The 115343-nt window shown below is 57.4% G+C and carries 87 protein-coding genes, 1 tRNA gene and 2 pseudogenes (1 of these 90 running past the window's edge); 43 read left to right on the forward strand and 47 right to left on the reverse strand.

Features of this window, described 5'->3' with window-relative positions; translation table 11 throughout:
• Nucleotides 1–158 precede the first annotated feature (158 nt).
• Nucleotides 159–1288 (forward strand): annotated as a pseudogene (locus tag BXY39_RS17545) (IS3 family transposase).
• Between the two features lie 43 nt (nt 1289–1331).
• Here the strand turns inward: BXY39_RS17545 and BXY39_RS17550 are convergent.
• A pseudogene (locus BXY39_RS17550) lies at nt 1332–2232 on the reverse strand (IS481 family transposase).
• Nucleotides 2233–2427: 195 nt separating this feature from the next.
• Between BXY39_RS17550 and BXY39_RS17555 the strand changes: the two are divergent.
• Both BXY39_RS17555 and BXY39_RS17560 read left to right on the forward strand, forming a co-directional pair.
• Nucleotides 2428–2817, forward strand: a complete 390-nt coding sequence (locus tag BXY39_RS17555; protein ID WP_121940215.1) for an MAPEG family protein — start codon at nt 2428–2430, stop codon at nt 2815–2817.
• Nucleotides 2818–2969: 152 nt separating this feature from the next.
• Nucleotides 2970–3458 (forward strand): flavodoxin family protein, encoded by a 489-nt coding sequence (locus tag BXY39_RS17560; protein WP_170163934.1) that lies wholly within the window; start codon nt 2970–2972, stop codon nt 3456–3458.
• A gap of 53 nt (nt 3459–3511) precedes the next feature.
• Here BXY39_RS17560 and BXY39_RS17565 read toward each other — a convergent pair whose 3' ends face one another.
• Nucleotides 3512–3721 (reverse strand): hypothetical protein, encoded by a 210-nt coding sequence (locus BXY39_RS17565; protein ID WP_121940217.1) that lies wholly within the window; start codon nt 3719–3721, stop codon nt 3512–3514.
• Nucleotides 3722–3851: 130 nt separating this feature from the next.
• On the opposite strand from BXY39_RS17565, the gene BXY39_RS20135 reads away from it, so the two are divergent.
• The gene (locus tag BXY39_RS20135; RefSeq protein ID WP_425458916.1) at nt 3852–4775 is read left to right on the forward strand and encodes a thermonuclease family protein; all 924 of its coding nucleotides are present in this window, start codon (nt 3852–3854) and stop codon (nt 4773–4775) included.
• Here the strand turns inward: BXY39_RS20135 and BXY39_RS17575 are convergent.
• The 5 genes from BXY39_RS17575 to BXY39_RS19590 form a co-directional block, all read right to left on the reverse strand.
• Nucleotides 4685–5566, reverse strand: coding sequence for an RNA polymerase factor sigma-32 (locus BXY39_RS17575; protein WP_121940219.1), 882 nt, complete (start codon nt 5564–5566; stop codon nt 4685–4687). The two genes, BXY39_RS20135 and BXY39_RS17575, sit on opposite strands and share 91 nt — an antisense overlap.
• Before the next feature lie 169 nt (nt 5567–5735).
• On the reverse strand, nt 5736–6239 hold the full coding sequence (locus tag BXY39_RS17580) for a CarD family transcriptional regulator (protein ID WP_121940366.1): 504 nt from the start codon (nt 6237–6239) through the stop codon (nt 5736–5738).
• Between the two features lie 575 nt (nt 6240–6814).
• Nucleotides 6815–7150 (reverse strand): ferredoxin FdxA, encoded by a 336-nt coding sequence (gene fdxA, locus BXY39_RS17585; protein WP_121940220.1) that lies wholly within the window; start codon nt 7148–7150, stop codon nt 6815–6817.
• 210 nt (nt 7151–7360) lie between these two features.
• Nucleotides 7361–7669: an RNA-binding S4 domain-containing protein gene (locus BXY39_RS19585; protein ID WP_211332326.1), complete on the reverse strand. Its 309-nt coding sequence runs from the start codon at nt 7667–7669 to the stop codon at nt 7361–7363.
• The gene (locus BXY39_RS19590) at nt 7650–10805 is read right to left on the reverse strand and encodes a helicase-related protein (protein ID WP_121940222.1); all 3156 of its coding nucleotides are present in this window, start codon (nt 10803–10805) and stop codon (nt 7650–7652) included. Before BXY39_RS19590 ends, BXY39_RS19585 begins: the two co-directional genes overlap by 20 nt.
• 154 nt (nt 10806–10959) lie before the next feature.
• Here BXY39_RS19590 and BXY39_RS17600 point away from each other — a divergent pair, with 154 nt between their 5' ends.
• Complete coding sequence (locus BXY39_RS17600; protein WP_121940367.1) at nt 10960–12693, forward strand: amidase; 1734 nt, start codon at nt 10960–10962, stop codon at nt 12691–12693.
• A 169-nt stretch (nt 12694–12862) separates the two neighbouring features.
• On the forward strand, nt 12863–13168 hold the full coding sequence (rpmB, locus tag BXY39_RS17605) for a 50S ribosomal protein L28 (protein WP_121940223.1): 306 nt from the start codon (nt 12863–12865) through the stop codon (nt 13166–13168).
• 79 nt (nt 13169–13247) lie between these two features.
• Here the strand turns inward: rpmB and BXY39_RS17610 are convergent, their stop codons facing one another.
• Genes BXY39_RS17610 through cobS form a run of 4 tightly spaced genes read right to left on the reverse strand, consistent with a single transcriptional unit; the run spans nt 13248 to nt 18145 of the window.
• The gene (locus BXY39_RS17610) at nt 13248–14135 is read right to left on the reverse strand and encodes a sulfotransferase family 2 domain-containing protein (RefSeq protein ID WP_121940224.1); all 888 of its coding nucleotides are present in this window, start codon (nt 14133–14135) and stop codon (nt 13248–13250) included.
• A gap of 2 nt (nt 14136–14137) precedes the next feature.
• Nucleotides 14138–15202: an esterase-like activity of phytase family protein gene (locus BXY39_RS17615; RefSeq protein WP_121940225.1), complete on the reverse strand. Its 1065-nt coding sequence runs from the start codon at nt 15200–15202 to the stop codon at nt 14138–14140.
• Nucleotides 15202–17094: a cobaltochelatase subunit CobT gene (gene cobT / locus BXY39_RS17620; RefSeq protein WP_121940226.1), complete on the reverse strand. Its 1893-nt coding sequence runs from the start codon at nt 17092–17094 to the stop codon at nt 15202–15204. The genes BXY39_RS17615 and cobT overlap by 1 nt, the downstream gene beginning before the upstream one ends.
• A gap of 25 nt (nt 17095–17119) precedes the next feature.
• The gene (cobS, locus tag BXY39_RS17625) at nt 17120–18145 is read right to left on the reverse strand and encodes a cobaltochelatase subunit CobS (protein ID WP_121940227.1); all 1026 of its coding nucleotides are present in this window, start codon (nt 18143–18145) and stop codon (nt 17120–17122) included.
• A gap of 202 nt (nt 18146–18347) precedes the next feature.
• Between cobS and BXY39_RS17630 the strand changes: the two genes are divergently transcribed.
• The 4 genes from BXY39_RS17630 (at nt 18348) to BXY39_RS17645 (ending at nt 23489) form a co-directional block, all read left to right on the forward strand.
• The gene (locus BXY39_RS17630; protein WP_121940228.1) at nt 18348–18623 is read left to right on the forward strand and encodes a BolA family protein; all 276 of its coding nucleotides are present in this window, start codon (nt 18348–18350) and stop codon (nt 18621–18623) included.
• A 704-nt stretch (nt 18624–19327) separates the two neighbouring features.
• A complete protein-coding gene (gene acnA / locus BXY39_RS17635; protein ID WP_121940229.1) occupies nt 19328–22006 on the forward strand; it encodes an aconitate hydratase AcnA in 2679 nt (892 codons plus the stop codon).
• A gap of 200 nt (nt 22007–22206) precedes the next feature.
• Entirely contained in the window at nt 22207–22956 is a 750-nt protein-coding gene (locus BXY39_RS17640) for a DUF1223 domain-containing protein (protein ID WP_121940230.1), read from the forward strand.
• A 272-nt stretch (nt 22957–23228) separates the two neighbouring features.
• Nucleotides 23229–23489 (forward strand): YjhX family toxin, encoded by a 261-nt coding sequence (locus BXY39_RS17645; protein WP_121940231.1) that lies wholly within the window; start codon nt 23229–23231, stop codon nt 23487–23489.
• Between the two features lie 39 nt (nt 23490–23528).
• Here the strand turns inward: BXY39_RS17645 and queG are convergent, their stop codons facing one another.
• From queG to BXY39_RS17665, 4 genes are all read right to left on the reverse strand, one after another.
• Nucleotides 23529–24623, reverse strand: coding sequence for a tRNA epoxyqueuosine(34) reductase QueG (gene queG, locus BXY39_RS17650; RefSeq protein WP_245999437.1), 1095 nt, complete (start codon nt 24621–24623; stop codon nt 23529–23531).
• Nucleotides 24624–24627: 4 nt separating this feature from the next.
• Nucleotides 24628–25296 carry a glutathione S-transferase family protein gene (locus BXY39_RS17655; RefSeq protein ID WP_121940233.1) on the reverse strand — a complete coding sequence of 223 codons (669 nt, stop codon included), beginning with the start codon at nt 25294–25296 and terminating at the stop codon, nt 24628–24630.
• Between the two features lie 71 nt (nt 25297–25367).
• Nucleotides 25368–29903 (reverse strand): glutamate synthase large subunit, encoded by a 4536-nt coding sequence (gene gltB, locus BXY39_RS17660; RefSeq protein WP_245999447.1) that lies wholly within the window; start codon nt 29901–29903, stop codon nt 25368–25370.
• Nucleotides 29903–31330: an NAD(P)-dependent oxidoreductase gene (locus BXY39_RS17665; protein WP_121940234.1), complete on the reverse strand. Its 1428-nt coding sequence runs from the start codon at nt 31328–31330 to the stop codon at nt 29903–29905. The genes gltB and BXY39_RS17665 overlap by 1 nt, the downstream gene beginning before the upstream one ends.
• A 559-nt stretch (nt 31331–31889) precedes the next feature.
• On the opposite strand from BXY39_RS17665, the gene BXY39_RS17670 reads away from it, so the two are divergent.
• On the forward strand, nt 31890–32720 hold the full coding sequence (locus BXY39_RS17670; protein ID WP_121940235.1) for an undecaprenyl-diphosphate phosphatase: 831 nt from the start codon (nt 31890–31892) through the stop codon (nt 32718–32720).
• Nucleotides 32721–32750: 30 nt separating this feature from the next.
• Here the strand turns inward: BXY39_RS17670 and BXY39_RS17675 are convergent, their stop codons facing one another.
• Nucleotides 32751–33692, reverse strand: a complete 942-nt coding sequence (locus BXY39_RS17675) for a complex I NDUFA9 subunit family protein (protein ID WP_121940236.1) — start codon at nt 33690–33692, stop codon at nt 32751–32753.
• Nucleotides 33693–33976: 284 nt separating this feature from the next.
• Here BXY39_RS17675 and BXY39_RS17680 point away from each other — a divergent pair.
• Nucleotides 33977–34063: transfer RNA gene (locus tag BXY39_RS17680), tRNA-Leu, on the forward strand.
• 122 nt (nt 34064–34185) lie between these two features.
• Here BXY39_RS17680 and BXY39_RS17685 read toward each other — a convergent pair.
• A complete protein-coding gene (locus tag BXY39_RS17685; protein WP_170163937.1) occupies nt 34186–34659 on the reverse strand; it encodes a GIY-YIG nuclease family protein in 474 nt (157 codons plus the stop codon).
• 309 nt (nt 34660–34968) lie between these two features.
• Here BXY39_RS17685 and BXY39_RS17690 point away from each other — a divergent pair, with 309 nt between their 5' ends.
• Nucleotides 34969–37434: a nitrate- and nitrite sensing domain-containing protein gene (locus tag BXY39_RS17690; protein ID WP_121940238.1), complete on the forward strand. Its 2466-nt coding sequence runs from the start codon at nt 34969–34971 to the stop codon at nt 37432–37434.
• Between the two features lie 38 nt (nt 37435–37472).
• Here the strand turns inward: BXY39_RS17690 and BXY39_RS17695 are convergent, their stop codons facing one another.
• The gene (locus tag BXY39_RS17695; protein WP_211332327.1) at nt 37473–37964 is read right to left on the reverse strand and encodes an Lrp/AsnC family transcriptional regulator; all 492 of its coding nucleotides are present in this window, start codon (nt 37962–37964) and stop codon (nt 37473–37475) included.
• 140 nt (nt 37965–38104) lie between these two features.
• On the opposite strand from BXY39_RS17695, the gene BXY39_RS17700 reads away from it, so the two are divergent.
• Nucleotides 38105–38362, forward strand: a complete 258-nt coding sequence (locus BXY39_RS17700; protein WP_121940240.1) for a DUF6356 family protein — start codon at nt 38105–38107, stop codon at nt 38360–38362.
• 35 nt (nt 38363–38397) lie between these two features.
• A complete protein-coding gene (locus BXY39_RS17705) occupies nt 38398–39474 on the forward strand; it encodes a YeiH family protein (RefSeq protein ID WP_121940241.1) in 1077 nt (358 codons plus the stop codon).
• A 45-nt stretch (nt 39475–39519) separates the two neighbouring features.
• On the opposite strand, the gene BXY39_RS19420 is transcribed toward BXY39_RS17705, so the two are convergent.
• From BXY39_RS19420 to BXY39_RS17715, 3 genes are all read right to left on the reverse strand, one after another.
• Nucleotides 39520–39675, reverse strand: a complete 156-nt coding sequence (locus BXY39_RS19420; protein ID WP_170163938.1) for a hypothetical protein — start codon at nt 39673–39675, stop codon at nt 39520–39522.
• Nucleotides 39676–39800: 125 nt separating this feature from the next.
• Nucleotides 39801–41459, reverse strand: coding sequence for a glycosyltransferase family A protein (locus tag BXY39_RS17710; RefSeq protein WP_170163939.1), 1659 nt, complete (start codon nt 41457–41459; stop codon nt 39801–39803).
• Entirely contained in the window at nt 41443–43023 is a 1581-nt protein-coding gene (locus BXY39_RS17715) for a DUF6212 domain-containing protein (RefSeq protein ID WP_147453629.1), read from the reverse strand. Before BXY39_RS17715 ends, BXY39_RS17710 begins: the two co-directional genes overlap by 17 nt.
• Nucleotides 43024–43341: 318 nt before the next feature.
• On the opposite strand from BXY39_RS17715, the gene BXY39_RS17720 reads away from it, so the two are divergent.
• Nucleotides 43342–49893, forward strand: a complete 6552-nt coding sequence (locus BXY39_RS17720) for an Ig-like domain-containing protein (protein ID WP_121940244.1) — start codon at nt 43342–43344, stop codon at nt 49891–49893.
• A 103-nt stretch (nt 49894–49996) separates the two neighbouring features.
• Here BXY39_RS17720 and BXY39_RS17725 read toward each other — a convergent pair whose 3' ends face one another.
• Together BXY39_RS17725 and BXY39_RS17730 are read right to left on the reverse strand one after the other, a co-directional pair.
• Nucleotides 49997–51208, reverse strand: a complete 1212-nt coding sequence (locus BXY39_RS17725) for a glycosyltransferase 61 family protein (RefSeq protein WP_121940245.1) — start codon at nt 51206–51208, stop codon at nt 49997–49999.
• Nucleotides 51209–51422: 214 nt separating this feature from the next.
• Entirely contained in the window at nt 51423–53699 is a 2277-nt protein-coding gene (locus tag BXY39_RS17730) for a hypothetical protein (protein ID WP_121940246.1), read from the reverse strand.
• 285 nt (nt 53700–53984) lie between these two features.
• Here BXY39_RS17730 and BXY39_RS17735 point away from each other — a divergent pair, with 285 nt between their 5' ends.
• Genes BXY39_RS17735 through BXY39_RS17745 form a run of 3 tightly spaced genes read left to right on the forward strand, consistent with a single transcriptional unit; the run spans nt 53985 to nt 58438 of the window.
• Nucleotides 53985–54851, forward strand: a complete 867-nt coding sequence (locus BXY39_RS17735; protein WP_121940247.1) for an MBL fold metallo-hydrolase — start codon at nt 53985–53987, stop codon at nt 54849–54851.
• Nucleotides 54852–54901: 50 nt separating this feature from the next.
• A complete protein-coding gene (locus tag BXY39_RS17740; protein ID WP_121940248.1) occupies nt 54902–56662 on the forward strand; it encodes a bifunctional protein tyrosine phosphatase family protein/NAD(P)/FAD-dependent oxidoreductase in 1761 nt (586 codons plus the stop codon).
• Nucleotides 56663–56698: 36 nt separating this feature from the next.
• The gene (locus tag BXY39_RS17745) at nt 56699–58438 is read left to right on the forward strand and encodes a SulP family inorganic anion transporter (protein WP_121940249.1); all 1740 of its coding nucleotides are present in this window, start codon (nt 56699–56701) and stop codon (nt 58436–58438) included.
• A 38-nt stretch (nt 58439–58476) separates the two neighbouring features.
• Here BXY39_RS17745 and BXY39_RS17750 read toward each other — a convergent pair whose 3' ends face one another.
• Together BXY39_RS17750 and BXY39_RS17755 are read right to left on the reverse strand one after the other, a co-directional pair.
• Nucleotides 58477–59940 (reverse strand): catalase, encoded by a 1464-nt coding sequence (locus BXY39_RS17750; protein ID WP_121940250.1) that lies wholly within the window; start codon nt 59938–59940, stop codon nt 58477–58479.
• A 184-nt stretch (nt 59941–60124) separates the two neighbouring features.
• Entirely contained in the window at nt 60125–60571 is a 447-nt protein-coding gene (locus BXY39_RS17755; protein ID WP_121940251.1) for an RrF2 family transcriptional regulator, read from the reverse strand.
• A 174-nt stretch (nt 60572–60745) separates the two neighbouring features.
• Between BXY39_RS17755 and BXY39_RS17760 the strand changes: the two genes are divergently transcribed.
• Genes BXY39_RS17760 through BXY39_RS20080 form a run of 3 tightly spaced genes read left to right on the forward strand, consistent with a single transcriptional unit; the run spans nt 60746 to nt 63258 of the window.
• A complete protein-coding gene (locus tag BXY39_RS17760; RefSeq protein ID WP_121940252.1) occupies nt 60746–62143 on the forward strand; it encodes a cytochrome ubiquinol oxidase subunit I in 1398 nt (465 codons plus the stop codon).
• A gap of 9 nt (nt 62144–62152) precedes the next feature.
• Nucleotides 62153–63154, forward strand: coding sequence for a cytochrome d ubiquinol oxidase subunit II (gene cydB / locus BXY39_RS17765; RefSeq protein WP_121940253.1), 1002 nt, complete (start codon nt 62153–62155; stop codon nt 63152–63154).
• Nucleotides 63154–63258 carry a DUF2474 domain-containing protein gene (locus BXY39_RS20080; protein ID WP_170163941.1) on the forward strand — a complete coding sequence of 35 codons (105 nt, stop codon included), beginning with the start codon at nt 63154–63156 and terminating at the stop codon, nt 63256–63258. Before cydB ends, BXY39_RS20080 begins: the two co-directional genes overlap by 1 nt.
• On the opposite strand, the gene BXY39_RS19975 is transcribed toward BXY39_RS20080, so the two are convergent.
• Nucleotides 63255–66161 carry a hypothetical protein gene (locus BXY39_RS19975; RefSeq protein WP_147453630.1) on the reverse strand — a complete coding sequence of 969 codons (2907 nt, stop codon included), beginning with the start codon at nt 66159–66161 and terminating at the stop codon, nt 63255–63257. The two genes, BXY39_RS20080 and BXY39_RS19975, sit on opposite strands and share 4 nt — an antisense overlap.
• An 87-nt stretch (nt 66162–66248) precedes the next feature.
• Here BXY39_RS19975 and BXY39_RS17775 point away from each other — a divergent pair, with 87 nt between their 5' ends.
• The 5 genes from BXY39_RS17775 (at nt 66249) to BXY39_RS17795 (ending at nt 71428) form a co-directional block, all read left to right on the forward strand.
• A complete protein-coding gene (locus BXY39_RS17775) occupies nt 66249–67382 on the forward strand; it encodes a glycosylasparaginase (protein ID WP_121940255.1) in 1134 nt (377 codons plus the stop codon).
• A gap of 19 nt (nt 67383–67401) precedes the next feature.
• Nucleotides 67402–68472, forward strand: coding sequence for an MBL fold metallo-hydrolase (locus BXY39_RS17780; RefSeq protein ID WP_170163942.1), 1071 nt, complete (start codon nt 67402–67404; stop codon nt 68470–68472).
• Between the two features lie 24 nt (nt 68473–68496).
• On the forward strand, nt 68497–69924 hold the full coding sequence (locus BXY39_RS17785; RefSeq protein WP_211332328.1) for a serine hydrolase domain-containing protein: 1428 nt from the start codon (nt 68497–68499) through the stop codon (nt 69922–69924).
• A gap of 144 nt (nt 69925–70068) precedes the next feature.
• On the forward strand, nt 70069–70632 hold the full coding sequence (locus BXY39_RS17790) for a peroxiredoxin family protein (RefSeq protein WP_121940257.1): 564 nt from the start codon (nt 70069–70071) through the stop codon (nt 70630–70632).
• A gap of 220 nt (nt 70633–70852) precedes the next feature.
• Nucleotides 70853–71428, forward strand: coding sequence for a hypothetical protein (locus BXY39_RS17795; protein ID WP_147453631.1), 576 nt, complete (start codon nt 70853–70855; stop codon nt 71426–71428).
• Between the two features lie 19 nt (nt 71429–71447).
• Here BXY39_RS17795 and BXY39_RS17800 read toward each other — a convergent pair whose 3' ends face one another.
• From BXY39_RS17800 to BXY39_RS17820, 5 genes are all read right to left on the reverse strand, one after another.
• Nucleotides 71448–72599, reverse strand: a complete 1152-nt coding sequence (locus tag BXY39_RS17800) for an LptF/LptG family permease (protein WP_121940259.1) — start codon at nt 72597–72599, stop codon at nt 71448–71450.
• Nucleotides 72596–73798 carry an LptF/LptG family permease gene (locus BXY39_RS17805; protein WP_121940260.1) on the reverse strand — a complete coding sequence of 401 codons (1203 nt, stop codon included), beginning with the start codon at nt 73796–73798 and terminating at the stop codon, nt 72596–72598. The genes BXY39_RS17800 and BXY39_RS17805 overlap by 4 nt, the downstream gene beginning before the upstream one ends.
• 69 nt (nt 73799–73867) lie before the next feature.
• The gene (locus BXY39_RS17810) at nt 73868–74851 is read right to left on the reverse strand and encodes a hypothetical protein (RefSeq protein WP_121940261.1); all 984 of its coding nucleotides are present in this window, start codon (nt 74849–74851) and stop codon (nt 73868–73870) included.
• 152 nt (nt 74852–75003) lie between these two features.
• Complete coding sequence (locus BXY39_RS17815; protein WP_121940262.1) at nt 75004–76221, reverse strand: glycosyltransferase family 4 protein; 1218 nt, start codon at nt 76219–76221, stop codon at nt 75004–75006.
• A 376-nt stretch (nt 76222–76597) separates the two neighbouring features.
• Nucleotides 76598–77197 (reverse strand): PAS domain-containing protein, encoded by a 600-nt coding sequence (locus BXY39_RS17820; protein WP_121940263.1) that lies wholly within the window; start codon nt 77195–77197, stop codon nt 76598–76600.
• 336 nt (nt 77198–77533) lie between these two features.
• Between BXY39_RS17820 and BXY39_RS17825 the strand changes: the two genes are divergently transcribed.
• The gene (locus BXY39_RS17825; RefSeq protein ID WP_121940264.1) at nt 77534–77752 is read left to right on the forward strand and encodes a (2Fe-2S)-binding protein; all 219 of its coding nucleotides are present in this window, start codon (nt 77534–77536) and stop codon (nt 77750–77752) included.
• Between the two features lie 164 nt (nt 77753–77916).
• Here the strand turns inward: BXY39_RS17825 and bfr are convergent, their stop codons facing one another.
• Both bfr and BXY39_RS17835 read right to left on the reverse strand, forming a co-directional pair.
• Nucleotides 77917–78405 (reverse strand): bacterioferritin, encoded by a 489-nt coding sequence (bfr, locus tag BXY39_RS17830; protein ID WP_121940265.1) that lies wholly within the window; start codon nt 78403–78405, stop codon nt 77917–77919.
• A gap of 252 nt (nt 78406–78657) precedes the next feature.
• Nucleotides 78658–79578: an MBL fold metallo-hydrolase gene (locus tag BXY39_RS17835; protein ID WP_170163945.1), complete on the reverse strand. Its 921-nt coding sequence runs from the start codon at nt 79576–79578 to the stop codon at nt 78658–78660.
• Nucleotides 79579–79961: 383 nt separating this feature from the next.
• On the opposite strand from BXY39_RS17835, the gene trhO reads away from it, so the two are divergent.
• Both trhO and BXY39_RS17845 read left to right on the forward strand, forming a co-directional pair.
• Nucleotides 79962–80909: an oxygen-dependent tRNA uridine(34) hydroxylase TrhO gene (trhO, locus tag BXY39_RS17840; RefSeq protein WP_121940267.1), complete on the forward strand. Its 948-nt coding sequence runs from the start codon at nt 79962–79964 to the stop codon at nt 80907–80909.
• Nucleotides 80910–81181: 272 nt separating this feature from the next.
• On the forward strand, nt 81182–81610 hold the full coding sequence (locus BXY39_RS17845) for a hypothetical protein (protein WP_147453633.1): 429 nt from the start codon (nt 81182–81184) through the stop codon (nt 81608–81610).
• Between the two features lie 148 nt (nt 81611–81758).
• Here BXY39_RS17845 and BXY39_RS17850 read toward each other — a convergent pair whose 3' ends face one another.
• From BXY39_RS17850 to BXY39_RS17860, 3 genes are all read right to left on the reverse strand, one after another.
• Complete coding sequence (locus tag BXY39_RS17850; RefSeq protein WP_121940269.1) at nt 81759–82187, reverse strand: BLUF domain-containing protein; 429 nt, start codon at nt 82185–82187, stop codon at nt 81759–81761.
• Nucleotides 82188–82304: 117 nt separating this feature from the next.
• Nucleotides 82305–82994, reverse strand: coding sequence for a metallophosphoesterase (locus BXY39_RS17855; RefSeq protein WP_170163946.1), 690 nt, complete (start codon nt 82992–82994; stop codon nt 82305–82307).
• A 51-nt stretch (nt 82995–83045) separates the two neighbouring features.
• Nucleotides 83046–84833 (reverse strand): M24 family metallopeptidase, encoded by a 1788-nt coding sequence (locus tag BXY39_RS17860; protein WP_170163959.1) that lies wholly within the window; start codon nt 84831–84833, stop codon nt 83046–83048.
• Between the two features lie 198 nt (nt 84834–85031).
• On the opposite strand from BXY39_RS17860, the gene BXY39_RS17865 reads away from it, so the two are divergent.
• Nucleotides 85032–87167 carry a S9 family peptidase gene (locus BXY39_RS17865; RefSeq protein WP_121940370.1) on the forward strand — a complete coding sequence of 712 codons (2136 nt, stop codon included), beginning with the start codon at nt 85032–85034 and terminating at the stop codon, nt 87165–87167.
• Between the two features lie 3 nt (nt 87168–87170).
• Here BXY39_RS17865 and BXY39_RS17870 read toward each other — a convergent pair whose 3' ends face one another.
• Nucleotides 87171–87608 carry a protein tyrosine phosphatase family protein gene (locus tag BXY39_RS17870; protein ID WP_121940272.1) on the reverse strand — a complete coding sequence of 146 codons (438 nt, stop codon included), beginning with the start codon at nt 87606–87608 and terminating at the stop codon, nt 87171–87173.
• 194 nt (nt 87609–87802) lie between these two features.
• Between BXY39_RS17870 and BXY39_RS17875 the strand changes: the two genes are divergently transcribed.
• On the forward strand, nt 87803–88453 hold the full coding sequence (locus tag BXY39_RS17875) for an OmpW/AlkL family protein (protein ID WP_121940273.1): 651 nt from the start codon (nt 87803–87805) through the stop codon (nt 88451–88453).
• Nucleotides 88454–88514: 61 nt separating this feature from the next.
• Here BXY39_RS17875 and BXY39_RS17880 read toward each other — a convergent pair whose 3' ends face one another.
• Both BXY39_RS17880 and BXY39_RS17885 read right to left on the reverse strand, forming a co-directional pair.
• A complete protein-coding gene (locus tag BXY39_RS17880; protein WP_211332329.1) occupies nt 88515–89159 on the reverse strand; it encodes a DNA-3-methyladenine glycosylase family protein in 645 nt (214 codons plus the stop codon).
• A gap of 64 nt (nt 89160–89223) precedes the next feature.
• Entirely contained in the window at nt 89224–91086 is a 1863-nt protein-coding gene (locus BXY39_RS17885) for a serine hydrolase domain-containing protein (RefSeq protein ID WP_121940274.1), read from the reverse strand.
• 28 nt (nt 91087–91114) lie between these two features.
• Here BXY39_RS17885 and BXY39_RS17890 point away from each other — a divergent pair, with 28 nt between their 5' ends.
• A complete protein-coding gene (locus tag BXY39_RS17890) occupies nt 91115–91789 on the forward strand; it encodes a nitroreductase family protein (protein ID WP_121940372.1) in 675 nt (224 codons plus the stop codon).
• A 20-nt stretch (nt 91790–91809) separates the two neighbouring features.
• Here the strand turns inward: BXY39_RS17890 and BXY39_RS17895 are convergent, their stop codons facing one another.
• Together BXY39_RS17895 and BXY39_RS17900 are read right to left on the reverse strand one after the other, a co-directional pair.
• A complete protein-coding gene (locus tag BXY39_RS17895) occupies nt 91810–92709 on the reverse strand; it encodes a MipA/OmpV family protein (RefSeq protein WP_170163947.1) in 900 nt (299 codons plus the stop codon).
• A 117-nt stretch (nt 92710–92826) separates the two neighbouring features.
• On the reverse strand, nt 92827–94197 hold the full coding sequence (locus tag BXY39_RS17900) for an MATE family efflux transporter (RefSeq protein WP_121940276.1): 1371 nt from the start codon (nt 94195–94197) through the stop codon (nt 92827–92829).
• Nucleotides 94198–94442: 245 nt separating this feature from the next.
• Between BXY39_RS17900 and BXY39_RS17905 the strand changes: the two genes are divergently transcribed.
• From BXY39_RS17905 to BXY39_RS17915, 3 genes are read left to right on the forward strand one after another with little or no spacing between them, the layout of a single operon-like run.
• The gene (locus tag BXY39_RS17905) at nt 94443–96236 is read left to right on the forward strand and encodes an OPT family oligopeptide transporter (RefSeq protein ID WP_245999454.1); all 1794 of its coding nucleotides are present in this window, start codon (nt 94443–94445) and stop codon (nt 96234–96236) included.
• Nucleotides 96237–96254: 18 nt separating this feature from the next.
• On the forward strand, nt 96255–96806 hold the full coding sequence (locus tag BXY39_RS17910; protein WP_121940278.1) for a hypothetical protein: 552 nt from the start codon (nt 96255–96257) through the stop codon (nt 96804–96806).
• Nucleotides 96807–96845: 39 nt separating this feature from the next.
• Nucleotides 96846–98126, forward strand: a complete 1281-nt coding sequence (locus BXY39_RS17915) for a Xaa-Pro dipeptidase (protein ID WP_121940279.1) — start codon at nt 96846–96848, stop codon at nt 98124–98126.
• A 159-nt stretch (nt 98127–98285) separates the two neighbouring features.
• On the opposite strand, the gene BXY39_RS17920 is transcribed toward BXY39_RS17915, so the two are convergent.
• Nucleotides 98286–98753, reverse strand: coding sequence for a fasciclin domain-containing protein (locus tag BXY39_RS17920; protein ID WP_121940373.1), 468 nt, complete (start codon nt 98751–98753; stop codon nt 98286–98288).
• Nucleotides 98754–99042: 289 nt separating this feature from the next.
• On the opposite strand from BXY39_RS17920, the gene BXY39_RS17925 reads away from it, so the two are divergent.
• The 3 genes from BXY39_RS17925 to BXY39_RS17935 all read left to right on the forward strand — a co-directional run bounded on the left by BXY39_RS17925 (nt 99043) and on the right by BXY39_RS17935 (nt 104597).
• Nucleotides 99043–100449 carry a pyridoxal-phosphate dependent enzyme gene (locus BXY39_RS17925; protein ID WP_121940280.1) on the forward strand — a complete coding sequence of 469 codons (1407 nt, stop codon included), beginning with the start codon at nt 99043–99045 and terminating at the stop codon, nt 100447–100449.
• A 49-nt stretch (nt 100450–100498) separates the two neighbouring features.
• Nucleotides 100499–101662, forward strand: coding sequence for a cystathionine gamma-synthase (locus tag BXY39_RS17930; RefSeq protein ID WP_121940281.1), 1164 nt, complete (start codon nt 100499–100501; stop codon nt 101660–101662).
• Between the two features lie 550 nt (nt 101663–102212).
• Nucleotides 102213–104597: a TonB-dependent receptor gene (locus BXY39_RS17935; RefSeq protein WP_245999456.1), complete on the forward strand. Its 2385-nt coding sequence runs from the start codon at nt 102213–102215 to the stop codon at nt 104595–104597.
• An 80-nt stretch (nt 104598–104677) separates the two neighbouring features.
• On the opposite strand, the gene BXY39_RS17940 is transcribed toward BXY39_RS17935, so the two are convergent.
• Nucleotides 104678–106717, reverse strand: a complete 2040-nt coding sequence (locus BXY39_RS17940; RefSeq protein WP_121940282.1) for a methyl-accepting chemotaxis protein — start codon at nt 106715–106717, stop codon at nt 104678–104680.
• A gap of 267 nt (nt 106718–106984) precedes the next feature.
• On the opposite strand from BXY39_RS17940, the gene BXY39_RS17945 reads away from it, so the two are divergent.
• On the forward strand, nt 106985–107983 hold the full coding sequence (locus tag BXY39_RS17945) for a DUF1028 domain-containing protein (RefSeq protein WP_121940283.1): 999 nt from the start codon (nt 106985–106987) through the stop codon (nt 107981–107983).
• A 138-nt stretch (nt 107984–108121) separates the two neighbouring features.
• Here the strand turns inward: BXY39_RS17945 and BXY39_RS17950 are convergent, their stop codons facing one another.
• From BXY39_RS17950 to BXY39_RS17960, 3 genes are all read right to left on the reverse strand, one after another.
• Nucleotides 108122–108919, reverse strand: a complete 798-nt coding sequence (locus BXY39_RS17950; RefSeq protein ID WP_170163948.1) for a thioesterase family protein — start codon at nt 108917–108919, stop codon at nt 108122–108124.
• A gap of 55 nt (nt 108920–108974) precedes the next feature.
• Nucleotides 108975–109670, reverse strand: a complete 696-nt coding sequence (locus BXY39_RS17955) for a class I SAM-dependent methyltransferase (RefSeq protein ID WP_121940285.1) — start codon at nt 109668–109670, stop codon at nt 108975–108977.
• 95 nt (nt 109671–109765) lie between these two features.
• Nucleotides 109766–110875, reverse strand: a complete 1110-nt coding sequence (locus BXY39_RS17960) for a sulfotransferase (RefSeq protein ID WP_121940286.1) — start codon at nt 110873–110875, stop codon at nt 109766–109768.
• Between the two features lie 98 nt (nt 110876–110973).
• On the opposite strand from BXY39_RS17960, the gene BXY39_RS17965 reads away from it, so the two are divergent.
• Both BXY39_RS17965 and BXY39_RS17970 read left to right on the forward strand, forming a co-directional pair.
• Nucleotides 110974–112230: a glycosyltransferase family 4 protein gene (locus BXY39_RS17965; protein ID WP_121940287.1), complete on the forward strand. Its 1257-nt coding sequence runs from the start codon at nt 110974–110976 to the stop codon at nt 112228–112230.
• The gene (locus BXY39_RS17970) at nt 112227–113402 is read left to right on the forward strand and encodes a glycosyltransferase family 4 protein (protein ID WP_170163949.1); all 1176 of its coding nucleotides are present in this window, start codon (nt 112227–112229) and stop codon (nt 113400–113402) included. Before BXY39_RS17965 ends, BXY39_RS17970 begins: the two co-directional genes overlap by 4 nt.
• A gap of 35 nt (nt 113403–113437) precedes the next feature.
• Here the strand turns inward: BXY39_RS17970 and BXY39_RS17975 are convergent, their stop codons facing one another.
• Nucleotides 113438–114469 (reverse strand): hypothetical protein, encoded by a 1032-nt coding sequence (locus BXY39_RS17975; RefSeq protein ID WP_121940289.1) that lies wholly within the window; start codon nt 114467–114469, stop codon nt 113438–113440.
• A gap of 244 nt (nt 114470–114713) precedes the next feature.
• Between BXY39_RS17975 and trhA the strand changes: the two genes are divergently transcribed.
• Nucleotides 114714–115343 carry the 5' portion of a PAQR family membrane homeostasis protein TrhA gene (gene trhA, locus BXY39_RS17980; protein WP_211332331.1) on the forward strand. 84 nt of this gene lie beyond the right edge of the window, so 630 of the gene's 714 nt are visible here — the first part of the coding sequence; it begins with the start codon at nt 114714–114716; its stop codon lies off the right edge, out of view.

Consider the following 115343-nt stretch of genomic DNA (forward strand, 5'->3'; position numbering starts at 1 on the left):
GTATTGCAACCCGATATGACAAACTGGGCTCCACCTTTCTGGCAATGGTGAAGATAGCCGCAATACGCCTGCGCTTGAGAGCTTATGAGCCTACATGGACCTGTCGCGGTTTGATGCCGCTCCTTTGATAGCATTTACTTTAGCAAAGGAGACGAACTATGGGACTGAAACGAACGGATGAATTCCGGGTTGATGCGGTGCGGATCGCGCTGACGAGCGGGCTTACAAGGAAGCAGGTAGCGTCAGATTTGGGCGTTGGTCTGTCAACGCTGAACAAGTGGGTAGCTGCGTATCGCGACACCGACGTGGTATCCGACAAGGACTTGGACCTTGCCTGTGAGAATGAGCGGCTTCGACATGAGAACCGCATTCTCAAGGAGGAGAGGGAGATCTTAAAAAAGGCAACGCAGTTCTTCGCGGGCCAAAAACCATGAGGTTTCGCTTTATAGAAGAACACCGCACTGCCTTTTGCGCAAATCGCATGTGTGACGTTCTAGATTTCAGGCCCCGTGGCCTGCGTGCCTATCGCCGTCGCCCGGCCAGCCAAAGGCAACGAACCGACATGATCGTTCTGGCGCACATCAAGAAACAATCTCGTCTCAGCTTGAGCAGCTACGGCCGTCCGCGCATGACCGAATAATTGAAAGAGCTTGACCTTAGTGTTGGCCATCGCCGCGTTGGGCGTTTGATGCGCGAGAATGGCATACGGGTTGAAAGATCGAAGAAATACAAGGTGACGACCGACAGCAACCATGCCTTCAATATCGCGCAGAACCTGCTGAACCGGAACTTCGCAGCGGATAAACCAAACCAGAAGTGGGCGGGAAATATCAGTTACGCCTGGACGCACGAAGGCTGGCTATATCTCGCTGTCATTCTCGATCTGCATTCAAGACGGGTCATCGGCTGGGCCGTCAGCAACCGCTTGAAGCGTGATCTGGCGGTCCGGGCGCTCGATATGGCCATTGCCTTGAGACAGCCTCCGAAGGGCTGCATTCATCATACGGATCGCGGCAGCCAATACTGTTCACACGACTACCAGAAAATCCTGCGTCAGCATGGCTTCGAGGTGTCGATGAGTGGAACAGGAAACTGTTACGACAACGCAGCCGTTGAAACATTCTTCAAAACGATCGAAGCAGAACTGATTTGGCGAAGGTCATGGAAAACGCGCCGTGAAGCAGAAGTGGCCATCTGCCGGTACATCAATGGCTTCTACAACCCGCGCCGGCGACACTCTCCTTTGGGCTGGAAAAGCCCGCTCGCTTTCGAACGGAAAGTAGCCTAAACGAGCACTAAGGGCGGCAAAATAACGCGACAGGTCCAACAGCCTAGTCTCGGCATTGATGGATTGGATTGAGCCTGAACCTTTCGGGTTCTTTTGTCCACATTTTGCAGATGTATTCGTAGGGTGTCAGTCCACGTAGCGTTTTCAAGCGGCGCGCATAGTTATAGGTATTGATGAATGTTTCCAGGTGCCTTTTGAACTGGTCATGGTCAGCATAATGATACCGCTTAACAGTCGCTTCCTTGATAGTTCGCTTCATGCGTTCGACTTGTCCGTTTGTCCACGGATGCTTCACCTTCGTTAGCCTGTGTTCGATCCCGTTCTCTTGGCAGCGCATGTCGAACATATGCGTCATATACCGCGCAGTCGGTCCGTCTTTATATCTCGGCGGAAACGTAAATTGGATACCGTTGTCGGTTAGAGCCGTATGAATTTTATAGGGAACCGCTTCAATCAAGTCCTCCAGGAATGCTGACGCGGAGGACCGCCCCATTTTGTGAACGGCCTGGAAGAATACGAACTTAAATGTTCGATCAATCGCAACATAAAGATATAGTTTGCCTTCCTGTGTGCTAACCTCGCCGATATCGATATGAAAATCAGCCGATCGGGTAGGCCTTGAACTTTTGCTTTGCAGGCTTGTCATGCTCAACGTCCGGCAAGCGCGATATGCCGTGGCGCTGTAAACAGCGGTGTAAAGCAGAACGGGTTAAATGTGAGATTGTCGATTGCAGGGCGTAAAGGTAATCATCCAGCGGTAAAAGCGTGTGTTTGCGAAAGACGACGATAATCGTTTCTTCTTCAACCGTCAGAACTGTGGAGCGCACCTCCTTCGGGTCCGTCTTAAGGTCTGACACGGCCGTATGCTTCTTCCACTTGGCGACCGTCTTAGGCTCAGGCATCTGGTAATCGACGATCAGAATGGTTGGATCATTGGAGCTCAACTGGGAAAAGTAGGCGTATGGATTGGTGAAGTTTTTTGGCTGATAGCCCTGAGCTTCCCAGAAACGTGCAATGAATTTGCGCTCGACTTCATCTCCTCCTGAGGGCACCATTTCCAGCATAAAACTGGAAACGTTCATCGCCAGTCCTATAGTGCTGATTGTTGGTATCGGCTGAATGCTTGGACAGGGTCTATCATGAGCGTTGAAGTCACCTATCTGGCCTATGCGGGTCTGCTGGCAGTGGCACAGCTGATTCTCATGGCTATCCCTGTCAATCTGCAGCTTGGAACCGGATACACCGGCGGGCCGCGCGATACGGAACGGTCACCGACCGGTATGGCCGGACGTTTGCACAGAGCCTTTGGCAATCATATGGAAGGTCTCATTCTGTTTACCGCCGCGGTCGCGGTGGTGGAGCTGGCGTCGGCCAATACACTCGGGACGGCCCTGGCGGCACAGATCTATTTCTGGGCGCGGGTCGCGTATGTCCCGGCTTATGCGAGTGGGCTTCCCTATCTGCGTTCGGCGATCTGGGCCGCCGGGTTTTTCGCGCTGCCCTACATGCTGCTGACGGCTTTGCTGTAAAACGGCCGCCATATTTCCGCACTGTCGAAGCCCGCGTTTCTTTCCCGTATTCGGTTTACCTTTGATCGCCGTCAACGCGGCCGCCGGCAAACGATGCTATATGCCCCAAAGGCATCATATGGATGCACTACGCGGTAGGGGAGAGTGTCGGCATGGACACACTGATTGTCTATTATTCACGCACGGGTACAACGCGGACGCTGGCAAAGGCCCTGGCCGCTGCCCTTCAAGGCGATATCGCTGAAATAGAATGCATGAAATACCGACCGGGAGATTTGCGATATTTTCTGGCAGGGTATCACAGTGTGGCCGGAAAACTGCCGGACATTGCCGTGCCGCCCTTTCCGCGCAGCCATTACGATCTCGTTCTGGTGGGTACGCCCGTATGGACAAGCCATCCGGCCCTGCCGGTGCGCAGTTTTCTGACGCAAGGGGGACTGCCGTCCCTGGAAAGAGTGGGTTTTTTCCTGACGCATGACGGTCACGGGAGCCTGTCGCGCGCAGTTGATGAAATGGCTGCCCTGGTGGATGTCCCCGTCGCGGAAACCCTTTCCTTGACGGGGGCCGAGGTCAAAAGCGAAACGCTTGCGCAGTCAGTTGCCTCTTTCGCGGAAACGCTGAATGCCCGGGAGTATGCCTGAACAGGGCGGACATCATAAGCCGGGACACGCTACCGAGAGGGGAGGGTGCGGCGTTATTTTTTGTCGCGGACGATCGGCACCAGCATGTCGCCCCATGCCCCCTTTTCATGATAGCGCCATGTGCGAATCAGCTCTACCGACAGGCCGAGGTCAACCATCGCCATGACGGAGTTATTGAGCCGGTGCAGGTCGTTCGCCATACGCTGAAGCGCCTTTTCCTGCTCGGGGGTCATGTCGGTTTTTTCGCCGTCAGTCTCGGTCATTGGCTGGTCCTTGCATTGGTCGAAGATAAGGGGAGGGCGTAACACTCTGGACAGTGCAACCATAAGGCGCCCATTCTGACCTGACAAGGCGGAAGCCCGCCGTCACATCAGCCGCATACCCATGATGCACATGCCCGCCAATTTATGTCATATCATCCTGATCTTATTATGTTTGGCCGGTGTCCCGAGTGACCTCTACGCGGATTCTGCGGGGCCACGTCCCTGGCCGGCAGAAACGGGTCTCACACCCTGCGGAAGCGGATATGCGGAAGCTGTCACGGGTGCCGGGCATTTGCGGCTGGATGATGGATCGACGGTCCGGCTGGCGGATATCAAACTGCCGGAATTATGGCCGGAAGGCGGACCCGGCACCACCTGGCCCGGCGCCGAAAATGCCCATGAGAGGCTGACGGCTCTTTCGCGTGATTCTCTGAATTTTTTCTGTTTTGACGGTGACCGCAGGCATGACCGGCACGGTCGGCGGCTGGCACATATATCGACCGCTACCGGTCTTTGGCTGCAACAGACGTTGCTGACGCAAGGCATGGCCTTGTTGTCGCCGACACCGGGCAGTTGTCCCTTGTTGGGCGATCTGTACATGGCGGAAGATACGGCCCGGCGGATTGAGCGCGGCCTTTGGCGGCTGCAGGCATACAGAGCCCGTGATGCCAACAAACCGGACAGTGTCCCGAACGGACATTTTATAATCCTGTCAGGTCAGGTCGCTGATGTCAGTCTACGGCGTGGCTGGGTCTATGTGAACTTTGGCGATAACTGGCGCAGTGATGTCACCCTGGACATACCGGCCGGGGTTGCAAGAAGCTGGCGCAAACAGGGGTTTGACCCGGTAAATCTGAAAGGCCGGCACATCGAGGCGCGTGGCTGGAGTGATTGGCGGTGGGGTCCGCGCTTGCTTGTCAGGGCAATGGGTCAGATTCGACTGGCTGCGATTGCTGACGGCTCCTATCCAGCCGAAAGCCCCGCAGCGGCAGGGTCGGGTATACGCCGAACCAGTGCGGTTTTCAGTTTGCCAAGAGCCTGTGCTTCCAGCTGACGCACCCTTTCCTTGGAAATGCCGAGACGCTCGCCAAGGGCTGCCAGGGTTTCCCCTTTTTCACGCAGGCGGCGTTCACGAATGATATAGCTTTCCCGCTCGGACAGGCTGCGCATGGCATCGTGGATCAACGCCGTCCGGCGATGGCCGTCATGGGTGGTCATGACCTGTTCGTCCGGAAGCGGAGCGTCACAGACGATAAGTTCCTGCCATTCCTGCATGCTGTCATCGCCGACAGGCGCGTTCAATGACCGGTCGACACCGGACAGGCGGCCTTCCATGGTTTCGACATCGCGTGTTTTCACGCCGAGTTCATCGGCGATGCGGCGCCTGGCTTCGAATGACAGGGGACGCTCGGTCGGCATATCGAGCCTGGCTTTCAGACGTTTCAAATTGAAGAAGAGAGCCTTGTGGGCCGCTGTCGTACCGGTGCGTACGATCGACCAGTTGCGCAAGACAAAATCCTGAATGGAGGCACGGATCCACCAGCTGGCGTATGTGGAGAAGCGGACATCGCGATCAGGTTCGAAACGATAGGCGGCTTCCATGAGACCGATCACGCCTTCCTGAATCAGATCCGCCACCGGCAGACCGTAATGGCGGAAACGGCTTGCCGCGGCAATCACCAGACGCAGGTAGGATTCGGTCAGACGTTTCAGCGCGCGCTCGTCCGCGCCTTCACGCCATGCCCTTGCCAATTCCAACTCCCGTTCGCGGGACAGCATGGGGGCCTTCATGGCATGGCGGATAACCCTGCGATCATCACCGGATACCCAGTTGGTACGTGACATATCCGTATCTCCCCTTAACGCAACTATAGGAAATACGCGCCTGAAAACTGCCCGGATCAATTTTTCTGACAAAAATTGTCAGAATTTACGGGATGGGTATAAAAAACCCCGTTGAATCAAATCCAACGGGGTTTTCACAGTCAGGTGGATATGAGTTGAAATCGTCGTTTCAGGCGGCCAGTTCTTTTTCCAGCCGAACGATGGCGTCCGCCTCTTCGATATTTTCAACAGCCGCAAGTTCGCGGGCCAAACGGCCGAGCGCCGCATCGTAAATTTGCCGTTCGGAATAGGATTGTTCCGGCTGGTCATCGCCCCGGTGCAGATCCCGCACAACTTCGGCAATGGAGACCAGATCACCGGAATTGATCTTGGCCTCGTATTCCTGGGCGCGCCTGCTCCACATGGTACGCTTGATGCGGGCTTTGCCTTTCAACGTTGTGAAGGCTTCCTTCATGGTGGCGTCGTTCGACAGGCGGCGCATGCCGCTGCCGGCAGCCTTGTTCGTCGGCACGCGCAGGGTCATGCGCTCCTTTTCAAAACGAATAACGTAAAGTTCCAGCGTCAGACCGGATATTTCCTGGGTTTCAAGCTCGCTGATCCGGCCTACACCGTGTTTGGGATAAACAATGTAATCTCCGACGGAAAAAGGATGAGTTTTTGATTTGGCAGCCATAACCGTTTTAAGTCCTTCTTGTGTATAGCCGTGCCAGTGGAGCAGCGTCATTTAAGGCCCGGCCCTGGATCGGCTGTGCCCCCTGGCAACGTGGTACAATGCGGTTTGGACACGGACTGCCTGCAACCCTGTCCGAGCATTTTGGCGGAAAACGCCTATCGGCTTCTTGTCTGCCGATATTGTTTTGGCACACAAAATGTACCAATGGCGTATGGCGGTCCGCAACAAAACGCAAAACGCCGCATGGACCATTCATCCTTCCCGTGTGCGGGAAGGGATGTCGGCCATCGCCACGTTTCATGACAGTGTTCAGCAACCCAAATGATGTTCAGCCGCCCTTGCCGACAACCGAGTATCGTCTTTCAAGCCGCAGTTGGTGCCGGTTCAGGATTACGGCCCTGATCAGCACACATGTATGCGTTTGTAACATATTTGACTCAAAAAAGACAGACGAAAGTCTCTCGCTGAGGCTGCATCGGCGAGGTGCTGAAACGATAAACAGGGTAATGGGTTAACCGCAGAGCAAAAAATACTGCCGGGCCTGTTTCCGCAGTCTGCCCCGTGTCTGAACGGATTTAACCGCCCTGCCCGGGATTGGGGGAGAGGAATTCTTTCTTGCCTTCCTTGCCCTGCCAGTCGTCGGCGTCGGCGGGCGGTTCCCCCTTAACGGTGATATTGGGCCATGTCTCGGAATATTTGGTGTTGATTTCCAGCCATTCCTCAAGCCCGTCTTCCGTGTCGGGCAGGATGGCTTCGGCCGGGCACTCCGGTTCACAAACACCGCAATCGATACACTCATTGGGATTGATGACCAGCATGTTTTCACCTTCGTAAAAACAGTCGACCGGACAGACCTCAACGCAGTCCATAAACTTGCATTTGATGCAGGCCTCGGTCACCACATAGGTCATCACTTGTCTCCTTGATCAAATCAGGGGCTGCGCCGAGTATATCAGGACGAACTGGTGACAGTGTCTGAATTTTGCCCGGACATGCATCTTTCCAATTGCGGGTTTATGCACAAAAGGATGGACCAGGGCAACGGGTTTAGATACCCGGCCTTTGCATGCCTTTCATGCGGTGCCTGTCAGGATGGCGCCGGATGTCGGCCGGTCCGGATATCAAAGCTCGCGGTAGAGGGTGCGTGCCTCTGCCGCGGGGCCGCGCCGGGTTCCGATTTTCAGAACTTCAAGAGCCCATACCTTGTGCCCGAGGGCAAAGGTCAGGATATCGCCCGGTGCGATGCGGCGGGCAGGTTTCTCGGTGCGGTGCCCGTTGATGCGCACACCATTTTGTACACATATCCGGCCCGCCAGGCTGCGTGTCTTGATGATAGGGGCATGCCACAACCACACATCCAGCCGCTGTGAGGATGTCGGTTCGCCATCGGGCGGGCTTTTTGCGATTTTATCAGCGGGCTTTTTTGTCAAGAGCTTCCTTGAGGCCGGCCAAGGCGGCGAAAGGCGAATCCGGGTCGGCCTGTTTTTCAGAGCGGCGCGGCCGCGATACGCGGCGCGTGTCCTTGCCTGGTTTGGACGATTTGGCGCTGTTGTCGCGCGCCCCGCGTGCCGCTTTCGGTCTGCCGTGTGAATTCTGGGGCCTTTTTCGTGCCTGCCCCCCACGGGATTGGCGCTCTCCGTCGCGGGTGTCCGCCGACGACCTGCCGCCGCCATGCCGGCGTCCTCTTGAAGGGGCCCATTTGAAGACATAGCGCTCCACCAGTTCAGCGGATGCCTCATCGGTATCTGCGGCAGGCGGTACGGCATCTTCAGGCCCGGTATCTCCTTGTATGGCGTCCGCGTCAGACGCGGTTTTCCGTGCCTCGGTGTCCTCTAAGCCTGCATCCGCATCGGGACGTTCGGAAGACACCGGTTGGTCTGCGGTGGGCGCGGGTGTCTGTTCCGGGGTTTCCTGAACGACGGGGGACAGGACGGATGGGTCACCGATGTCGACCGCAGGGACGTCGGTTGCATCCGGTGTATGCTGTACTATGTCCGCCGTTGGCTGGTCAGGGGCTGTGTTGGCGGCACTTTTTTCACCGTCATCTGTTGTCTGCCCGGAAACCGGTTCGCCGGGCAGACAAGGAGGCGAATCAGGGGCTGTTTCCGATGGCTTATCAACAGATGTTGCCTCCGCTGAAGCCGGCGGTAATTTCCGGATTTCCCATGCATAGCCCAATGCTTTCATGACACTGGCGAAACTCTCTCCCGACAGGCCGACAAGGCCCATAATTTCCGGTGTTACCTCGAACCAGCTGCGATCCTGGCCGAGAGGCCGTACCGTATCCGCCAGACGCTCGAGCATGTCGATCCGTACCGCTTTGGCGCCGACGACACGGAAACCGGCAAGATCGTAGAAGCCTTCGGGTACGGCTTTTTCCGTATCGACCCAGACCATGCCTGGAGTGGGTATGGTTGGCAGCGCCGTTTCGCTTCTGGCCAGGGCCCACAGCATCAGCCGCAGTTCCGTTGCATGCGGTTTCAGGATCAAAGGCATGTAAAGGCTAAGGGCGCCGATACGGATGCCGAAACGGCGCAGGCCCTTACGGGCGTCCTGATCCAGTTGACGCAGATCCGAGTCCACCGCCACACGCGGAAGGACGCCGTAGGATTCCAGCATGCGGTATGCAATTCCACGCGCCAGCCCGGACAGCGGCGGTGTGCCTTCGGCGGGTTCCACCTCGCCGTTCAGTTCCTTTGACAGGGCCATCAGCGGGGCCAGTTTGTCGGCAATCCGTTCATCAAGCCATTTCTGGACGGTCTCAAGCACCAGAACGGATACGTCCCCTTCCAGAAGCGTGTCTTCCATCAGTCGGACGCGCGGTGCGAAGAGTGCGCCTGAATGTTCGACGCGGGCAATCGGTGCACCGTCCCACATTACGCGCGGACGCCACAGCCCATCGGTAAAATCCAGCGACACCTTCTTGATGCCGACATTGGCCAAGAGCTTGGCCCGTCGCATCATTTCCGCCTGCAGGCCCGGGACGGTGGCGGCCCGGATGGTCTTTTCCTCCTGCCGGTCGACGCTTTCGGCAACCCGGAACGAAAACCCAAAAAGCGTGCCAACCTCGTGCCCCTCAACGGACACGGTGCCCTTCTCGCTGTCGATGCTCACGCTTAGACTATCCTTCTGCTTGAGCGAACGCATCAGCACTGCTGTGCGCCTGTCTACAAAACGCTGTGTCAACCTGTCATGCAGCGCATCCGACAGGCGGTCTTCGACACTGCGGGTCATATGGGCCCAGTGGGCACCGTCTTTCAGCCAGCCGCTCCGGTGCGATACGTAGGTCCACACACGGATACCGGCAATGCGTCCGGCCAAGGTATCGATATCGCCATGAATATTGTCAAGGCGCTTGACCTGACGCGCAATCCAGCCGTCTTCAATAACCCCGGCATCACCGGACAGATCCAGAAAAATCCGGCGCAAAAGGCTGATATGGTCATCCGCCGAAATCTTACGGAAATCGGGCACTTGACAGACATCCCACAGCAGCCGGACCTGTCCTGGATCCCTGACACGGCCGGCAATGTCAGCGTCCATGGACAGCGCCTTGAGCACCACCAGATCGGTGGCGTCGCGTTGACGGTGCAGTCCCTCTGTTTTTGCCGGCATTTCCAGGCTGCGGATCAAACGGCCGGCGGAGGTGAAATCCAGGCGGCTGTTGCGCCATGTCAGGCGTCTCAGCGCATCAAACTGATGGTCTTCAATCTGGGCGACTATCAGCGGGTCCATCACACCTTCCCCGCCTAGGGTGGAGAAGGTGCCGTCCCGCTTGTAACGTCCGGCGCGTCCCGCGATCTGCGCGGCTTCCGCCGGGTTGAGGTGACGGAACAGGCGGCCGTCGAATTTTTCCAGACTTCCGAAGGCCACATGATCGATATCCATATTAAGGCCCATGCCGATGGCATCGGTGGCCACCAGATAATCCACTTCGCCGGACTGATACATGGCGACCTGCGCATTGCGCGTGCGCGGGCTGAGCGCGCCCATCACAATGGCGGCACCGCCCCTCTGCCTGCGGATCAGTTCCGCCATGCCGTAAACCTCGCTGGCGGAAAATCCCACCACGGCACTGCGCCGGGGCAGGCGTGACAGTTTGACCGGTTTGGTATGGGTCAGACAGGACAGGCGGGGCCGTGTGTCGATGTCGGCCTCGGGCAGCAATTGCCGGATCAGCGGACGCATGGTTTCCGCGCCGAGCAGCAGGGTCTCGTGCAGACCGCGCGTGTTGAGCATATGGTCGGTGAACACATGGCCGCGCTGGGAGTCGGCCGCCATCTGCACCTCGTCAAGCGCGGCGAACTCCACATTCATGTGGCGGGGCATGGCTTCGGCGGTGCACAGAAAATAGCGCGCGCCTTCCGGTACAATGCGTTCCTCGCCAGTGATCAATGCGGCCTGATTTCTGCCCTTGGCGCCGACGACACGATCATAGACCTCCCGCGCCAGCAAACGCAGCGGAAACCCCATCATGCCGGAGCTGTGCGCCAACATACGTTCAACAGCGTAATGAGTCTTGCCGGTGTTTGTGGGGCCCAATATGGCGCGTATATTTCGGCCCATGTGCGGGCATGTCCTCAATTACCATTGCCGCCAAACCGTTTGCGACGTGTTCTTGATAACGCTTCTCGCGCGCCGTTCAAGCTCTATACTCTGCACCCGTATATACGAAACCGCCGTGAAATGCGGATCGGAATCTTATGGGGAGGATATGGATATGAAAACCACCAATGTCAGCCGTCGCGCGCTTTTGAAGGGGATGGCCGCAGCCGGCACCGGGGCCGCCCTTGCCGGCACTGCATCGGCACAGGATGCAGACAATACGGCCGGGGTTCAGGCCGGCGACATTCAGTGCGCCGAGCGCCTGATGGGTGTTGACTACACCGATGGCGAACGCGCGCAGATGGCCGGTGAACTGGATGATTATCTGACACGTCTCAAAGCGCGCCGCGCTGCTGTCATGCTGGCCAATGACGACGCGCCCGCGTTGACGTTCACCCCCTTTCTATCCGGTTCAGAGAACAACCCACAGAATGATGGTGTGCGTATCAGCCGGATTTCCGTTTCCGACCGGCCCGGATCGGACGTCGACATCGCCTTCGCCCCTATCGCCAAACAGGGGCACTGGCTGCGCGGCGGCCTTGTGACCAGTGCCCGGCTGACCGATATTTATCTTGAGCGTATTGCCCGGTTGAACCCGGTTCTGAACAATTTCATCACCCCCATGGCCGATACCGCAAGGGCACAGGCCGCACAGGCCGATGCGGAGCTTGCAGCAGGAAACGACCGTGGCCCCTTGCACGGCATTCCCTATGCGCTGAAGGATCTGGCCGACACCCAGGGCGTGAAAACCACATGGGGGGCCGCTCCCTATCAGGACCGCATACCGGACGAGGATGCCGTTATCGTCAGTCGTCTGCGGGAAGCGGGGGCCGTTCTCCTCGGCAAAGCCAGTCTGGGGGCGCTGGCCTATGGTGATAAATGGTTTGACGCGGTGACCCGCAACCCCTGGGCGCCGGAAGAGGGGTCAAGCGGGTCCAGCGCCGGGTCTGCCTCGGCCACGGCGGCGGGCATGTGTGGTTTTTCCATCGGTACGGAAACACTTGGCTCCATCGTGTCCCCCTCGACCCGGTGCGGGGTGACGGGCTTACGCCCCACATTCGGGCGGGTGCCGCGCACCGGGACCATGGCTTTGTGTTGGTCGCTTGATAAATTCGGGCCGATTTGCCGTTTCACGGAGGATACGGCCCTGGTGCTGGCGGCCATCAACGGGGCGGACGCGGGCGATGCTTCCAGCCACAGCCACGGCTTTTCCTATAATGCGGATTTTGACCTGTCCGCCCTGACCGTGGGTTACGACCCCGCATGGTTCAAGGATGCCACGCCAACCGATCAGTGGGCATTGGAACAGGTTCGGAAAAGCGGTGCCACGCTGCGGGAAATCGCCCTGCCCGATCTGCCCTATCAGGCACTGTTCACGGTGGTGGAGGCGGAAGCGGCCGCCGCGTTCGAGGACCTGACACTGTCCAACCGCGACGATATGCTGGCATGGCAGGAGGCCCGTGCCTGGCCCAACACTTTCCGCGCCGCGCGGTTTCATTCAGCGGTCGAATTGATACAGATCGACCGGTTCCGCCGGCGCGTGATGGCTGTCATGGACGATGTTTACAATCAGGTGGATATGCTGATCAGCCCGAACTTTGCGGGCAGTCTGCTGATCATCACCAATTTCACCGGCCACCCATCCCTGACCCTGCCGCTGGGCATGGAAGAACGGGAGACGGAGGCTTTGACAGGTGTGGCGGATGCCACATCCGGTCCGGCGCGGCGCCTGCCGCATACGATAACCCTTTGGGGCGGTCTTCTGGGTGAAGGAGAGATGCTGTCCATGGGCCGTTATCTTGAGCAGCGGGCCAATTTTTCCCGCTACCGGCCGCAAGTGGCGGTTTGAACAGGGCTGCCCGCTCCTGATCTTGACTCAGACGGCCACAGGCCTTATTGACGCGCGGTTCACTCTTCAAGGCTGGGGCGGGCAAGCCGCACGGCCTTGAACAGCACTTGGCAACCAAAAGATTCCCGGGATGGAAGATCCGCCCGGTAGAAAAAGAAGGATAAGGACCATGTCGCGAGTTTGCGAACTGACGGGAAAACGGGTGATGACGGGTAACAATGTGTCGCATGCGCACAACAAAACCCGCCGCCGCTTTTTGCCCAACCTGACGAAAGCCACACTTCTTTCCGACGCATTGGGCCGTTCGGTTAGCTTCAAACTGTCCACCCATGCGCTGCGTTCTGTCGAACACAATGACGGCCTGGACAACTTTCTGCTGAAGCAACGGGACGATAACCTGTCGCCGAAGGCGCAGAAGCTGAAGAAAGAAATCAAAAAAGCTGTTTCAGAAAAAAGCGTTCAGAAAACGGTCTGAACATTTAGCTTTCAGTCTCCGCATATTTGAACAACCTCAGAAGCCGGTCTTGATTTTCAAGGCCGGTTTTTACGTATAATCAGGAAAACCAGCTACCATAGATTTCGTAATCAGTGCGAAAAAGAGTATGCCGCAAATTATCCTCATATGCCCCTCCGGGCGGCGGTTGTACGGATGACGGTGTCATATTGCGGTGAGACGGCGGCAGCGCAATTCCACAATGACTTTCAATATCGCTGCGCAAACGGTCCAAATCACCCAGACCATATATATGGGTGAAGAGAGCCGTATTGCCCCCTGCGATATCCACAAGCGGGGCGGTATGGCGCATGACGCAGCGGAAAACCTGCTGATAGCGGACGAGGTTTTCAGCAAACACTCGATAATCAGGTTGGGTCGGCAGGCCAAGAAAAATACTCTGGCCGCCGGCATCTCTGGACAGCTCATTCTTGATAACAATGTTGCTGCGCCAGAAAGACCTCATCCGCTCAATCGGGTCTCTGACAACAAGAAACCGCATCCAGCTGGCATATGCACCACCAACCAAATCGTTGCGATTCAGACGCTGTGTCGGTGCTTTGCCGGAATGGTCTGCATCGCCGCTTTTGCGTGCGCAGTCATATATGATGTTCTTGACCGTGCTTGATGCACATTTGGGTACATGAATGTATAGAATTCTTAGGAGCGGCAGACGATAAAACAGGCTGTGGCCATCCGCTGCGAAAGAGACATCCGCGGGCAATGGGGCCCAGACATGGGTAATGGCTTTCCGTATCAGTGAGCGGGCTTTTTCCACTTCACCCATCATCAACAGAGCACTCGCACGCAGTCGGGCCAGCGCGGCGTGGTCGTTTTTCCTGCTGGCCTCAGCCAGCATGCGCTCTGCTTTTGCGGGATTTTCTTCAAGGATCAAGTTGCGGGCTTCGGAAAATATCTTTTGCACCTCGATACTTTTACCACGGTGCATCACTATGCCCCCGCCAGATCGAACACCATAAGCAAGGTGCGCTGCGTCCTGCTGAAATTGTCGTCTGACATCATGATCAGCCGAGGGCTTCCATTGTCCCGGTCAATCACTGCCAGAGCTTCCATATTGTCAACCGTGTAAGGCGGGGCCCATTCGGCGAGCAGGTCACCCTGCAATGTACGACCGGCAAGTCCTGCCGCCACGCTTGCCGCCCGCAGACGGACAAGGCGTGCCGCCACGCCATCCGCGGGGGTATAGCGCCGTTGCAGTACAAGAATATCGCCCGAAGGCAGGCGGGCTGCATCGGTCGGGGCGAAGTTGGACCCCGGTTTCAGATAAAAAACTTCTGTGCGCTCCGTGCCTTTGCCTAAGGCGTTCCAGCGCCAGGCCTTGAGCCGTCCCTGCGGATCAAGGCCCCGTTCAGAAAACATCAGCAAGGCATCATCGGCCGTCCAGGCAATGGCTTCGAGGCCGCCATTGCGGGGCAGGCCGCTCAGGTCGGGAAGACGGTCGAGCGCTATATCCCATGTCCAGCCACCAGGCACGCTGGCATATGACAGGCGATGATTTCGTTCAAACGCGACGAGGAAACCCAGCGGTGCCGCAATCAGTGATTCGGCGTCCAGATCGGACTTGGACGCGGTTCGGGTTTCCGGGCTGAAGGGGCGGATGCTTGCGTCCGTGAGCGGTGCTTCGCCGGCAATATCAAAGCGAGCTTCCAGCCACCAGCCCCGGTCGCTGATGGCCGTCAGCGTCCTGCCGGACAGGACAAGACCCGACCAGCCGCCGAAGCGTGGATGATCGGACTGTAACACCCATCCCTTGACAAAAGTCAGGGCGCCCAATGTGCGCAGTCCGGGATTGGTGGGCAGCAGATCGACCGGTGTGGCCGTGATGTCCAATGGTTCGGCCGTACTGTGGGATACACTGTTTGCCGGATCCATTGCACTGGAGACGCGGGTATCTCCATCACCGTCAAACCAGCCCATGGCGACAGCAAGACCCACGGCAACACCGGCAATTCCGACAAGCGCCATAACTGTGTGGCTGCGCCCCGGCGCAGCCATCAGCGCAACAGTCCTGCTGCCGATCCGGTCGTGGGGCGCGGCGGCGTTTCCTCGAACAGGGCCGCAAGCTGTTCCGTCATGGCGCCGCCAAGCTGTTCGGCATCCAGAAGCGTGACGGCGCGGCTGTAATAACGTGTCACGTCATGGCCGATGCCGATGGCGATCAGTTCAACGGGTGAGCGGGTCTCTATCCATTTGATGATCTGACGCAGATGATTTTCAAGATATGTGCCCGAATTCACTGACAGCGTGCTGTCATCCACCGGTGCGCCGTCGGAAATCACCATCAGGATCCGCCGTTCTTCGGGCCGGGCAATGAGGCGCTGGTGTGCCCACAGCAGGGCTTCGCCGTCGATATTTTCCTTCAGCAACCCTTCCCGCATCATCAGGCCCAGATTGCGCCGGGCCCGCCGCCAGGGTGCATCCGCTGTCTTGTAGATAATATGACGCAGATCGTTCAGACGGCCCGGAGATTTGGGTCGGCCCGCTTTCAGCCATTCTTCCCTTGACTGGCCGCCTTTCCATGCCTTGGTGGTGAAGCCGAGAATTTCCACTTTGACCCCGCAGCGCTCCAGCGTACGCGCCAATATGTCCGCAGAGATCGCTGCGATGGAAATGGGGCGCCCCCGCATGGAGCCGGAGTTGTCCAGCAGAAGGGTAACAACCGTGTCGCGGAATTCGGTATCCGATTCCATTTTATAGGACAGTGGATGCGTCGGATTGGTGACAACGCGCGACAGGCGCGCGGCATCAAGTAACCCTTCTTCCAGATCAAACTGCCAATGACGGCGCTGCTGGGCAAGCAGGCGGCGCTGCAGCCGATTGGCCAGTTTTGAGACGGCGCCTGACAGCGCGGCCATCTGCTGGTCCAGATATTTACGCAGGCGCTCCAGCTCATCGGCGTCGCATAGCTCTTCGGCCTTTATCACTTCATCGAATGCATCCGTGAAGACGCTATAAAAGGGCGTATCCGGCAGGGTTTCCAGCGGGCGGTTGGGGCGCCACGGTACAGTGCCCTCATGCGTTCCTTCGCCTGCTTCGGCCTCGGTGTCGTCGGCCATGTCCATGGCCGCCTCGGTGCCGGCATCTTCTTCGCCGGCCTCAGGGCCGTCACTGTCCTCGCCCATTTCAGCGCCGTCACCTTCGCCGCCCTCGCTTTCGCCGTCGCCATTGTCGGAGCCCTGCGGGCTGTCACCGCCGCTCTCGCTTTCGGATTCTTCCGGGTTGTCTTCCGGCGTTTCATTTCCGCTTTCGTCGCCGAGCAGAGTGGAAATCAGGCTTCGCGCCAGGACCGCAAGACCTTTCTGGTCGTCGATACGGTCTTCCATCTGGTCCAGCAGATGGCCGATCAGTCCTTCATACTGGCCGCGGCACGCCTCCAGCATGGCGGACGCACACTCAGGCGGTGCTGCCCCTGTCAGACGTTCCCGTGCCAGGAGACCGATAATTCCCGCCAGCCGGTCGGCATCGTCCTGTGATGTGTCATCAAGGGGTCGCGCCAGACCGTCCTGGCGTGCCCGTTTGTCCGTCAGGACATCAAGATTATCGCGTACACCGGACAGCGCCCGCGCGCCGAGAGCTTCGACACGGACGGTTTCCAGGGCATCGAAAATACGGCGGGCCATGGGGCTGCCCGGTGCCAGTTTGCGGTGCAGTGCGGCGTCATGGTGACGATGCCTGAGGGCATAGCTGTCGGCCATGCCGCGCAGTTCGGCCACATCGCGCGATTTGACCTTGTGCGGCAGATGCGGCAGGCGCACGGTCCCCGCCGAAAGGCCGGGGCGGTCGACGGTGAATTCAACCTCAAGGGCCTTGTCGTCGCTTAATGACCGTGCACAGGCTGACAGGGCACGCTCGAACACATCTTTTTTGCCGCGTCCTCCGTCAGCCATTATGAGTGCCTATCCGTGAGGGATTTCATGTGTCGACCTGATGGGGTGCGGCGCTTTCCGGCAGATCGTGACCAAAGGCGCGTTGATAATATTCCGCCACGATCGGCCGTTCCGCCTCATCGCATTTGTTCAGGAAGCTGACCCGGAAGGCAAAGCCGACATTGCCGAAAATGCGAGTATTCTGCGCCCAGGACAGGACCGTACGCGGGCTCATCACCGTTGAAATGTCGCCCGCCATGAAACCCGTGCGGGTCATATCGGCCACATGAACCATCTGGCTGATGGTCTCGCGGCCGTCATCGGTATCGAAACCGGGTTCTTTCGCCAGGATAATGCCGGTTTCCGTGCCGTGGGGCAGGTAATTCAGGGTCGCGACAATGTTCCAGCGGTCCATCTGGCCCTGATTGATCTGCTGTGTCCCGTGATACAGGCCCGTGGTATCGCCCAGCCCGACCGTATTGGCGGTGGCAAAAATGCGGAAGGCCGGGTGCGGACGCAGAACCCTGTTCTGATCCAGCAGGGTCAGCTTGCCTTCGACTTCCAGAATACGCTGAATGACGAACATCACATCGGGACGGCCGGCGTCATATTCGTCGAAAACTATGGCTGTGGGCGATTGCAGCGCCCAGGGCAAAATACCTTCCTGAAACTCCGTCACCTGCTTGCCGTCACGCAATACGATGGCATCGCGCCCGACCAGATCAATGCGGCTGATATGGCTGTCCAGATTGACGCGAATCAAAGGCCAGTTCAGCCGTGCGGCCACCTGTTCGATATGAGTGGATTTGCCGGTGCCGTGATAGCCCTGAATCATGACCCGCCGGTTGTGGGCAAACCCGGCCAGGATCGCCAGCGTGGTCTCGGCATCGAAAACATAGGCTTCGTCCACTTCCGGCACATGCTCGTTTCTTTCGGCAAAGGCCGGCACGGTCATGTCCACATCGATGCCGAACACGTCGCGCACGCTGACGGTTTCCCCCGGCAAGGCGTTTTCCTGCGGGATACCGGTGCCGAACGTATCTGTTGCCTTTGCGGAAAGGGGGGCGGTCATAATGGACTTCCTCTATGATCTCTTAATACTATAAGAGCCTTCCCGTGGCAGGCCGCACCATGTTCAAGGCGGCGGTACTTGCCGGGAATGGCTTCCATCACAGCTTATAGTGTGGGCCGCTACCCTGACCGGATCAATGCCAAGACGCAAGTTTTTGCACTGCACCGTCTTACCGAAAAGATGCAAAAGGATACTGAGACACATGGGACAGGTAACCGAAACACTGCACCGTAAACTGACGGATGCACTGACCCCCGTCACCCTTGATATTATCGACGAATCGGAACAGCACCGGGGGCATGCAGGCTATCGTGAAGGGGGGGAAAGCCATTTTCATGTGGATATCGTCGCTGACGCCTTCGCGGGTCTGTCGCGTGTTGCACGCCAGCGCCTGGTGATGTCAGCCCTGCGCGAGGAGCTTGCCGGTCCGGTCCATGCGCTGACGATCAGCGCCAAAACCCCTAGCGAGAGTGGCTAGATAAGGGCAGGGGGCAAAGGGAATACCGTCATGATTTCGCGGAGGACCGGTTATATGACCGGCCTGTTCAGGAGGCGCAATCGCGGGCTTGCGGTGATCCCTTCAACCCCCGGACCCCTGTTCAACACTCAAGACCTAAAAACGGTATCGTCCGGCCCATTTGTGACTGGCCCAGAAACCGCCAGCCGCCACACCGAACAGCGCAACGCAAAGCACCCAATCCAGAAGAGTTAAATCCGCCATGGCCGATATCCCTTTCATCTGAGTGTTTGTCGGGATGGTCAGGCTGCCGCCGAATTGGGGCGTAATCGTGATGTTTTACGGGTGTTTCCGGCCGACTTCGCGGCCATTTTTAGGCACTTTTTTACTCAAATTGCGTCTCTTTTCATTAAAGTCCGGATTTGACCGGGGGGCCTGGGGACCTTTTTCGGTGAGAGTGCGGGCGGTTTTTTCAACCGGCCGGCGGCGAACGATTGCTGTGTGATCTGGGCCACATATCTGTCCATGATAGACCTTGGTGGGATGTGCGCACTCAGGGCATTGCAAATTCAGGCCCCTTGGGCGATAAGGCAGCGACCCTTGAAGAGTTTTCGGGGACATACGGCCTGTGCCGCTGTCGCATTGTCCAGACCGCGCCGGTCGCCACCGGCATACCGCCGCCCCGCTTGACGTTTCTTACCCCCAGCTAAGGAGGACGCCCCATCATGTCATCCCCGCGCAAGGATACACTCAACACCCGCCGTACCATGACTGTCGGTGGTCAGGAATATGACTATTACAGCCTGAAAGCCGCAGCGGAGAAAATCGGCGATGTATCGCGCCTGCCTTATACGCTGAAAGTCCTTCTGGAAAACCTGCTGCGTTATGAAGACGGCGACACGGTCAAAAGCGAGGATATCCAGGCGCTGGCCGACTGGCAGAAGGAGCGCCGTTCCTCCCATGAGATCGCCTACCGCCCGGCGCGGGTTCTGATGCAGGATTTCACCGGTGTTCCGGCCGTGGTGGATCTGGCTGCCATGCGGGCCGCCATGGCGGACATGGGCGGGGATCCGAAAAAGATCAATCCGCTTGCCCAGTGCGATCTGGTGATCGACCATTCGGTCATGGTGGATAAATTCGCCAGTCCGACGGCCTTTGCCGATAATGTGCGGCTGGAAATGGAACGGAACCGCGAGCGTTATGAATTTTTGCGCTGGGGGCAGTCCAGCCTGGACAATTTCTCCGCCGTGCCGCCGGGCACCGGCATTTGCCACCAGGTGAATCTGGAATATCTGGCGAAAACCGTGTGGACCAGTGAAGAAGGCGGCCGCACCGTTGCCTATCCCGACACCTGCGTTGGCACGGACAGTCATACCACCATGATCAACGGCCTTGCCGTGCTGGGCTGGGGGGTCGGCGGAATCGAGGCAGAGGCCGCCATGCTGGGCCAGCCTGTCTCCATGCTGATTCCGGAAGTGATCGGTTTCAAGCTGACCGGCAAGCTGAATGAGGGCATCACCGCTACCGATCTGGTGCTGACCGTTGTGCAGATGCTGCGTGAAAAGGGCGTGGTCGGCAAATTCGTCGAATTTTACGGTTCCGGCCTTGATGAACTGACGCTGGCCGATCAGGCCACCATCGCCAATATGGCCCCCGAATACGGCGCAACTTGCGGCTTTTTCCCGATTTCACAGCAAACGCTGGATTATCTGCGCTTCACCGGCCGTGACGACAACACGCTGGCGCTGGTCGAGGCTTACGCCAAGGAGCAGGGCATGTGGCGCGGGCCCGGCAGTGAAGACCCCGTTTTCACCGATACGCTGTCGCTGGATATTTCCACGGTCAAGCCGTCCCTGGCCGGGCCGAAACGTCCGCAGGACCGGGTGGAACTGGCAACCGCCGCGCCGGCCTTCGAAAAAGTGCTCGAAGACTTCGGCAAGGCCGGTGATACGGCTGAATATCCGGTTGCGGGCGAAGACTACACACTGACACACGGAGATGTCTGTATTGCAGCCATCACAAGCTGCACCAACACATCCAATCCGGATGTGCTGGTGGCAGCCGGCCTTGTCGCCAAAAAAGCCAACGAATTGGGCATGACCCGCAAACCCTGGGTCAAAACCTCGCTGGCGCCGGGCAGTCAGGTTGTGACCGACTATCTGGACAAGGCGGGTTTGACGGAGCATCTGAATGCGCTCGGCTTTAACCTGGTGGGTTATGGCTGTACCACATGTATCGGCAATTCCGGCCCGCTGGACGCGCCGATTTCCGAAGCCGTCAACAAGAATGATCTGGTGGCCGTCAGCGTTCTGTCCGGCAACCGGAACTTCGAAGGCCGCGTCAGCCAGGATGTCAAGGCCAACTATCTGGCCTCTCCGCCGTTGGTTGTCGCCTATGCCATTGCCGGCTCAATGAAAATCGACATCACGCGTGAACCTCTCGGCCAGGACAGGGATGGCAATGACGTCTATCTGAAGGACCTCTGGCCGTCCAACAGTGACGTGCATGAGGCCATCGGCCTGTCGCTCACCCGTGACATGTTTATCGAACGTTACAAGGATGTTTTCACCGGTACGCCGGAATGGCAGGACATCCCGGTGACCGAGGGTGAAACCTATGAGTGGAATGGCCAGTCCACCTATGTTCAGCATCCGCCCTATTTCGAGGGTATGTCGCAGAGTATCGACAAACCGACCGATGTGCGCGGTGCCCGGCCGCTTGCACTGCTTGGCGACAGTATCACAACAGATCACATCAGCCCCGCAGGCGCCATCAAGCCGGACAGCCCAGCCGGGCAATACCTGCAGGATCACGGCGTCACGGTCGCGGACTTCAATTCCTATGGGTCGCGCCGTGGCAATCACGAGGTGATGATGCGCGGAACCTTTGCCAATATCCGCCTGCGCAACCTGATGGCGCCGGGCACGGAAGGTGGCTGGACGACGCATCAGCCATCGGGCGAGGTGATGAGCATCTATGACGCCGCCATGAAATATCGCGACGCCGATACACCGCTTGTGGTCGTTGGCGGTAAGGAATACGGCACCGGTTCATCCCGCGACTGGGCGGCCAAGGGCACCAATCTGCTCGGTGTAAAAGCAGTGATTGTGGAAAGCTTCGAGCGGATTCACAGGTCCAATCTGGTCGGCATGGGTGTGCTGCCGTTACAGTTCAAGGATGGGGACAGTCGCGAAAGCCTTGGCCTCGTGGGGACGGAGATCTTCGATATTACCGGTATTGATGCCGGGTTGATCCCACGCCAGGACCTGAAGGTCACCATCACCTATGCCGACGGCAGTCAAAAGGACATTACCGTTCAAAGCCGTCTGGATACGGCCAACGAGGTGACCTATTTCGAGAATGGCGGCATTCTGCATTATGTGCTGCGCCGGCTGGCGGCCTGACATCTGCCAGCGAAAGTTCTGCGAATGTAATGACGGGGTGTGTCATATGGCGCACCCTGTCGCTGTACCGGACCATGGACCATATGGGGTGAAACCCCGGCCTGTTGGCTGCTTGAGCGATAGGCAGTCACATTGCAGGCGCGGTTTTCTCACACACTGGTGATTGGCAAGATATCGCCGCCTTGCTTATTTTAGCTTTCATGAAACAGATACTTTGTATTGCGGTATTGAGTCTGTCGTCTCTGCTTATCACCGGGAACGTGGTGGCCGGGGACCGGCTGACGGTTGTGGAACTGTTCACCAGCCAGGGGTGTAGCAGTTGTCCGCCGGCAGATGCCGCGGTTAAGGCCATGCGTGACAAGCCCGGCGTGCTGACATTGTCCTGGCCGGTTGACTATTGGGATCGTCTGGGCTGGGCCGATACCTTCGCCCACCCTCGCAACAGCGCCCGCCAGGCCGCCTACAACAAACGGATGGGCCGGGGCGGTGTATTCACCCCCCAGGTTATCGTTGACGGGCGTTTCCAGTGTGTCGGGTCGAAAAAGGACAAAATTCGCAATTCCGTCGCCAAGGCACGGGACATTGAGCGATTGCATGTCACGCCCGGCATCACGCGCCGGGACGGCGTCATAACCGTCACCCTGCCGGCAACGGCCGTGGCCGATACGGTTGCAGTGCGGCTGGTGTGGTATGTGGGGGATGCCTCGGTTGAGGTCGGTGCCGGTGAAAACCAGGGCAGGCAGCTACACTATACCAATGTGGTACGGTATACGGATGTCATTGCCGACTGGAACGGTGAAGACTGGATCACTGAAATCAATCCCGCCATGGGGGTGCAGGTGGATGCGGATCATCTTGCCATTCTGTTACACGCTGGTTATGGCCACGGGCCGATTATTGGCGGTGTCAGTCTGCCGCTGCATGCGGATGACGGTACTGCCGGGCGCTGAAACCGTTCCGTTTCCATTTCACCCCAAGTCTGAGACCAGACCAGCCGTGGTTATGTTTGCGCGTTGTTGACACCGTGAGGGCCGTTTTCTAAAATTGTGGCCCGATGATGGAGTGTTGATGTCTCTTAAACTGTCCGAGTCCCGGTAAACACTGCCCCCGCCCCTTATCGAAAAGGTGTGGTCAGGCAGGGTATGTCATGACGGTTCGCGTCATCCGATCATGGATGTCCCGGCCCGTACTCTCCCCATCATGACCGGACAGGATTTCCAAAATGAATATTTCCAAGGGCGAGCAGCGTGCCCTGCACGCGCTTGCGCGGGGTGGTCACATTGTTCTTGAAAAGGACGAACGCCGGAAGATTATCTCCGCCCATTGCATGACCCGTGAGGGGTGGCGGCTGAGCGATATGTCCATTCCGCTGTTCAGAAAACTGAAACGGCGGCGGCTGATTGCGAGCCGCGGCGGCGGACCTTACCGTATCACGCGGGACGGGCTGGCCGCCGTGCGGCCGCAACTCGACAACAGGGCATAGACACCGGACCGGCGTGACGATTGTGGTGCCAAGCCGTCGTCACGCCGACTCGTTATTCTGCGCCTCCGACCATGTCTGCAGTAACTGATCACGCGCCCAGACGGCCGTTTCCCGTACCACCGGATCGTCATCCGTCAACAGTGGCTCCAGTTTTGGCAAAAAAGATGTATCACCGCTGTTACCGACGGCAATGAGAACATTGCGGACAAATCTGTTGCGGCCGATCCGTTTGATCGGGCTACCGGAAAAAACCTGCCGGAACCCGGCATCGTCCAGCATCATCAGACTGTCAAGCCTTGGGGCGTCCAGCTCCACCCGCGCGTGAAAGGCCGCTTCGTTTGCCGTCCTGGCAAATTTGTTCCACGGACAGGCGGCAAGGCAGTCATCGCAGCCATAGATGCGATTCCCCATGGCCTTGCGGAATTCCAGGGGTATCGGTCCTTTATGTTCAATCGTCAGATAGGAGATACAGCGCCGGGCATCCAGCCTGTAAGGCGCGGGAAAGGCCTTGGTCGGGCAGGAGTCGAGACAGGCCCGGCACGCGCCGCAGCGGTCGGCATGCGGCGTGTCGCCGGTCAGCGGCATATCGGTATAGATCACCCCCAGAAACAGCCAGCTGCCATAGGAACGCGATACCAGATTGGTGTGTTTGCCCTGCCAGCCCAGCCCGGCAGCGGCTGCCAGCGGTTTTTCCATCACAGGCGCAGTATCGACAAAAACCTTCAGCGCGCAGCCGAACTCCGCCGCCATCCAGCGGCCAAGGGCCTTCAGCCGCTTTTTGAGCACATCGTGATAATCCTTGCCGCGGGCATAGACGGAAATGACGGCATGATCCTTTTCCGTCAACAAAGTGCGCGGGTCTGTATCCGGCCCGTAATTCATGGCCACGACGATCACGGATCGTGCGTCCGGCCACAGAACGGTCGGATTGGCCCGCTGGTCGGCGCGGGCTTCCATCCATTCCATGCTGCCGTGATGGCCGTCGGCGAGGAAAGCGTCCAACCCTTCTGCCGCATGGGAGATGGCGTCCGGTCGTGTAATCCCCACATCGTCAAAGCCAAGAGCCAGCGCCTTATGGCGGATGTGGACGGCCTGGGGCATGTGGGTCTGCTCGGGTGCTGCCGCGTGCGACATGGCGTTAGAAATCCGGGTCGCCATAGTGTGGCGGGGGTACTAAGCCGGGTATGCGATCCGCGAGCAGGGCGCGGATCGACCGGCGGGACTTGACCCGCATGTACCAGTCTTTCGCGTCGGGCCATGCATCCCAGGCGATATCGCCGAAATAGTCGGCAACGGAGATATGTGCCGCGGCAGCCGCGTCCGCCATGGTGAAGACGGGTCCGGCCAGATAATGCCGGCGGCTTGCCAGGTGGCCGATGTAGCGCAAATGGGTTTTCAGATTCTGCGCGGCGCAACGCACGGAGTCGGAATCAGGTTCCCCCATGCCGAGAAAGCGCTTGAACAGTTTTTCACTGACGATAAGGCGCGTCACTTCCGTCCCCAACTTGGTATGGAACCAGCCGAGAAGACGCCTGACCTCGTAGCGTCCGTCGGGGTTTTCCGGCATCAGGGCCGGCTCGGCGATGGTATCTTCCAGATATTCGGCAATGGCCAGCGCACCGGAATAGGCGGACCCGTCGTCCATGACCAGTACCGGCACTTCCCCGGCCGGATTGAGGGCAAGAAAGGCCTGGCGCCGTTCCCATTCCTTTTCAAGCCGAAGGGTGACGTCCAGACGCTTCTCCATGACGAGAACCCGAACGAATCGGGCCGCCGGACTGAGCCAATGATGATAAAGCGTTGCCATAGTCCGCTTTTAGCGCAGTTACCAATCCCCCGCCAGCGGGGGATTGGTGTGAAAACGCGGTAAAATACGGCCTAGGCAATCTCACGTTCCGGCAACTCCGGTCCGCTATCGCTGAGGGGCCGTTCCAGATGGGCCAGCATCTCCTTCGGCACGACCTGCCAGAAGAGATCGCGTTTTGCAGGCCAGTTGGACAAAATGGTCTGCCCCCAGCGCGATCCCGTTTCCGACACATGTGTTTCGATCATGCTGTACAGGACAGCTTCCCAGTGCGCACTGGCCAGACGTTCGAAAATCACGGTGTCGGCATTGACGTGGGCGGCGAAGTCGCCTGCTTCATCCAGAACAAACGCCATGCCACCGGTCATGCCGGCAGCGAAATTATCCCCGACAGCGCCCAGAATAACGGCGGTGCCTCCGGTCATATATTCGCAGGCATTGGCGCCGGCGCCCTCGATAACCACGTCAGCCCCGGAATTGCGCACGGCAAAGCGTTCGCCCGCCTGGCCTGCCGCGAACAGACGGCCTCCCGTGGCGCCGTACAGCACCGTGTTGCCGATGATGGTGTTGTCCTTGGCGGTGATGGGCGAGCGTGTCGGCGGCCGCACCACGATGGTACCACCGGACAATCCCTTGCCGACATAATCATTGGCATCCCCGGACACGTCGATCTTTAGACCCTGCACCGCGAAAGCACCCAGTGACTGTCCGGCGGATCCCCGGAGGCGCACGGTCACATGATCGGCCTTCAAGCCCTTTAGACCGAAACGGCGGACAAGGGCGCTTGAAAAGCGGGTGCCGACAGCGCGCTGTGTATTCTGGACGGAATAGGTCAGCTGCATTTTTTCGCCGCGGCTGAACACCGCGCTGGCATCTTCCAGCATCTGCGCGTCAAGGCTGTCAGGGACCTCGTTACGGCCTTCGAGTGTGCAGTGGGTCCGGCGATGGGGCCCGCTGACCTGCACCAGAAGCGGGTTCAGGTCAAGGTCATCCAGATGGGCGGCCCCACGGCTGACCTGATGGAGCAGATCGGCACGCCCGATCAGCTCCTCCAGGCGGCCGACACCCAGATGGGCCAGGATTTCCCGAACCTCTTCGGCGATAAAGCTGAAAAGATTGACCACCTTGTCCGCTGTACCGGTGAACTTGGCGCGCAGCTTTTCATCCTGGGTGCAGACACCGACGGGGCAGGTGTTGGAATGGCACTGGCGCACCATGATACAGCCCATGGCCACCAGCGATGCGGTACCGACACCGAATTCCTCGGCCCCCAGCATGGCGGCGATCACCACGTCACGCCCGGTGCGGATGCCGCCGTCCGTGCGCAGTGTGACCCGGTGTCTGAGACCGTTCAGCGTCAGCACCTGATTGACTTCCGCCAGGCCGATTTCCCATGGGGTTCCGGCATATTTGATCGAGGTTTGTGGGCTGGCACCGGTTCCGCCGGAGTGTCCGGACACTAGGATCACATCGGCATGTGCCTTGGCCACGCCGGCGGCGATGGTGCCGATCCCGGCAGAGGACACAAGTTTGACGCATACTTTTGCATCGGGATTGATCTGTTTCAGGTCGTAGATCAGCTGCGCCAGATCCTCGATTGAGTAGATATCGTGATGCGGCGGCGGCGATATCAGTGTGACCCCCGGTGTGGAATGTCTGAGACGGGCAATCATGTCCGTGACCTTGAACCCCGGCAGCTGACCGCCTTCGCCGGGCTTGGCGCCCTGGGCGATCTTGATCTCGATCTCCTCACAGGCATTCAGATATTCAGCCGTCACGCCGAAACGGCCCGAGGCTACCTGTTTGATCGGGCTGTTCGCGTTGTCGCCGTTGTCATAGGGCACATAACGGCGCGGATCCTCACCGCCTTCGCCGGACACGGATTTGGCGCCAATCCGGTTCATGGCGATGGCCAGTGTTTCATGGGCCTCGGGTGACAGGGCGCCCAGCGACATGCCCGGCGTGACGAAGCGCTTGCGGATTTCGGTGATCGATTCAACCGACTCCAGCACAGTGGAGTCGGCATGGCTGCGGAAATCCAGAAGGTCCCGCAAATTCACCGGGGGCAGATTACGGATACCCTTCGAATAGGTCAGGTATTTGGCATAATTGTCTTCTGTCACGGCGGATTGCAGCAGATGAATCAGTTGACCGTCATGGGCGTGGACCTCACCGTCGCGCCGGTACCGGTACAATCCGCCGATGGGCAGGCTGACCACGTCTTCATCAAAGGCCCTGGCGTGTTGTTCCAGAACCTTCTGCTGTACACCGGCAAGGCCGATGCCGGAAATTTTCGTCGGCATACCGGGGAAGAATTCAGCCACCAGCGCGCGGGACAGGCCGAGTGCCTCGAAATTGTTGCCACCGCGATAACTGGAGATAATGGAAATACCCATTTTGGACAGAATCTTCAGCAGGCCCTGGTCCACTGCCTCGCATGCCCGGCTGGCGCAGTCGTCGAAACTGAGGTCCCCGAACAGGCCTTTACCGTGACGTTCGGCAATGGCATCCAGCGTGAGATAGGCATTGACCGTGGTGGCGCCTGCACCGATCAGCACGGCATAATAGTGCGTGTCCAGACATTCGGCGGCGCGGACGTTCAGGCTGGTAAAGGTCCGCAGGCCCCGTTTCAGGAGATGAGTGTGCACCCCGCCGGTCGCCAGGATCATCGGCACGGGCGCGCGGTCGGGGCCGATTTTTTCATCCGTCAGGAACAGATGGCCGCGCCCTTCGCGCACTGCGTCCTCGGCCTCGCGGCGGATACGATCTAGGGCTTCCTTCAGGGCATTCGGACCGCCCCTGACATCGAAGGTACAATCGATGACCTCGGCCGCAGAGCCGAAATGGTCAATCAACACCTGCCACTCGCGATTTGTAATAACAGGACTTTCCAGTACGAGGGCATGGGTCTGGGTATGGCCTTCATCAAGCACATTGGCGAAGTTGCCGAAACGGGTTTTCAGGCTCATCACCCGGTGCTCGCGCAGGCTGTCGATCGGGGGGTTCGTCACCTGGCTGAAATTCTGCCGGAAATAATGTGCCAGATTGCGGTAGTGGCTGGACAGAACGGCAAGCGGTGTGTCGTCTCCCATGGAGCCGATAGCTTCCTTGGCTGTCATCACCTGGGGGTGGAGCAGTAATTCCAGGTCTTCCAATGTGATACCGGCCACCATTTGCCGGGTTTTCAAATCATCCCCGGCATAGACGGCTTTTTCCTGACCGCGGTATCCAGGCAGGTCGTCAATGGCCTTGATATCCTTGATCCAGTTTTCAAAGGGCTGGCTGGACGCCAGGCGGTCCTTGATTTCACGGTCGTGATAAAACCGCCCTTCCTGCAGGTCGAGCGCGATGATCTGACCGGGGCCCAGACGGCCTTTCTCGCGCACGGTTTCCTCATCCACGGTGACCATGCCCGTCTCGGACCCGACGATCAGCAGGCCGTCTGTGGTCAGTGTGTAGCGCATGGGGCGCAGGCCGTTACGGTCAAGGCCGGCGATCACCCACTGACCGTCGGTCGCTGCAATGGCGGCCGGACCGTCCCATGGCTCCATAACCGAATTGGTGTAGGCATACATGGCACGGTGTGCCTCCGGCATGGCGGATTTTTTTGACCAGGCTTCCGGCAGGAGAAAGGTCTTGACCATGGGAGCCGAACGCCCGGCCCGCACCATGACCTCAAACACCGAGTCAAGGGCGGCGGAATCAGATGCTCCATTGGGCACCACCGGTTTGATGTCTTCCTGATGTTCGCCAAAAGCAATGGATGCCATGCGGATCTGATGGCTTTTCATCCAGTTCACATTGCCCCGGATGGTGTTGATCTCGCCGTTATGGGCGATCATCCGGAACGGCTGGGCCAGCCACCACTGCGGGAATGTATTGGTGGAATAGCGCTGATGATAAATGGCAAAGCGGGATTCGAAACGGTCGTCCTGAAGGTCCGGATAAAAAATGCTGAGCTGTTCGGCCAGAAACAGCCCTTTGTATATGATTGATCGGCAGGACAGCGAACAGACGTAAAAGTCATGGACCTGAGCCGCCACCACCGCCTTTTCGATGCGCCGGCGGATGATATAAAGCTCCCGTTCGAAAGCATTGTCGTCCACGCCCTTGGTATTGGCGATCATGATCTGTTCGATTTCCGGCCGGGTCGCTTCCGCCTTATCGCCGATCACGCTGACATCGACCGGCACCTGCCGCCAGCCGTAAATGGTGTAGCCGAAGGCCAGAATTTCCGTCTCGACAATAGTGCGGCAGGTTTCCTGTGCGCCCAGATCAGCACGCGGCAGGAACACCATGCCAACGGCGAGCCGCCCGCCGGTCGGCTCGTGGCCGGTTGCGCGCACATGCTCCTTGAAAAAAGCCTGCGGAATTTCCAGATGGATGCCGGCACCGTCGCCGGTCTTGCCGTCGGCGTCCACCGCGCCGCGGTGCCAGATGGCTTTCAGGGCCTCGATTCCCTTGAGAACCACATTTCGGCTTGCCCGCCCGTCCGTGGCGGCAATCAGGCCGACGCCGCATGCATCATGCTCATCCGCGGGGTCATACAAACCGACCGGGCCGGGAACGGCTTTCACATGGCAATCCATCAGAGGTGTTTCCTTTTTCATCAGGCGGCGGCCCTTGCTTCGGCTTTCAGATAGGCTTTCATGGCGGTGGCGGCGTCGCGGCCGTCACGGATGGCCCAGACCACAAGCGAAGCCCCGCGCACAATGTCGCCGGCTGCAAACACGCCCGGCAGATTGGTCATCATGGTCGAATGATCCACCATCACCGTTCCCCAGCGCGTCACCCGTAATTCAGGCGCAGCAAAAAGGGCCGGCAGATCTTCCGGTTCAAAGCCGAGTGCCATGATGGCCAGGTCGCATGGCAGGGCATAACTGCTGTCCGGCACCGGTTCCGGTGCCTGGCGGCCGGTCGGGTCCGGTGCCCCCAGGCGCATGCGATATGCCCTGACGGCTGTGACCCTGTCATCTCCCAGGAATGCTTCCGGGCCGGCCAGCCATTCAAAGCGCACGCCCTCTTCTTCAGCGTGCATCACCTCGCGGATGGAGCCGGGCATATTGGCCCGGTCCCGCCGGTACAGACAGGTGACGGATTTTGCACCCTGCCGCACGGCAGTGCGCACACAGTCCATGGCCGTATCGCCGCCGCCGATCACAACGACGTTCTTGCCAACTGCGTTCAGCCGTCCGTCGTCAAAAGCCGGTACAGTGTCACCCAGCCCCTTGCGGTTGGAGGCCGTCAGATAATCAAGCGCGGGTTCGATTCCGGTCAGTCCCACACCGGGTGCCTTGAGCGGGCGCGGACGATAGACGCCGGTCGCGACCAGCAGGGCGTCATGACGGGACCGCAAATCGCCCAGGCTGGCTTCGCGTCCGACCTCGAAATTCATATGAAACCGGACGCCGGATGCGCTCAAACGGTCGGTCCGGCGTTTGACAACGGGTTTTTCCAGCTTGAAACCGGGTATGCCGTATATCAGCAGGCCACCGGCACGGTCATGCCGGTCATAGACATGCACCTGATATCCCGACTTGCGCAATTCCTCTGCCGCGGCAAGTCCGGCCGGGCCGGCACCGATGATGCCCACGGACTGGCTGTGTTCCACGCGCGGCTGAATGGGTTCAATCCAGCCTTCGTCCCAGGCGGTATCGGTAATGTATTTCTCGACCGCGCCGATTGTCACCGAATTGAAATCCTTCTCGATCACACAATTGCCTTCGCATAATCGGTCCTGTGGACAGATACGGCCGCATATTTCGGGCATGTTGTTGGTTGCCGACGATACCTCATAGGCCTCGCGCAGACGCCCCTCGGCCGTCAGTTTCAGCCAATCGGGGATATTATTGCCAAGCGGGCAGTGGATCTGGCAAAAGGGTACGCCGCACTGCGAGCAACGGCTGGCCTGTTCGGTCGCCCCTGCCTGCGAATACCGTCCGTAAATTTCCGCGAAATCCTCGCTTCGCAAATCGGCGGTCCGCTTGTCGGGCATCTCCTGCTCGACCGAGACGAATTTCAACAGATCTTCAGCCATGTTCGTCCTCCTGTGCACGCACCCGGCTTTTGTTGCCCGTCGATCCGCTGTCTCACTTCGCTGGTCCTGCGCAGACGGGAAACCGTCTGGCCGGTCATATGCCGGTCAGCCAACTGACTTGGCTGTCGGAAAGATTGCTGTCCTGTAAAAGTAGGATGACGCACTATATGGTCGTAAACCATAAAAATCACGCAAAAAATACATTGTAGGTCAGTAAGTATGTCCTAATTTTTGTCGAAGTTTTATGGGTATCATTGAATCATTAAGTATTTTCTGTCACATAGTACAATTTTGGTACTAATTAACTGTCATTCATGCCAGGTCGGCTTGCGACAAATATGCTGAAAAGTTTCCGCAGACTCTCATGCCATCTCAGTCATGATGGATAATCTGCTGTCTGGCTGCGGAGATACTTGTCATCGTGAAGAGGGACTGACCCGAACGCCGAAAATCGCTGCCATGCAGTCAAAAGCCCGTTACTCTGACATCAGAGACTGCGGCAGGCTGGCACAGTCCTGGCCGCACTCCCGGTAAAACCTTGGGGAAGGAAATCGCGCCCATGTCTGCATTGCAGATTTTTGTCCTGGCACTTGTGCAGGGAATCACCGAATTCCTGCCCATAAGCTCATCCGCGCATCTGGTGCTGGTGCCGGTTCTTTTCGGCTGGGCCGATCAGGGGCCTTTGATGGATGTGGCGGTGCACACGGGTACGCTGCTGGCCGTTCTGGTGTATTTTCGCAAGGATACTGTCGGTCTGTTGCTGGCGGCACTGGGCAGCATCGGCATCGTGCCGGCGCGGCGTGCCGTGGCTGGCAGTGTTTACGGCAAGTTGTTCTGGGCACTGGTCATTGCCACTCTGCCCGTTGTCATTGCCGGTTTCTGGTTGTCGGCAAGCGGCCTGCACGCAGTTTTGCGGTCACCGCAGATCATTGCCGGCACGTCCATACTGTTCGGTGTGCTGCTGTGGCTTGCGGATCGGTACGGACCACGCGTCAAAGCCCTGGATGCCATGGCACTGAAGCCGGCGCTTCTGATCGGTCTGGCACAGATTCTGGCACTGATTCCCGGTACCAGCCGCGCGGGTATCACCATGACGGCGGGGCTGGCCCTGGGGTTTGGACGGCAGGAAGCGGCACGGTTTTCCATGCTGTTGGCCATCCCCACGCTGATCGCAGCCGGGACCCTGGCCGGGGCCGAGATCGCCGCAAGCGAAGACACCATGCTGTGGCGGGACGCCCTGACTGGTGCGGGACTGTCCTTTCTGGCCGCGCTGGGGGCCATCCACGGTTTAATGCGCTGGCTGTCCCATGCCGGCATGACGCCCTTTGTCTTGTACAGGATCGCCCTGGGTCTTGTGCTGATCATATTTTTCTGGACTGGTAGTTCGTAAACGGGCAGTCCATGAAATCGGTTTTGGCGATCAGATCTTGGAAAATTGACCTTTCGGCCGGTACTGCACCATATATTTCGGCAACAGCGACGAAATAGGGTCCGGTGTAATGCCGAGGTGTTTGAATGTTTTGGCACCGTCGGAGACGATATTGTCCGTCTGTAACTGACGCACTTGGTCCAATGTCAGCTGCGGATTGGGCAACAGGCCCATCATCATGCCCGACAGGCTGGCCAGTCCCGATGGCATACGGACGATGGGACGGTGAACACCCATGTGATCCATCATCAGTTTCAACATCTGCCGGAATGTATAAATCTGCGGACCGCCAAGCTCGAAGGTCTGACCGGCAACGCCCTTACCCCCGTCCACGGCCCTGACAACCGCATCAGCCACATCGGTGACGCATACAGGCTGAAACCGTGTCTCTGTGCCGGGCACCATCAAAATGGGTAGCATTTTCGCCAGCTTGGCGAATCTGTTGAAGAAACCATCCTCGGGCCCGATGACTAGGCTGGGCCGCAAAATCGTCGCCTGTGAAAAACCGTCCCTAAGGGCTGTTTCCCCTTGCGCTTTGGTCTGGGCGTAAGCAGCGGCGGATTCAGCACTGGCGCCGATTGCAGACACATGGGTCAGCGTCGTGGCGCCCGCGTCTTGCGCAGCTGCCGCGATGACACCCGGTGCCACGGCATGAAGCGCATCAAAGGTCTGCTTGCCGCTGTTGTGCAGAACGCCGACCAGGTTGATTACCGCATCGGCGCCTGCCACCGCCTGCGCGACACTGTCGGCATTGCGGATATTGCAGGCAACGGGCTTGACCTGTCCGACATCGCCCAGGGGTTTCAGAAACAGGGCTTCATTGGGGCGGCGCACCGCCACCCGCACCCGGTCGCCCCGTGCGGCCAGCCGCTGGACCACATACCGGCCGATAAAACCCGACCCGCCAAAAATCGTGACAAGTTTTCCAGCCATTGACCTTTAACTCCCATGGCAATCCGTATTCCATACACTCCGCCAGTCTTGGCGGAAGCTCGTAAACGCCAGCTTTTCAGCCGGAGGGCGCGCGCATCATAGGGACCGTTACGCGCAAGCGCAATGTCGTGAATGGACGCTATCATGAAAGGCCGCCGGCCGGCCATATCCAACTATCCGCCGCAATGCGAAGCCCGTCTACGCGCATGCTTTTCCCCCATCTGTGATCTGTGCTTGACAGGGCCGGGCGGAAGCCTCTATACGCTTCGCACCTTTTCCAGGGTGCCCAGGTGGCGGAATTGGTAGACGCGCTAGCTTCAGGTGCTAGTGACCGTATGGTCGTGGAAGTTCGAGTCTTCTCCTGGGCACCATTCCTTCTGAAGTTGAGCGGTTGCTTACGTCCCTGAAACAGGGGTGCTTGGTCTAGCAACAGCATTCTCTGTTCGGTTACGCGCATTTTGCGATGGCGGGTGTTTGGGTCATACCTTGGCCATTACATGCGCCTTAACAGATGACTGTGGCAGACAGTGCAGTCCGTATTGCCGAACCCTTTTGCGGCAATTGTGAACCGCTGTGATGCCAGAAGATGGCCCACAAGGTCGCATTCCCGCCCGTTCGTTACCGCGAAGCCTGCCATCAGCGATGCATTTACGGTCAACCGGTCGATATGCCAGTGGATTTTTTTTCGGTGTCTGAAATGACGTTTAAGCCGCGCGCGTATGCCACCACTGCCCCTCGCACTGCCTGCGTAGAAATACCAGGCAGGCTTAAAGGATATCGTATCACGACCGGGCACAGCCACACGGGCAATGGCCGCAAGCCTGAGTGCCAGGATATAAGCACCCTTCCGGTTGCCAAGGGCCTCGACATCATCGGCACCGACCCAGGTGCCGGCAACTCCCGCAGCGGTGAGTGCACTATGTGCCTGGTCTAGGTCTTCCGATATTGTTGCCGCATTCTTATCCATGGGGCCGTGTATCCCGCTGTTCCTTGATCGTCCTCGGTTCGTGCAGCCTGGCTCTGAGTCGGACCAAGGACCGTATATCCGCTGCGTATCATATTTCAGCCGAGTAATCCGGTCCTGGGTGTCCGTGTCTTCCCGATCGTGACGGGCCCCTTCACAAGGGGGCATAAAGTGCCACTTTAAAATGGTCGTTACAGGTCGATATATTGCAGTGTGCACAAGTCATGGGTGTTCAAGAGGATGAGTCCTGTCCAGGGGAGAAACTTTGGTTACAATGGTCGTAACCTTCCGTGAATCTTGAGGAAAGCCTTCGTGATCAGCGCTTTGAATGCATTGTCTATCCGCAGCCGTTTGCTCGTTATCGTTGCTGTCTCGCTGGCAAGCGTTTTGCTGTTGAGCCTGCCAACCATCCTGAGGGCACAGCAGGATAGTTCGGATGCCAGTCGCACGCTTGACGGTGTGATGCTGGCGGATGCTGCAAGCGCCCTGGTCCATGAGTTGCAAAAAGAACGCGGTACCAGTGCAGGGTTCATCGGTGCCGGGGGTGTCGGCGTCTTTGCCACGCGCCTGAGGAGCCAGCGCAGCGATACCGACCGCAAACTGTCAGCATTTCAGGAAACATTGTCGCAAGAGACAGTGCGCAGCCTGTTTCCGACCAAGATAGATGATATTGAACGCCTTCTTGCCGATTTGTCCGCAAAACGCCGCGCCGTCGAGACTGAGGAGATCACGGTCGCCGGCATGTCGTCCTATTATACAGGGGTTATCGCACAGCTGCTCAGCCTGTTCGCGGATGTAACGGCATCCAGCACCGACAGCACCGTTGCCGTTTCAGGCAGCGCGCTTCTTGGACTGCTGGAAGCAAAGGAACGGGCCGGCCTTGAACGGGCCATGGGGGCAAACGGTTTTGGCGTGGGGCAATTCGCCCCCGCGATTGGAGAGAATTTCCGTCGGCTGATCGCCCAGCAGGAGGCTTTTTTCCACTCTTTCCGGGCCCTTGCCCGCCCGTCCGCCCTGGAGCGGCTGGATGCAATCCTGACCGGCGCGGAGTCGAAAGCCGTGGATAGGTTGCGCGATATTGCGCTGACCAGTTTTGAAACCGGCGACACGCAGGGCGTGACCGGGGCACAGTGGTTCAAGGCCAGCAGCGACCGGATCGATAGGTTGTATCTTCTGGAAAAGGACCTGTCCTCGCAATTGAAAGTGAGGGCCGGCGGGCGCCTGGCCGATGCCCGCAGCCAGCTTTTGATGACATTTTTGCTCGACGCGCTTGTCGTCATCCTGTTGCTCGGCATTGCCATGATGTTCAGTGAGAGTATCCGGCGGCCTATTCACGATCTCATCGCCGCGACCAACAAGGTATCAAAGGGAGAGTTTGATACGGATATTCCCTATCAGACCTACCGAAGTGAAATCGGGTCTTTCGCGCGCAATCTCCATGCATTCCGGCTGAATCTGGAAAAGATGGAAGAATTGCGGCTGAAGCAGCAGGAGGAAGCGCATAAGGCGCAAGAGCAGGAGCGCCAGCGTCTTGAGAATGAACGGCAACACGCGTTGCAGCAACGTATCGATTCCCAGAAAGCTGCTGCGGAACAGCAAAAAGCGGTCTCGGCCGGTTTGACGGAAATGGCGGATGTCGTCGAAACCGAGTTGACCGCCATGATCGAAGAGGTTTTCCAGATCTCCAAGAAGGCCGCGGAAAGCGGGGAAAGTCTAGTCCGGTTGACGGGTAAGGTGAATAAGGAAGTGGAATCAGCCCGCAACGCGTCAGGTTCGGCGGCGCAGAATTCCCAGTCGGTCGCATCTGCGGCCGAAGAACTCAATGCATCGATCGGAGAAATCACCACGCAGGTGGAAGGGACCCAGGCTTTGGTCGAAAAAACCAGCGCCGAGGCGGATGAGGTGCGAAACTCTCTTTCCGGTCTGACAGATGCGGCCCGCCGGATTTCAGGGGTCATTACAATCATTGGCGATATTGCCGAACAGACCAATCTTCTTGCCCTGAATGCGACGATTGAGGCCGCCCGCGCCGGCGATGCCGGTAAAGGTTTTGCCGTGGTCGCATCGGAGGTCAAATCGCTTGCGAATCAGACAGGCCGGTCATCCGGCGAAATTCAGCAGTTTGTCGAGCAGATGCAGCAGGAAGTGGCCCGTTCCGTCAGCGAGATTGAGCAGATTGCCGGACGTATGGCACAAGTGAGCGAACGCAGCAGCGCTGTCTCGGCCGCCGTGGTTCAGCAATCGGCAACGACGGAGGAGATCGCGCGTGCCGTTCAGTCCGCGTCATCCAGTGTGGATGACGTTTCAAGTCAGATTTCCACGATTGCGATGGAGACAGGCAGTCTCAGCGATATTGGCGAGGAACTTGGCGGCATCACTGATCAGATTGAAAGCAGTCTTGTCGGCCTGAAAGACCGTTTGACCACAGTGATCGATGAAAACAGGCGCCGTGCCGAAAGACGCCGCACAGTTCGCGAGGAGATACATGCTCCCAAACCACCTATCGTGCTTCTCTTTGATGACGGGAGTGAGGTGAATGGCATGCTGGTAGATTATTCGGAAACCGGTCTGCAGGTGGTTCACAAAGGGGCATCTGCGCCCATGACCGATACCCTTGCAGACCTGACGCTGGCGGGGCTGGATATGAGATGCCGGGTGATCTGGGCACAGGATGACCGGGTTGGCTTGGCTTTTGTCGAGCCTGAAAAAGCCGCCGTGCTGATCAAGAGCCTTGACCGGGCACCCGGTGTCAAAACCATGCTCAGGGCTGCCTCCTAGGCGCTGCCGATACCGTACCGGAGACTTGTTATAACCGGCTAACCTTTTGGAGTGTGGCGGCCGGTTTGCGTCCTTGCATACTCCAGAGGCAGTTCCGTGGTTTCCTTGAGCCGTTCCATGGAAAAGCTGACGCTGACGTCCGATAAATCGGCGATCTTGATCAGTTTTTTATAGATGGCATCATAACCGGCCATATCCGGCGCGACGATTTTCAACAGATAGTCCACATCCCCCGTCATGCGGTGACATTCGACGATTTCAGCGATATTTTGCACCCCTGCGCTGAAAGCCGTGAGCCAGGCCTCGGTGTGATGGGCAGTGCGGATTTGCACATATCCAACCAGTGGCAGCCCCAGCGTGTTCGCGTCCAGAAGGGCAACCCGTTTGCGGATGATGCCGCGGTCTTCCAGTTTCCGGATACGTTTCCAGCAGGGGGTCTGTGAAACCCCGGCGCGCTCGGCAATATCGGCGATGGACCCTGTGGAGTCTGCTTGCAGTGCCGCCAGAATCTTCTTGTCTATGACGTCCAAATTATTCTCCATTTCAGGTATTTTATAAATAAATATTAACTTATAATAACAGAAATCGATGATGATTGGGAGGATTATGACATGGATTTGCGATATTATATCTTTCAGATTTTATGAGGTCAGTTTCCAAGGATTGATTGATGCGACATTTGTTTACAGAGCATCCGGCGACGGTCGGCGAGACGTATGGCGAGCATATGGGAAATGCTCTGTCCTTCGGGATTGAACTGATCCTGGCCGGATTTGCCTGTCTGCTGCACGGTGCTTTTCCTTTTCTGTTTGAAAAAACCGGCAGCAATGCGGTGCGGCGTCTGTATAAAAGAATGGTGACACACCGCGACAAAAGGATGTCTTCCCCCCATGCCATGGCGACCGGCAGGATTGAGGCCGCTGAATGATCCCGGCCATCGCCTGACGGGACGCTGAGATTTTCATGCGGCAGGATGCAAACGCGCCGGGCCGGCGCCACGACTTGCGCAGTGTTCTGCTGTCAGCGCGCGATGGGCTGACTCGGCTGGCGCCCGGTCTTTTTTTGACTGCGCTGATCGCCATGGCATCGGCCTTTATCGCGGGACATCACGGCGGGCCGGTCATGCTGTATGCGTTATTGTTCGGCATGGCCTTCAATTTTCTGGCCGGAAACGAAAAATGTGCGGCCGGTATCACCTTTTCATCCCGCACATTGCTTCGTATCAGCGTGGCCTTGCTGGGGGTGCGCATCACGCTTGGTGACGTTGCCGCCCTGGGTCCCATGACGGTATTGCTGATCATCGGGGGGGTGGTTTTTACCATCGGTGCCGGTTGGGCGGTTGGGCGTGCCTTCGGTCTCAGGTCCGATCATGCTGTCCTGTCAGCGGGGTCCGTTGCCATTTGCGGTGCCTCGGCCGCGCTGGCCATTGCTGCCGTTTTGCCACGCCATGAAAATGCCGAGCGCAACACCATTTTGACGGTGGTGGGTGTAACCACCCTGAGCACCGCAGCCATGGTCCTGTATCCGCTGATCACCGAGACGCTGGGATTTGATGACCGCGCTGCGGGCATTTTCCTGGGCGCGACCATTCATGATGTGGCCCAGGTGGTCGGTGCCGGTTACATGATTTCCGATACGGCTGGTGAAACCGCCGCCGTTGTCAAGCTGATGCGCGTGGCCTGTCTTGTGCCGGCGGTGATGGCAATCGCCCTTGTGTTTCGGCGGGATGGACGGGGCGAAACGGACAGCGATATGGCGTGGCCGGTGAACACACCTGTGCTGCCGGCGTTTCTTGTGGGGTTTGTCATTCTGGTCCTGGCCAACAGTACCGGCATGATACCTGCGATAATCGCCGACAGTATGGGGGCAGGGTCCCGCTGGGGTCTTTTGATCGCGGTGTCTGCTTTGGGGATAAAAACATCCCTGAAGGATATTATTTTTGTTGGATTTGCGCCTGTCGCCGTTCTTGTTGTGCAGACAGTATTATTGGCGATATTTGCGTCCTGTGGCCTGTTGTTTGTCTGTTGGCTGGCAGGTTAAAAAAACAGGGTTTGACCTTTGCAGCCATTAAAATCTGTGCGGTGGTTAAGAAACATGTAGCCGTGCATCATCTTGCAGCTTTTCAGCCGGAATGCCGCGCCCGGCCAGTGTTGTCTTCAAAGCCTTATCTTGGCTGAGATTGAGAATGCCGTCCAAACCGTGTTCAAAGGATACGATCTGATCAACAAGGCTTCGGCGCATACTATCTGCCGGCCAGTTGCCATTGGGTATGTAAAGGTAGCTCTTCGGACGGCCATGCAATGTGCCACCGCATAGGTGAAACAAAGTAGTACCCGGCATCAGGATAAGAAAGTCACAACCGGCTGCTAGGACATGTGCTTGCTGCGATACGGCTTCGGGTATATGTGATGCCAAACTGTCGAGAAAGGGGGGATTGGGCTGACCTGTCCACCCTGATGGAACAGGACATCATCGACAGAGGCCAACTCAGGATGTCGTTTAAAAAAATCGTTTGAAAATGCGTCGTCTATTTCCAGGATAACGCGCAGCCGTGTATCGTTGTTATTGAGATTACGGCATAGCCGCATCAGATCCTGGGCAGTTTTGGATATACGAAGCAGTCGCAATGGTATTGTCACCGCGACACTTGGCATGTCGGTGTGCGGTAAGTAAGGCAGGATAGTCTTCTCCCGATCAACCGGCATCAGTGCTGTTGACAGGCCCGAGCGCTTTGCTGCTCGATCCGGTGCGGGAGCCCGCCGCGCCAGATGGCCTAAAGCGGGTTGCTTTTCCTGCCTATGTTTCAGAAAGCGTTCAATCCGCTTTGCCCCTATCTCTGCTGTCAGATCACTGTTGCCCACAGGCTCCGGCAGCCAGGAAATCTTAAGCTGATCGGCTTTTTTAAATAGTTCGATAGTCACCGAACTTGGGTGCTGCCATCCATCATCCGGCAAGGAAAGGAAGGTGCTGTGCACACCGGTTTTATTGGTGGCTGTCATGATAACGGCAGTTTGTGGTCGTGTAACCTGTAGGATATGGAAAAACCAGCGAGTGAAAGCGGAAGACCGCAGTTCGAAAAACGTTTCTTCGGACATGGCGAAGACAAACCTGACAGAGTCAAGCACCGATCCTTTCACGCCGTTTGCTTCTTTTTGTAGGCGCTGTCCCGGCATCTTTGGGTCCAGACCCAGCCACCCGTCATTCGTATCGGTGAAAAGGACAGCAAAAGGTGGTGCCTCCCGGTGAATCAGTGCAGCCAGTGTGCTGTAGCGGAAAAGGTCTTTGTGTCTTTGTTCCAGCTGTCGGCGTAGTAATGGTGCCCGGCGGCTTGCCGTGGTCAGCATGCTCTCCCCACGAACTCTGTATTCGAATCCACATAAGGCGGCACGAACGCCCCATAGATTCTGTTTCAGTGCCGAAAGCCAGAAGTCCCAGTCTTCAAAACCCTCTTTCAGTTCTTCGCAGAACCGTAACCCGGACTTGAGCGGGCGGGTGCGTACCATGGAGCCCGCTTCGCATATATTGGCAGTCAAATGATCAAAAGCGCTGTAATGGCGGGCAGTCACAATGGTCTGGCGTCCTTCCATTCCGGACAGGGCACCGAACCGCGTAATGTCCGGATAGGCCCAGCCCGCCTCAGGAGCAGCGTCCAGTTGCCGTACGAATGAGGCCATGCTGCCCGGTCGCAGGCGATTGTCCGCATCCAGAAAATAGACGAATTCCAGCTTCGGGAAAGTTGCAAGTGCGATGTCGATGCCGTGATTGCGGGCTGCCGACAGACCCTGATTACGTTGAGATATCGCAATTACCCGCCCCCTGCCACGCTGTAGCAGCATATTCGCTACCGACCAGGTTTCACCATTTGGACAGCCGTCAATCACCAAGATGACCCGGAAGTCCGGACAACCGCGTTGCTCCAGTGCCGATAACACTGCTTCGGCCATTAGCCGTGGATGGCCGAAGCAAGGCACGATAATGGCAAGACGGACACTTGCAGGTGATCTGAGGTCAGCGGTCTTGGACATCCTTCTCATCCGTTTCAGGCACAAGATACCGCAGCGATCGCCACGCGGTTGCCGGCGGTGTCACTGCCCTTTCGGTAAAAGCACCGAGAAACAGGCTGTAAACACCGGCGCCAAGGCCATGGCCGGGCAGAATAAGTCTGGTCTCTGTCGTGGATTGCATGCGCCAGATACCAAAACGCATCTCTGTATCATCTTGTATGCCCGCTTCTGACGGCCAGGCTGCCACTTGAGTTTCCAGTGATTGTAGCGCAGCCGTGCGTTCATCCGGTGTAGCCGGAACCAGAGCGGCAACCAGGGCAAGCGGTACGCCAGTATTCTCGGTCTTGATATCGACGGCAAACAGGCCCGCGCCGCCAAGGTGACTGACGGGAATGGCCACACCGGTTAGCCTGCCCTGTACCGGGCGGATCGTCATGGCGTCCATTTTTGGATTGACGGCAATAACGGGTGTGCCGAATGTTTTTTCCGCCACATCTTGCACTGTCTTGACCGGGATGGTGTGGATGGGGCTGCTTGCCCCCATTATGTCCAACGGTTGTACCAGAACAGGTGGTGTGAGCGGGCCCATGGCCTGTGTATTTGGTGTGGGTAAATATTCGCCGCCAAGGCCTTTTATAATGCGCAGCGCCAGTGAGATCTTCCCGTTCCGGGTACCGAATTCGGTAGGGGTGGCCTTGGCGAGTGCAATGCGGGGCATCGCACCGCCACGCCACTTGATTGCCAGAATGACATCGCAATCCCACGCGGCGGCATGGCTGCCGGCGAAAGGCGCCGTATTTAGTGCGGTCCAGCCGCGACTTTTGGAGTCGATATGAACACCCCCTTCCATAAGTGGGGTTTCATCCGTCGCGTCGAGCAACCGGTAGTCCAGGTGGCAGGAATCACTGTCATTTGCCGCATTGGTCTTACCTGCATAATAAATCTCTAATCGCTGCAAGCCCAGACCGCGTGTGGGGAGTATTTGCCGAAAAGTCCAGCCGGTGTCACCACGATCAGGCATTACCACTTTTTTACCGGGCGGCAGCGCCGTTGCCAGATAGCCGTCAAGCCCGGTCAGGGCTGCAAGGGCCCGGCGTGCACGATAGCGAGCCAAGTCAGCAACCTCAATTTCGCGTCTGAGAGCGAAGGTTTGTGCTTCAAGTTCGCTGGCCCGTGCATGCCAGCGTTGGGCGGCCTTACCGCGTATTGACAGAATTTTCGCCATAAGTTCGGCATCATCGCCCGTGCGATACATAAAGAAACCCGGTGGGTTCCCCTGACTAATGGTGTCGTAACGTGTGCGCCACGCGGTCAGAAGGTTCTGTCTTTCTTCATCGACGATGAAAAAGGCCAAGCCCACGGGTAATATGTCAACCGGTACCGGTAAAATCTTGCCGCCGTCATCACTTTCAGCGCCCTGCCAATCTGTCAGGAATTCATCTTCCGATAAGCACAGTATTGTTTCGGCACAGGCGGATAACCAAGGGCAAGCGCGCAGTATAGACCGGCTGACGATTGCTACATCAGGTTTTGAAAACAAAATATTGAAGGCTGTGAGACTGGCCGTCATTCTAGGGTCGGTCATCGTTTTTCCTGAATTAAAGACAGCCTTTATTTTATTGTATTATTTTTTTATTTCTTTGTTTTTTGTTTAAGGGCAATAGCTAGAGGTGATATTTGAAATTATTAGACTATTAATTCAGAATAAAAATTTTAATAAACATAAAGTTGACATTATTGCGCTGATCATGAATTTTCGCGATTATTCTTTTTAAAGGCGATTTAACAGCTTATGATTGCTAATTGGGTAAGTCCCATGGACCATTTTTGGGTTGAGTCGACAAGCAAACCCGAGCCCTTTTTGCCTGCCCTGTAAGCAGATTTCAAGTTCGGAGACAGTTTCATGAGTGGTATCCCCGATTACTCAGCGTTCGGTACTTCTGATGATGATCAGATATTCGGTACCATCGGATTTGATAGTATAAACGGCGGCGCAGGTAATGACACCATTGTGGGCGCTAACGATGGCGACATTCTGATCGGTGGGCTGTGCGACGACCTGCTGATTGGCGGGACTGACGGTATTGACGCTGACAATACCGCAACCGGCAGCCCGAACGACAGCGGCGATACCCTGATTGGCGGTGACGGCGACGACACGCTTTATGCCGATGATCCGGATTTCTCCGTTATCAATGGCGACTCCGCCAATGGAGATTTGTTGCTCGGCGGTGATGGAGCCGACAGGTTGTTCGGCAGTTCGGACGCGGACGGCGTTGCCGGCCAAACCTTCACATCCGGTTCGGGGACGGCGCTCGTTTTCGATGCCAGTGGCCTGATTACTCGCGGCGGTCTGTTCGGGGGTAATGGCAATGACGAGATCAACGCCCGTGCTGGGGCCGACATCGCCTTTGGTGGCAGCGGCAACGACACGTTCGATGGTGGTTCCGGCAATGATGTCCTGGCCGGCGAAACAGGCGACGACAGAATCTTCGGTGGTTTTGGCGACGACACACTGGCTGGCGGCGATGATAGTGACACTCTGTTTGGTGGGAGCGGCAATGATCTCCTCTTCGGCGGTGCTGACGACGATAATATTGACGGCGGCGACGGTAATGACACTTTGTTCGGCGGGGCCGGCAACAATACGCTGGAAGGGGGTGCCGGCAGCAATCTGATCGTTGCCAGCGGGGCTTCCGATTTTATCCTTGCCAGTACGTCGTTGGACAGCCTCGTCGGCAGCAGCGGCGATGACACGATTGACGGCAGCGCAAGTGTATCCACCACCGTCGATTATTCGAATGCGGGCAGCGGTGTCGTCATCGATCTGGGTGCCGGTATCGCCACATCGGACGGCGATGGCGGCAGCGATATTCTGATCGGGGTGGAGCGTGTAAGCGGTACTCTTTTCGCGGATTCGATCACCGGTTCTTCAGGCGACGATTTTATCTCCGGTACAGGCACGCGGTTTGTCTCCAGTACCAGCGGCAGTGACACATTGTCCGGTCTTGCGGGTGATGACACACTTCAGGCGGATTTCGGCAATCATTTCCTTTTTGGCGGTGAGGGTAACGACGTTCTGTCCAGTGATGGCGGTTTAAACCTGCTCTCGGGCGGCAATGGGGACGACGTGTTGACCGGAGGCGTCGGCAGCGACACCCTCATGGGTGGCGCTGGCAATGACACACTCAATGGTGGTGCGGGTTTCAATGTTCTCCTTGGGGGAGAGGGCAACGACCTGTTGGTAACGGACGGCGGCTCGTTTGACAGCCTTACGGGCGGTGCGGGTGACGATACACTGGACGGCACAGCCAGCGAGCGGGCGACCGCCAATTACGCCCAGGCCGCAAGCGGCGTTACCATCGACCTGGCGGCCGGTACTGCCAGCAATGACGGCGACGGCGGCAGCGACGTGCTGATCGGGATTGATTATGTCAGCGGATCGGCCTTCGCCGATGCGATCGCCGGGTCGGCTAACGGCGACACCCTTTCCGGCAATGCGGGCGATGACACCATACGCGGCAATGCGGGGGATGACAGGCTTCTTGGCGGTACAGGCGCCGATGTTTTCACGGGCGGTGCAGGCAACGATACGCTGGAGGGGGGCGCTGGTATTGATGAGGTCGACTATTCCGGCATCGTTCAGGCTGAAGGGGATACTTTCGGTGTCCGTATTTCTCTGGTCAGTGGCATCACGAATGATGATGGCGAAGGCGGCACGGACACGTTGATCAGCATCGAAAACATCCGGGGCTCTTCTTACAACGACTCCGTATTCGGTGACGCGCAGAACAATATCGTTTTCGCCGGCAATGGTAATGACTTTATCGCAGCAGGCAATGGTGATGATCAACTTTATGGTGAAGGCGGGCACGATACCCTGTGGGGCGGCATCGGTGACGACAGTCTCGTCGGCGGTGAGGGTGATGACTCCCTCCAAGGCTTTAACGGTGACGATACGCTCTTTGGCGGCACTGGCAATGACACACTCTTTGGCGGTAATGGCGACGATGTGCTCGATCTGGGGTCAAACAGCACGGATAGCTTCGAACATGGCTATGCATTCGGTGGTGCCGGAGATGACTTACTGATCGGTACCGGCGCAGGTACGTGGTTCAGTACGTTTGACGGCGGTGCAGGCAACGATACTTTGGACGGTTCGGCTGGCGATGAAGATTGGGTTGATTACTCAAATATCGGCGAATGGCCAGGAGAAGAGCCTTTCCAATTAAATGGAAGTACAGATGGCGTCTTTGTCGACTTGGCTGCCGGTGTTGCGAATGACGACGATGAAGCCGGCAATGACATCCTGATCGATATTGAGAACGTCTGGGGATCCCTGTTTGATGATACCGTTTATGGTGATGATCAAGACAACTACTTGGACGGTGCACGTGGTAACGACTTCTTTGACGGACGCGGTGGCGACGATAAGATTTATGGCGGGCGAGACAACGACACAATCCGCGGAGGCAATGGCGATGACACGATCGCCGGCAATGCACATAATGATCATATCAGCGGTGGCGCTGGTGATGACATAATTATTGCTGGTCCCGGCGCAGATACAGTCATTGGCGGTGATGGCAATGATACTGCAATATACAGCCGGGATCCGGGAACGTATAGTTCCGTTATCGTTGATCTTGCCGCAGGCCGTGCACTAAGCGATGGTGTTGCACGTTTCGAAGAAACCGAATCGGTCGATATTCTGTCAGGTATTGAGAATGTCGAGATTTCCGACAGGCAGGCGAGCACGGATGATTTCCTGTCAGGTGATGGACAGGCCAATAGGCTTTCCGCCGCGCTGGGTGACGATATCCTGCAGGGGCGCGATGGTGATGATACGCTTCTGGGCGGGGATGGCAGCGATACGCTTGATGGCGGTGCTGGTGCCGACCTGTTGGCAGGTGGCGGAAATGATGACGTTTTCCTAGGCATTCAGGGGCAGGACACTCTTGACGGCGGTGACGGCACCGACCGTCTGGTGCTGGAGGGTACCAGTACGGACTATGCGGTGACGGTCACTGGGGACGGCGCGGCGACTATTGTGGACGCTGACGGTGCCACCTCGACCCTTTCCGGCATTGAGACGATCCAGTTCAGCGACCGCAGTGTGAGCGTCAGCGCATCCAATACGGCCCCTTCGGCGGTCGATGACACAGCCGCGACGGATGAAGACGACAGCATCACGCTCAACCTGTTTGCCAATGACAGCGATGCCGAGGGCAATGCACTGACGCTTGTTTCCGTCAATACGAGCGGTACCAGCGGTATGGTGACCATTGTCGACGCCGAAGCCGGAACGGTCAGCTATGATCCTGCGGGCGCCTTCAACGGCCTGAGTGTCGGGCAAACTGCCAACGACACTTTCACCTATACGGTCAGTGACGGCCTGACGATCGATACGGCGACGGTGACCGTGGCGATCAGCGGGACCGGTGGTATTTCCGTCGCCTTGCAGACGATTGAGGAAAACGATCTCGGTGCCACGGTCGGGACAGTGCAGATCGGAGGACAGCCTCCGGCAGCAGGTGATGTGGTCAGTGTAGATGATAACCGTTTCGAAGTGCTGGCTGATGGGACGATCAAGCTGCTTGACACCCAGTCACTGGATTTTGAAAGCGAGGATTCCGTCGATCTCACGATCACGGTGACAAGCGGCGGTTTGTCTGAGGAAGTCGACATCACCGTGAATGTCACCGATGTGGCCGCAGGCAGCGCGCAGGACGGCTATATTACCAACGGCTTTGTCTTTGCCGATGCGGACGGCAGCGGCACTTATACTGCGGGTGAGGATTTTGCCATTACGGATGCTGCGGGACGGTTTGAATTGCCCAGCACCGCGACGGGTGATGTGGTTCTGCTGGGTGTGCATCCCACGGGCACGGCAACGGCCGGTCAAACAGCAACCGACCTGACGACCAATCTGCCCTTTGCCGGTACATTGCGCGCGCCTGAAGGCTCAACCGTCGTTACGCCGGTGACAACGGTTATTGCGGAAATTGCCGACACAAATGGCGGCAATGTTACCGCTGCGGAAGCGGATGTGGCGGCAGCCTTCAACCTTTCGAACGGCGTGAGCCTGACCAGTTTCGATCCCATACAAGCTGCCTTGCAGGGGGATGCGGATGGGGAGGCGATTTTTGCCGTCGGCAGCCAGATATTGAACACCGTCACTCTTGCGGCCAGTGTTGCCGAAGGTGCCGGTGCGGCCGGCGACACGGAGGGCGCTGCCTTTGAGGCGATTGCCTCACAGGTGGCGACGGCGGTATCCGGGGCGTCGACAGTCGATCTGGCCGATACGACAACGGCGACATCCATCGTGACCGATACGGCAAACACCGCATCGGGCAACGATGCCACGGTTGTCGGCAATGTTTCGGCGGTGGCAAGTGACGCGGCAACCGTTATCACAGCCACCAATACCGAGGTGGCGGATGTTATCGCCGCAAGCGACGGCGCGACCTCTATTTTGGATGTGGCGCGCGTGTCCAATGTCGCCCAGGGCGATGCGTCCGCACAGTTGCAAACAGCGACCGCTGGCGGCGATGCCTCATCCGTGGCAACCAGTTTCTCGGGTGCCAATCTGGATACGGCGTTGGCAAACGCCACGGTGGGCGCGATCGAGCCGGGCAGAAGCCTGATCGGTACGGCGTCTGCCGATACGCTGACCGGCGGCGGTGGTGATGACACCATTACCGGCAGTGCCGGCAATGATATCATATCCGGTCTGTTCGGGGACGACCGGATCAGTGACGGGGAAGGCAACGATACCGTTACCGGCGGCGAGGGCAGCGATACATTTGTGGTGAACGGGGCCTCAAGCCTGACCATCACGGACTTTAATAGCGATCTCGACACCCTTGACCTGAGCGGTACGGCAAATGGGTTTTTGAATATTATCGACATTGTGGATGCATCGCAGACGGTCGGCAGTGATGTAATCGTAGATCTCGGCGATGGCGAAACCCTGACGCTTACCAATACTTCCCTTGCCAGACTTGTCATGGCGGATGCGGATAATCGTATCTCTTATGAAGTCAATGCCTTACCCACGGCCAGCGATGGTACGGCCGCGGGCACGGAGGATACGGCGTTGACCCTGGGTGTGGCGGATTTCGGTTTCAGCGATACAGACACCGGCGACACACTGCGGTCGGTTGAAGTTGTCTCCGCGCCGCAGGGGCTGGCCCTGCTCGGTATCCAGGTTGCTGACGGCCAGACCATCGATGCCGGGGACATCGCGGCCGGGCGGCTTGTCTTTACACCGGTGGCCGATGCGTTTGGCAATGCCGGGACAATCAGTTTCCGTGTGAATGATGGTAGCCAAAGCTCGATATCAGCCAACACGCTGACCTTAAGTCTGGCGGCGGTCGCCGACGCAGTCAATGACAGCGCGTCAACCGATGAGAATACGGCGGTGACTGTTGATGTCCTGGCGAATGACACTTTTGAGGGTACACCCAGCCTGACTTCCGCCAGCGTTACATCCGGCAGTGGATCCGTGGCCATCGTAGGCAATCAGATCGTGTTTACGCCGACACCCTCAAGCAGTCTGTTTACAGGGGATACGGCGGCGGCTGTTGTTTCATACGTGGTGACCAGCGGAGGTGTGACTGAAACCGCAACTCTGTCGGTTAATATCAGTGGTGTGGGCACACCGCCGACACCAACCCCATCCACGCCGACACCCGATCCGGTACCTGTTATCGTGACGGATGCTAGCGATGCGTCGGATGTGTTTCAAACCGGCAATGCCGCCGACCGCATTCTGGCCGGGGCCGGTGACGACCGTGTTGAAAGCGCTGGCGGTGCCGACCGTATCAATCTTGGTGACGGTAATGACTATGCCGATCTGGGTGGTGGAAACGATATCGTTTATGCCGGACGTGATGATACGGGCGATGATACCATTCTTGGGGCATCAGGTAATGACCTGATGGGGGCCGGTCGCGGCAATGATATCATTGAGGGCGGTACCGGAGCCGACACCCTTTTTGCTGGTGCCGGTGACGATAACCTTGATGGTGGTGATGGGACAGATGCCCTTTATGGCGGCAGTGGCAATGATACACTGGATGGGGGTGCGGGTTCCGACCTAATCTTCAATGGTGCCGGCGACGATATTATTCTTGGTCAGGACGGTGATGATACCCTGTGGGGTGGAGCCGGTGACGATACTCTTACCGGTGGCGGTGATGCGGATGTCTTTATTTTCGGGCGCACTGCCGGTAATGATGTGGTGACCGATTTCGAGGCTGGTACGGATATCCTGAATTTGCGGTTTGCCAGTGCCGGTTTTGCCAGTGTCAATGATGTGATTAATGCGGCATCCCTTGTAACATCGGGAACCGGTTCGCCAGGTGTGCGAATTGATCTTGGTGCCGGTGAAAGTGTGTTGTTGCAAGGGTTGACCTTGAGCGATCTTTCTTCAGTAACAATCCTTGTTTAGTGGCAGAATTGAAACCTTATTAAGAAATTATCAAGCCCCCGACGTATTGTTGGGGGCTTTTGATCATATCCATTTATTTAATTGGAGCGATAATATGATCGTATCAAATCCTTAACCATGCCTTGGCTTTTTCAGATGCCAATACTTTGATAGACTGCCAGATGACCGTGGGGCGGCCAATTTTCTGTTCAAGGGCTTCGATTTGCATGTTTTTTTCATGCAGCGCCTTTGCCAGCAGTTCGATCATCACGTCGTGTGTTTCTGTTGAACGGCCCTGGTGCATAAGATGACGTGCGGCGTAGTCCCGGAAATCTTCAAAATAGGGGACGGTATCCATGCCTGGTGCTTCAGGGGGTATGAAACCGTGCTCCTTTAAAAAGTCGATAAGACAGTCCAGCGGGACATAGCGCAGGGCTGTCGGACCCTGACGGCCATCATTGTCCGGACCCGCAATGCGGCTGGTTTCCGTAAAAACCGACAGCGACAGACTTTTGTCCGCCAATGACTTGCGGGTGGCGAGTGTATCCCTTGTCTTCGGGCCTGCCACGGCGGCCCGTGAGATCAGAGCGGTTTTCATCCGGCATTTGGGCAGCAGGTCGAAAAGATGGCAGGCACTGCCATCGGAAATGACGAGTTGGCGCGCCGTTGAGACAGTGCGTAGCTGATCCGTCAATGCATGATTTTCAGGTTTGTAATTTACATATCCCTGGCGTGACAGATAGCTCTCAAAACTGGCCTCGCCGATAAAGCGCCTGCCGGGCACATGGCCTCTCAGCACTGCCAGTTTTTCAGGCCCCACACCCCGGTTCACACCGTTCCTGTCAGCCAGATCGTTCAAAAAACTCTCATAATCCGGATGGGGTGTCTGCCCGAGCGTTTTGCCCTGTTCGGGGATGGTCAGTCTGGTGACCACGCAAGGCTTGTCTGTTGTCATCCAGGACGACACACCGAAATAGGCCATATACTCCCTGAACAGCTGCGGCGGCTGTTCAGGCCCTAAAAAAAGGACTGTGGCTGTTTCAAATCCCGGTTCGCGCAGAATCCACAGCCGGTGCAGAAATTCCGCCGCCATATGACCGAAATGCCAGTGTGCGATGCCGCCAAAAACAAATTTCCGTCCCGTGTCCGGGTGCAGTCTGTCGCTGCCTGAAAGATCACGACGGACTGCCTCATCCCTGGGCTTGCCCCAGCGGCGATGGCGGCAAAAATCCGGCAGTCCTTCAGGGGCGGCCAGACCGCCGCGCAGCCGTGGCAGCAGTTTTTCAAAGGGCGCCAGCGCCACGTTTTCAAATTCTGCGTATCTTAGTCCGGCCATGATTTTTCCCGCGAAAATGGCGGCTGTGACGATAGAGGGGGTCTCTATGATTTTGTTTGGAATGCGGTGAGATTCTTTCAAGCGTCAATATGGAAAACAGCGCACTCCACCAGCCTGACGGCTGGTGGAAAAGCGACTGAGAAACAATCATAGCCCTATAGGGCTATGATGATATGCCTATACTGAAGGTGTGGGGCATCTGAAAACGGTACTCTTATCCGGTTTGCGGGGAAATACATGGGGTGACAGGCAGACCTGTTCTGTCCGCCGCCAGAAAGTGAACAAGTGTTTCTGCCGTCATGCAGGCGCTGATCTTCGCCCAATCGTCCAGTGTTTCCGCTGTTTTTCCTGAAAGGGACCAGCCAAGCGGCGGCGTGTTCGCGGAATTGATAAGCGCCCTGCCAAAGGGCGGCGCCGTGACGGCCAGCCGAGCCGACACACTGTTGAAAAAGTCTGTTTCCGCAAGCCTGGCCCGTGCTCCGCGTGTTGCCATCAGGCCCGTCAGTGGCCCGGTTTCGCGTGCAAACGGCCCTGTTAGCGCCGGGACAGGCTGTCCTGCATTGAACAACGCGAGGTCGCCGGACATGATCCGGGCCTTGTCCAGATCATTGAAAATTTGCATGCCGATAATGGTCACATCTGTTGGACCCGGGCGTTTGTCCTGACGTTTCGCAAGCACTGTACGGACCAGATGAACAAATTGTGCCCCGGTCAGTGCGCCGGAGTTTTCGAAATAGCCGCCATCGGCAACATGGATCGCCGCAGTCCGTTTGTGGTGGCCGCACTGATATTTCCGGAAGAGGGCATCGGCTTTGCCGGCGTCGCGGTGCGGCTGCATGGCGGTTTCAAACTGTCTGCACAGTATTTCGGCAGCCTGTTGCGTAAGCGGCACACGCCCCACGGGCGATATCAGTGGAAAGCGGGCGCTGCTGACGGCAGCGGTGGCCAATCCGATTTCGGTATCCCGGATAATCCCGGCCAAATCCAGTGTTTGCGGAAAAGTGTCTTTGGCGAGTGCAACGGATCCGGCGATGACGCGGCCTCCGGTCTCCACGCTGGTGGCGTTTATCAGCAGCGCAGGCGGGATATGACCACCGATGAAGGGACCGGTTTTTTCCAGTTGAGCACGTGTCGTCACCCATGGCCCCGGGTGATGACCGAACTCGCAAGCCCATGCCTGTTGCAGGGAAAACGCCAGTGCATCGGCCCGGTCATCTCCCGGGATGACGGGCAGGAAGCGCCGCAGCAGGTCTGCAAACAGCAATTTCGCCACAATCGGTGCCAGATGATCGCGGCGCAGGGCGGCTGCCGCGCGGCTGATACCCGGGTTTTGCGTTGTACAGTCGTCTGCCGTTTTTTCGCCCCCCATATGTGCGGCGTGAAGTGTGGCAAGACCGATGCTGCCGCCGGATACCCCGCTGAAGGCGATGACATGATCCCGGAAGGACCGCCCGTTCAACAGGCTGCGCAGGACGGGGGATTTATCCAGTTCCTCCAGGATGCGGACCGTCCAGTACGCGCTGCGGATACCGCCACCCTCCGATGCGACCACGAACACCGGAAGGGTATTATTTCCATCGTTTATCCAGTCCTGTCGGATATCGAGCCAATATTCGATATATTCTTTGACGGACGCACGTGCAGTGGTCTTGGCGGCCGGTGTCGACAGCAGCGTGTGATCGTCACTGAAAAAGCTGGCGAGAAAAGCAGCCAACAGGACCGTAACGGGAAAAGGGGGCCAGTGCTTATGGCGTGCCAGATAGATTAAGATCGTTCCAACCACTGCCCAGCATGCTGCGGCAAGCATGACAATCATCAGGGTTCCAAGGGTTGCGGGGAATGATACGGGGTATGCGATGATCAGCGATGTGATCAGAAACAGTGCGGCCAATACCCCCCAAACGGCAATTTTACTGCTGCGCGCAAGCGGTGCGCTGCCCGGCAGCAGCGGCACTGTATATGTGTCAAGAGATGAGAGCCTGCCGTGCGCAGCGTCGTCGTTCTGATCCAGTGGATTGGTCTGTTTTTTCCGCAAATAAGCCCTGCGGGCGATGAGGATAGTGAAAAGCCCTGCGGCCACAAGAAGGGAGATCAGCCCCCAAAAGGCCATCACCGGTGTTTCAGGCGAAAGCCTGACCTGTCCCAAAGCCAGGCCGATCAAAGGAAAAACAGCCAGCAGTCTCGGCCAGTATGAAATGATCAGGCGGGCCTTGCGCCTGTCCGCAGACACCGTTTTCAAATGGTGCATCAGAATGTCGTCGACACGATACAGCTGAAGCCGGGCGCAATACCAAAACGTCAGTCCGCTGACAACCGTGCCCAGATACAGGAAAGGTGTCTTACCCCGGAACATCATACCGTCCAGGATCAGATCCCGTGCCTGGCCAAGGCCGGGAAGGGACACGGCCAGAGCCAATGCCAGCAGGCTTACAAACCAGGACGGTGCAATGACCCGCCCGGAAAACAAAAGGCTCCGCCAGAACGCGCCCATGCGCCGGGTCCCATTGATTATCATTTTCCGCGTGTGGATATTCCGCCCTAATGGGCAATGGGGTAACCGCTTTGGTCGCCTTGTTCGCCCAATGCAGGAAAAATTAAGTATAAATCAATCGACGGCTGTCATCAATTGCGTGTTGTAATCCCGTGAGACTGACAGATTTCGCCAAGACAGTGCCTTATCAGCATGACTTTCTGCGGTCGTCCGACACATATGGGGATTGTAATTTTCCGCAAAAGTCTTAAAGTTATATTTTCCATATATCTTTTGGAGAGTAAGATGGTCAATCCCGTGGTAACGGCTTTTTTTGACGAGCCGACCTTTACATACAGTTACGTGGTCAGCGACCCTGAAAGCGGACGTGCCGCCATTATTGACAGTGTACATGATTATGACCCCGCATCGGGCCGGACGTCGACCGGGTCGGCCGATGAGATCATCGCCCATGTCACGGCAAAGGGACTGAAAATAGACTGGATTCTGGAAACCCATGTTCATGCCGACCATCTGTCCGCAGCCCCATATCTGAAGGAAAAGCTGGGCGGGCGGACGGCCATCGGTTTCAATGTAACGGCGGTACAGGACACTTTCGGTAAACTGTTCAACGTTGAGCCTGACTTCAGTGCCGGTGGCGATCAGTTCGATCGGCTGTTTCAGGACGGGGAGCGTTTTTCCATCGGTGGTCTGCAGGTGACCGCCCTGCATACGCCCGGCCATACCCCGGCCTGTATGACCTATGTGATCGGCGATGCGGCTTTTGTCGGCGATACTCTGTTCATGCCCGATTTCGGTACGGCACGGTGCGACTTTCCAGGGGGTGATGCACGCGTCCTTTATCAGTCCATCCGGAAAATCTTTGCCCTGCCCGATGATACGCGGCTGTTCATGTGCCACGATTATAAAGCGCCTGGCCGGGATTATTTCGCATATGAAACGACGGTCGGTGCAGAAAAGCGTGACAATATCCATGTCCATGACGGCATCAGCGAGGATGCATTCGTCGCCATGAGGACAGAGCGCGACGCACAGTTGGACATGCCCCGCCTAATCCTGCCGTCCGTACAGGTCAATATGCGGGCGGGTGAATTGCCGCCGGCCGAAGACAATGGTGTGCGGTATCTCAAAATTCCGATCGACGCTGTTTGAACGGCAGCCTGTTCCGGATCTGCGGGTGACATGCTTGAGGGAGCACGTTCATGAAGATCAACCAGTTATCGCCTTTTTTATCGGTCTCGCCGCAGATCGGGGTGCAGGATGTCGGCATTCTCGCGGCACAGGGGTTTCGTGCCATCGTCAGCAACAGGCCGGACGATGAGGCCGATGATCAACCGCCGAGACATGACATTGCGACGGCGGCAGAACGTCACGGCATGGTTTTTCGTCATATTCCGGTCGTCTCCGGCAAAATCACCGATGACGATATCGTCTCCTTTGCCGATGCCATGGCAAGCCTGCCGGGGCCTGTGCTGGCGTTTTGCCGTACGGGAACGCGGTCGGCCAGCCTTTGGGCCCTGTCTGAAGCGCGGCATCTGACCAGTGAGGCGCTTCTGCGGGCCACAGAACAGGCCGGCTATGATCTTTCAGGCTTGAAAGGCCGTCTGGACACCCTGTCCGAGACGGAGGCGATCTTTGCCCCCGTGCGTGACGACGCTGTCTTTGGCAGAACGGAAACCCACGATGTTGTGCTCGTGGGCGGGGGATCGGCCGGTATTGCCACTGCGGCCAGCCTTTTGAAACGTCGCCCCGGTCTTGACATTGTGGTGATTGAGCCCCGCGACCAGCATTACTATCAGCCCGGATGGACACTTGTCGGTGGCGGCGTTTTCGAGCGGTCTGACACCGAGCGCCCCATGTCCGAGATCATGCCCAAAGGGGTCCGCTGGGTCCGCGCGGCGGTTGCCGCTTTTGAGCCTGAGGCAAACCAGGTCGTTCTGGAAGACGGGGCGCGGCTGAAATACCGTACGTTGGTCGCGGCACCTGGCATAAAGCTGGACTGGGACAGGATCGAGGGTCTGCGTGAAACGCTGGGCCGCAATGGCGTCACGTCCAATTATCGCTTTGAAATGGCGCCTTATACGTGGGAACTCATCCAGACCCTGCGTGACGGTACGGCGTTGTTCACCCAGCCGCCGATGCCGATAAAATGTGCCGGTGCCCCGCAAAAGGCCATGTATCTGGCCTGTGATTACTGGCGGCGCCACGGTCGTCTGGACGACATCGATGTGCATTTTCTGAATGCCGGACCGGTTCTGTTCGGGGTTGAAGACTATGTGCCTGCTCTGATGACCTATGTTGAGCGGTACGGCATTGATTTGGATTTCAAGGAAAATCTAGTCGCTGTCGATGGTGCCGCCAAGGTCGCAACCTTTGAGGTAACGACGGCTGACGGGACGACGAAACCGGTCAGACGCGCCTTTGACATGATCCATGTCTGTCCGCCGCAAAGCGCGCCGGATTTTGTGCGCGACAGTCCATTGGCGGGTGATGGTGGCTGGATTGATGTCAGCCCCGAGACTTTGCAGCACAGCCGCTTCGGCAATATTTTCGGGTTGGGCGATGCGTGCTCTGCCCCCAATGCCAAGACAGCCGCCGCTGTTCGCAAACAGGCGCCGGTCGTGGCGGTGAACATTCTCAATGTTCTTGACGGTAAAAGTCCGCGCGCTGTTTATGACGGCTATGGGTCTTGCCCGTTGACGGTGGAGAGGGGCAAGATCGTGTTGGCCGAGTTCGGGTATGGCGGCAAGCTGCTGCCGACATTTCCCTCCTGGCTGGTCAATGGCCGCAAACCGACCCGGCTGGCCTGGCTTTTAAAGGAAAAATTGCTGCCCGATATATATTGGGACCTGATGCTTAAAGGGCGGGAATGGCTTGCCGGTCCGATATTGCTGCCCCATGAGCCTGCCGAACACGCAGCCCAGGAAGCTTGTGACACAGATGGCCGCCGCAAGGTTTCCTAAGCAGGGCAGGGCAACGAGTATGGGACGGATACCGTGATGTCCTTGCGGCGTTTTTTCCCCTGCCTGGAATGGGGCCGCGCCTATGACCGGACTGCCCTGACCCGCGATTTGCTGGCGGCGGTGATTGTAACCATCATGCTGATTCCGCAGTCGCTGGCCTATGCGTTGCTGGCCGGGCTACCGGCCGAGGTGGGGCTTTACGCAAGCATATTGCCGCTTGTCGCTTACAGTGTGTTCGGGACCAGCCGTGCACTGGCGGTGGGGCCGGTGGCGGTGGTCTCATTGATGACCGCGGCCGCCATTGGCACCCTTGGCATCAGCGACATGGGTGAAAAAATCACGGCGGCGTTGACGCTGGCGGCTTTGTCGGGCCTGTTGCTTGTGCTGTTCGGCATGTTGCGTCTGGGTTTTATCGCCAATCTTCTTTCCCATCCGGTGATATCGGGCTTTATCACCGCGTCCGGCCTGCTGATCGCCTTCAGTCAGATACGCCATATTCTGGGCATAGCGGCGGACGGTCATACGCTGGTCGGAATCGTTGCTGCCCTTGCCGACGGTATCGGCGACACCAATCCTGCCACTTTGGGTATCGGGCTTTTCTCCCTGGTGCTGCTGCTGGGTGTCCGTCGGTTTCTGACCGGCTTTCTGATCCGTTCCGGAATGAAACCCGACGGTGCGGCGCTGGTTGCCAGGGCGGGTCCGGTGCTGGCGGTGGTTTTGTCCATTCTCGGAGCCCGCCTTCTTGATCTTGAAGGATATGGCGTGGCGCTTGTCGGTGTCGTTCCGCAAGGTCTGCCCCCCCTGACATGGCCGTCTCTGACGACTGATCTGGTTTTGCGCCTGCTGCCGGCGGCGGCTCTGATCAGCCTGATCGGTTTTGTTGAAAGTGTGTCGGTGGCACAAACACTGGCGGCCCGCAAACGGCAACGTATCGACCTGGATCAGGAACTGGTCGGTCTGGGCGCCGCCAATCTCGCGGCTGCGGCCAGTGGCGGATATCCTGTGACCGGCGGTTTTGCCAGATCGGTCGTCAATTTTGATGCCGGCGCCGAGACCCCGGCTGCAGGAGCCTTCACCGCGGCCGGTATTGCTTTGGCGACGGTGTTTCTGACCCCGCTTCTGTACAGTTTGCCCAAGGCGACACTGGCGGCGACGATCATCGTCGCGGTGCTGTCCCTGGTCGATCTGGGGTCCATCCGGCGGACATGGCGTTATTCCAAAAGCGATTTCACCGCCATGGCCGCGACCATATCGCTGACCCTGACCGTCGGTGTCGAAGCCGGGGTAACCGCCGGTGTCTTGCTGTCGGTCTTGTTGTTTCTGTTCAAGACAAGCCGTCCGCACATGGCCATTGTCGGACTGGTGCCGGGGAGCGAACATTTCCGCAATATCGATCGGCACAGCGTGATCGTCAGCAGCAGGGTCATGACCCTGCGTGTTGACGAAAGCCTGTATTTCGCCAATGCGCGTTTTCTGGAAGACAGGATTTACGCTTTGGCGGCTGCGCATCCGGCGCTGGAACATTTTGTGCTGATGTGCCCGGCTGTGAATGAGATTGATGCCAGTGCGCTGGAAAGTCTGGAAGCCATCAATGACCGTCTCAGGGCGGCAGGCGTGACTTTCCATTTGTCCGAAGTCAAGGGGCCGGTCATGGACCGGCTGAAATGCTGCCATTTCCTGGATGATCTGACAGGCCAGGTCTTCCTGTCACAGTTTGAGGCCCTGAAAATACTGGACCCGTCCGTTCTGCAAACCGGAAATGCCGGGGGCAACTGACGGACTGCCCCCGGCATGATTTGATACGTATCACGGTCTTACCCAGCGGCATTCGTGTCTGCCGTTTCTGACAGGGCCTTGCGGATGCCGTTGCCATAATCGGGCGATACTTGTTCAAACAGGGCCAATTGTCGGTCCAGAATGAATTTCGGTACACCCGCCATCGCGCCGGCGATATTGGCGAACAGACGTGCTTTCTGGGCGTTGTCGAACAGGTTGAACAAATCCCGTACCTGGGCGAAATCGTCCACTTCCTGTTCATTGCCGTACCGGTCCGCATCGCCGGAAATGCGCAGGGGTGGCTCGGCCACGCCCGGATCTTCCGCCGGACCGCCGAATGAGTTCGGCTCGTAATAGGCGTCCGGATTGCCCGTATCGTTCCGGAAAAAGCGCATGGCGCCATCCTTGTGATAATGCGCGACCGGGGCCTTCGGTGCATTGACCGGGAGTGCCTCGTAATGCGTGCCCAGCCGGTGCCGGTGCGCATCCGCATAAGCAAAGAGCCGGCCTTGCAGCATCTTGTCGGGGCTGAAACCGATGCCGGGCACAATATTAGAGGGGCTGAAGGCGGCCTGCTCAATTTCGGCGAAATAATTGTCGGCGTTGCGGTTCAATTCCATCACGCCAACCTCGATCAACGGATAGTCGGCATGCGGCCAAACCTTCGTCAGGTCGAAGGGGTTGTAGGGTGTTTTCTCCGCATCCGCTTCCGGCATGATCTGCACGAAGACGCGCCACTGTGGATAATCGCCGTTCTCAATCCCGCCGAACAGGGCTTCCTGATAGCTTTCCCGGCTGTCACCTATGACCTTTGCCGCCTCTTCATTGGTGAAATGGCGATGGCCCTGCATGGTCTTGAAGTGCCATTTGATCCAGAAACGTTCACCTGAGTCATTCCAGAAGCTCAAAGTGTGGCTGGCATATCCGTTCATATACATCGGCGCTGTCGGCAGTCCCCGGTCCGACATCAGAATGGTGATCTGGTGCAGGCTTTCAGGATGCTGCGACCAGAAATCCCACATGGCCGTGGCGGACCGCAGATTGGTGCGGGGGTGGCGCTTCTGAGTACGGATGAAATCGGGAAATTTGTACGGGTCACGGATAAAGAAAATGGGCGTGTTGTTGCCCACCATGTCCCAGTTGCCTTCTTCGGTGTAGAATTTCACAGCGAAACCGCGGACGTCCCGCTCGGCGTCCGCCGCGCCCTGCTCGCCGGCCACGGTGGAAAAGCGGGCGAGAATTTCGGTTTCCTGACCGACGCGCGACAGAAAATGCGCCCGGGTATAGCGTGTCAGGTCATTTGTGACGCGAAAGGTTCCGAAAGCCCCCCAGCCTTTGGCGTGTACCACGCGTTCAGCTATGCGCTCCCGGTTCTGATGCGCCAGTTTTTCAATCAGCTGATAATCCTGCATCAGGACGGGCCCACGGGGCCCAGCCGTCAGGCTGTTCTGATTGGTGGCAATGGGGGCTCCCGCGGATGTCGTGAGTCTCTTCTGGGTCATGACGGTTTCTTTCCTGGCTTGCTGCTGGGCGGATGACGTGCCCGCCTTTACCAAATCGCTCAATGGCCACGGTGACGGATTGTGTCGATACCAGGCCAGTGCAATACGCAATCGGTAGCAGAAGTATGAAAATTCAGGAAATCGATTATTTTTTTGATAAAAAACTATTTATTAGATTAATGGTTCAGGCATGCCTGCCAGGCTCGGAGACGTTCAGCAAAGTCCGTAATTGACCGTCATTGCCGGTGATATCCGCGAGCGTCAGTGCATCCAGGACAGCCAGAAAAGCGTCGCGGGCCTTCACAAAGGCGCGGTTCAGGCGGCACACCGTCATCAGCGGACACGTATTGGTCAGCGGGTTGAAGCATTCCACTAGATCCATATCCCCCTCGGTATGGCGAACCACTTCACCGATGTTGATCTGGGCCGCCGGCCGGGCCAGCCTGATCCCGCCCTGCCGTCCGCGCACAGTTTCAAGATAGCCGAGCTGCCCCAACTGATGCGCCGCTTTCACCAGATGGGCCTTGGAAATACCGTATGCATCGGCAATGTCCTGAACCCGGCTGAGATTTTGCCCTTTGAGCGCGCAATACATCAGTGTGCGCAGGGCGAAATTGGTATAGGCCGTCATCTTCAAGGCATTTTCTCCTGCGACAATTTGGGTCAGTCAAAGGGCATTGTCAGTCCGGCGTGCCGCCTTATTGTTACATCCAACATATAAGTTTATTGGCAAATGCCGTTCCTGAACAGTTTCTTCGGGGGAGGAAGACAGGGAATGTGATGCACGTTTGAAGGAGGCGTCACCATGTTGGACTTTCTCGACGCGACGGTTCTGGCGCGGGCGCAGTTCGCCTTTACCGTTGCCTTTCATATTGTCTTTCCCGCCTTTTCCATCGGATTGGCATCGTATCTGCTGGTTCTGGAAGCCCTGTGGCTGAAGACGGGGCGTGCTGTTTATCTTGATACATTCAAATACTGGCTGAAGATTTTTGCCGTCGCCTTCGGTATGGGCGTCGTGTCCGGCATCGTCATGAGCTATCAGTTCGGCACCAACTGGTCCGTGTTTTCCGACAAGACAGGCCCTGTCCTCGGCCCCCTGATGGGATATGAGGTGCTGAGCGCTTTCTTTCTTGAGGCCGGTTTTCTTGGCGTTATGCTGTTCGGCATGAACCGTGTCGGGCGGGGATTGCATTTTTTCGCCACGGCGATGGTGGCGTTCGGCACGCTTTTTTCCGCATTCTGGATCCTGTCGGTGAACAGCTGGATGCAAACCCCTGCGGGTTTTGACGTGAATGAGGTGGGCCAGTTTATTGCTGTCGACTGGTGGGCCGTGGTCTTCAACCCGTCCTTTCCCTATCGTCTTGTGCATATGGTACTGGCCGCCTATCTGACCACCGCCTTTGTCGTCGGTGCCGTCGGTGCCTGGCATCTGCTCAGAGACAGGACCAATGATGGTGCCCGGCTCATGTTTTCCATGAGTTTGTGGATGGCCCTGATCGTTGCACCATTACAGGTGATTGCCGGCGATCTGCACGGTTTGAACACACTGGAGCACCAGCCGGCCAAGGTGGCGGCCATGGAAGGACATTTCGACACGCAGGCGGGTCAGCCGCTGATCCTGTTCGGCCTGCCGGATATGGACGCGGAAGAAACGAAATATGCCATCGAAATCCCCAGGCTGGGCAGCCTGATCCTGACCCATGACTGGAACGGGACTGTGAAGGGCCTGAAAGACTGGCCCCGAAACGAACGGCCCCCGGCGGCCATTGTTTTTTGGAGCTTCCGGATCATGGTCGGCCTTGGCCTTGCCATGGTTGTCGTCGGGGTTTGGGGGCTGGCGGTCCGCATGCGCCGCCGTTTGTATGACAGCCCCATGCTGAACCGTGCCATGGTGGTCATGGGGCCCTCGGGCTTTGTCGCCGTGCTTGCGGGATGGGTCACGACGGAGGTCGGCCGCCAGCCGTATACGGTTTATGGACTGTTGACGACTTCCAGATCGGTTTCGCCGCTGGATGCACCGGCGGTTGCAATCTCGCTGGGTTTGTTCGCCGTCGTTTATTTCATCGTGTTCGGGGCCGGTATCTTTTATCTGCTGCGCCTGATGGCCCGGCGTCCGGGAGATGACGGAGATCCCGATGAAACCGCGCCTGTCCGCGCTGTCAGCCCCGCTGCCGGGCCGGCCAGACCGCAACCGGCCGAATAGGAGGGCGCCATGATCGATCTGGCTTTTATATGGGCGTTTCTCATCGCATTTGCCATTCTGGCCTATGTCATTCTTGACGGCTTTGACCTTGGCATCGGTATTCTGTTTCCTCTTCTGCACCAAGGTGAGGAACGCGATGTCGCCATGAACAGTGTGGCCCCGGTCTGGGACGGCAATGAAACCTGGCTGGTGCTGGGCGGTGGCGGGCTTTATGCCACGTTTCCGCTGGCCTATGCCGTTTTGTTGCCGGCGCTTTATGTGCCGATCATCGCCATGTTGCTGGCCCTGGTGTTCCGGGGTGTGGCTTTTGAATATCGCTGGCGGACGGTGCGTGGCAGGGTCTGGTGGGACTGGGCTTTCGCCCTGGGATCAGGGATTGCCGCGTTCGCTCAGGGCATTACGCTAGGTGCGTTCATCCAAGGAGTCGAAGTGGCCGATCGCGCCTATGCCGGCGGCTGGTGGGACTGGCTGACCCCTTTCAGTATTCTGACGGGCGTTGCGCTCGTGACAGGCTATGCCCTCCTGGGGGCAACCTGGCTGGTGATGAAAACGGATGGCACCCTGCAGGTCAAGACGCGTTCTTTTGCACGTATCTGCGCCGCAGGCACGCTGGCGGCGATCGTTCTTGTCAGCCTGGCGACCCTTGGTCTTGATCACCGTTTCCTGGCCCGCTGGACAAGCTGGCCGGCCCTTCTGTATGCGGCGCCCGTCCCGTTTCTGGTGGCGGTTTTGGGGGGAGTGGTGTTTTCCGGGCTGGCGCAGGGCCGGGATGTGCTGCCGTTTCTGGCATCCGTCGGGCTCTTCATCCTGTCTTTTATCGGTCTTGGCATCAGCCTGTACCCCTATGTTGCCCCGCCGGATATCACCATCTGGCAGGCGGCTGCCCCAGACGGCAGTCTGATGTTTCTCCTGGTGGGGGCTGCGGTGATGCTGCCGATCATTCTGGCCTATACGGCATATGCTTATTGGGTGTTCCGGGGCAAGGTCAGGCCCGGTGACGGATACCACTGATGACCCGGTTTTATCAGGCCCTGTGGTTTGCGGCCCTTTGGGCCGGCGGCGTCCTGGCCGTCGGCCTTTTGGGCCTGCTGATCAAATGGGTGCTGGCTGCCTAGGTCGCCGGCGGAGATAGGGTGACATTCAGGGCACCCAGATCGTCAACACTGAGGCCGTCGATGAAAACGCTGCCTCCACCCGTATCGATCAGGACACCGCTGCTGCCGGCAAGAGTAGTGTTACTGATGGCGGAGGTCAGTTCCTCAATGCTCGTAAAGCGTGCCGTTACATTGGCGAGAAACAGAGCATCCTCGACAAGATCGAAGTCGGAAATCCGGTCGTCCCCATGTATACCGGCAAAGAAAAACGCATCGCTGCCGGTGCCGCCGCTCAGGATATCGTTGCCGCCGGCGCCAAACAGGCGATCGTCGCCCTCTCCTGCGGAAATGTCATCATCGCCGCTGCCGCCGAACAGTTGATCGGCACCACTGCCACCGTCAATGGTGTCATTTCCGCCGCCGGCGAAAACCGCATCATCGCCGGTGCCCCCGTCCAGGCTGTCATCACCGTTGTCCGCCCCACCGAAGAGGGTGTCATCCCCGCCTGCCGCGACAAGACGGTCATTTCCGGCGCCGCCGCCCAGTTCGTCATTTCCGCCGCCGCCGACAACCGTGTCCGTCCCGGCCCCGCCAAAAGCGATGTCCGGCGCTGTCCCAACGGATACAGCTTCACCGATCTGAGCCATGCCGTCGCCGTTTTCGTCATTCCAGGCGCTGCTGAAGACTCTGTCATCCCCGCTGCCGCCGAACAATGTATCGCTGCCGAAATCGTCCGCATCGAAACCGGCTGTCACATCCCCCACAAGCAGGTCGTTGCCGGCGCCGCCGACGCCGCCGTCATCGCCGGTGCCACCGATATACACATCCGCGCCGGTATCGCCGGGACCGGCGAAAAACTGGTCATTTCCGGCCCCGCCCATCAGCGTGTCGTTCCCACCACCGCCCGAGACCGTGTCATCGCCAAGCCGCCCGTCAATGCGGTCGTCACCGCCATTGCCGATCAGCCTGTTGGCTGCATCGTTTCCGCTGAGCGTATCGCCGAGTTCGGTTCCGATGACCCGCTCGATGATGGTATCGGATGTGATCTGCACGGTTGTGGAATAACTGCTGTCCCCGACTCCGTTGCCGAAATAGGTAACCTCGGACCCGATATCGAGCAGACTGCCGGGTGTCAGGTCCACGGACACACCCTCGCTGGCTGTACCGGTAAAGCGGATGACATCATTGCCGCCCGTATCCCAAAGCCCTTCCCAGTGAAAGCCTTCAAGATTGAAAACATGTTCAGTGTTGCCGTCCGTGATCCCGGGGGCGGCGCCGTACAGGAATTGCAAGGCCTCGATATCCATGGCCTGCAGGCCGGTTGTACTCTGGAAGCTGAATGCCCCATCGAACAGGGCGGACTGACGGACGGATGTTACCATGATGGTGAATTCGATGCCGTCGATCGTCAGATCCGTCGGGGTGCCGCCATCGCCGTCATCCACATGTTTAAGACCGAGTGCGTGCCCTACTTCATGCGTGAAGACCGTGACAAGATCCTGACCGCTCAGGCCGGGTTCCAGCCAGACATCGCTGCCCACGCCGGAAAACGGGAAGAAGGCGACACCGGCGGCACCGCGATCATCGACAACGGTTGATTGTCCGACACGAATGGTACCCACGGCACCACCGGCTTCGTCCACTTCGACAAAGTCCACATTGATAATCCCTTCCAGCATATCCAGAACATCACGGACCACGTCGCGCTGTTCCTGCGTACTGGGTATGAAACCGGTGGGAAAGTCGGAGTCTGCGTCCAAGCCTTCATAATCGCTGAAATCCGAGCCTGTTTCCGGAAAACTGAATGTGATAACGAGGGGGTCGCCGCTGGCATTCGGAATATAACGGGACCCGGATACGATCGGTGCAAAGAACGCATCCGGCGATGGCAGTCTGTCAAACTCCACATCCAGCTGGTCGCTGGCAAAGATGAAATCACCGGCAGTCAGACTTGCAAGCGGTGTGTCGGACAGTGTCAGAACCTGGTTGCTGTTAAGTCGAATGATGGTATCGGCGCCATCCTGAACGGCATTGGTCCGTACGGCATCCAGACTGAAGAAATTGCGAAATCCGCTGAGTTCAATGCGGTCCCCGTCGCTTTGAGAAAAATCGCTGATGGTGACATCCGAGGCATCGCCGATGACAAAACGGTCCGTGCCGCTGCCGCCGACAAGGGTGTCCGTGCCACTGTCCGCGATCAGCCGGTCCGCGCCGCTGCCGCCGTTCAGGCGGTCATCGCCCGTGCCTCCGACCAGTGTGTCGTCGCCGTCCGCGCCGTTAAGCGTATCGTTTCCCGCCAACCCTTCGATAAAATCGGCCTCTGTGCCGCCTTGAAGCGTGTCGGCAGTGTCGCTTCCGCTGATCAGAGAGGCCGGCCGTGACACTTCGCTTACATTCAACTGATAGGCGCCTGTTTCGGTGCTCCATGCGCCGGCTACGATGAAATAATCGCCACCGGACGTAGGTGTGAACTCCAATCGGGAATCGCGTTGGATGCCGGCGACAATATCGTCATTGCTGATGCCAAGGGTGTTTCCGTTCGGATCGATGATGTCCAGAATATAGGGGTCCACCAGTTCGGTACTGCCACCCGTGGCGGTCCGGTCCACGCCGAACATGTCGATCCGATAGGTGACGCCGGCTTCTAGGCGAACGGCGATATAGTCGTTATCCAGTTCCGGGTCGATGCTGCCGAGGATACCGTCGCCGACATCCACCCTTCCCGTAGATGCGGTATCGGAAGAGAAATCACCCAGTTCTTCTTCACCCGTTGCCACGGCCGCGATGCGCTGATCCTGACCGGGGTCCGTGGCAGGGTTTTCCGTCGATGTGTTGTCTTCAGGCAGAGGGCGCGGATCCGTCTGGTGACATGCGCCGCCATGGGAGGGATGACCACAATGTGAACAGAGAAGGGGTCTTTGCATGTCATTCACATCCTTGCTTTCCGTCCGTGCATGGGCATGATCGGCTGCGGGAGATAACCATCAGGTTAACAGCATGGGGGTAATGATATGACAAACGCAATCAACCGCCGTCAGCTTTTGGCGGGTGGCCTGGCTGCCGGTACCATGGGAGCCGGGGTTCTGGCGGGTTCCAGTGCCAGCCGTGCCGTACAGGCGCCGGCTGTGCATTCTGCGAAAACCAAGCCTGCCGTTATCGCGTCCGGTAATGGCAACATCTACAAAAACGGTGGAACCGAGACCTGCGTTGAGCGGGCGTTCCGCCTGATGACGGAAGGCACCGACGTGCTTGAAGCCCTGATCGCAGGGGTCAACATTGTCGAGGAAGATCCCGAGGACACCAGTGTCGGTTTCGGTGGATTGCCCGATGCTGATGGCCGTGTCACGCTTGACAGTTGCTGCATGCACGGTCCGAAAAAACGGGCGGGCGGTGTCGGCGCCCTCAAGGGCGTGCGCACGCCGTCCAAGGTTGCCCATATGGTCGCCGAACAGACGGATCATCACTTGCTGGTCGGTGAAGGCGCGCAGACATTCGCCCGTAACATGGGCTTCAGCATCGAAGACGACCTGAATTCGACCCGGTCGCGTCAGCTGTGGCTGGAATGGAAACGCAGAACGGACAGCCGCCATTACCTCAATCCTGCCGAGAGGGCTGCTGTGGGTCACACTGTCGGGCTGCAGATGGTGGCTGAAGGCAAGATCGACCCGGATCATTATTACGGGACCATCAACTGCAACGGCGTTAATGCGGCTGGCGATGTTTGCGGTGTGACAACCACGTCCGGTCTGGCGTGGAAAATACCGGGCCGTGTTGGCGATTCCCCCATACTGGGTGCCGGCCTTTATGTGGACAATACCGCCGGTGCGGCAGGGTCCACCGGGCGGGGTGAGGCCAATTTGTATAATCTGGCTTCTTTCCTGATCGTTGAAAAACTTCGCGAAGGGTTGCATCCGAAAGATGCCGGCATTGCCGCCTTACGCCGGATTGTGGAAAATACGGTGGAACGCCGCCTTCTGGATGAGGCCGGCCGGCCCGCCTTCAATGTGAATTTTTATGTCCTGTCAAAATCCGGCGAGCATGCGGGCGTTGCCCTATATGGCGGGCCAACGCGGCGCTATGCCGTCGCGACGGAGGCCGGCTCGGACCTTCTGCCGATCGAGGGCCTGTTCGGCGACCGCACATAGACCCGGACGGGGAAACATCATGACAGCAATGGTCCGCGCTCTGTCACGCACCATCCGGCGTCCGACGCGCAGGAGCTTTCTGGCGGGTGTAGGGGCCGCTGCTGTGGCAGGATACACGGCGCGTCATGCAACAGCCCTGGACGGTGTGAACGCTGCTATGACGGGCATGGCCCCCATCGGCAGGATTGTCGACGAGCAGCCTTTTGCACGGCTGGAGACCGTGGGTGACGGTATCTGGGCGGCTGTATCCACACCGTTGAAACCGGACGGCGGTTTTGGGGCTGTTGATACGCTTTGCAATGGCGGTCTCATATTGGGGGATGACCATGTGGTCGCCATTGATGCGTTTTACAGGCCAAGCGGGGCCGCATGGCTGGCCGGTCTGTCGGAAAAATTGACGGGGCGACGCCCGACCCATGTGATTGTGACGCATCTTCACGCCGATCATAGCGGTGGACTGGCGGGGTATTTTCACAATGGTGCGGGTCCCGACATCATTATGACCGAGACCACCCGGCGGTTGATCAATGACCGCTATGGCAGCGGTGCGCAAAAAGCAGACACACCTTTCACGCGGCCGCCGATTCAGGTTGTCGGACCGACGCAGATTTTGTCGCAAGAGACGTCCCCCGTATCCTTCGACATTGGCGGGCGCATACTCACTATCGACCCGCTTGCCGGGCACACGCCCAGCGATCTGGCCATTCACATCGATAATGCCGCCGTGCAGTTTGCCGGTGATCTTGTCTGGCAGGGCCTGTTTCCGAATTATGTGGATGCGATACCCTCGCGTCTGAAAACGTCCGTCGCCCATCTGCTGCGGGAGCCGGATACGCTGATTGTCACCGGTCACGGCGGTCTGGCCTATGCGCGGGATCTGGGATCTTACGTCCGTCTGCTGGACGCGGTGGAGCAGGCTGCGCGCGTGTCCTTTGCAGGTGGTGTTTCGGCGGCGGATGGTGCGGCAGGCTTCGTCATGCCGGCTGATACTGCCGGTTGGCATCTGTTCAATCCGCGTTATGTGGAAATTGCCTTTACCGCCTGGTACCGGGAGTGGGAGACGGCAGCAGGGCGCTCTTTCGCGGACTGAGCGGTTAATCTAAGGGGGGAACTGATGTTCAAATCGAAACAAGGATGGCGGGCGCTGCCTGTTCTATGTCTGGCCGGCCTTGCCGGTATGGCGGCCAGTGCCGATGAAACCGCATGGACGGAAAAAGCCTATGCCGCCGGCTACAAGGCCGCTTTCACATGCAGTGCGACATTCAATGCGGGCAAAAACCCGGACAGAATCGCCGCCGACGAATTGAGCGGTGTCTACCGTGCCTACGCGCCCCTGATCGAGGACCTGCCGGATGCGGTCATCAACCGGGCGTCCCGTACGGTGTCCGTCACGTATGATGATGCCATGCCGCCACGGCATGCCGTTTGGCGGCCCAATCTGGGATGTACGCAATTGCCTGTCGGCGCCGGCCTGGAGATCGCCACCCATCTACCCCGCATCACCCTTGATGTACCGGCCGCCGACAGCGATGCACCGTGGACAGTCCGGTCTCCTGTGAACGGGGATAGCGGCCATGCGGCTTTGGATATGCTTGTGGCCGGTGCTTTCGGCAACCCGGAGTATGGCCGGGATGCCAAGACCAGCGCCATATTGATCGTAACGCCGACCCGCATACTGGCCGAACATTATGTGCCGGGATTTTCTCCGGACACCAGCCAGCGAACATGGTCCGTGGCGAAAAGCATTGCCGCAACGATCATTGGTGCGGCAGTTGAGCGGGGCATTCTTGATGTGAAAACGCCGGCCCCCATACCGGAATGGCAGCATCCCTCGGACCCGCGCCGGATGATCACGCTTGAAAACCTGTTACATATGGCGAGCGGCCTGGACAGCAACAAGGCGGGCAACCGCACGGATCGCCTGTATCTTGGCGGTGGCCTGGTGACAGACACGGCCAGCCGTGCCGCCCTGGAGGCACCGCCGGGTTTGCGGTGGAAATATGCCAACAATGATACGCTGTTGGCGGTGCGGGCGCTCAGAGCCGCCATGACCGATGACGATGCCTATTGGCGTTTTCCTTTTGAGGCTCTTTTTCACAGAATCGGCATGCATGATACCGTGCCCGAAACGGACTGGCAGGGTAATTTCATTCTATCCAGTCAGGTCTGGACCACTGCGCGTGATCTTGCCCGGCTCGGTCTTCTCTATCTGCATGACGGTGTTTGGCAGGGCAGGCGCATCCTGCCCGAAGGCTGGGCGCGGTATGTGGCGACACCGGCGCCGTCACAGCCGCCGCGTGAGCGGGGCAACGGCAGTCCCTATCCGGGCTACGGCGCCCAGTTCTGGTTATATAATGACCGCTTTTCCGAGGTGCCGGACGACAGTTTTGCCATGTTGGGCAACCGCGGCCAGATTGTTTTGATCATCCCAAGCCGGGATATGGTGATTGTGCGCCGCGGATATGATCCCGCAGGGGGCGAAGGCTTCAAAATAGAGCGTTTCGCCAGGGATGTTCTGGCCGCGTTGGACGGTGTTCTTTAAAAGTCTGCCCTGTTGGTCGCGGTCATCTCGCGCAGCTGTGAGAGGATGTGTCTTCGGATTATGACCCATGCCTGTTAGATCGGAGGTGTTCAGACTTTCGCTGATCAACTTTCAGGCTATGACACATTGGAGAGGGGTCTATTCATGCTGCGCCGCGCAAGTTTTCTGCTGGTATTGATATCGGGTTTGACGTCTGTGGCTGCGATGGCGTCCGACCTTTCCGATCTGGGCCCGGCCATCGGATCCAAAATCCCCCATGACCTGACGGCTCCCGATCAGGAGGGTGTCGAACAGTCTTTCAACACGCTCACAGGTGAAAAAGGGGCGGTCCTGGTTTTTTTCCGTTCCGCCAAATGGTGCCCGTTTTGCCAGAAGCAGCTGATTCAGATGCAAGCGGCCCAGTCTGGCATCAAGGCGCGCGGATATAAACTGATTGCGATCAGTTATGACACGGTGCCGCAACTGGCCCAGTTTGCCGGAAAGCGCAAGATTGGCTATACGCTTTTGTCCGATCAGGGGTCGCGCATCATAGATGCCTTCGGTATCCGCAATGATACCTATGCCTCGGATCATTATGCCTACGGTGTGCCGTATCCTCTGATTCTTGTGGTCGACAGTACCGGTCTGGTGCGGGCCAAACTCTGGGAAGAAAGCTACCGCGATCGTCCGGAAACCGTTGTCATCCTTGAAGCTATCGACGGGCTCTGACACTGGTTGACGATCCGGGGTTCTTACCTTTTTTCTTTTATAATCAGGACTTTGTGGGAATTAAGTCGTTCCGTCGATTTCTTTGTCCACTTTAAGTCGCTTCAACATCGCGGCGGTCTGCGTCATCTCTTTATTCAGGTTAGGTTCAAGATTAAGGCGCCATAATACGCTGATTGGTTGATTAAGCAGTGACGCCTCTATTGTTTGAAGGAGGACAAAAATGAGAGTCTTTCGCACCCTGATGACAGCAGCCCTGGCAACCGCCAGTATCGCCGTTGCCGGTTTTTCCGGAGCCACTTACGCGCAGTCTAATGATGTTCCTATCAACGGTGTTCTGGTCAACGATGTTTTGGCACCCAATATTCTGGCTGGAAAAAGCCAGGTTCGTGTTCAGGCCATTTCAGTCGGCAACCGTCCCGTTGCCGTGATTGTCCAGCGCCGTGATGCCGTTTTGTTTTCCGACGGCCGTTTGACCGTTCGGCAAAACCGCGTGCTTTATCGTACGGCTCTGCCGGTCCGGGGGCCGGAGCTGGACGGTGAGGACCTTACCCGCGCCGTCGATTATGCACGGGCCAGCAATACCGTACGTCTTGCCCTGAGCCAACCGATCGACAAAAGCGGCCTTCAAGCGCCTGTCATTCCTGTCCGGCAAAACTGGAACGACCGTGTTTTCGGCCTTGAACGCCAAGGGTTCAATGGTGTGGATGACCGTTACAATATGATACGGCCTGACACAGCAGCTGTCCGGACTGCTTTCCGTTTCAACCTCAACGACGTTGTCGGCAAGCTGAAATAAAAGCGTGTGTTTAAGGGGTTCAGTCCAGCCGTATCAGGATACTTGTGCCGATCAGGCCATACAGGAGAAGGGACCCATAAGCTGACAGCAGTGGCGGTATCACGCCCATTGTCCCCATGGCGACCATATAATTGTCCAGTACGAAGAAGCTGAACCCCAGTGCCATTCCCAGAATTACACGCCCGATGCGCGCCCCTCCCCTTGGCAGGCCAAAGGCGACAAAGGCAGCCAGAAGCGGCATGGTGGCCGATGACAGGGCCAGCGCAAATCGGTGATAAAGGCTGGTTTTCAGGGTGAAATTCTCAAGACCGGCAGCGTCCAGGATGCCTATGGCAAGATTTAAGGAGGCAATATCAGCCTGCTCCGGGCGGTCGATCTGGGCGAAAATATGGTCTATCGGCACACCGAAAGTCCACGGTTCGGTTTCAGCGGACAGCATGTCATGCGCATCGAGATCGAACCGGCGAATATTGTAAAGTGTCCATACCGACCCGTCGAAAAGCGCGAATTCAGCCGCCATACTGCGGTTAAGCAGGCCGTCAGTGCCTCTTTCATAAATATAGAGATCGTCCAGTAGAACCTGTCCCCCCATTCGGGTGGCCGTACGGGCCTCGACAATCTGGCGGTCATCCTGAAACCACAGATCCTGGCGCCCTTCGGGCGGAAGGCCTGTCGACAGGCTGTAGTCCTGTGACTGCCAGTATGCCAGGCGGGCCGATGCCTTGACGGTGACCTGATCGTGAAACACGGCATGGGCGGCCGATATGATCAGGGACACGCCCACCATCGGTGCGATGATCTGTCCGGGGGACAATCCGCTGGCCCGCATGATGGTAACCTCGCTGTGGACATTGAGGCTCGACAGGGTGAAAAGTCCGCCCAGAAGGGCTGCGAAGGGGGTGAACTGACTGATCAGTTCCGGACTGCGCCACAGGATATAGCGTATGAGGGAGGCGCGTGTGGCCCCATCCGCCGCCATGATGTCGTCAGACCTGTTCAGCATGTCCAGCATCTGCAGGATGACGACAAGAACAACCAGCATCAGGGCAAAACGACTGAGATAGGCCCGTGCCACATAATGGGCCAAAGCGCGCGAGGGGATTGTTCTGCGGCGCAGCCGGCGCAAGCGGCCCCCGACTGTGTCTCTTTTTATGGCGGAGGGTGTCGTCATGCGGGTGCCTTGCCGATGAGCCGTTTCAGTCTGTCCCCGGCAGTATGGCTGATCCGGGCAATCAGGGTTTCAAGCTGGCGGAGACCGCCGCGTCCCGGCTGTTCAGCCATCCGGTAAAAAAGACGCAGGGAAACCAGTAAAAAAACCGCATAAAGCGGCCACATGGCCACATACGGACTAAGACTGCCGCTTGAAACCGCGCTTTCGGCCCACTCTTCGAGCAGTTCGTGATAAATAATCACAAGGCCGAGGCCGAGTATGGGGCCAATGCTTGATGGCTGTCGGCGGTTGCTGACGCCGACGGAGGCAGCCAGGAAAGGCAGTGCAAGAAAAGTAAGCGTGTGGATGATCCGGAAATGAAAGCTGGCGCGGTAGGAGTCATAATCGGCAATTGTCGCCTGTGTTTCCTGTGAGAGGATCGTGAGCAGTTCATCCATGGTGGCTTCGCGCTTTTCGCCGCCGCGTCCCCGAAACGCAGTAACATCCGGCAAATCCAGGGCGATATCCTGCTGATCGAAATTTAGTACGCCGGGCAGGCGTTCGCCGGGCCGGACAACCATCTGCCTGCCCCTGAACAGGCGTAAGAGCAGAATATTCGGGTCGCTGCTGCGCACGAACCGGCCTTGACGGGCTGTAAAGGTCGAGCGATCGCCATCGGCATTTTCGTATACGACAAACAGATCGATCAGATCCTGTCCCTGATTTTCCGTGCGCCCGATACGCAGTTTGACACCGTCCGCAACGTCGACGAATTTTCCCACCGGAACGCGCGCGCCCAGAAGGCCCGCCTGCAGTTCATAACGCAGTTGGTGATAGGCATAGCGCGCATAGGGCTGGACATAGGCGAGCAACAGAAAATTTAGCAGCATCATTAAAAGGCTCAGCATCATCAACGGCCTGATAAGGCGCCAGGGGCTGATACCGGTTGCCTGCATGCTGTCCAGTTCACTGCTCAGCGACAGACGGCGAAAAGCCAGAACCACTCCAAGGAATACACTGAGCGGCAGGGCAAGCGACAAATAGTGCGGCACCAGAAAAGCCAGCATTCGCCAAACCACATCGACCGGCCCGTTTTCGTGCAGCACGAAATCCAGGAGACGCAGCATTTGCTCCAGCAGCAGCAAGAGGGCGGCGACAAACAGGCTGACCGCAAGCGGTGTAAAGGCGGTGCGCAGGAGATATCGATCTAAAAAGGCCATGATAATGGTGGCGTTCCTAATGCTGGCCGTCGGTGATCATAGCCTTTTTCGGTAGGTTTCAGTATCAGTTCAAGTTCCTTTTGCGGGTACGACCCGTCCGCCCTTGGGCGGCTTGATCGGGGCCGGCATGAACTGGCGGAAAGATGTGAGGCCGTAAATTGCCACATTCAATATTTGCGATAGGGCACCTGCTGCCAGAAACATACCGGCGACTGTCGCTTCCGGAGCCTCGAGATATCCGGACAGAGACAGACCAAGTCCGAGATACATAAGGTCCGTGTTGGGCAGGAACGGGACCCGTGTCAGGACGAGCTGGGCCGTCAGGAACATCAACCATGTCTCGAACGGAACCTGCGGCAGGACGACGGCCCACATGGCAGTCTGCAGAACTAGCATCAGAATCAGGCGAACCATATGGATCGCGAAAACTTGTAGCGCCAGCCGACCGGGCAGGGCGATGATGCTTTTCCGGAAGCGCAGTATCATTGGCACCAGGATCAGGCCGACCAGGGCCGCGACAATGAAATATGCCTCGAAATCGGGATCGGCCTCCAAAAGGACTGCCAGTTGGCCCGTGACCAGGAAAACGCCAAGAAGCAGTACCGTAAAGGTATTGGAGGCAAGACCGGACAGGATGGTGCTGTCCTTTACGGTCGAGAGGATTTTACGGTTGTCGAGCGGAATGGCCTTGCGGGCCCACATGGCAAGATAGGCTTCGCCCGAATAGCTTAGAACAGCATAATTATAAACCCGTTTTCGCAGGAAGACGCCCAGACGGGATGTAAGATTTTCCCCCCAGATCAGTTTGTAGACGAACAGTTCGGCGATCGGGATGGCAAAAAACCAACCCAGAAAAAAGATATAGTACCAAGGGGTTGTCGGCAGTGCATCGGCCACGTCCGACCAGCCGATATCACTAAGGCGGCCGGCAAGGAAGACCACGACCGCAGTCACGAAAGTCACTTGCAAAACCCTGAGGGCAATCATCAGGCTGCGCTTTTCGCGCAGCCGGTCAAGCATGTCCTGAAGGTCATTCCGTTTTAAGAAAAGCACAGGTGGTGGGTATCCATGTATTCAGGCCGTACTGTCCGACCGTTTCTTGTTAAATGTAGAGCCGGTGCATTTGCCCGGCTCTTTTTTATCCACAAGGGTGACAGGGATCGCGTTTTCAGCAAATCGTATCGCGGTTCCGGTGATTTCGGGTTTCAATTGGCGATGGTTGTCCTGCCAAAACGGTTGGCAGAAGACCAGATGCGTTCGGCGCTGTTATAGGTGTCCAGGACTTCGATATACTGGCTGAGAAGCGTTGAAAGAACGGCATTCCAGGTAAAGGCCCGGCTTCGTGCATGGCTCTCCGCCGCCATGCGCCCATGCAGCTCCCTGTTTTCGATCAGAAGCCGCAGGCGATCGGAAAAGGCGTCAATATCGCCGGCAGGAACCAGAAAGCCGGATTCGCCATCTTTGACCAGCGTGCGACTGCCCGTGGCATCTGCGCACACGGATGGAACCCGCGATGCCATGGCCTCCAACGTTACATTGCCGAACGTTTCCGTAATGCTTGCATTGAAGAAGATATCGGAACTTGCATAGGCACGGGCCAGATTTTCACCGCTTAGAAAACCTGTAAAGACGGCATCGGGCAGGCGTTCCATAAAACGCGCGCTTTCAGGCCCATCTCCAACCACAAGGGCTTTGTGCCGTACCCCTTGCTGCGTCAGCCGGTCCAGTGCATCGGCGAAGACGCCCAGACCTTTTTCCAAAACAAGACGTCCGACAAAGGTGATGACCCTGTCCTCATCGTCAATGCCGTTCGCCCGCCGCCATTCCATATCGCGCCGTTGCGGATTGAAAAGATCGGTATCGACACCCCGGCTCCAAATCCGCAGATCGCGGGCCATGTCCTGCTCTCTCAGAACATCGACCATTGATTCCGATGGGACATAGACATGTTCGCAGCGGTGATAGAAGCGCCGCATGTAATCGGTGACATGCTTTTCAAGCCACTGCATGCCGTAATAACGGGGATAGGTATCAAACCGGGTGTGAAAGCTGGCAACGGCGGGTATGCCGCGTTTGCAGGCCCAGTGTAACGCCGACCGACCAAGAAGGTCGGGTGCCGACAGATGAATGAGCGTTGGTTTGAAGGCTTCCAGTTTTTTGCGGGCCGCGCGTGGCAGACCGAGGGCCAGGCGATATTCACCACGTCCCGGCAAGGGCAGGGACGGCACAGACACCAGAGTGCCATTATGCTGGAAAGCCGGTTTTTTGACCGTCGGCGCGAAGACCAGAACCTCAACACCCTGATTTTCCAGGAAGGCTACAAGCTTGTTCAATGCCCGGACAGGCCCGTCCATGACATAGTTATAGTTTCCGGAAAAAAGCGCTACACGGTGCAAGCCGCTAGCCTGAATGTCGAAAGGCATCTTCCACCTCGGTCCACACATCGGGTGGCGGAGCCGCCCGTTTATCCCCCCTGAGGCCACAGGATAACAATCTTTTGGGACAGGTTTTAGACTGTCCTCTGAATCCTATCCGGACGACCATTTTATCATATCGGTTCCGTGAATGTTCGCGACCGGGTGCCGCATCCGTATCAAAGAGCCATCTCAATAGCCACGGCACATTCCCGGACATACGCCATTTTGCATGCGTCCGATCTTGTTACCAGTATATGCTGTTTTTTGAAAATCAAATCACCTTATTACGGATTTTCCCCATGCCGGGGTGGTGTGGCCCCCTTGGTCGGGATGCGGGACGCATTCTTACGCACTGTCCACTGGCTGGACGTTTCGTCGATTTTTATTGGTTTTCGTCCGGTAAGCCAAAGCCGATGTCGATAAAACCGGCTTCCACAATTGTGTGGTGTTCAATAATTGGCGGATCCTCGATCATAGGATCATAATGCCCTTCGCCGAACTGATAGGCGCTCACATAAAAACGCACCTCGCCGCCGCGGTCTGTCAGTGGAAGAAGAAGAGCCTTGAGAGCCATCATTTTGCCGCCTCGGCGGGCCAGGTCTTCGAATATGTAAAAGCCACAGGGCTGCTGGCGGATTGAACGGTAAACAAAATCAATGCTGGTGCGTTGGGCCGGTGGTGTCAGGTCAAGAACCGGCCGGCCCGTCAGCGGTACGCCCATCATATCATCGACGCGCGTCCCGCTGAGGCGTATGCGCACAACACCATCCTGCTCGACCTCGCAAATTATAAGACCGGGCAACGCTTCTTTCAGGGCGCGCATGCTCAGCGCGGCTTTTGCAGGCACAGCCCCGCCGGCGGTTGTCTGCAGGGCGTGCCAGTGATCCCATAAGATCGCGGCCATTCCCTCCGGGCGGTAGGAATCGGCGCTTAAATTCTGCCGGCCTCTCAGGGGCCTCATGACTTGTCCGTGATTGTCCATACTCAATTTTAGTGCGTGTCCATATATTACGCCAGTAGGAACACGACGCCGGTAGAAAAGTCCGGGCCGGTTTTATCGGTATGGCGATTGCCTGCCGGTGTCATTGCTGAAGTGATTTATCCTGAGTGGACATGCTCTGGATCTGGCGGGCCTGCCCTAAATTGAGTCTGCCCTAAATTGAGAATGAGATGCAGATTCTTCTTGACCGGCAGAAATGACTTCGGCATAGATAATTAAGAATAGTTCGCACTATTATATGTGCGGTACTGTCATGGCAGGCATATGTCATTTTTCTGGACAAACATGCCGATAGTAGAAAGCGCAAAGACCTGACCAATGTATATCTGCATGTGTAACGGATACACGGACAAGGATATTGCTGCGGCGGTCAACACCGGCGGTGCCGCGACAGCCGAAGATGCCTACGCCGCATTGGGGAACGGATTTTGCTGCGGCGCCTGCCGTGATTGTGCCGAGGACCTTGTTGCCGACCTGACAGAGACATCAACCGGCAATCCGGTTGCCGCCAGGACCGTCCTGCTGGCGGCGGAATAATTTACAATCCAGCCCCATTGGGTATCGTCATCATGGGGGGTATCGCCGTCATCGACTTTGATACAAGGACAGGGAAAACCCTGTCCTTTGGCATTTAGAGGCGATTTTTCGGCCATCTTTGGAGGATACCCGTTCGGTGCCGTGCCTCGTATCCGTGTTTGAGATCAGTCGTCGCTCTCGCCAGCGCTGCTGCTCTGCAATTGTATATAATTTTGCAAGCCCATGCGCTCAATCATGTCCAGTTGCGTTTCCAGAAAATCCACATGGTCCTCTTCGGAGGTCAGGATGGAATCCAGAAGCTGACGGGTCGCATAGTCCCTGATCTCTTCACAGTAAGCGATCGCAGCGACAAGGTCCTTATGATTGTTGTGCTCCATTTTCAGGTCGCACTCTATGATTTCCTTTACATCCTCGCCGATCAGCAGCTTGCCCAGGTCTTGCAGGTTGGGCAGCCCGTTTAAAAATAGGATGCGTTCGATCAATGCATCGGCATGTTTCATTTCGTCGATGGATTCTTCATACTCATAAGCGCCAAGCTTGCTGACGCCCCAGTCCTTCAGCATGCGGGCATGCAGAAAATACTGATTGATCGCGGTCAGTTCGTTTTTCAGGATCGCGTTCAAATGGCGAATAACGCCTGCGTCACCTTTCATCTTATTTCTCCCTTTCGTCATGTATTCGTAAATTAAGTCTAATTCTTAAATGCAATGGCTTGAACAAATCTGGCTATGCAGAATACTCTTTACATAGTGTTTCGAATATACGCAAAATAATACTTCTTGGATTTACATTGAAATCCGTTATCATTCTTAAATAATCCGAAGAAAATTTCTGAAATTCTAGGCGGTTTTTATTCCGTACATGGTGCAGGCACTGACTATGGATGGGGGCGTTTTGGCGTCACCTTAAAATCCGTCGACCAGAAAGCCGTCCCGGATCAGTCTGTTGAGATGCTCGCTATCATGGGACGGAATGATCCTCAGTCGTGGTTCTGCAAGATACAGTGTGTTGAGGCTCCGCAATTGCGCGGCGACAGCTGATCTGTCCTCCGGCGGTTCCATGATGACATTTTGCATCAGTCGGGGACGGTGGCGCACGTCCCTGATGCCGTCGATGCTAAAAGTGATATCGCCGATGAAAAGCACTTCCTCACCGTCCGCAAGGCGGACATAGATAATTTGGCTGCCCGGTGTATGACCCGGTGCCGCCATAACCACCACACCGGGGGCAATTTTTGTCGGGGCGCTGTTGTCGAGAGCTTTCGGGCTGCTTCCGTTCCAAAAGGGACCGGGTTTGCCGGCAAGCGCCGGAAGAGCGGCTATCTGCGATGGGCTCAACACCGACTTGCGGATCAGACTGGACAGCCGGTCGCTATGGGCAAGACCGCCCATATGGTCCCAGTGCTCATGGGTCAGGACAATGATGTCGGCTTCGTCCATCATCCGTGCCACGCGATTTTGTGCCGGTGCGTCATAAACAGGGCTGGTTCCCGGCTGTTTTTTTGCCGCCAGATCCTCAGGCATGCCGGTATCGACCAGAATGCGTCCAGACGGCCCGCTGACCAAAAAAGCCGTTCGGGCCATGCTGAAATGGCCAAGCCCTTTTCCGGCGATGGCAAGGCCGAGCGGAATATGATCGCGTCCGACAACTTCTACCGCGACGGTTGTTGGCAGTTGGTCCCCGTCCTGAGCGGTCAGGGCGCGCATTTCACGTATTGGCAGGCGGAAATCCGTCGTGCGGCTTACGCGCCCGTCACCGATATAATAAAAATAGCCTGCGGCAACAATGACGCTCAAAAGAACAGCGGCACGCAATATGGCTGTCACGGTGTGTATCTCCGCCGTTCGATATGAAACGCGCCGGTTTCCGCAGTGATACGATCTTTCACCCTCCAATCCGGATGGTCTGAGGGGCGGCGCCACAGCGTCAGGGCCCTTGTGGCTGGTCTGATGATCATATGATAATTCCCCTGGGGCCGTCCCTGACTGGCAATCATTTCCTTTACTACAGTCCGAACGGAAGAGTGACAAGGCGGTGGCTGTATATGCAGCGGGCATGGAAATCTTTGTGCAGATGACCGATTTTCAGATCGGGCGCGGACATATCGGTCTGAAGACAGGCTTGTGCCGCTTCGGCTTGCCGCCTTTTACCTGTCGGAGTATAAGCCCGACGGTTGCTGACGGATCATGTTGGATAGATTCTTTAAATTATGGCCAGGCTCGTCATTGCCGCTCTTTATCAGTTTGTGCCGCTGGTGGATCCGGCGGCGCTGGCCATTCGCCTTAAATCCCTTGGACGGCAGTTTGGGTTAAAAGGCACACTTTTGCTGGCTACCGAAGGTATCAACGGAACCATTGCCGGAAGCCCGTTGGCTGTTGATGCGATCATCGCTGCCCTGCGTGCCTGGAGCGGTGTCGACGATGGTCTGAGCCTGAAGCTGGCTTTTGATCACAGCCCGCCTTTTCACCGCTTTAAGGTTCAGGTCAAGGCCGAGATTGTCACCATGGGATTGCCGGGTCTGGATATTGGCGCCACACGCGGCACCTATGTGGAGCCGGGTGACTGGAATAGGCTGATCAACGACCCAAGTGTCATCGTCATCGATACGCGCAATGATTATGAAGTGTCGATCGGTAGTTTTGCCGGGGCTGAGAATCCGGGTCTCAACAGTTTTCGGAGCTTTCCGACCTGGCTGGAAAATCGTCTCGCTTCCGGCTCGGTTGACAGGGTCGCCATGTTCTGCACCGGCGGTATACGGTGTGAAAAAGCCACGGCCTGGGCGCGCCATCTGCGCGTCCGCGAGGTCTACCATCTGAAGGGCGGTATTCTGAAATATCTTGAGGATACCCCGGAAGAACACAGTCTTTGGAGGGGGGAGTGCTTCGTTTTTGATGAGCGCGTATCCGTCGGCCACAGGCTTGAGAAGGGGGCGTATACGCTCTGTAGGGGCTGCCGCAGGCCTGTCGGTCCTGCCGAACGCGCATCTTCGCAATATGAAGAAGGTGTCAGTTGCCCCCACTGTCATAATGAAACCAGTCCTGTGCAGAAAGCCCGTTTTGCCGAGCGCCGGCGCCAGGTCGAACTGGCCGAATCCAAAAGCGACTGTCATATAGGCATGTCACAGTCACAAGCCCATCATACTCCTGAAAAGAGCTAAACGGGCCAGTCTCAGGCACTGCGGTTCTCTCACTTCAAGCGTATCGGTTTTCAGCATGTCGATGCTGGCCGGAAGCAGGATGTGCGTGCGGCCATGCTGTTTGTTTATCCGTGATATATATCGCAAATTAGTACAGAAATTGTACTAAATTTTCCCATAAAGCATTGCTTCAGCGCTAAATATGACATTTATGTTGCAGTTTTTTGTCACGCAATGTACATATATCTGTAACAAAACAGGTGGATCCACCTCTCCAACAAAGAGAGGCACATATGAAAAAAACAATTATAACCCTTGCTTTGGCGGCTCTGACTGGGGCCTGTTCAACAGCCTACGGGCAGTCCGGTGCGATGGTGGAAGCCGAGGCGCCGGCCAATGAAAAAATGACCGCCCATGCAACGCATGGCCATGTCACGGAAGGGGTCAAGGCAACAGGTTACACAGAACTGCTGGCCGGCAATCTGTCCGACGCGGAAGCGACCTTGTCACAAGGCGGACCGGAGGCTTTGAGTGTTTTCGATCGGCTGAACCTTGCGTATATCTACAGCAGGACCGGCCGCGCGAAACAGGCGGAAGCCTTGTATGAAAGCATCCTGTCCATGTCTGACAACCCTTACGCTCTGCTTGGTTCGGGCAAAACCAAAAGGGTCAAGACGATTGCACGGGATGCCATGGTCGCATTGTCGGTAAAGGACAACTGATGCGGTATATGCCTTGTCATGCAGGGCAACTTGAAAAGATGCATGGCGGCACGGTTTGATCTTTCGAGATCGGAGTGTGCCGCCGGTTGGCCGAAGTGTTTCCTCGGGAACGCTTCGGCTGTTTTGACTCCGGGTCGGATGGTGTGATTCAGAGACTGCTGTCAAGCAGAATGGACTGCATATTTCTCATAAGCAGAGCCGGGTTGCTTGGGCTTTTGAGACTGTCCAGTTTTGCCGGCACCCAATCCCAGCCAAGTGTTTCACTTAACAGACTTGTCTGATGATCATCGAGAGTTTTATAGGCCATTGCCCAATCGCCAAAGCTGCGCCGACTGATGTCCTGCTGGCCAAGAATCGTGATGTCGCAGTGCCTTGGGTCCGTTTCAATCCGTTTCACAAGCTGTGTAATATCCTCTTCAGGCCCTTCAAGAACCTGCAGGAAAACACCACGGCCGTAAAGCAGCAGGCCGGTAATACCGACAGCATGGTTTTTCTGTTTTGAGACCCGCCAGATAGCCGACAAATCCTCTTCCGTCAGGGTTTCGTCGGCAGCGCTCATATAGATCAGGCTGTACACATCCTCCCCCTCGGTCTCTACGCATGTCCGCAGTCACATCCGGTAGATGTGAAAATGCTTAACATAAAGGCATCTTACTCTACTCATGGGGGATGATACAGACATTAAAAGTATCATTTACGACACCAGTGCCTGCGGCCAACTGAGGGCTTCGCGTGCCGTTAACAGGGTCAAAGCCCCTCCATAAACAGCACCGGTATCGATAAAAAACGCACTGCCGAGGCGTGTGGGCGCATCAATCGGTGTATGGCCATGAACCGTCAGTTTGGCCGTATGATCGCTGCGAACGCGCCGTTCCTTGATCTGTTGCCGGCCCCAGACCATGGTTTGCCGTATGGCGGTGTCAGTGATCGCGGTGTCGACCATGCGCCAGTCCTGACCGGGCCATTCCCCGTGGCAGATACCGATGACACCGCCCCCCGGCAGATCCAGCGTAATGGCCAGCGGCAGGTCAGTGGCCAGTTTTATCGCCACAGCCATTGTGTTTGCATCGAGACTGTCGGTCCAGCCGCCACCGTTCATTTTCCAGAAGGTCTGGTTCGTCTCGTTTTCGGGTGTTGCCAGGGCATCAAGCATCATGACTTCGTGATTGCCTCTGACGGCGAAAAACCACGGTTCCTCGATAAGGCGCAAGGCACCAATACTGTCCGGTCCCCGGTCTACCAGATCGCCGACGCTGATAACGCGGTCGCGTGATGGATCGAAGCCGCGGGCCGTCAGGCTGGCCTGTAACAGTTCCGTCTGGCCATGCAAGTCGCCAAGCAGGAAGTCGCGGCCCAGTTCATTGGGTGGGAGCCGCAGATGCAAAGACGTGTTCCCTGTTTTCATGTCCAAAATCGGCAACTGATTTGTACGCGTTCATGTCCGGGCCGGCAGCGGGGCGGTGGCGTGTTCAAGCCATGCGCGGGCGCTGTCTTCCACATGGGGTGTGATAAGCGTACGAACCCGGTCATGGTATTGGTTCACCCAATCCGTTTCCGCATCGCTCAGCAGGTCGATCCTGATCAGCCGTCTATCAATGGGAACCAGTGTCAGGGTTTCAAAAAAGAGCATGGGACGCTCTTCTTCTTTTTCGGAACGCTGGACCAGAATCAGATTCTCAATCCTGATCCCATAAGCCCCTGTTTTATAATATCCCGGTTCGTTGGACAGGATCATGCCTTCTTCAAGAGGAATGTCGGTGCCGAATTTTGCAATGCGCTGCGGACCTTCGTGCACACCGAGAAAGCTACCGACCCCGTGGCCTGTGCCGTGGTCATAATCCAGGCCCGCCTGCCACAGCGGACGTCTGGCAATGCCGTCCAGGGCCTGGCCGCTTGTACCCATCGGAAAGCGGGTCAGTGCCAACTGAATATGGCCTTTCAAGACCAGTGTGAAATGCGTTTGCATCGCCTGTGTAGGCTGACCGACCGGGATTGTGCGGGTGACATCGGTTGTACCGTCCAGATACTGCGCACCGCTATCGAGCAGATACAGGTCGCCCATTTGCAGTTTCCGATTTGTTTCTTCGGTCACGCGATAATGAATGACCGCCCCATTGGGGCCGCTGCCGGAAATGGTATCGAAACTGCTGTCGGCGACATGGTTCCGCTTTTGACGGAAGTCCCACAGGCGGTCCACAAGGCCAAGTTCATCCAGACGGCCCTCGACGGCGGCGCCGTCTTCGATGGCTGTGTCAAGCCAGGCGAGAAATTCGGTCAGTGCCGCACCGTCGCGTATATGGGCATTGCGTGTACCGGTCTGCTCCGTCGCATTCTTGCGTGCCTTGGGCAGGCTGCAGGGATCGCGGTCCTCGACAATAACGGCACCGCTGTTTTCAAGAGTGGAAACAACCTTTGCATTGGCCACGGCCGGGTCAACAAGGACGCGTTTGCCGGCGCCGCCCAGCTGTGTCAGGGTTTCATAAAACCGCTCACGTGGCTCAATACGGACACTGTTGCCAAGGTGCGTCCGAAGATCGGTGTCGATTTTGCGTTCATCGATAAACAGGATGGCCGTGCCGTCGGCGTTTAAAAGACCAAAAGCGTGTGTGACAGGCGTATGCGGGACATCCCTGCCGCGAATGTTAAAAGCCCATGCAACACTGTCGAGCATGGTGAGCACGGCGCAGTCCGCTTTTTTGTTTTTGAGGAGGCTGGCGATATCGTCCCGTTTGGCGGCGGCGCTGATGCCCGCGAAGTCGTCGTCATGGGCTATGGCGGGCGCAAGGGATGGAGCCGGACGATCATGCCAAATCGTGTCGACGGGATTGTCGTCCACGGTCTCAAACCGTAATGAAGCATCCCTCAGGGTTTTGCCGACTTTTTGTACCCAATCCGGTGTGCACAATGTCGGGTCATACCCGATGCGTGCCTTTGCGCTCGCGTTATCGATGATCCAGCTGTCAAGGGGATAGGCCTCCATATGGCAGCGCTCAAACAGGGTGTGATCCACCTGATCCTCCACCTGCAGCGTGTAGCGGCCATCAACAAAAATGGCGGCCTTGTCCCTCAGCACAACGGCGGTACCGGCCGATCCGGTGAAACCGGTCATATAGGCAAGGCGCTGTGCATAATCGCCGACATATTCGCTCATATGTTCGTCGGTCAGAGGAATGATGAAACCATCGAGCGCACGCCGCGCCAGCTCACCGCGCAGATGGTCCATACGGTCTGCATGTACGGAGGATGGTCCGGCCGGAAGGGCTCGATCGATTGCAGCCTGGCCGGCGTTGATGTCTGTGTCATGCATCGGGGTTCTCCTGCGGATTGTGTCCTTTCTTGACAGTGCGGCCCGCAGCATTCAAGCCCTAAGCCTGCGGAATGTTTTTCTCCCCAAAATGCCGTTTATGTAAAAGAGACCATGATGACAAAACTTTTGCCCAGACTGGCAGCTCCTGCCGCACCAACACCACCCGCAGCAGACCGCCGGGCACGCAGGGTGCGCGTCCATGATCGTGATATCGAGGACCCGTATTTCTGGCTGAAGGATGCAGGATACCCAAAGGTCGAAGATCCCGACATTCTGGATTATCTGAGTCGTGAAAATGCTTATTACGAAAGCGTCATGGGTCCGGAACGGGCGCTGACGGACAGGCTGTTTTCAGAAATCAAGGGCCGCATCAAATCGGATGATGAAAGTGTGCCCTGGCGCGAAGGGCCTTTTGAATACCGCTGGGCTTTTACGGCAGGCGCTCAGTACAGGTCCTGGTATCGCCGCCCTGTTGTGACCGGTGGGTCCTGGACCCTCATTCTGGACGAGCCTGCACTCGCGGCAGGGCATGACTTTTTCCGGGTCGGTGGGGTCTGGCCCAGTCCGTGCGGGCGCTTTCTCGCCTATACCGTGGATACGAGCGGAGGAGAGCGCTTCACCGTCCACATTATGGATCTGGAAAGCGGAGAGGTCACCGACAGTTCGGTCGGCAATGTATCCTCCGAAATTGTCTGGTCCCTGGACGGTACATCCTTTATCACCGTGGCCCTGACCGAGGAATGGCGTCCTTACCGGGTCGAGGCCCACGCATTGGATACGTCCGGCAGGGCCATGCCCGCCCTATTGCTGTACAGGGAAGAAGACGAAAGCTTCTTCGTGCATATTGATGCAAGCAGTTCGCGCGACTGGCTGATGGTCCGTGCCGCCGACCATGAAACGTCAGAAGTCCATCTCATTCCACTGGACCGCCTGGATGTGAACCCCGTCTGTGTGGCGGCGCGTCAGACAGGCCATGATTATACACTGGATCATGGCCTGCCGGCCGAAGACGGCGCGGGCATTGATTTTGTCGTACGTTCGAACCGTATATGCGAGAATTTCGCACTTTATCGCCTGCCGTCACCGGCTCTGGGCAAGGGCGTGGAGCATTGGAGATGTCTGCGTACAGGCGACAACCGCCGTTATATTCGTGGCCACCAGCTTTTCAAAAGCTGGCTTGTGGTCGAAGAACGTGTCGACGGTTTGGACCAGCTGATTGTCTGGCCCCATGCCGGAACGCCTGAGCCTATTCCCTTTGACGAAGCGGCCTATGAAGTCAGCCTTGACAACAATCCGGAGTATGATCAGCCGTTCGTGCGGATTGCATATTCCAGCCTGATCACTCCGCCGAGTGTTTACGATTTCAGCCCCCTGGACGGCAGGCTGGCCCTGCGCAAGGAACAGGAAATTCCCTCAGGGTATGACAAGACGCGTTATCGCAGTGAACGGTTGATGGTGACGGCACGTGACGGCACGCCTGTGCCCGTCAGCCTCGTTTACCGGGATGATTGGCGGAAAGGGGCGGCGGCCCCCCTGCACCTATACGGGTATGGGGCTTACGGCATGGGGATGAGTCCCGCTTTTTCGGCGTCGCGCCTTTCACTTCTGGACAGGGGGTTTGCCTATGCAATCGCCCATGTCCGCGGTGGCGATGAACTGGGATATGGCTGGTACAAGGCCGGGAAGCGGGACCGGCGGCAGAATACATTCAATGATTTTGTCGATGTTGCCCGATACCTTGAGGGCAACGGGTATGCCGCGCCCGGCGGTATCAGCATATCCGGGGGCAGCGCGGGCGGCGAATTGATGGGAGCGGCCGTCAACCAGGCACCGGATTTGTTTCGTGCCGCTGTATTGCATGTGCCCTTCGTCGATGTGCTCAACACCATGCTGGATGCGGATTTGCCCCTAACCCCCATTGAATGGCCGGAATGGGGCAATCCGGCCGCCAGTGTCGGCGAGTATGAAACCATCCGGGCCTATTGTCCCTATACCAATATCACGGCACAGGACTACCCGCCGATGATGGTGACCGGCGGTCTCAATGATCCGCGCGTCACCTATTGGGAACCCGCCAAATGGACCGCCCGGCTACGCCATGTCAAAACCGACAATCACCTGCTGATCATGAAAATCAACATGGGGGCTGGCCATGCCGGCAAATCCGGGCGCTATGAACGGCTTTTCGAAACAGCAGAAGAATATACTTTCCTGTTGATGGCTTTCGGCGCTGCCGGTGAAACAGTCTGACGGTCAGCGGTTGCCACGCAGATGGTCCAGTGTCGGCGCAAGCGGTGACATATCATAGCCGGCACCTTGTGCGCGGTTGAGAATCTCGCCGGTGGAAAGCGTGCCGGTCATGGCCTCGGCCATGGCCCACAGCATGCAGGACCGTGTACCCGAACGGCAATAGGCGAGCACCTTGCCGTCTTCGCCGTTCAGGGCACCGGCCATGGCCTCTACCGCATCCATGCCGGGTTGCCCGGATGTGATCTGGGCGGTTGCCCAGGCCAGGCCCTTGTCATTGGCGACGGACTGAAGGGTTTCATTGGCCGGCTGACCGGGCTCCTCGCCATCGGGCCGGTTGTTAATAATCAGTGTAAAGCCGTCCGCCGCCGCTTCGGCGATATCGTCCTCGGTAATCTGCGGTGATACAAAGACGCGATCCGCCACCTGCCGAAAATTCGCCATTCCTGTCTTCCTTTGTGTGAAACCTTGTCCGGGTTGTCATGACGCCTGCGACTTTTTCGCACAGGCACGATTGATTCATGTCAAACGCTAATGGGAAATAAAAGGGCAAAAAAGGGTCATCGCGTCTGGGAGTGTATTCATCGCGTATAGCGGGAAGCAATTTTGACCAGGCGCTTTGATCAGGGAGACGACCCATGAAAACCTTAAAAACTGTGATGTTATCCGCATTGGCCGTATCCGCTGCCAGTGTTGTCGTGCCCGCCCCTGCGGCAGAAGCCGAGGCCGGTGACTGGCTTGTTCGTTTGCGTGGCATATATATCCGGCCCAATGACGATGCCGTTATCGACCCTATCGGCGGTACGTCCGATATTGGCGGGCGTTTCGTTCCGGAGTTGGATTTTACCTATTTTCTGACCGACAAAATTGCCCTTGAGCTGATTTTGGCGACAGCCGAGCATAATGTGTCAGCCATAGATACGGCGGCCGGTGAAGTGGACCTTGGCGACGTCAATCTGTTGCCGCCGACCCTGACGCTGCAATATCACCCCTTCGCGGGCGAGCAGTTCAGCCCCTATTTCGGTGCGGGTGTGAACTATACGGTTTTCTTCAATGAAGATGCACCGTCTGCAGCCGGCTCTGCTGTACAGGATATTGATTATTCAAATGAATTCGGCTTGGCCCTGCAGGCTGGAGCCGACCTGGCACTGAATGACAAATGGTTCGTGAACGTGGATGTGAAGCGCCTGTGGCTGAGCACCGACGTGACCATCAACGGTGGTGACATCACCGCCGATGTGGATATCGACCCATGGATCTTCGGTTTCGGGATTGGCACGCGTTTCTAAGCGATCCCCATTTGAAAGCGATGCCTCAAACTATACCCGGGGTGGCCTGACCCCGGGTTTTTTATAGAGGCACATTGTTCTGATAGTGCCATGCCAGAAGGGCCACGGCACTCCGTTTCGGCCGCCAGGGGTGGCTGAGTGCCTCAAGATCTTTCGGAGCGGGACGCGGATTATCCAACCCCAGTATTCGCGCCGTTCCGATGCGAACCGCCAGATCGCCCACCGGCCAGATGTCGGGTCGGCCGAGGGCAAACATCAGGTACATTTCCGCGCTCCAGCGGCCGAAGCCTTTGATGGCCGTAAGGGCGGCGACAGCGTCTTCATCGGGCAGGCCGCCCAATCCGTCCAGGTCCAGAGTGCCCGAGCCAATTGCCTCCGCCAGGCATTGTACGTAAAGAACCTTGGCACGTGACAGGCCGGCGGCACGCAGGGCCTCATCCGATTGGCTGAGTATATATGCCGGATCGGGCGTTTCACCGATGAGATCAAACAGCCGCCCGGCAATGCTGGCGGCGGCCCTGGTGGAGACCTGCTGGCCGATGATGATACGAATCAGGGTGGCCATGCCGGGGCTGCTTTTCCGTTCCGCCGGCATTCCGGCCGTCGCGATCGCCTTTTTGAAACGGCTATCCTCTTCCGCCAGTTCGCTCAGCATGGCTGCCACACGCGGTGTGCTTAATCCGAAAGATATCTGCTTGTCCGTCACGCCTGCATATCCTTAACCGTCTGTTCGGCGTTTGCGGCGGGCACCCCCCGCTGCCCGGAGCGGATCAAAGTGGCCAAAAGGTTCCGGCAAGTCCCCAGGTAACGGTCAGAAGGAACAGCACCAGCGCCGCCGCCGTCAAGAGTGTCAGGTGCAACGGTCCGAGAAAGATGCCTATACCGGCCGGCATCTCCCCCTTGCGTGCAAAGGAGAGTGCGAACATCGGCAGGGTGAGGATCAGCATCAAGCCGCCATTCAATAACAGCCGCCAGCCCAGAACGGCGAGAGGTTCGTCCTGAAGAAGCAGTGCATAAGGCCAGAAATGCAATTCCATAAGCAGCCCAGCGCCGAACATCGCGGTGCCTGTGGCGCCGAAACGGCCCATCCGGCGCCAGGGTTTTTTCGGATGCCGCCAGTAAAATACCGATGTCAGCAAAATCAGCAGCACCCAGGGAAACGGCGCCAGAACGAGCCGCTCGTCACCAAGAACGCCGACATGGCGGTAGAGATGACCATCCATAACAAAATACCCCCTACCGCGCGCCTGACTGAATGTCAGGGTGCCGCCATCCTTGCCCGTGAAATGGTAGGGCGTGGCGGGGTCAAACCTGCGGACACTTCCGTTACGGCGTATTTCCAACCCGGAAGCGCCATGATCCGCGACAAAAACGGTGGCTTCCCTGATACGGTTCAAGCGCAGTTTGAGCCAGGCAGTCGGGGCATCATCACGCACATAAAAACCGCTGAGGTTTTGCGGCGGAACCAACTTGCGCGCCGCGTCCATCTGGCGGGACGGGTTTTGTGGCGGGATATAATGTTCAGCAATGGCTTCGGTGGTCCGATGCCACAAGCGGCTGATCCTGCAGTCCGTCGCCTGATGCCAGCCGGTCATTGACAGACGAACAAAAACCAGTTCCGCCGCCGGATATGCGATCAGACTGCTGTCCGTGCCACAGACGGGGCCGGGCAGGCTGAGACGTGTGCGCCCATGTCGTTTGTCGGCAATCAGCCCGGCTGTCCGCACAGAGGCCATGGGATGCATGTGCCACAGCACACGGTTAGCCAACAGGCCGTGGCTTTCATGTGTCAGGTAACGGGCCCCTCCCGGCAGTCTGTTGCGCACAACGAGGCGGGCAATATCCGCCAAAACCGCGCCCTTTGCTTCAAGCGACAGGACGGGCTGGAATGCTGAAGGAAGGGTGGAAAGAGTGTTTTCGCTTTGGTTGCCGGGCCAACTGATTGCTTCGCCATCGTATCCGAGGGGCTGCAAAAGCTCAGCCGTTATCAGGTCCCGCAAGGGGCGGGATGAGACCTGTTCCAGCGCCATGGCCAGCAGGGCCCATCCCACGGGGTCGTCATGGGGCATCTGTCCGGCCCGGCGCAGGCGCATGACATAGGGGCGTAATCGCTGCGTCGGTTGCAAACGGTCCGCCGCACCCCAGTCCTTGCTGTACCAGGGTGGTACGGCATAACCGCCGGTTTCACTGAGAAGGTGAGCCACTTTTGGCACGATGGTAAATGCGGGGTCTTCCACAAGTTCGGGCATGATGTGGTGCAGAGCCGTGTTCAGGTTCAGCATACCCCTGTCCGCAAGGCGCAATGCGACAAGACTCAAACTCAACCGGGCCAGACGGCCCATATGGAAAAAACGGTTTGCATCATGGGCTGATAAACCGTGTACGGCAGGACCGTTGATATAAAACAGAACGGCTTTGTCTTTATTTTCTTGCCCGTCGTCATTTTCCATGGGGTTCTGCAATGCGGGCAGTACATCGCCGGGACGCAGCACGATAGGCTGTGCACCAACGCCGTACGGTCCCAGAATGATGGCAAAGCCCATCAACACGGCGACGGGCAAAAACAGTCCTTTCCCTGCCCAGCGGACGGGATAGACTGGTATCCGGCGGGCGAAACCGATAAGAGCCTGCATGCATTTATCGTTAACCAAGGCATCGCGGATGACAAAGGCGAAATTTCAACCCCTGACCGATCTTGCAACGCCCGATGCGGCGGAAATGGAGATTCGGTCCAGGGACTTTCTGGAACTGATGAAAACACGCCGCACGGTCAGGCAGTTTTCCGATGATTCTGTCCCGGAAGCTGTGATTCGCAATGCTGTTTTGACGGCGGGCCGGGCGCCGTCCGGCGCCAACAAGCAGCCCTGGCATTTCGCGGTGATAGGGGACCCTACAAAAAAACAGGCTCTCCGCGATGCCGCGGAAGAAGAGGAAAGAGCCTTTTACAGTGGCCGTGCGTCCGAGGAGTGGCTGAAGGATCTGGAACCGTTTGGCACAGATGCCAACAAACCCTTTCTGGAAACAGCCCCCTGGCTGATCGTTGTATTCCGCCAGATGTACGGGCTGGACCCGGAGACCGGTGCCCGCGAACAGAATTATTACGTGCATGAAAGCGTCGGCCTGGCCTGTGGTTTTCTGATTGCCGCTTTGCATCAGGCGGGTCTGGCGACATTGACCCACACGCCGTCGCCGATGACGTTTCTGAACGAATTGTGCGAACGCCCGAAGAACGAACGGGCCATCATGGTGGTTGTCACCGGTAGACCGGCCAGCGATGCAGAAGTGCCGGTCATAGACAAGAAACCGCTGGACGAGATCAGCAGCTGGTTTGCCTGACCGCACGCCGTGGCCGGCGTTTAAAACTGAATCTGAAACGCCGTTCCGATGATAATCTGATCGGCTGAGCCCGGCCCGTCCACAATCGGGCTGTCTTTCGCATCGCCGAACAGGCGGCCGTACGAGGCAAGACCGTAAAGACGCGTGATATTGCTGAGCTCATAGGTGCCGATCAGATTGATATTGGCTTCCGAAACGGCGGACGATGCCTCGAAAGGCTGTAGTCCCGCGCGGGAGTTGGCGGCCTGAGCGGGTGTGATGCCGAAATTCGTCTGCATCGCTTCATCCGATTGCCAGCGCGCTCTCAGTGCGGCCGCCAGTGTCAGTCTTTCATTGCGATATAGGCCGTGCCCCGCCGTGAACAACAGGGTGGTGCCCTGGCCTGCGCCCAGTGCATTCCGCCAGTCCAGCGTCAGCTGCATCACCTCTGTCCTGTATTGTGCATATGCGCCCACATCCAGTGTGGTGCCAATGTCGCCCAGTCCTTCCAAGATATCGTTGCGTTCTTCCTGCCGGCCGAATGTCAGATTCACAAGTGGGCCGGCCTCGAAATTGCCGCTCTTGAAGGCGCGGTAAACCAGCCGTCCGCCGTTCAGGTGCAGAATATCCTTGTAGCGTATATCGATCATCGGGATGACGGCGAAACGGTAATTGTCGGACCCCATATAGTCCGGTACCCAGCCGCCGCCCAGGCCAAGGCGGATGGACATGTCTTCAGGGACGAGGTCATCCAGAAAAAGACTGCTGAGAGACTGTTCCACCGTATTGAAGGCACCGTTCAGACGGTCCAGTATATCAAGGCTTTGTGCGCTCGCCGGTACCGGTGTCAGTGCCAGAATGGCAAGGAAGACCGGAAAAGCCGTGGCGGGTGGAAATTTCAAGGACGGCAGTTTGAAACAATACGAAAGACTGATCGACATGCTGGCCATATGTCACCTTTGCCCCTGTTGGTAATGTGCCTTTTTGTCATGTACCCGAATTGGATTTGATCCCGGCAGTCCGCCCCGCCCTGAACGGCGGGGTGTCTGTGTTTGAGGTCAGCGCCGCAAAGATACCAGATGCCGGAACCGTGCAAGCTGAAAAAAGAAGGAAACCGTCACGCCGGCAAGGGTGCCTTCCATCAGGCCGCGCAGGCCCCGGTCCATCGGAAACGCCAGGATATAGCAGACAGGCAGCATCACGCCGACAAAGGCGGTTGTTTGCAGGGCCGTTGGCCACCAGGTTTCCTTCAGGCCGCGCAGGGCCCCTGCCATCACCATCTGCAGGGCGTCCAGCAACATGCCCAGTGTAAAAACCAAGGTAATGGGCAGCAGAATCTCCACCACGCGGTGGTCGTCCGTGAAAATGCCGAGCGCGGGCGCTGTGAATTGTGCAATGGCGAGCGCGAAAGTCCCCGCGATAACCAGCGTTACCGCCAGCCCCATCAGCCCCGCAAGCAGGGTGTCCAGGCGGTCGCGCCGGGCAAAGGCAATACCCACCCGCACACTGGACGCCACGCCGATACCGACGGCGATCATCAGTGGCACGCCCAGAACCTGATACACCACGCCATGTGCGGCCAGCGGCACGGTACCGATCCAGCCGGCGAAAATCGCCAGTGCTCCAAATGCCAGAACCTCTGCCGTCAGCGATACGCAGGAGGCATAGCCCATCTGGCGCTGGGCCGACCAGTCGGACCATTTCTGGCCATGGGGTTTCCGCAGTCCGTATTGTGTCAGGCTCGGCGACCACCAGACATAGCAAATGACGCTGCCCGCCAGAAACCAACGCACCACCGTTGAAGTCCATGCCGAACCTGCCGCCCCCATTTCCGGCAAACCGCCATGACCATAGATCAGCAGATAGTTCAGGCCTGCATTGATCACATTGGCGGCCATCATCAGGTAAAATCCAACTTCGGTGCGTTTGACACCCTCCAGAAACATGGTTGAATGAATGAACAGAAGATGCGCCGGCATACCCAGCGCCAGAATACGGGCAATGCGTCCCGATTCCGCCGCCATGTCGTCGGGCTGACCGAGCAGGCCAAGCCACAGCTCGGCCGGCAACAGTACGATCAGGATCAGAACCGCCAGTCCGCCCGCAAACGGCAGGGACCGCCGCCAGACACGTCCGCACTCCGCCATGTCGTCAGCGCCGTAAGCATTGGCGGTGAAGACCAGTGTCCCCATCAGCAGCCCGAGAGCCGCGACCAGCGCAAACATGATCAACGACTGATTGGCCAGGTTCAGCCATGCCAGATCCCGCGTGGCATAGTGGCCCACCATGGCCGTATCGACCATGCCAAGTCCGACAACGCCCAGCCGCATCATCACGGCGGGCCCTGCAAGCCGCGTCAGTTCGCTTCCATGTCTTGCCACGCGGTCACGCCACCAGCGGGCATCCCGCGCTGTTTCTTCCTGCCACATCTTGAAAACACTCGAGTATGATGTTTCGCGTCTCTGTACATGCACCTTAAACTATGCGTAGTCTCCAAGTGCTGCGCTTGACGGAGCCGACCTGCTTATGTCGCTTTGTGACGGCTGACAAGCATTTGGGCGCGGTGTGTATAAAAAATCACCAAACTGTCATGGAACAAAAAGGTTCCCTGTTTTCCAGATGGATCATCTCCTACGCAGTCAGGGTGGATAAATTGAAGGGGAGACAAGGGGCCTTGCCATCATCTGCCGGAACCACCACGGGACGTGGTGTGCAGCCACAGGATCAGACGCTGCCACCGCCTTCGCAGGGGATAGGGCCGATCATCAGCGGCCCTTATCCCGAGCTGACGCCGCAGGCAGTCATCGTCGGCTATATTCTCGGGGTGCTGATTGCATTGTCCATCGGGTATGCCAGCCTGAAACTGGGGTTTTCCATTGAAGGCTCCGAACTGGCGGCCATTCTCGGTTTCGGTATCCTGCGCGGCCTTCTGCGTCGCCGGTCCATCGTGGAAAACAATGTGGCGCAAACGGTGGCAAGTGCGGTCAATGGCGCGTCATCCGGGATGATGTTTTCGGTGCCGGCGATTTTCATCCTTGGCTATCCGACCGCGTTCAATCCGTATGTGGTCACCTTCGGTGCCATTGCCGGGGCGTTTCTTGGTATTGCGTTCATCATACCTCTGCGTAAGCAGATGATTGATTTCGAGCGTCTGACCTATCCGGGAGGGGTGGCCGTTGCCTCCATACTCAAATCGCCCGGTGCCGGTGTTGAAAAGGCCCGCCTGCTGGTGGGGGCCATGCTCCTGTCCGGGCTGGTGCATTTTACCAGTCTGACGACGGAAGTGGAGAACTGGCCTCTGTTTGCTCAATTCGGGCTTCCTGATTATCTGAACGGTACATGGTATCTGTCGCTGATGACGATCGGTGTCGGGTATATCGCCGGTCGCGGCGGTCTGGCTTTCATTATTGGCGGCTATGTCTGTTACTGGTTTCTGTCGCCGATGCTGGATCTGACCGGCATGTTTCCGATTGTTGATGGCAGCGAGGTCACGGTGCCTTCGACGTTACGCACATTGCTCTACCGTCCCGTCGGTATCGGCATGTTGATAGGGGGTGCTGTTGTCGGTGTGGCCTTTGCCTTTCCCTTGATCCGTTCCGCCATCGGGTCCATGCAGTCCGCGGCCAAGACCGAAAGCGCCTTTGTCCGCGACGAAATGCCTATCCGTCTGCTGTATATCGCTATTGTCGGTGCGGCGATCCTGTTGGCCGTGATGGCCGTGACCTCTGCAAGCGAGGTCGGGCTGCTGCGCGGATTGATGATGTCGGTGCTCGGCACGCTTTGGATCTGGATGGCTGGCATCATTCTGTCGGAAGCGATCGGACGCACCAACTGGTCGCCATTGTCCGGCATGACGCTGGTGGCTGTGACGCTGTTGATCATCATTACCCAGTCTTTTGGCGGCATGGATGACACACAGGCCATTGTCGCGGCGGTTACCGTCGGTGCGGCCACCTGTGTTGCCATGAGTCAGGCGACCGATCTGATGCTGGACCTGAAAACAGGATATCTGGTCGGCGCCACGCCGCGGATGCAGCAAATGGGTCAGTTCATGGGCGCCTGGCTCGGGCCTATCGTTATTATCCTGCTGATTTTCGCCCTGCATGGGGCATACGGCCTTGGTTCGGATAAACTTCCCGCTCCCCAGGGGCAGGCGTTGGCATCGATGGTGTCCGGTATCATGGGCGGTGACGTTCCGGCGGAAAAATATCTGGCCGGAGCCCTTCTGGGCGCCCTTCTGTCTGCTGTGCAGGGGGGATTGGGCATCACTGTCGGATTGGGTTTTTACCTGCCCTTCAATATCGTCCTGACCTACTCGATCGGTACCCTGTTACGGGAGCTGTCCGACCGTCGGAAAGGGCCGGACTGGTCCGATAACAAGGGTATCCCGATCGCGGCGGGATTGATTGTGGGCGAAGCCCTGGTCGGTGTCGGCTTTGCCGTCTACATGATTGCCGGTGCCGGGTAGGACGTGGGAGACCGTTCCATGCAAATTGCATCCAGACTGCTTGTCGCCATGGCATTTCTGACCGGCGCTTTTCTGGCGGTCCTTGACCCCCTTAAGGTCCAGTGGCCGTTTTTTCTGCCTGTTATCGGTGTTGGTGTGCTCGGTATCGTATTGTTGCACCGGGCGCGGCACAGCGCCCGCCATCATGACGGTCATCTGATGCAACAGAGTACAATTCTGGAAACCAGCCTGGACAATATCGCCACCACGCTCGCCGGGCTTGCCGATCGCAAGGAGGCCATTCCAACGTATGACATGCGCTTTGAGATCGATCGTAGCCTTCGGCACGATCTGATGGCTTTTGCCGATGCCCGGGAAAGCATGAAGCAGCTGTTCGGCCTGCGTGCTTACGCTGACATCATGTCCAGTTTTGCCGCTGGCGAACGCTATGTGAACCGAGTCTGGTCGGCATCCACCGATGGCTATGTCGATGAGGTGCTGTCCTATATTGTCAAGGCGCGTGACCAGTTTGCCCACGCCAAGGCTGAATATGACAAGGCCAAGACCCGCACCGCTGCACAAACGGCCTGAGTGTCTGACATTTATCCCAGCTGCATAAGGACGATACACATGCTGCCTCGCCTGTTCCTCATCGCCGTGACGGTGTTGATTGCGGGACCGTCTTTCGCCGAGGAAGAAGACCCTCTGTATATCACCGCCGATGCACTCATCGATGTGGAACGGGGCGTGCGGGTCGAAGGTCCCGTCATTGTCGTCGAGGGTCAGAGGATCGCCATGGTCGGTTCATTGGCGGCGATGACATGGCCGGCCGACGCGCGTCAGCTCCATCTGCCTGGCCATACGCTTTTGCCCGGTCTTATGGATATGCATGTGCATTTAAGCGGTAATGCCACCATTCCCTTTTTCGAAGGGCTCAGTCATTCCATTCCGCGGCAGACGGTGACGGCTGTCGGCAACGCCCGCCGCAGTCTGATGGCCGGTTTCACGACCGTGCGCGATGTGGGTGCGGCCGGCTATAGTGTCATCGGTGTGCGTGACGGTATCAATGCCGGGGATATCGAGGGGCCGCGTATTTTTGCATCGGGTCCTGCCCTTGGCGTCACCGGCGGGCATTGCGATAACAATTTTCCGCCCCCCGAACAGAAAATCATAGCCGAAGGTGTCGCCGATGGTCCCTGGGCCGCGCGGGCGAAGGTGCGGGAAAATATCAAATACGGTGCCGACCTGATCAAATTCTGTGCGACTGGCGGCGTTTTTTCCAAAGGAACCAAGGTCGGTATCCAGCAATACACGCAAGAGGAAATGACGGCCATCGTCGAAGAGGCGCATCTGCGCGGGCTGACGGTGGCGGCCCATGCACACGGCACTGACGGTATCAAGGCGGCGATCCGTGCCGGTGTCGATTCCGTGGAACATGCCAGTTTTCTGGACGCTGAAGCCATAGCCCTTGCCAAGGAATACGGTACCGCCCTGTCGATGGACATCTACAACACCGAATACACGCTCACCTATGGTGAGGAAAACGGTGTGCCTGAAGAAAACCTGGACAAGGAACGCCAGGTCTCCAAAGCCCAGCGGGACAGTTTCACCGCAGCTGTCCGTGCGGGAGTGACAATTGTGTTCGGTACGGATGCCGCTATCTATCCGCACGGTGACAACGCCAGACAGTTTGCACGCATGGTACGTTTCGGTATGACCCCAATTCAGGCGATCCGGTCCGCCACCATTCAGTCGGCGCGCCTTTTGCGCAAGGAGAATGAGCTGGGGGTGCTTAAACAGGGATATCTTGCCGATATCATCGCTGTATCGGGCGATCCGCTTGCCGATGTGTCGGTGCTCGAAAACGTCACGTTCGTGATGAAAGACGGTGCTGTCTACAAAGCGCCCTGAACAGGGTTTTAAGACAATTCAGGGTCTTGGTTAAGGCCCGGCTCCTTTCCCCGCTTTGAGGAAAGGAGCCGGCGAGTATTGCCCATGTGGGGGACTAAACTCGGAACGGAAATGACTCGGAACTTGTTTGGGCAATGATTAAGGCATTGGTGTGTAACGCTATTGGGGCAGCAGCACCGTATCGATAACGTGGATAACGCCGTTTGACGTAGCCACATCTGCTGTCACCACGTTGGCGCCTTGAACCTTTACGCCGCTTCCGGTCGCATCAATGGCCAGTGCCTCGCCGGCAGCCGTTCCGGCCTCCAGCGTCTTGCCGAGCAGATCCTTGCTGTAAACGGCACCGGGCACCACATGATAGGTCAGGATTTTGACAAGCTGGTCGCGGTTTTCCGGCATCAGCAATGACTGAAGTGTGCCATCCGGCAGTTTTGCGAAGGCGGCGTCTGTCGGTGCAAAAACAGTGAAAGGGCCATCGCTTTTCAGTGTTTCGACAAGGCCGGCGGCCTTTACAGCCGCAACAAGGGTGTTGAAGCTACCGGCATTTACCGCAGTATCGACGATGTCTGCTTTTGCCATGGCGTGGGCTTTTTTGCCATGATTGTCGGCGGCGGCTTCACCGCCCATTCCGGTCAGTCCGATCAGGGCAGCAAGGCCAGCTGCTTTGAAAAACGTCATGCGTAAGCTCCTTCAATGCTGTCGTGTGGGGGTTGTAGTCGGGTTTACGCAAGCCACGGCCAACCGGATTAGGACTGTCCTGGCATATGTGTCGTAAAAACCCCCTTGGTCGAGACGTAGCCGCACGTTACAAGGGCGGCCCCGGCAGTCTGAAAATCATAAATCGTCAACCGTGCATCGCTGGCGTACTATGGTCTTTCATGGCCTTTTGAGGGAGCCGGATACAGGAGGAAAAGGCATGTCATCTGATGGCAAACCGGTTTTGCAGAAACCGGCGGAATCGGTGCTTGATCTGATCGGCAACACGCCAATGGTGCGGGTGAGCCATCTGGATACGGGCCCTTGTGAGTTGTATTTGAAACTGGAAAGCCAGAACCCCGGTGGATCGATCAAAGACCGTATCGGTTTGGAAATGATCCATGCGGCGGAAGATGAAGGCAAGCTCAAGCCCGGCGGCACAATCATCGAAGCCACGGCCGGCAACACCGGCCTTGGGTTGGCGCTGGTGGCTGCGCAAAAGGGGTATAAGCTCAAGCTTGTCATTCCCGACAAGATGAGCCGCGACAAGATCATGCATCTGCAGGCCCTTGGTGCCGAGGTTATTCTGACCCGCTCGGATGTGGCAAAAGGCCATCCCGAATACTACCAGGATGTTGCCCTGCGTCTGGCGTCCGAAACGCCGGGCAGTTTTTTCGTCAATCAGTTTGCCAATGAGGCAAATCCCCGTGCCCACGAAAAAACCACGGCCCCGGAAATCTGGCAGCAGATGGATGGACGCATCGATGCCTTTATTGCGGGTGTCGGATCCGGCGGTACCATCACCGGCATAGGGCAGTATCTGAAACGGCAGGATCCAAAGGTTGAGATCATTGTTGCCGACCCTGAGGGCAGCATCGTGGCCGAAGCCGTCAATACCGGCTCGATTCCCAACAGTGTCGGCAGTTGGGTTGTCGAGGGTATCGGCGAGGATTTCATCCCCGATACACTGGATCTTGGTGTTGTAGACTGCGGTATTACGGTAGGTGACAAGGAGGCCCTGATGACGGGGCGCGACCTTCTCAGGAAAGAAGGCATTCTGGGCGGCAGTTCTTCCGGCACATTGATCGCTGCGGCATTGCGCTATTGCCGCGAACAGACATCACTCAAACGGGTTGTCACATTTGTCTGTGACACCGGCAACAAATACCTGAACAAAGCCTATAACGATTATTGGATGGAGGATCAGGGCTTCATCAAACGTCAAAAATTTGGCGACCTTCGGGACTTCGTATCGCGGCGTCATACCGACCGTGCGGTGGTGACACTGCGGCCGTCTGACACACTGATGGCAGCTTACGGAAAGATGAAGCTTTATGATGTCAGCCAGCTTCCTGTCATGGATGAAGACAGCACGCTTGTCGGTATTCTCGATGAAACCGATATTCTGATGGCCGTAAAAGACGATGAGGAAGAATTCGCTCACCGGGTCGGCGATGTGATGAGCCGGCAGCTTAAGACAGTTGCACCGACCGCAAGGCTGGATGATCTGATTCCCATATTCGATGCGGGTATGGTGCCGATCATTGCCGATGAGGCCAATTTTTACGGCCTGGTGACGCGGATTGACGTCATCAACTATCTGCGGGCCGGTCTGCGCACCCAGTAAGGCGCCGGCTTCACCGGACTATACAGACACAGACAAAGGACGTTCTCTTATGACAGACGGACGGAACCGGCGTGGTTTTGCCACACGCGCCATTCATGCGGGGCAACAGCCCGATCCGACGACCGGGGCGATCATGACCCCGATCTATGCGACCTCCACATATGTGCAGGACAGCCCAGGCGTTCATAAGGGGTGGGAATATTCCCGTACGCATAATCCCACGCGTGCGGCCTATGAAGCCTGTATCGCCGACCTGGAAGGGGGGGCGGCGGGTTTTGCCTTTGCTTCCGGCATGGCGGCGGTGTCCACGGCAATGGATCTGCTGGATGCAGGTGATCATGTGATTGCCATGGATGACCTGTACGGCGGCACCTACAGATTGTTTACCAAGGTCAAGGAACGGACATCCGGCTTGAAATTCAGCCTTGTCGATCTTAGCGACCTGAACGCTCTGGAGGCTGCGATCCGTCCGGAAACAAAGATGATATGGATCGAAACACCGACAAATCCCATGTTGAAGCTGGCTGATCTGGCTGCGATTGCGGCTTTGGCGAAACGGCATGATATTCTGACCGTGGCCGACAATACCTTTGCCTCGCCCTACTGCCAGCGCCCTATCGAACACGGCATTGACATGGTGCTGCATTCCGCCACCAAATATCTTGGTGGCCATTCGGATGTGGTTGGTGGTGTGCTGGTCGCAGCCGACAGGCCGGCCCTTATCGAGCGGATTGCTTTTCTCCAGAATTCCAGCGGCGCTGTTCAGGGGCCTTTCGACAGCTTCATGATACTGCGCAGCCTCAAGACGCTTCCGGTGCGGTTGGAACGTCACTGTGAGAATGCTTTGGCGATTGCGGAATGGCTGGAAAGTCATGACAAGGTTGCGCGTGTGATCTATCCGGGACTTGCCAGCCATCCGCAGCATGATCTGGCGGTACGTCAGATGGATGCTTTTTCCGGCATGGTGACCATATTGTTGCGTGGCGGTCTTGACGACAGCCGCCGTTTTCTCGAGCGGGTCGAGGTATTTTCGCTGGCTGAAAGTCTGGGCGGTGTGGAAAGCCTGGTGGATCATCCGGCGATCATGACCCATGCCTCCATTCCACCGGCACAGCGCCAAGTCCTCGGCATTCTTGATAATCTGGTACGTCTCAGCGTCGGGATCGAGGCTGTTGACGATCTGAAAGCGGATCTTGCGCAAGCACTTGGCTGACGCAACAGTGCATGAGGCTGCGTCGTCAAATGGTCGGTATCCCATGCATCGGACTTCCAGGATCACGGGCCGACCGGCGACTTCGCAGCAATCTGTACATCCAACAGTACACAATGTGCGTGTTTGGATGGCGGGTGATGTTTAAAACCGTGATCCGGTTTCTTGTATGCCTTTATGAGTTGCACGCTATATAATGTGTATTATTTATTACGTTTTGATAAATTTATAGAAATTCTTGTTTCCTGACTTCGGTTTTCTTCTTTGAAAAAATGCTTTATTCGGTTTCACCGGGAAGTTTATCGACGTGAATGATTATTCATTCAGTGATGTCTTTGTATTTGCCACACATATTTAATGGCTTACACAAGCGGTTATCTCATTCATAATCGCTATGATTATATTTTGTGATGATAAGTTGTAATTATTGTTTCAAACAACTAATTATGGCAATTTCCATTTGATAAGGCCCTTGTAATTGAAAGGAAAATATATGGCCAGCGGTGTGAGCTGTTTTTATGCGGCATCAGCCCATTGGGTGATGGGGACTGTTATGGCAGCCTGTGTTGTCACAGGGGGCGGCGGTGCCAATGCTCAGCAGGGCGGCGCCACAAGTGTGGACAAGCTGGAAGAAATTGTCGTGACCGCCCGTAAGCGTACGGAAACCCTTCAGGATGTCCCTTTTTCCATTGATGCCAAGACCGAGCGGCAACTGCGTTACCGCGGCGCCAGCAATCTGCCGCAGCTGGCGCGCAATGTTGCCGGATTGACGGTCGTGGATCTGGGGCTGGGACAGAGCCAGCTGGCAATTCGCGGAATTTCCGCAGGGCAGGTGATCCGTGACCAGCCGGGCGTCAAGGAACAGGTTGGTATTTATCTGGATGAGTCAGCGATTTCCGTCGCCCTTTTTACACCGGATCTTGATCTGTTTGACCTCAACCGCGTTGAAATTCTGCGGGGGCCGCAGGGTACGCTGTTCGGATCGGGTTCGCTGGCCGGGACCCTGCGCTATATCACCAATGAGCCGGAAATGAATGAGACCGCCGGCATTGCCGAAGGCAATTATTCGGTTGTCGAAGGCGGCGGCATGGGGTGGAACCTGAAAGGGGCGGTGAATGTTCCCATTGTGGAAGACAAGGTCGCCTTGAGGGCCGTCGCCTATTATGACCGATTGCCCGGCTTTATCGATGCCATTCAGCCTTCAACCGAGGTGGACCAGCTGGGCAATCCGATTTTTCCGGTGGATGATGATGTGAATGATGGCCGCCGCTACGGTGGACGCTTGGCGCTTGCCATCGAGCCGAATGAAAATCTGCGGATCACGCCCAGGGTCGTTTTCCAGAAGATCGACACCGATGGTTTTCCACGGATTGATGCCTACAATATCCTTGGCAACCCGTTCACGACCGACGCGGATCTGCCGCCTGTCACTCTTGGAGAACGTGAACAGTTCACACAGCTTGAAGAAGGACTGGAAGACGATTTCCTGCTGTTCGACCTTAAAATCGAATATGATTTCGAAGGGGTGACCCTGACATCCATCAGTTCCTACACCGACCGCGAAGTGGTGATTACGCGGGATGCGACCCAATTGACGGGGTCCATCACCGGCGGCAGCCAGGGCTTGCCGTTGGATGTAGCCAAACTGGACGCGCCGCTTGTGGATGTTACCGACCTCCAGGCCTTTACTCAGGAAATCCGCTTGGCGTCCAGCGGTGATGGGCCTTTGCAATGGGTTGTCGGCGGATTTTATCAGGATTTTACCCGTGATTACGGTCAGACGCTGAATGTGGCCGGTTTTGAAGAGGCGACTGATATTCCCACAGCGGGTGATGTGGTCAGTACTGACATCCTGTTCTTTTCGGATTTTGCGTTTGATTTCAGACAAATTGCCCTTTTCGGTGAGGCCAGCTACCAATTCACGGATGCACTCAGCTTTACAGCGGGCCTTCGCTGGTTTGACTTCGAGGAGGACCGGAATCTGGTCTTTGACGGTATTTTCACCGACCAGACTGGTCCTGATGGCGTTGATGGGGATGTTTCTTCAGACGGTGTCAATCCGCGCTTTATTCTCAGCTATGATGTCTCCAGTGACCTTCAGGTCAACGCCCAGGTCGCGAAGGGTTTTCGTCTTGGCGGGATCAATGACCCGCTGAATACACCGCTTTGTAGTGACGAAGACCTGCAGACCTTTGGTAACCGCCCGACCTTCGAGGATGAGGAAATCTGGAACTACGAAATTGGTGCCAAGGCAAGCTTCGATGGCGGCCGTGGAACCTTCAATGTGGCCGGTTTCTATAGCGATATCGACAATCTGCAGGCCACGATCGATGCGGGGTCTTGTTCTTCACGTATCGTTTTCAACGTCCCGTCGGCACGGTCCATCGGTGTCGAGGCTGAATTCGCCTATCAGCCGACGGAGAATTTCGATTTTGCGGTTGCCGCATCTTTTGTTGATGCTGAAATCCGGTCAACCGTGACATCGACCGTTGATGGCGTGACAAGCCCTGTCGCGGGGATTGAACGCGGTAACCGTCTGCCGACGGCCCCGGAATTCCAGTTGAATGCCGCAGCGACATATATGCATCCCTTTGACAATGTCCTGACCGGTTTCATCACCGGCACTTTCCAGCATGTGGGCTCCAGCTTTACGCAAATAGGCGATCAGGTGGACGGTTTTGGCACGGTTGATTTGTTCGACCTTGGGGGCATCACGCAGGATACCTTCACCTTCGACCCCCAACTGCCGGACTATCAGCTTGCCAATCTGCGTCTTGGCGTCCGCACGGAAACCTGGGAGCTGTCTTTCTTCATCAACAATGTCTTTGATGAGCGTGCCCTGCTGTCGCTGGACCGTGAGCGCGGAACCCGCGCGCGCGTTGGTTTTCTGACCAACCAGCCGCGGACTTTCGGCCTGACGGCGCGCACCAGTTTCTAAAAGGACGGCCCTTGCGGGGGATGAGAGTACACAGGGCGGGGCCATATGGTCCCGCCCTTGTCCTGGGGAAAAGGCAGCCGTCAGCTTTGGGCCAACTGACTGAGAAAGGCGTCCACTTCCCGTTTCAGTTCATCGGCACGGGTTGCGACAGCGCTGCTTGTTTCATGCATGTGCACGGCTGAGGCCCGCGTGTCGGTTGCGGCGCCCTTCAGAGTGTCCAGATTGTGCACGGCTTTATCGGAGCGTTGGCCGGCCTGTTCGACCATGCTGGCAATGGTATCTGTTTCGCGGGTCTGGTTATCGATTGCGGAAGAAATCTCTTCGATCGAGGTGGTCACCCCCGCAATGGCCTGCCGGACCCGCGACATGCCCTCGGTCACACCTTCCGTACCTTCCTGAATGGCCTGTATGCGTCCTTCGATTTCCTGTGTGGCCTTTGCTGTCTGGCTGGCCAGGCTTTTCACTTCGTTTGCGACGACGGCGAAGCCCTTGCCGGCTTCGCCTGCGCGGGCGGCCTCAATCGTTGCATTGAGTGCCAGAAGGTTGGTCTGCTCGGCGATTTCGGTGATGGCTGTCGTGATGTCGCCAATAGTGCCAACCATTTCCGAGAGGCGTTCGACCTGATCCGAAGCCGCCTGACTGTCCCCGACCGCTTCATCCGCTTTTACCCGGCTCAGCCCTGTACTGCTGCCGATATCCGAGATTGAGCTGCTGAGCGCCACTGTCGACTGAACCACGCTGCTCAGTGACTGGTTGGCTGCCGCGGTCTCTTCCGCTGCGGACACGGACAGCGTGTTGGCGCTGTCGGCTTGTTCACACAGGGCAGCTGTTGCATGCACCATGTCCTGTGCGGCGGTTTCCATGCCGACGATCAGAGGGGACACCTTGGCGCGGAAATCCTGGGACAGATCTTCCAGCAATTTGCGGCGCAGCGCCTCTCGTTCGGTTGTTTCTCGTTCCATCCGTTCGCGTTCTATGCGGTTCTGTTCCTCGCGGCGGCGCTGTTTCTCTTCCTCCGCTTCCCGGCGCAGGGTTTCTTCACGCTTTGCTGCCGCCTGCTCGCGGGCTTCGTTTGCAAGGCGTCTTGCCTTGAAGATTTCGATTGCTTCGACCATCTGGCCGACTTCATCGCCGTGGGGTGCACTCGGGGAGACGGATGTATCGCCGCGTGCAAGGGCCTCTAGCGCAATGACCGCTTCATTAAGTGGTGAAAGGGCCCGACGGGATGTCAGATACAGCGCGACGGCCCCGAGCACTACGGCGAGACCGACAACGATCAGGGACCCTTTGTCCCAGAAGAACAGTGCGCCCAGGAAACCTGTCTGATCTTGTGCGACGATCAGCTGCCCGAAACGATTCCCAAGGGCGTTCTGGATGGGCAGGATGGAGACTTCAAAGATGCGGTCATTGACGGTGATTTCCTCGGCAATTGCATCACTGGCGGCATTTTTCAGGATCTCCTGCGAAAGGCCCAGTGTCCGATAGATGGACTGATTGGTACTGAAAATGCTGCCGTCCGCCGTGAGCACCGTTGCCGTTACATTCTGCTGCGCAGCGAATTCGTTCAGTACCTTGTCAACGGACTGATGAAAAACACCGATGCCCTCTCCCGAGGCAAGGTTCACTCTGCGTGCATGGACCAATTGGGGCGGAAGACCCGGTACCGAGACAAGACCGTTGATTGTGCCGCCGCGCCGACGGGTCGCAGTCAGCAGGTCTTCTGTCTGGGCGGGGTCGAGACGGGCGGGTATGGATCCGTTGTCGGCAAGCGCCGTCAGCTGTTCGCCGCCCGACCCGTAAATAACCAGTCCATCCCAGGCGCCATGCGTATCCAGTCCCGTCAGGCGGCTGTCCAGATACATGCGCACACCGGTCATATCGCCTTCAGCAAGAGCGGACGCCACTTCCGGGGCTCCCAGAAGCGTATCACCGTAACTGCGCATGGCTGCGACACGAACATTCATGGCAGTATGCCACAGAGCATTCTCTGCCTGGGTTTTTACGGTGTCATAACGGTCTTCCGTCAGTGCCCGTATGATGTTGTGGGCCGTGATCACACTACCGGCCACAACCAGAAGAGCCGCCAGGCCGTTGCGGGTGATACGCGCACGCAATAACATAGTTTGTTCCCCCAAACTTGCCGATTATCCGCTTCTGTACCCCGTCATATCCGCTTGCAACACAGCGGTGTTCGACGGGTGTTTGTTGCGGATTGGCGGCACCTTTGCCAATCAAACCTCAACAGGAACTTGTGACATTTTGTGAAGCGGCGCCAGCCCAATTGACCGCTTTCCGGAAGGTGCCGGGGCGATCCTGGAAAGGCTGTTTCATCTCTTGTCGGCCTTTCTGTGCCGTGGCAGGCTGCCCCCTCAACAGGGGGAAAAGATATGAAGCTGATTTGTCTGATCGCAGGCTTTGGTGCGGCCGTGCTGGCCATGCCGGGTGTCGTCGCGCAGGAGGATACGCGTCCTGTGGTCCGTCCCACGCACACCTATTCCATCGTGGCGCGCGATAAAACCACCGGTGCCCTCGGGGTGGCTGTGCAGTCGCACTGGTTTTCGGTCGGCGCACGCGTCGCCTGGGCCGAGGCCGGTGTCGGTGCGGTTGCGACCCAGTCCTTTACCGAAGTGACATACGGGCCCTTGGGACTGGACCTGATGCGCGCCGGCAAAACGGCGCCAGAAGCTTTGCGGTCCCTTCTGCAAAGCGATGAGGGCGTGGCCGTGCGGCAGGTGGGTATGGTTGATGCCGATGGCGGTGTGGCGGCACACACAGGCGCTCGTGCCATTGTCGAACATTGTCACCATACAGGTGATGGATACAGCCTTCAGGCCAATCTGATGCTGAAAGATACGGTTTGTGATGCCATGGTCCGTGCGTATGAGGGAACGGAGGGTGATCTGGCAGAGAAGCTTATGCGTGCATTGGAGGCCGCTCAGGCGGAAGGCGGTGATATCCGCGGCAAACAATCCGCTGCGCTCATCGTCGTTGAAGGAGATAAAGGCACGGCGCCATGGAACCAGCGCAGCTTCGACCTGCGGGTTGATGATCATGCTGCCCCAGTGCGTGAAATGCGACGACTGTTGACGGTCGCCCGTGGTTACAAGCTGATGAACAAGGGGGATGATCTATGGACCGAAGGCAAGGTTGAAGAGGCCCTCAAGGCTTATGAAGCCGCTGAAGCCCTGATGCCGGATAATCACGAAGCGATTTTCTGGCATGCCACCACACTTGCCGCAGGCGGGTATGTGGAACAGGCACTACCGCTTTATGCCCGTGCCTATGCCATGTGGCCCGACTGGCGGAAGGTCGTGCCGCGCCTGGTTCAATCCGAACTGCTGCCGGATGACCCCGCCCTGATCGAAAAGATCGTCGGCGCCAGGTAAATTTGCAGGCGCTTAACCGTCCCACGCCCCCGCCCGGCCACCCACGGGATCGTACCCTATGAGGGGCCGGGCGAGCATGGGGCAACAAGACCTTTAACTCAGATTGAAGAGGCAGATCGGCCAGTCTCTGCACATGCTTTACGGAAAATAGGTCATGCACTGGTGAGAAACGGCGAGCAAACGTCCGTTGGCATCGAAAACCCGTCCCGATTGCTGAGAATAGCCTTGCGAGGCCGCCTCCAGCCGATAATCCAGGTAAAACCAGTCATTCCTGATTTCAGCCGGCGGACAGATGAATTCCAGGGACCATGTCAGAGAACTTGCCATGATACGGCGATCGAAATGGGACATCATCAAGGGTGGCGGGACGTCGGCAATGCCTGTCAGGCATTCCGCCGGGTAACGGGACATGTCATCCAGATGACGGACCCACATTCCAAGGCGGGTATCTTTCTGGCCTGTGGCCGGAACGCCGCCGCCCGTCCAGCGAATTTCGAAATTCTTTAGAAAGCCGGGCATGACGCCATCAAGAAAAGGGGCGGGGGGTACAGAGTCGCGCGGTTCGGCCTCCATCACATGGATGGTTTCTGCTCCTACGGTATCGCGCGGTTTGCCGAAGGCGGCTGTCATCTGCGTGGCTACACTGCCCTGTTGTTTCAGTCTGCTTTCAACCAGTGTGACGGATTTACCGTGCCGCAATGATTCTGCCGTAAGGTCGGTGTCTCCTGCACCGACGGGCCCGACAAAGGCGACCAGCAGAGACCGCAACGGTCTGTCGTCGTCAATGCACGTTGCCGCCGCCCGCGCTGCAATGGCGGCGGACATACCACCGTAACAGGTACGGCCCTGCAGCCAGTTTTCCGCTACTGTGATGCTCTGATTTGTCGAGCGGCTGTCAATCTGGTCCAGTGTTTCGGCAAAGCTGAGATCGGACATAAAATCTGTCTTTCCCTGAAAATTCATAAAAAGGTTGGCCGTGGCTGTGTATGGGTCAGCCTGAAGGTTTGGTAATGGTGATACGTTCGAAATCCAGTTTGGCACCGTGGCTTTTGAACACAGCGGTCACTTCGGGTTTGTACCAGCGTCCGATGGAATGAATATAGTTCAGTTCCAGATGCAGGCGCCCGCCATCACGCAGCCGATTATCCAGCATGTCACGGATGAAATAGTCCCATTCATCGGCACCCCAAAGCGTTTTCAGCGTTGGCCGGTCGAAAGCGATCTGGAAAGCCGTAATCAGATCATATCTGTCGGTGTCATTGTCCGGTGTCGCGATCGGTTGAAAGGCGGTGACTGTATGATGTCGGCGTGTAAGGCCCAATATACCCGTCGCCGCATCATAAAGGCCATGCCCTTCCCGGTCGATTGCGTGGGCTGTGTGACCGAAATATTCACAAATATAGGGAAAATACCCAAAGCCGGTCCCGATATCGAGTATGCGACCATAAAGGCCTTTCGGAATGCCCAGACGGTAGGCCCGTCTGAGAGCATCCTCAAGCCAGTATTCCGTGTCGAAATATTTCAGATCCATCAGGGATGGGCTGAGCCCGCGCGCCCGGCTTTTAAGGTCGGAAAATGCCCTGTCATCCAACGTGGCGGCAGCCATGTGTACATGCCTGCGCGCCCACAAGACGGCGAGGCGGTCCCGGAATGACAGCAGACGGGTGAGCCGGTGATGCATGCTCATAATCGGTCTCGGTCCTTGCGGATAGGGTTATGGCGTGCCCTGTAACCACGCCTCAAATGCCTGTATCAAGTGGGTCGTCGTGCTGGCAAGCCACTTCACCCATATGGTTTGCCATATGCGGCAGCGAGCAGCCTTTCACCTCTGGCTTCAAGGGCCGCAAACCAGTTTTCTTCGGCGAAGCGTTTCCATTTCTCCGTATCCGGTGGGATGAAAAGGGGGTGGAGGTTTGCATAGTCCAGCACGGTTCCGGTGGTTTTTGAAATCAGGCCCAGTGTTTTTTCCGGACTGCCAACAAGTGCCTCGAATGTCAGGCTGAGATCACTGAACGCCCGGCCCGCACTGTCGGACAGCCGCCAGATCAGATAGTGCAGCAGATAGGGCCTGTCGCTGTCGTCCAATGCCAGAAAGGGGAAAACGCGTACCAGATCCCGCGCCCACGTTTTCAGGTAAAAACGGTCATACGGCGCAAATGCCTTCAGGGATGTTTCCGGTGTACAGCCGCTATCAGGGCCGAGCATGGATATCCACTGCTCTCGGGGGTCGCGGGTCAGGTGGATGATTTTTGCCGTTGGGAAGCGGCTTTTCACCCAGTCGAGACGGAAATCCATGCGGTTGAACTGTAAAACCGGTTGGCCCTGTGACCGGTCAATCAACGCATTGATATAGGTTTCAAGCCGCGCATCATGCGCGGCGGCATCCATGAAAAGACGCACGCTGCCCCAGCCGTCGTCGAAAAGAGACGCCAGATCGGCCATGCCGTCATAGGACAGGCCGTAGCTGCTGACGCCTCTGTGTGTGGGGTCGACATCCCGACCTGTTTCCGAAGACAGAAACCACCGGCGTTCATTCAGGGGTTCATAATATGCTGTTACGTTTTCACAATGATTAAACAAATGCCACAAAAAGGATGAGCCCGAGCGGAAGCGGGCCGTGATAAAAACCGGCGTCTTTGACAGGGTGGCGGGTATTTCTTCAACGGTCGTCGCGCGGGGGGCCGGCGACAGGGGGAAGGGTGGTGTGTCGGCCGTGAACCGGGGCTGGCCAAAAGCCGGGGACAGTGTATCTTCCAGCAGCCTTTTACCGCGATAGCTTGTCACCAAGCGGCTGAACAGATGAAAAAGGGCTGTTTTGATCACACGGTCGCCTTTCTGCCTTTGGTCGCCATATTTGACGCAGGAGGCCTGCAAAGCAAAGCGCTTTGTCATATTGGTATCGCATTGTCGGGAAGGTCTTGTCAGTCTGCGCCGGTCTGCGGTCTAATCCGCTTTGAAAATCCGGGACAAGTGCGGGAGCGGTGGGGAGTATGGAACGGATACGGCAAAACACCCCCGCACTTTTGTTCGTCTCCGACAATTTCCCGCCTGTCATTGGCGGTTCGGCAATGGTCTATGACCGGCTGTGCCGATTGTTGCAGGACCATAGTGGCAAACCGGGGGCGATCAGGGTGGTTGCCCTGTCATCAACACATGGCTTTGACGGTGCGGAAAAAGCCGGCTGGCGCGTGCATGACAGGACCTGCGGGTATCCCATCCACCGACGCCGGCATTTGGCAACCCCGCAGATACGGCCGGTCACCGGACTGGTGAGCCGCTTGCACAACCTGCTGGATGAGGTTCGTTTCAGCACGGCACTGTTGTTTCATCTGGTCAGAACCGTCCGTCGGGAGAAGATCGACATCATCTGCCTAGGGGAACTCCTGACCCTTGGCTGGCTTGCCGGCCCTTTACGCTGGATGACCCGGCGGCCCGTTATCCTTTACACCCATGGTGAGGAAATAACCCAGCAAGTCGATACGATTTTCGGCCGCCGTCGTGGCCGGTTTCTGGCCAACGCCAGCCATGTCATTGCCGTCAGCCGGTTTTGCCGGTCGCAGATTCTGGAGCGCTATGGTGTGGAGCCGTCACATGTCAGTGTGGTGCCTAACGGCGTTGACCTGAACCGGTTTACCGCAGGTGCCAGGGATCAGGAGTTCCATGCACGGTTTGCGGTCACTGACGGTCCGCTGGTCGTCGCCGCCGGTCGTCATGTGGAACGCAAGGGGTTTGACTATCTGATAGAGGCCATGCCCCTGGTTCAGCGTCATTTTCCCACTGTGCGGCTGGTTCTGGCAGGCACCGGCCCGCTGACACCGCATCTGAAAGCGCGCTGTGCCGATTTGGATATGGACGGGATAATCCGGTTTACCGGTCCTCTCAGCGATAGTGATCTGGTGCGGCTCTACCGTGCCGCCGATCTGTTTGCCATGCCCAACAGAACCATGCCGGATGGAGATACGGAAGGCTTCGGTCTCGTATTTCTGGAAGCTGCGGCCTGCGGTCTTCCAAGTCTGGCCGGACGGGCAGGGGGAGCGGTGGAAGCGGTTATCGACGGCACAACCGGTTGTCTTGTCCAGGCGGATACACCGGGTGCAGTTGCCGATGCCCTGATCCGCCTTCTGGGTCAGCCTGATCTTCTGCAGGCGATGCGGGCTGCGGCCAGACCGCACGCTGAAACCTTTTCATGGGAGAACAGTGCCGATTGTTTCGTAAAAGTGTTACAGCTGCTGGACAAAGCCCAGTGACCGCGCCTCTTCATATCCGCCTTGGTGTGGGGTATCTGGATACACGGGCCGGCAGTGCGATTTACAGCCGTCGTATGGCGCTGGCACTGGCCGAGCGCGGGCATGACATTTCCATTTTGGCATTTGAGGGGGACGAGGGCGTTGCCGATGCATGTCGTTTGACATTGGTGCCGTTTCGCCAGATTCCCCTGACGGTGGTATGGCGTTTGTCTCACGCGGCCCTGTTTTATGGCGCGGCCCGTTTCATAGACCGGTTTGGCCGAAATACATCATATGACGATGACCCCGATGTGGCGTTAATCAGCGAACATACCTTTGTCAGGCCGCATGCGCGGCGTTATCCGAAGACGCCCTGGGTCTATCTGCCGCACTCAGTGCATGTGGGTGATGAAATGGCACGGTTTTTCGCAGATCCGGTTCAGCGTCGTATCGCACAGACCTTTTATGAAGGCGCGCAGCGATGGGCCCTGATACATTCCGATACCACTGTGCGGTTTAGCCGGCCGGCTGCCGATATCTTGCGAAACAGATATCCAACCGATCGGTCTGTAAACTTCACGGTCATACCCCCCGGCGTCGACATTCCGCCGGATGTGCAGATCCGGCGTGTGGCGGATGATGCCTATGTGCGGGTGCTTGCTATCGGGGCTTTGCAGGACAGCAAACGCATTGGCTGGTTGTTGCAGCGAATGGCAAATGTTGGCCATTTGGGCCGATGGCATCTGGATATCGTTGGTGACGGTCCGGAACGGCCAGTTCTGGAACGACAGGCGATTGAATTGGGGCTTGGACGTTATGTCACTTTTCACGGGCACAAAACCGATCCGGCGCCTTATTACCACCAGTCCCATCTGATGGCTTTTCCATCACGACAGGAAAATTTTCCTCTGGTGGTTCTGGAGGCCCTGGCATCCGGTCTGCCGGTGCTTGCGATGGATCCGTCAGCCCCCGGAATGGCCCTTCTCCATGAGAATGCCATTTTACCGGACAGGACCGGTATTCTGGCCCGTGATGACCGGGCCTTTGAAGCCGGACTGTGCGATATTCTGAACATGCCGTCCTTGTTGGAGGGACTGTCCGCTCAGGCCCGCGTACACGCGGAGGAGCATTTCGCTTGGGCAACCCATGTGGACCATATGGAAGACCTGCTTATCCGTCTGGCACGCAGATAGCTTGCCTGTGCATGCCGGCCCGTATGGCCCAGCTTTTATGAGCTCAGCATGCGTTTGAGCCGCTGTTTGACCGGCCTTAACAGCCGGGACAAAGGTCCGGGCTGCGGCCTTCGAACGCCGAGGATGCCATCGGGCAGCCAGCTGTGTTCGCGGGTATCGTGGACGAAGCGCTGCAATCTGTCCCTGACACCCGGCCGGGTTTCCAAGGCAGCGATGACTTTCAGGCATTCTGCCATGTTGTGGGCTTCATAATCTCTGTAATGCTGAATGCCTGTGTCCGGGTCGATGCCGATGTGAAAAGTCGCGTGAGCGTCCAGGATGGCGACAGGGTTGTCGGCTTTGGCGATAAGGTTGAACAGAAGCGAGCGCATAACCATGCCCGTGCCGATGATGGAGTCCGATCTGACGAAATCCTCCATCCAGTCCGCCGGAAAGATGAAACAGTCCAGACCCGGATGGTCCGTGCCCATTTCCGCCTGCATGGCGGCTAGGTTTGCCACATCCTCGGAAAAGTCGTCGATTTCCCTGCGATTGATGATCACTGCATCGTGTCCCATGCCGATCAGCCAGTCGGCATAGCTGTAGAAATGCGGCAGCACGGCGATGTCCGCATTGGTCAGAATAATATAATCGCGCACTCCCTCGGCCCGCGTTGCCAGGTGATGGTCGCGGCCGCGTTCAAGAATATCGAAAAGCAACGGCAGTGGGCGCGGTGTGTTAAAATCGAAAAGGTCGCTTGCCTTACGGCTCAGTTCGGCGACAGGGATAAAGCCCTGGGGAATGGCGGGTCGGTCCTCGGCAAAGCCGGTGGCCAACAGATCGATGACGAGGTCCGTCTGAAACTGCATCGTATAGGCGCGTGACCGGCGCATGCTTTCCCAGCTTACCTTCTGGGCTCGCGCCAGCTGCTTGCTTTCGTCCATATGAATATGATTGACAATATGCAGAAATCGGCGCGGGGTGGGTGAAGGTGCGCTGTCCTTCAATGCCGAGACAAGATCCCGGTGCAGGCTGCCGGTATGTCGGTAAAACCGGCTGTAATCCGGCAAAGGCTGTGTATCGGTCATGTTTGCCTCCCCCCTGGTCCGTGAGCACACTTTCCGATTCTGTCATGGCGGAATGTCTTACCGCTTGCAAGATGCTGGCTCGTCCTGGCGTGTTGGTTTGCCATTCCGCTGCCCCAATGGTGATTTATCGGTTTTGGGATGACGGCGCGGCCCATAAACTATCATACTGTCACTCTGGGTGGGCGAGAACGGCAACCACTTGAGAGGCCGGTGTCACAAAATGTTGGAAAAGGGATGTGATCCCATGAGTTCACCTTCTCCGGAAGATGCTGCCGATACCGGGTCAATGGTGCCTGGGGCAGCCGCTGCCGTCAGTGTGTCCGGTTATTCGTTTCGCGAGGAAATCCTGCATATTCTGACGCACGGTATCGCTGCAGTGCTGGCGATTGTCGGGCTGGTCTTTCTGGTGATAAAGGCGGCCGGGGATGGTCCTGTTCCTGTTGTGGCCGTCTCGCTTTATGCCGGATGTATGATCGCCATGTATCTGGCCTCGACGCTTTATCACTCCAGTTTCAAAAGCCGTTTCCAGCCCTTTTTCAAGATGCTTGATCATGCGGCCATCTACTTCAAAATTGCCGGCACATACACACCGATCGCACTCATTACCCTGCCCCAGACAACAGGGTTGTGGATCATGCTGGGGGTCTGGAGTGCCGCGGTGGTCGGGACCGTCCTGAAGGTGAAGGCATTTTTGCGCAAAACGGCCAAGCGTTTCAGCCTGATGTCTCTTCTGGTGTATCTGGCGATGGGCTGGGCGGGTGTTCTGGTGATTGACGAGCTTTGGGCGCGTCTGCCTGCGGCAGGGTTTCAATGGCTGCTGGCCGGCGGCCTGTGCTTTACCATAGGCGCGGTTTTTTATGCGCTGAAATCCATG

Source organism: Eilatimonas milleporae (assembly GCF_003688555.1).
GTDB lineage: Bacteria > Pseudomonadota > Alphaproteobacteria > Sphingomonadales > Kordiimonadaceae > Eilatimonas > Eilatimonas milleporae.

What these genes read in the sequence shown, in the direction of transcription:
- cydB (WP_121940253.1), top strand. Translation starts at nt 62,153, where the DNA reads ATGATCGATCTGGCTTTTATATGGGCGTTTCTCATCGCATTTGCCATT.
- BXY39_RS20080 (WP_170163941.1), top strand. Translation starts at nt 63,154, where the DNA reads ATGACCCGGTTTTATCAGGCCCTGTGGTTTGCGGCCCTTTGGGCCGGC.
- BXY39_RS17945 (WP_121940283.1), top strand. Translation starts at nt 106,985, where the DNA reads ATGAAGCTGATTTGTCTGATCGCAGGCTTTGGTGCGGCCGTGCTGGCC.
- BXY39_RS17975 (WP_121940289.1), bottom strand. Translation starts at nt 114,469, where the DNA reads ATGACCGATACACAGCCTTTGCCGGATTACAGCCGGTTTTACCGACAT.
- BXY39_RS17710 (WP_170163939.1), bottom strand. Translation starts at nt 41,459, where the DNA reads ATGTCCAAGACCGCTGACCTCAGATCACCTGCAAGTGTCCGTCTTGCC.
- BXY39_RS17565 (WP_121940217.1), bottom strand. Translation starts at nt 3,721, where the DNA reads ATGACCGAGACTGACGGCGAAAAAACCGACATGACCCCCGAGCAGGAA.
- BXY39_RS17600 (WP_121940367.1), top strand. Translation starts at nt 10,960, where the DNA reads ATGAAAACCACCAATGTCAGCCGTCGCGCGCTTTTGAAGGGGATGGCC.
- BXY39_RS17715 (WP_147453629.1), bottom strand. Translation starts at nt 43,023, where the DNA reads ATGACCGACCCTAGAATGACGGCCAGTCTCACAGCCTTCAATATTTTG.
- queG (WP_245999437.1), bottom strand. Translation starts at nt 24,623, where the DNA reads ATGTCGCACGCGGCAGCACCCGAGCAGACCCACATGCCCCAGGCCGTC.
- BXY39_RS17735 (WP_121940247.1), top strand. Translation starts at nt 53,985, where the DNA reads ATGGTCAATCCCGTGGTAACGGCTTTTTTTGACGAGCCGACCTTTACA.
- BXY39_RS19590 (WP_121940222.1), bottom strand. Translation starts at nt 10,805, where the DNA reads ATGGGCCGAAATATACGCGCCATATTGGGCCCCACAAACACCGGCAAG.
- BXY39_RS17785 (WP_211332328.1), top strand. Translation starts at nt 68,497, where the DNA reads ATGTTCAAATCGAAACAAGGATGGCGGGCGCTGCCTGTTCTATGTCTG.
- BXY39_RS17780 (WP_170163942.1), top strand. Translation starts at nt 67,402, where the DNA reads ATGACAGCAATGGTCCGCGCTCTGTCACGCACCATCCGGCGTCCGACG.
- BXY39_RS17645 (WP_121940231.1), top strand. Translation starts at nt 23,229, where the DNA reads ATGAATATTTCCAAGGGCGAGCAGCGTGCCCTGCACGCGCTTGCGCGG.
- BXY39_RS17740 (WP_121940248.1), top strand. Translation starts at nt 54,902, where the DNA reads ATGAAGATCAACCAGTTATCGCCTTTTTTATCGGTCTCGCCGCAGATC.
- gltB (WP_245999447.1), bottom strand. Translation starts at nt 29,903, where the DNA reads ATGAAAAAGGAAACACCTCTGATGGATTGCCATGTGAAAGCCGTTCCC.
- BXY39_RS17700 (WP_121940240.1), top strand. Translation starts at nt 38,105, where the DNA reads ATGCGACATTTGTTTACAGAGCATCCGGCGACGGTCGGCGAGACGTAT.
- BXY39_RS17580 (WP_121940366.1), bottom strand. Translation starts at nt 6,239, where the DNA reads ATGGCTGCCAAATCAAAAACTCATCCTTTTTCCGTCGGAGATTACATT.
- BXY39_RS17805 (WP_121940260.1), bottom strand. Translation starts at nt 73,798, where the DNA reads ATGGCCTTTTTAGATCGATATCTCCTGCGCACCGCCTTTACACCGCTT.
- BXY39_RS17965 (WP_121940287.1), top strand. Translation starts at nt 110,974, where the DNA reads ATGGAACGGATACGGCAAAACACCCCCGCACTTTTGTTCGTCTCCGAC.
- BXY39_RS19975 (WP_147453630.1), bottom strand. Translation starts at nt 66,161, where the DNA reads ATGCAAAGACCCCTTCTCTGTTCACATTGTGGTCATCCCTCCCATGGC.
- BXY39_RS17875 (WP_121940273.1), top strand. Translation starts at nt 87,803, where the DNA reads ATGAAAACCTTAAAAACTGTGATGTTATCCGCATTGGCCGTATCCGCT.
- BXY39_RS17825 (WP_121940264.1), top strand. Translation starts at nt 77,534, where the DNA reads ATGTATATCTGCATGTGTAACGGATACACGGACAAGGATATTGCTGCG.
- BXY39_RS17910 (WP_121940278.1), top strand. Translation starts at nt 96,255, where the DNA reads ATGCAAATTGCATCCAGACTGCTTGTCGCCATGGCATTTCTGACCGGC.
- trhO (WP_121940267.1), top strand. Translation starts at nt 79,962, where the DNA reads ATGGCCAGGCTCGTCATTGCCGCTCTTTATCAGTTTGTGCCGCTGGTG.
- BXY39_RS17820 (WP_121940263.1), bottom strand. Translation starts at nt 77,197, where the DNA reads ATGGACAATCACGGACAAGTCATGAGGCCCCTGAGAGGCCGGCAGAAT.
- cobS (WP_121940227.1), bottom strand. Translation starts at nt 18,145, where the DNA reads ATGACCGCCCCCCTTTCCGCAAAGGCAACAGATACGTTCGGCACCGGT.
- BXY39_RS17610 (WP_121940224.1), bottom strand. Translation starts at nt 14,135, where the DNA reads ATGCACCGTGGTAAAAGTATCGAGGTGCAAAAGATATTTTCCGAAGCC.
- BXY39_RS17925 (WP_121940280.1), top strand. Translation starts at nt 99,043, where the DNA reads ATGTCATCTGATGGCAAACCGGTTTTGCAGAAACCGGCGGAATCGGTG.
- BXY39_RS17685 (WP_170163937.1), bottom strand. Translation starts at nt 34,659, where the DNA reads ATGGATAAGAATGCGGCAACAATATCGGAAGACCTAGACCAGGCACAT.
- BXY39_RS17560 (WP_170163934.1), top strand. Translation starts at nt 2,970, where the DNA reads ATGGACACACTGATTGTCTATTATTCACGCACGGGTACAACGCGGACG.
- BXY39_RS17775 (WP_121940255.1), top strand. Translation starts at nt 66,249, where the DNA reads ATGACAAACGCAATCAACCGCCGTCAGCTTTTGGCGGGTGGCCTGGCT.
- BXY39_RS17640 (WP_121940230.1), top strand. Translation starts at nt 22,207, where the DNA reads ATGAAACAGATACTTTGTATTGCGGTATTGAGTCTGTCGTCTCTGCTT.
- BXY39_RS17940 (WP_121940282.1), bottom strand. Translation starts at nt 106,717, where the DNA reads ATGTTATTGCGTGCGCGTATCACCCGCAACGGCCTGGCGGCTCTTCTG.
- BXY39_RS17865 (WP_121940370.1), top strand. Translation starts at nt 85,032, where the DNA reads ATGACAAAACTTTTGCCCAGACTGGCAGCTCCTGCCGCACCAACACCA.
- BXY39_RS17755 (WP_121940251.1), bottom strand. Translation starts at nt 60,571, where the DNA reads ATGACGGCCTATACCAATTTCGCCCTGCGCACACTGATGTATTGCGCG.
- BXY39_RS17655 (WP_121940233.1), bottom strand. Translation starts at nt 25,296, where the DNA reads ATGGCAACGCTTTATCATCATTGGCTCAGTCCGGCGGCCCGATTCGTT.
- acnA (WP_121940229.1), top strand. Translation starts at nt 19,328, where the DNA reads ATGTCATCCCCGCGCAAGGATACACTCAACACCCGCCGTACCATGACT.
- BXY39_RS17745 (WP_121940249.1), top strand. Translation starts at nt 56,699, where the DNA reads ATGTCCTTGCGGCGTTTTTTCCCCTGCCTGGAATGGGGCCGCGCCTAT.
- BXY39_RS17920 (WP_121940373.1), bottom strand. Translation starts at nt 98,753, where the DNA reads ATGGGCGGTGAAGCCGCCGCCGACAATCATGGCAAAAAAGCCCACGCC.
- BXY39_RS17960 (WP_121940286.1), bottom strand. Translation starts at nt 110,875, where the DNA reads ATGACAAAGCGCTTTGCTTTGCAGGCCTCCTGCGTCAAATATGGCGAC.
- BXY39_RS17935 (WP_245999456.1), top strand. Translation starts at nt 102,213, where the DNA reads ATGGCAGCCTGTGTTGTCACAGGGGGCGGCGGTGCCAATGCTCAGCAG.
- BXY39_RS17950 (WP_170163948.1), bottom strand. Translation starts at nt 108,919, where the DNA reads ATGTCCGATCTCAGCTTTGCCGAAACACTGGACCAGATTGACAGCCGC.
- fdxA (WP_121940220.1), bottom strand. Translation starts at nt 7,150, where the DNA reads ATGACCTATGTGGTGACCGAGGCCTGCATCAAATGCAAGTTTATGGAC.
- BXY39_RS17890 (WP_121940372.1), top strand. Translation starts at nt 91,115, where the DNA reads ATGACAAAGGCGAAATTTCAACCCCTGACCGATCTTGCAACGCCCGAT.
- BXY39_RS17860 (WP_170163959.1), bottom strand. Translation starts at nt 84,833, where the DNA reads ATGGACCATCTGCGCGGTGAGCTGGCGCGGCGTGCGCTCGATGGTTTC.
- BXY39_RS17615 (WP_121940225.1), bottom strand. Translation starts at nt 15,202, where the DNA reads ATGGCTGCGCCGGGGCGCAGCCACACAGTTATGGCGCTTGTCGGAATT.
- BXY39_RS17795 (WP_147453631.1), top strand. Translation starts at nt 70,853, where the DNA reads ATGAGAGTCTTTCGCACCCTGATGACAGCAGCCCTGGCAACCGCCAGT.
- BXY39_RS17800 (WP_121940259.1), bottom strand. Translation starts at nt 72,599, where the DNA reads ATGACGACACCCTCCGCCATAAAAAGAGACACAGTCGGGGGCCGCTTG.
- BXY39_RS19420 (WP_170163938.1), bottom strand. Translation starts at nt 39,675, where the DNA reads ATGCGCCGAAGCCTTGTTGATCAGATCGTATCCTTTGAACACGGTTTG.
- BXY39_RS17705 (WP_121940241.1), top strand. Translation starts at nt 38,398, where the DNA reads ATGCGGCAGGATGCAAACGCGCCGGGCCGGCGCCACGACTTGCGCAGT.
- BXY39_RS17845 (WP_147453633.1), top strand. Translation starts at nt 81,182, where the DNA reads ATGAAAAAAACAATTATAACCCTTGCTTTGGCGGCTCTGACTGGGGCC.
- BXY39_RS17790 (WP_121940257.1), top strand. Translation starts at nt 70,069, where the DNA reads ATGCTGCGCCGCGCAAGTTTTCTGCTGGTATTGATATCGGGTTTGACG.
- BXY39_RS17915 (WP_121940279.1), top strand. Translation starts at nt 96,846, where the DNA reads ATGCTGCCTCGCCTGTTCCTCATCGCCGTGACGGTGTTGATTGCGGGA.
- BXY39_RS17760 (WP_121940252.1), top strand. Translation starts at nt 60,746, where the DNA reads ATGTTGGACTTTCTCGACGCGACGGTTCTGGCGCGGGCGCAGTTCGCC.
- BXY39_RS17555 (WP_121940215.1), top strand. Translation starts at nt 2,428, where the DNA reads ATGAGCGTTGAAGTCACCTATCTGGCCTATGCGGGTCTGCTGGCAGTG.
- BXY39_RS17930 (WP_121940281.1), top strand. Translation starts at nt 100,499, where the DNA reads ATGACAGACGGACGGAACCGGCGTGGTTTTGCCACACGCGCCATTCAT.
- rpmB (WP_121940223.1), top strand. Translation starts at nt 12,863, where the DNA reads ATGTCGCGAGTTTGCGAACTGACGGGAAAACGGGTGATGACGGGTAAC.
- BXY39_RS17870 (WP_121940272.1), bottom strand. Translation starts at nt 87,608, where the DNA reads ATGGCGAATTTTCGGCAGGTGGCGGATCGCGTCTTTGTATCACCGCAG.
- BXY39_RS17630 (WP_121940228.1), top strand. Translation starts at nt 18,348, where the DNA reads ATGGGACAGGTAACCGAAACACTGCACCGTAAACTGACGGATGCACTG.
- BXY39_RS17720 (WP_121940244.1), top strand. Translation starts at nt 43,342, where the DNA reads ATGAGTGGTATCCCCGATTACTCAGCGTTCGGTACTTCTGATGATGAT.
- bfr (WP_121940265.1), bottom strand. Translation starts at nt 78,405, where the DNA reads ATGAAAGGTGACGCAGGCGTTATTCGCCATTTGAACGCGATCCTGAAA.
- BXY39_RS17730 (WP_121940246.1), bottom strand. Translation starts at nt 53,699, where the DNA reads ATGGGCGCGTTCTGGCGGAGCCTTTTGTTTTCCGGGCGGGTCATTGCA.
- BXY39_RS17885 (WP_121940274.1), bottom strand. Translation starts at nt 91,086, where the DNA reads ATGCAGGCTCTTATCGGTTTCGCCCGCCGGATACCAGTCTATCCCGTC.
- cobT (WP_121940226.1), bottom strand. Translation starts at nt 17,094, where the DNA reads ATGGCTGACGGAGGACGCGGCAAAAAAGATGTGTTCGAGCGTGCCCTG.
- BXY39_RS17815 (WP_121940262.1), bottom strand. Translation starts at nt 76,221, where the DNA reads ATGCCTTTCGACATTCAGGCTAGCGGCTTGCACCGTGTAGCGCTTTTT.
- BXY39_RS17895 (WP_170163947.1), bottom strand. Translation starts at nt 92,709, where the DNA reads ATGTCGATCAGTCTTTCGTATTGTTTCAAACTGCCGTCCTTGAAATTT.
- BXY39_RS20135 (WP_425458916.1), top strand. Translation starts at nt 3,852, where the DNA reads ATGCCCGCCAATTTATGTCATATCATCCTGATCTTATTATGTTTGGCC.
- BXY39_RS17575 (WP_121940219.1), bottom strand. Translation starts at nt 5,566, where the DNA reads ATGTCACGTACCAACTGGGTATCCGGTGATGATCGCAGGGTTATCCGC.
- BXY39_RS17725 (WP_121940245.1), bottom strand. Translation starts at nt 51,208, where the DNA reads ATGGCCGGACTAAGATACGCAGAATTTGAAAACGTGGCGCTGGCGCCC.
- BXY39_RS17675 (WP_121940236.1), bottom strand. Translation starts at nt 33,692, where the DNA reads ATGGCTGGAAAACTTGTCACGATTTTTGGCGGGTCGGGTTTTATCGGC.
- BXY39_RS17900 (WP_121940276.1), bottom strand. Translation starts at nt 94,197, where the DNA reads ATGTGGCAGGAAGAAACAGCGCGGGATGCCCGCTGGTGGCGTGACCGC.
- BXY39_RS17955 (WP_121940285.1), bottom strand. Translation starts at nt 109,670, where the DNA reads ATGAGCATGCATCACCGGCTCACCCGTCTGCTGTCATTCCGGGACCGC.
- BXY39_RS17750 (WP_121940250.1), bottom strand. Translation starts at nt 59,940, where the DNA reads ATGACCCAGAAGAGACTCACGACATCCGCGGGAGCCCCCATTGCCACC.
- BXY39_RS17665 (WP_121940234.1), bottom strand. Translation starts at nt 31,330, where the DNA reads ATGGCTGAAGATCTGTTGAAATTCGTCTCGGTCGAGCAGGAGATGCCC.
- BXY39_RS17670 (WP_121940235.1), top strand. Translation starts at nt 31,890, where the DNA reads ATGTCTGCATTGCAGATTTTTGTCCTGGCACTTGTGCAGGGAATCACC.